At 51.2% G+C, this 115,343-nt stretch carries 94 protein-coding genes, 1 other RNA gene and 1 other annotated feature (2 of these 96 cut by a window edge); of the genes, 81 read left to right on the forward strand and 14 right to left on the reverse strand.

The features are described from left to right. The 3 genes in view from AC0MA3_RS03595 to AC0MA3_RS03605 are tightly spaced (at most 34 nt apart) and all read left to right on the forward strand, a layout consistent with a single transcriptional unit that may run on beyond the window. On the forward strand, window positions 1-844 hold the 3' portion of the coding sequence (locus AC0MA3_RS03595; RefSeq protein ID WP_474655205.1) for a carbohydrate ABC transporter permease. 143 nt of this gene lie to the left of the window's left edge; the window shows 844 of its 987 coding nt (coding positions 144-987); the start codon falls outside the window, past its left edge; the stop codon is at window positions 842-844. Continuing rightward, on the forward strand, window positions 841-1,698 hold the full coding sequence (locus tag AC0MA3_RS03600) for a carbohydrate ABC transporter permease (RefSeq protein ID WP_379161029.1): 858 nt from the start codon (window positions 841-843) through the stop codon (window positions 1,696-1,698). Before AC0MA3_RS03595 ends, AC0MA3_RS03600 begins: the two co-directional genes overlap by 4 nt. 34 nt (window positions 1,699-1,732) lie before the next feature. Next, on the forward strand, window positions 1,733-4,702 hold the full coding sequence (locus AC0MA3_RS03605; RefSeq protein WP_474655206.1) for a GH36-type glycosyl hydrolase domain-containing protein: 2,970 nt from the start codon (window positions 1,733-1,735) through the stop codon (window positions 4,700-4,702). 5 nt (window positions 4,703-4,707) lie between these two features. Here AC0MA3_RS03605 and AC0MA3_RS03610 read toward each other — a convergent pair whose 3' ends face one another. Both AC0MA3_RS03610 and AC0MA3_RS03615 read right to left on the reverse strand, forming a co-directional pair. Further along, on the reverse strand, window positions 4,708-6,315 hold the full coding sequence (locus AC0MA3_RS03610; RefSeq protein ID WP_474655207.1) for a response regulator: 1,608 nt from the start codon (window positions 6,313-6,315) through the stop codon (window positions 4,708-4,710). Further along, complete coding sequence (locus tag AC0MA3_RS03615) at window positions 6,293-8,038, reverse strand: sensor histidine kinase (RefSeq protein WP_379161034.1); 1,746 nt, start codon at window positions 8,036-8,038, stop codon at window positions 6,293-6,295. The genes AC0MA3_RS03610 and AC0MA3_RS03615 overlap by 23 nt, the downstream gene beginning before the upstream one ends. A 118-nt stretch (window positions 8,039-8,156) precedes the next feature. Between AC0MA3_RS03615 and AC0MA3_RS03620 the strand changes: the two genes are divergently transcribed. Further along, on the forward strand, window positions 8,157-9,737 hold the full coding sequence (locus tag AC0MA3_RS03620; protein ID WP_474655208.1) for an extracellular solute-binding protein: 1,581 nt from the start codon (window positions 8,157-8,159) through the stop codon (window positions 9,735-9,737). A gap of 65 nt (window positions 9,738-9,802) precedes the next feature. On the opposite strand, the gene bglS (AC0MA3_RS03625) is transcribed toward AC0MA3_RS03620, so the two are convergent. Together bglS (AC0MA3_RS03625) and bglS (AC0MA3_RS03630) are read right to left on the reverse strand one after the other, a co-directional pair. After that, complete coding sequence (bglS, locus tag AC0MA3_RS03625) at window positions 9,803-10,510, reverse strand: beta-glucanase (protein WP_474655432.1); 708 nt, start codon at window positions 10,508-10,510, stop codon at window positions 9,803-9,805. A 217-nt stretch (window positions 10,511-10,727) separates the two neighbouring features. Continuing rightward, the gene (gene bglS / locus AC0MA3_RS03630; protein WP_474655209.1) at window positions 10,728-11,450 is read right to left on the reverse strand and encodes a beta-glucanase; all 723 of its coding nucleotides are present in this window, start codon (window positions 11,448-11,450) and stop codon (window positions 10,728-10,730) included. Between the two features lie 197 nt (window positions 11,451-11,647). Here bglS (AC0MA3_RS03630) and AC0MA3_RS03635 point away from each other — a divergent pair, with 197 nt between their 5' ends. Both AC0MA3_RS03635 and leuS read left to right on the forward strand, forming a co-directional pair. After that, window positions 11,648-12,715 (forward strand): AI-2E family transporter, encoded by a 1,068-nt coding sequence (locus AC0MA3_RS03635; protein WP_379161040.1) that lies wholly within the window; start codon window positions 11,648-11,650, stop codon window positions 12,713-12,715. 154 nt (window positions 12,716-12,869) lie between these two features. Next, window positions 12,870-13,134 (forward strand) — a binding site (T-box leader). Between the two features lie 478 nt (window positions 13,135-13,612). Further along, window positions 13,613-16,066, forward strand: a complete 2,454-nt coding sequence (leuS, locus tag AC0MA3_RS03640) for a leucine--tRNA ligase (protein WP_474655210.1) — start codon at window positions 13,613-13,615, stop codon at window positions 16,064-16,066. Between the two features lie 100 nt (window positions 16,067-16,166). On the opposite strand, the gene comER is transcribed toward leuS, so the two are convergent. Then, window positions 16,167-17,015 (reverse strand): late competence protein ComER, encoded by an 849-nt coding sequence (gene comER, locus AC0MA3_RS03645; protein WP_474655211.1) that lies wholly within the window; start codon window positions 17,013-17,015, stop codon window positions 16,167-16,169. A 165-nt stretch (window positions 17,016-17,180) separates the two neighbouring features. Here comER and AC0MA3_RS03650 point away from each other — a divergent pair, with 165 nt between their 5' ends. The 5 genes from AC0MA3_RS03650 (at window position 17,181) to AC0MA3_RS03670 (ending at window position 22,772) form a co-directional block, all read left to right on the forward strand. Further along, window positions 17,181-17,867, forward strand: a complete 687-nt coding sequence (locus tag AC0MA3_RS03650; RefSeq protein WP_474655212.1) for a ComEA family DNA-binding protein — start codon at window positions 17,181-17,183, stop codon at window positions 17,865-17,867. Window positions 17,868-17,949: 82 nt separating this feature from the next. Continuing rightward, on the forward strand, window positions 17,950-18,468 hold the full coding sequence (locus AC0MA3_RS03655) for a deoxycytidylate deaminase (protein ID WP_379161048.1): 519 nt from the start codon (window positions 17,950-17,952) through the stop codon (window positions 18,466-18,468). Between the two features lie 163 nt (window positions 18,469-18,631). After that, window positions 18,632-21,352 (forward strand): ComEC/Rec2 family competence protein, encoded by a 2,721-nt coding sequence (locus AC0MA3_RS03660; protein ID WP_474655213.1) that lies wholly within the window; start codon window positions 18,632-18,634, stop codon window positions 21,350-21,352. Continuing rightward, window positions 21,349-21,606, forward strand: a complete 258-nt coding sequence (locus AC0MA3_RS03665; RefSeq protein ID WP_474655214.1) for a hypothetical protein — start codon at window positions 21,349-21,351, stop codon at window positions 21,604-21,606. The genes AC0MA3_RS03660 and AC0MA3_RS03665 overlap by 4 nt, the downstream gene beginning before the upstream one ends. A gap of 140 nt (window positions 21,607-21,746) precedes the next feature. Next, entirely contained in the window at window positions 21,747-22,772 is a 1,026-nt protein-coding gene (locus AC0MA3_RS03670) for a LacI family DNA-binding transcriptional regulator (protein WP_474655215.1), read from the forward strand. Between the two features lie 144 nt (window positions 22,773-22,916). Here the strand turns inward: AC0MA3_RS03670 and AC0MA3_RS03675 are convergent, their stop codons facing one another. Next, on the reverse strand, window positions 22,917-23,870 hold the full coding sequence (locus AC0MA3_RS03675) for a sugar kinase (protein ID WP_474655216.1): 954 nt from the start codon (window positions 23,868-23,870) through the stop codon (window positions 22,917-22,919). Between the two features lie 343 nt (window positions 23,871-24,213). Here AC0MA3_RS03675 and AC0MA3_RS03680 point away from each other — a divergent pair, with 343 nt between their 5' ends. The 4 genes from AC0MA3_RS03680 to holA all read left to right on the forward strand — a co-directional run bounded on the left by AC0MA3_RS03680 (window position 24,214) and on the right by holA (window position 28,230). Next, window positions 24,214-24,855 carry a bifunctional 2-keto-4-hydroxyglutarate aldolase/2-keto-3-deoxy-6-phosphogluconate aldolase gene (locus tag AC0MA3_RS03680; protein WP_474655217.1) on the forward strand — a complete coding sequence of 214 codons (642 nt, stop codon included), beginning with the start codon at window positions 24,214-24,216 and terminating at the stop codon, window positions 24,853-24,855. A gap of 260 nt (window positions 24,856-25,115) precedes the next feature. After that, window positions 25,116-25,664 (forward strand): RNA polymerase sigma factor, encoded by a 549-nt coding sequence (locus AC0MA3_RS03685; protein WP_379161060.1) that lies wholly within the window; start codon window positions 25,116-25,118, stop codon window positions 25,662-25,664. Further along, window positions 25,661-26,878, forward strand: coding sequence for an anti-sigma factor family protein (locus tag AC0MA3_RS03690; protein WP_474655218.1), 1,218 nt, complete (start codon window positions 25,661-25,663; stop codon window positions 26,876-26,878). Before AC0MA3_RS03685 ends, AC0MA3_RS03690 begins: the two co-directional genes overlap by 4 nt. Window positions 26,879-27,210: 332 nt before the next feature. Beyond that, complete coding sequence (gene holA, locus AC0MA3_RS03695; RefSeq protein ID WP_379161064.1) at window positions 27,211-28,230, forward strand: DNA polymerase III subunit delta; 1,020 nt, start codon at window positions 27,211-27,213, stop codon at window positions 28,228-28,230. Between the two features lie 214 nt (window positions 28,231-28,444). Here holA and rpsT read toward each other — a convergent pair whose 3' ends face one another. Next, a complete protein-coding gene (gene rpsT / locus AC0MA3_RS03700; RefSeq protein WP_379161066.1) occupies window positions 28,445-28,717 on the reverse strand; it encodes a 30S ribosomal protein S20 in 273 nt (90 codons plus the stop codon). 179 nt (window positions 28,718-28,896) lie between these two features. Between rpsT and gpr the strand changes: the two genes are divergently transcribed. From gpr to AC0MA3_RS03730, 6 genes are all read left to right on the forward strand, one after another. Further along, complete coding sequence (gpr, locus tag AC0MA3_RS03705) at window positions 28,897-29,907, forward strand: GPR endopeptidase (RefSeq protein ID WP_474655219.1); 1,011 nt, start codon at window positions 28,897-28,899, stop codon at window positions 29,905-29,907. A 220-nt stretch (window positions 29,908-30,127) separates the two neighbouring features. Continuing rightward, the gene (locus tag AC0MA3_RS03710; RefSeq protein WP_474655220.1) at window positions 30,128-31,465 is read left to right on the forward strand and encodes a stage II sporulation protein P; all 1,338 of its coding nucleotides are present in this window, start codon (window positions 30,128-30,130) and stop codon (window positions 31,463-31,465) included. 15 nt (window positions 31,466-31,480) lie between these two features. Next, a complete protein-coding gene (locus AC0MA3_RS03715; RefSeq protein WP_379161072.1) occupies window positions 31,481-31,990 on the forward strand; it encodes a hypothetical protein in 510 nt (169 codons plus the stop codon). Window positions 31,991-32,097: 107 nt separating this feature from the next. Beyond that, a complete protein-coding gene (gene lepA / locus AC0MA3_RS03720; protein ID WP_379161074.1) occupies window positions 32,098-33,912 on the forward strand; it encodes a translation elongation factor 4 in 1,815 nt (604 codons plus the stop codon). Between the two features lie 129 nt (window positions 33,913-34,041). After that, window positions 34,042-35,214 carry a radical SAM family heme chaperone HemW gene (gene hemW, locus AC0MA3_RS03725; RefSeq protein WP_474655221.1) on the forward strand — a complete coding sequence of 391 codons (1,173 nt, stop codon included), beginning with the start codon at window positions 34,042-34,044 and terminating at the stop codon, window positions 35,212-35,214. Window positions 35,215-35,306: 92 nt separating this feature from the next. After that, a complete protein-coding gene (locus AC0MA3_RS03730) occupies window positions 35,307-35,798 on the forward strand; it encodes an N-acetyltransferase (protein WP_474655433.1) in 492 nt (163 codons plus the stop codon). A gap of 178 nt (window positions 35,799-35,976) precedes the next feature. On the opposite strand, the gene AC0MA3_RS03735 is transcribed toward AC0MA3_RS03730, so the two are convergent. After that, the gene (locus AC0MA3_RS03735) at window positions 35,977-36,714 is read right to left on the reverse strand and encodes a hypothetical protein (RefSeq protein ID WP_474655222.1); all 738 of its coding nucleotides are present in this window, start codon (window positions 36,712-36,714) and stop codon (window positions 35,977-35,979) included. Window positions 36,715-37,020: 306 nt separating this feature from the next. On the opposite strand from AC0MA3_RS03735, the gene hrcA reads away from it, so the two are divergent. The 4 genes from hrcA to dnaJ all read left to right on the forward strand — a co-directional run bounded on the left by hrcA (window position 37,021) and on the right by dnaJ (window position 41,882). Next, window positions 37,021-38,052: a heat-inducible transcriptional repressor HrcA gene (hrcA, locus tag AC0MA3_RS03740; RefSeq protein ID WP_379161082.1), complete on the forward strand. Its 1,032-nt coding sequence runs from the start codon at window positions 37,021-37,023 to the stop codon at window positions 38,050-38,052. 47 nt (window positions 38,053-38,099) lie between these two features. Then, window positions 38,100-38,690, forward strand: a complete 591-nt coding sequence (gene grpE / locus AC0MA3_RS03745) for a nucleotide exchange factor GrpE (RefSeq protein ID WP_474655223.1) — start codon at window positions 38,100-38,102, stop codon at window positions 38,688-38,690. Between the two features lie 102 nt (window positions 38,691-38,792). Continuing rightward, a complete protein-coding gene (dnaK, locus tag AC0MA3_RS03750) occupies window positions 38,793-40,637 on the forward strand; it encodes a molecular chaperone DnaK (RefSeq protein ID WP_474655224.1) in 1,845 nt (614 codons plus the stop codon). 120 nt (window positions 40,638-40,757) lie between these two features. After that, complete coding sequence (gene dnaJ / locus AC0MA3_RS03755; protein ID WP_379161088.1) at window positions 40,758-41,882, forward strand: molecular chaperone DnaJ; 1,125 nt, start codon at window positions 40,758-40,760, stop codon at window positions 41,880-41,882. Window positions 41,883-42,140: 258 nt separating this feature from the next. Here the strand turns inward: dnaJ and AC0MA3_RS03760 are convergent, their stop codons facing one another. Next, window positions 42,141-46,271, reverse strand: coding sequence for a S8 family serine peptidase (locus tag AC0MA3_RS03760; protein WP_474655225.1), 4,131 nt, complete (start codon window positions 46,269-46,271; stop codon window positions 42,141-42,143). A 648-nt stretch (window positions 46,272-46,919) separates the two neighbouring features. Between AC0MA3_RS03760 and AC0MA3_RS03765 the strand changes: the two genes are divergently transcribed. From AC0MA3_RS03765 to AC0MA3_RS03820, 12 genes are all read left to right on the forward strand, one after another. Continuing rightward, on the forward strand, window positions 46,920-47,291 hold the full coding sequence (locus AC0MA3_RS03765) for a hypothetical protein (RefSeq protein ID WP_474655226.1): 372 nt from the start codon (window positions 46,920-46,922) through the stop codon (window positions 47,289-47,291). Between the two features lie 66 nt (window positions 47,292-47,357). Beyond that, window positions 47,358-47,537, forward strand: a complete 180-nt coding sequence (locus AC0MA3_RS03770) for a YfhD family protein (protein WP_379161094.1) — start codon at window positions 47,358-47,360, stop codon at window positions 47,535-47,537. 135 nt (window positions 47,538-47,672) lie between these two features. Continuing rightward, a complete protein-coding gene (locus AC0MA3_RS03775) occupies window positions 47,673-48,047 on the forward strand; it encodes a hypothetical protein (RefSeq protein WP_474655227.1) in 375 nt (124 codons plus the stop codon). Between the two features lie 109 nt (window positions 48,048-48,156). Next, entirely contained in the window at window positions 48,157-48,972 is an 816-nt protein-coding gene (locus tag AC0MA3_RS03780) for a DUF2935 domain-containing protein (RefSeq protein ID WP_474655228.1), read from the forward strand. A gap of 191 nt (window positions 48,973-49,163) precedes the next feature. Beyond that, window positions 49,164-50,075: a methyl-accepting chemotaxis protein gene (locus AC0MA3_RS03785; protein ID WP_474655229.1), complete on the forward strand. Its 912-nt coding sequence runs from the start codon at window positions 49,164-49,166 to the stop codon at window positions 50,073-50,075. A gap of 98 nt (window positions 50,076-50,173) precedes the next feature. Beyond that, entirely contained in the window at window positions 50,174-50,752 is a 579-nt protein-coding gene (locus AC0MA3_RS03790) for a DNA-3-methyladenine glycosylase I (RefSeq protein ID WP_474655230.1), read from the forward strand. An 84-nt stretch (window positions 50,753-50,836) separates the two neighbouring features. Continuing rightward, entirely contained in the window at window positions 50,837-51,895 is a 1,059-nt protein-coding gene (gene prmA, locus AC0MA3_RS03795) for a 50S ribosomal protein L11 methyltransferase (protein ID WP_474655231.1), read from the forward strand. A 2-nt stretch (window positions 51,896-51,897) separates the two neighbouring features. Continuing rightward, window positions 51,898-52,581 carry a site-2 protease family protein gene (locus AC0MA3_RS03800; RefSeq protein WP_474655232.1) on the forward strand — a complete coding sequence of 228 codons (684 nt, stop codon included), beginning with the start codon at window positions 51,898-51,900 and terminating at the stop codon, window positions 52,579-52,581. Window positions 52,582-52,734: 153 nt separating this feature from the next. After that, entirely contained in the window at window positions 52,735-53,499 is a 765-nt protein-coding gene (locus AC0MA3_RS03805; RefSeq protein WP_474655434.1) for an RsmE family RNA methyltransferase, read from the forward strand. A 3-nt stretch (window positions 53,500-53,502) separates the two neighbouring features. Further along, the gene (gene mtaB / locus AC0MA3_RS03810; RefSeq protein WP_474655233.1) at window positions 53,503-54,846 is read left to right on the forward strand and encodes a tRNA (N(6)-L-threonylcarbamoyladenosine(37)-C(2))-methylthiotransferase MtaB; all 1,344 of its coding nucleotides are present in this window, start codon (window positions 53,503-53,505) and stop codon (window positions 54,844-54,846) included. A 209-nt stretch (window positions 54,847-55,055) separates the two neighbouring features. After that, window positions 55,056-55,493, forward strand: a complete 438-nt coding sequence (locus AC0MA3_RS03815) for an NUDIX hydrolase (RefSeq protein WP_379161112.1) — start codon at window positions 55,056-55,058, stop codon at window positions 55,491-55,493. A gap of 129 nt (window positions 55,494-55,622) precedes the next feature. Beyond that, window positions 55,623-57,866, forward strand: a complete 2,244-nt coding sequence (locus AC0MA3_RS03820) for an Ig-like domain-containing protein (RefSeq protein ID WP_474655234.1) — start codon at window positions 55,623-55,625, stop codon at window positions 57,864-57,866. Window positions 57,867-58,030: 164 nt separating this feature from the next. Here the strand turns inward: AC0MA3_RS03820 and AC0MA3_RS03825 are convergent, their stop codons facing one another. Then, window positions 58,031-59,020 carry a Na/Pi cotransporter family protein gene (locus AC0MA3_RS03825; protein WP_474655435.1) on the reverse strand — a complete coding sequence of 330 codons (990 nt, stop codon included), beginning with the start codon at window positions 59,018-59,020 and terminating at the stop codon, window positions 58,031-58,033. Window positions 59,021-59,118: 98 nt separating this feature from the next. On the opposite strand from AC0MA3_RS03825, the gene AC0MA3_RS03830 reads away from it, so the two are divergent. The 30 genes from AC0MA3_RS03830 (at window position 59,119) to rnpB (ending at window position 97,359) form a co-directional block, all read left to right on the forward strand. After that, a complete protein-coding gene (locus AC0MA3_RS03830) occupies window positions 59,119-60,516 on the forward strand; it encodes a class I SAM-dependent rRNA methyltransferase (protein ID WP_474655235.1) in 1,398 nt (465 codons plus the stop codon). 232 nt (window positions 60,517-60,748) lie between these two features. Next, window positions 60,749-64,285, forward strand: coding sequence for a helicase-exonuclease AddAB subunit AddB (addB, locus tag AC0MA3_RS03835; protein ID WP_474655236.1), 3,537 nt, complete (start codon window positions 60,749-60,751; stop codon window positions 64,283-64,285). Then, window positions 64,282-68,451, forward strand: a complete 4,170-nt coding sequence (locus tag AC0MA3_RS03840) for a UvrD-helicase domain-containing protein (protein ID WP_474655237.1) — start codon at window positions 64,282-64,284, stop codon at window positions 68,449-68,451. The genes addB and AC0MA3_RS03840 overlap by 4 nt, the downstream gene beginning before the upstream one ends. 89 nt (window positions 68,452-68,540) lie before the next feature. Further along, window positions 68,541-69,722, forward strand: coding sequence for an exonuclease SbcCD subunit D (locus AC0MA3_RS03845; protein WP_474655238.1), 1,182 nt, complete (start codon window positions 68,541-68,543; stop codon window positions 69,720-69,722). 1 nt (window position 69,723) lies between these two features. Beyond that, on the forward strand, window positions 69,724-73,407 hold the full coding sequence (locus AC0MA3_RS03850; protein WP_474655239.1) for an AAA family ATPase: 3,684 nt from the start codon (window positions 69,724-69,726) through the stop codon (window positions 73,405-73,407). Between the two features lie 573 nt (window positions 73,408-73,980). Then, window positions 73,981-74,340: a histidine triad nucleotide-binding protein gene (locus AC0MA3_RS03855; RefSeq protein ID WP_379161130.1), complete on the forward strand. Its 360-nt coding sequence runs from the start codon at window positions 73,981-73,983 to the stop codon at window positions 74,338-74,340. 141 nt (window positions 74,341-74,481) lie between these two features. After that, a complete protein-coding gene (gene rpsU / locus AC0MA3_RS03860; RefSeq protein WP_005547957.1) occupies window positions 74,482-74,655 on the forward strand; it encodes a 30S ribosomal protein S21 in 174 nt (57 codons plus the stop codon). 15 nt (window positions 74,656-74,670) lie between these two features. After that, window positions 74,671-75,114: a GatB/YqeY domain-containing protein gene (locus AC0MA3_RS03865; protein ID WP_379161132.1), complete on the forward strand. Its 444-nt coding sequence runs from the start codon at window positions 74,671-74,673 to the stop codon at window positions 75,112-75,114. A 261-nt stretch (window positions 75,115-75,375) separates the two neighbouring features. Further along, the gene (locus AC0MA3_RS03870) at window positions 75,376-76,701 is read left to right on the forward strand and encodes an NfeD family protein (protein WP_474655436.1); all 1,326 of its coding nucleotides are present in this window, start codon (window positions 75,376-75,378) and stop codon (window positions 76,699-76,701) included. A gap of 39 nt (window positions 76,702-76,740) precedes the next feature. After that, the gene (gene floA, locus AC0MA3_RS03875) at window positions 76,741-77,742 is read left to right on the forward strand and encodes a flotillin-like protein FloA (protein ID WP_379161134.1); all 1,002 of its coding nucleotides are present in this window, start codon (window positions 76,741-76,743) and stop codon (window positions 77,740-77,742) included. Window positions 77,743-77,757: 15 nt separating this feature from the next. Continuing rightward, window positions 77,758-78,336, forward strand: coding sequence for a hypothetical protein (locus AC0MA3_RS03880; RefSeq protein ID WP_474655240.1), 579 nt, complete (start codon window positions 77,758-77,760; stop codon window positions 78,334-78,336). A 182-nt stretch (window positions 78,337-78,518) separates the two neighbouring features. After that, window positions 78,519-78,812, forward strand: a complete 294-nt coding sequence (gene yqfC / locus AC0MA3_RS03885) for a sporulation protein YqfC (RefSeq protein ID WP_474655241.1) — start codon at window positions 78,519-78,521, stop codon at window positions 78,810-78,812. After that, window positions 78,809-79,990 (forward strand): sporulation protein YqfD, encoded by a 1,182-nt coding sequence (gene yqfD, locus AC0MA3_RS03890; protein ID WP_474655242.1) that lies wholly within the window; start codon window positions 78,809-78,811, stop codon window positions 79,988-79,990. Before yqfC ends, yqfD begins: the two co-directional genes overlap by 4 nt. 15 nt (window positions 79,991-80,005) lie before the next feature. Then, window positions 80,006-80,977 (forward strand): PhoH family protein, encoded by a 972-nt coding sequence (locus AC0MA3_RS03895; RefSeq protein WP_379161142.1) that lies wholly within the window; start codon window positions 80,006-80,008, stop codon window positions 80,975-80,977. A gap of 17 nt (window positions 80,978-80,994) precedes the next feature. After that, complete coding sequence (locus AC0MA3_RS03900; protein WP_474655243.1) at window positions 80,995-83,250, forward strand: HD family phosphohydrolase; 2,256 nt, start codon at window positions 80,995-80,997, stop codon at window positions 83,248-83,250. Beyond that, complete coding sequence (ybeY, locus tag AC0MA3_RS03905; RefSeq protein WP_379161146.1) at window positions 83,247-83,744, forward strand: rRNA maturation RNase YbeY; 498 nt, start codon at window positions 83,247-83,249, stop codon at window positions 83,742-83,744. Before AC0MA3_RS03900 ends, ybeY begins: the two co-directional genes overlap by 4 nt. Next, window positions 83,744-84,139 carry a diacylglycerol kinase family protein gene (locus AC0MA3_RS03910; RefSeq protein WP_379161148.1) on the forward strand — a complete coding sequence of 132 codons (396 nt, stop codon included), beginning with the start codon at window positions 83,744-83,746 and terminating at the stop codon, window positions 84,137-84,139. Before ybeY ends, AC0MA3_RS03910 begins: the two co-directional genes overlap by 1 nt. A 164-nt stretch (window positions 84,140-84,303) precedes the next feature. Next, window positions 84,304-84,753: a cytidine deaminase gene (cdd, locus tag AC0MA3_RS03915; protein WP_474655244.1), complete on the forward strand. Its 450-nt coding sequence runs from the start codon at window positions 84,304-84,306 to the stop codon at window positions 84,751-84,753. Window positions 84,754-85,036: 283 nt separating this feature from the next. After that, window positions 85,037-85,930, forward strand: a complete 894-nt coding sequence (era, locus tag AC0MA3_RS03920) for a GTPase Era (RefSeq protein WP_074112500.1) — start codon at window positions 85,037-85,039, stop codon at window positions 85,928-85,930. Between the two features lie 118 nt (window positions 85,931-86,048). Then, on the forward strand, window positions 86,049-86,192 hold the full coding sequence (locus AC0MA3_RS03925; protein ID WP_074085694.1) for a YqzL family protein: 144 nt from the start codon (window positions 86,049-86,051) through the stop codon (window positions 86,190-86,192). 36 nt (window positions 86,193-86,228) lie between these two features. Continuing rightward, window positions 86,229-86,984 carry a DNA repair protein RecO gene (gene recO, locus AC0MA3_RS03930; protein WP_474655245.1) on the forward strand — a complete coding sequence of 252 codons (756 nt, stop codon included), beginning with the start codon at window positions 86,229-86,231 and terminating at the stop codon, window positions 86,982-86,984. 437 nt (window positions 86,985-87,421) lie between these two features. After that, window positions 87,422-88,309 (forward strand): glycine--tRNA ligase subunit alpha, encoded by an 888-nt coding sequence (gene glyQ / locus AC0MA3_RS03935; RefSeq protein WP_074112497.1) that lies wholly within the window; start codon window positions 87,422-87,424, stop codon window positions 88,307-88,309. After that, the gene (gene glyS, locus AC0MA3_RS03940; RefSeq protein WP_474655246.1) at window positions 88,302-90,380 is read left to right on the forward strand and encodes a glycine--tRNA ligase subunit beta; all 2,079 of its coding nucleotides are present in this window, start codon (window positions 88,302-88,304) and stop codon (window positions 90,378-90,380) included. Before glyQ ends, glyS begins: the two co-directional genes overlap by 8 nt. 200 nt (window positions 90,381-90,580) lie before the next feature. Then, entirely contained in the window at window positions 90,581-91,060 is a 480-nt protein-coding gene (locus AC0MA3_RS03945; RefSeq protein WP_379161155.1) for a YaiI/YqxD family protein, read from the forward strand. Between the two features lie 39 nt (window positions 91,061-91,099). Next, window positions 91,100-92,920, forward strand: coding sequence for a DNA primase (dnaG, locus tag AC0MA3_RS03950; RefSeq protein ID WP_474655247.1), 1,821 nt, complete (start codon window positions 91,100-91,102; stop codon window positions 92,918-92,920). Between the two features lie 40 nt (window positions 92,921-92,960). Next, window positions 92,961-94,094 (forward strand): RNA polymerase sigma factor RpoD, encoded by a 1,134-nt coding sequence (gene rpoD, locus AC0MA3_RS03955; protein WP_036683799.1) that lies wholly within the window; start codon window positions 92,961-92,963, stop codon window positions 94,092-94,094. Between the two features lie 47 nt (window positions 94,095-94,141). Beyond that, entirely contained in the window at window positions 94,142-95,020 is an 879-nt protein-coding gene (locus AC0MA3_RS03960; protein WP_474655248.1) for a hypothetical protein, read from the forward strand. Further along, window positions 95,017-95,793: a tRNA (adenine(22)-N(1))-methyltransferase gene (locus AC0MA3_RS03965; protein ID WP_474655249.1), complete on the forward strand. Its 777-nt coding sequence runs from the start codon at window positions 95,017-95,019 to the stop codon at window positions 95,791-95,793. The genes AC0MA3_RS03960 and AC0MA3_RS03965 overlap by 4 nt, the downstream gene beginning before the upstream one ends. Further along, entirely contained in the window at window positions 95,769-96,884 is a 1,116-nt protein-coding gene (locus tag AC0MA3_RS03970; protein WP_474655250.1) for a Nif3-like dinuclear metal center hexameric protein, read from the forward strand. The genes AC0MA3_RS03965 and AC0MA3_RS03970 overlap by 25 nt, the downstream gene beginning before the upstream one ends. Before the next feature lie 61 nt (window positions 96,885-96,945). Beyond that, an RNA gene (rnpB, locus tag AC0MA3_RS03975) (RNase P RNA component class A) lies at window positions 96,946-97,359 on the forward strand. Between the two features lie 115 nt (window positions 97,360-97,474). Here the strand turns inward: rnpB and AC0MA3_RS03980 are convergent. After that, window positions 97,475-98,710, reverse strand: coding sequence for an aminotransferase-like domain-containing protein (locus AC0MA3_RS03980; RefSeq protein WP_474655251.1), 1,236 nt, complete (start codon window positions 98,708-98,710; stop codon window positions 97,475-97,477). Between the two features lie 97 nt (window positions 98,711-98,807). Here AC0MA3_RS03980 and pdxR point away from each other — a divergent pair, with 97 nt between their 5' ends. After that, entirely contained in the window at window positions 98,808-100,247 is a 1,440-nt protein-coding gene (pdxR, locus tag AC0MA3_RS03985) for a MocR-like pyridoxine biosynthesis transcription factor PdxR (RefSeq protein WP_474655252.1), read from the forward strand. Here the strand turns inward: pdxR and AC0MA3_RS03990 are convergent. Then, window positions 100,244-102,127 (reverse strand): S8 family peptidase, encoded by a 1,884-nt coding sequence (locus AC0MA3_RS03990; protein ID WP_474655253.1) that lies wholly within the window; start codon window positions 102,125-102,127, stop codon window positions 100,244-100,246. The two genes, pdxR and AC0MA3_RS03990, sit on opposite strands and share 4 nt — an antisense overlap. A gap of 209 nt (window positions 102,128-102,336) precedes the next feature. On the opposite strand from AC0MA3_RS03990, the gene AC0MA3_RS03995 reads away from it, so the two are divergent. The 6 genes from AC0MA3_RS03995 (at window position 102,337) to thiI (ending at window position 107,123) form a co-directional block, all read left to right on the forward strand. Then, entirely contained in the window at window positions 102,337-102,834 is a 498-nt protein-coding gene (locus tag AC0MA3_RS03995) for a YpuI family protein (RefSeq protein ID WP_379161172.1), read from the forward strand. 104 nt (window positions 102,835-102,938) lie between these two features. Further along, window positions 102,939-103,223, forward strand: a complete 285-nt coding sequence (locus AC0MA3_RS04000) for a DUF1540 domain-containing protein (protein ID WP_474655254.1) — start codon at window positions 102,939-102,941, stop codon at window positions 103,221-103,223. A gap of 12 nt (window positions 103,224-103,235) precedes the next feature. Further along, complete coding sequence (locus tag AC0MA3_RS04005; protein WP_379161174.1) at window positions 103,236-103,637, forward strand: hypothetical protein; 402 nt, start codon at window positions 103,236-103,238, stop codon at window positions 103,635-103,637. Between the two features lie 185 nt (window positions 103,638-103,822). Continuing rightward, on the forward strand, window positions 103,823-104,533 hold the full coding sequence (locus AC0MA3_RS04010; RefSeq protein WP_474655255.1) for a lytic transglycosylase domain-containing protein: 711 nt from the start codon (window positions 103,823-103,825) through the stop codon (window positions 104,531-104,533). Window positions 104,534-104,669: 136 nt separating this feature from the next. Continuing rightward, window positions 104,670-105,821 carry a cysteine desulfurase family protein gene (locus tag AC0MA3_RS04015; RefSeq protein ID WP_474655256.1) on the forward strand — a complete coding sequence of 384 codons (1,152 nt, stop codon included), beginning with the start codon at window positions 104,670-104,672 and terminating at the stop codon, window positions 105,819-105,821. A gap of 48 nt (window positions 105,822-105,869) precedes the next feature. After that, window positions 105,870-107,123, forward strand: coding sequence for a tRNA uracil 4-sulfurtransferase ThiI (gene thiI, locus AC0MA3_RS04020; RefSeq protein WP_474655437.1), 1,254 nt, complete (start codon window positions 105,870-105,872; stop codon window positions 107,121-107,123). Here the strand turns inward: thiI and AC0MA3_RS04025 are convergent. Further along, window positions 107,120-107,800 (reverse strand): TerC family protein, encoded by a 681-nt coding sequence (locus AC0MA3_RS04025; RefSeq protein WP_379161179.1) that lies wholly within the window; start codon window positions 107,798-107,800, stop codon window positions 107,120-107,122. The genes thiI and AC0MA3_RS04025 overlap by 4 nt on opposite strands. 195 nt (window positions 107,801-107,995) lie before the next feature. Here AC0MA3_RS04025 and AC0MA3_RS04030 point away from each other — a divergent pair, with 195 nt between their 5' ends. From AC0MA3_RS04030 to AC0MA3_RS04055, 6 genes are all read left to right on the forward strand, one after another. After that, on the forward strand, window positions 107,996-108,655 hold the full coding sequence (locus tag AC0MA3_RS04030; protein ID WP_379161181.1) for a TerC family protein: 660 nt from the start codon (window positions 107,996-107,998) through the stop codon (window positions 108,653-108,655). 205 nt (window positions 108,656-108,860) lie between these two features. Beyond that, window positions 108,861-109,373: a hypothetical protein gene (locus tag AC0MA3_RS04035; protein WP_474655257.1), complete on the forward strand. Its 513-nt coding sequence runs from the start codon at window positions 108,861-108,863 to the stop codon at window positions 109,371-109,373. Window positions 109,374-109,624: 251 nt separating this feature from the next. Then, window positions 109,625-111,469 (forward strand): translational GTPase TypA, encoded by a 1,845-nt coding sequence (typA, locus tag AC0MA3_RS04040; RefSeq protein ID WP_379161185.1) that lies wholly within the window; start codon window positions 109,625-109,627, stop codon window positions 111,467-111,469. A gap of 295 nt (window positions 111,470-111,764) precedes the next feature. Beyond that, complete coding sequence (locus AC0MA3_RS04045; RefSeq protein ID WP_379161187.1) at window positions 111,765-112,064, forward strand: YlaH-like family protein; 300 nt, start codon at window positions 111,765-111,767, stop codon at window positions 112,062-112,064. Between the two features lie 82 nt (window positions 112,065-112,146). Further along, window positions 112,147-113,220, forward strand: a complete 1,074-nt coding sequence (locus AC0MA3_RS04050) for an LCP family protein (RefSeq protein WP_379161189.1) — start codon at window positions 112,147-112,149, stop codon at window positions 113,218-113,220. 70 nt (window positions 113,221-113,290) lie between these two features. Then, a complete protein-coding gene (locus AC0MA3_RS04055) occupies window positions 113,291-113,746 on the forward strand; it encodes a PNPOx family protein (protein ID WP_474655258.1) in 456 nt (151 codons plus the stop codon). Window positions 113,747-113,794: 48 nt separating this feature from the next. On the opposite strand, the gene AC0MA3_RS04060 is transcribed toward AC0MA3_RS04055, so the two are convergent. Then, window positions 113,795-114,385, reverse strand: coding sequence for a YhcN/YlaJ family sporulation lipoprotein (locus AC0MA3_RS04060; protein WP_474655259.1), 591 nt, complete (start codon window positions 114,383-114,385; stop codon window positions 113,795-113,797). Between the two features lie 105 nt (window positions 114,386-114,490). On the opposite strand from AC0MA3_RS04060, the gene AC0MA3_RS04065 reads away from it, so the two are divergent. Continuing rightward, window positions 114,491-115,343: the 5' portion of a PhoH family protein gene (locus AC0MA3_RS04065; RefSeq protein ID WP_474655260.1), read on the forward strand. The gene runs 479 nt beyond the window's last position; only the first 853 of its 1,332 coding nucleotides appear in the window; its start codon is at window positions 114,491-114,493; the stop codon falls past the right edge of the window.

A 115,343-nucleotide genomic window follows, 5' to 3' on the forward strand; every position in this document is an offset into this window, starting at 1 on the left:
CCTGCTCCCGATGCTCCAGGGCATCTGGATGTCATTTTTGAAGCTGAATCAATTTACACTTGTCAAATATTTAAAAGCGCCTTTTGTCGGCCTGGAGAATTACACCGGACTGCTGTTCAACTCCGATAATCCGGTCCGCCAAGGGTTGAATTTTGCCATACGCAATACCGCAATTTATGCGGTTATTGTAACTATAGGTGTGATGATTATGGGGCTGATGATGGCCATGCTGCTGAACCGTGATTTTCCCGGGCGCGGCATTGCCCGTACAGCCATGCTGCTTCCCTGGGTCATCCCTTCCTATGTTGTCGGCGTACTCTGGGGCTTCATGTGGCAGCAGAATGGTATTATCAACTATTTTCTGGTCGATGTATTGCATCTTTATGCAGAGAAGCCCTTCTGGCTGCTGGGACCGAATACCATCTGGGCGATCATTATCCCAACCATCTGGCGCGGCTGGCCGTTCTTGATGGTCATTTTCCTAGCGGGACTCCAGACCATTCCTGAGGATATCTACGAAGCAGCAACCATTGACGGGGCCAATAAGCTCCGCCAGTTTTGGAATATCACACTGCCGATGCTTAAGCCGGTGATAGCGGTACAGCTTTTATTCCAGATCATTAACAATGTCTACTCCTACAATATCGTTTCCACGATGTTTGGTAATGGTGCCGGATATCCGGGAGAGTGGGGAGACCTGCTGATGACGGCCTTGACCCGCCAATCCTTCGGCTATTGGTCATTTGGTTCCGGTTCTGCCGCTTCAATGATGCTGATGTTCGTAATGCTGATGGTGGTCGGTGTCTGGTACCGAGCTTTTAGATCGGAGTTGAATGCCCAATGAGTACACACCGAAAACGTTCTGTTACTTCGTTTCTTCTGACTTCTCTGACCTGGTTCATCGTTGTAGTGACGATATTTCCGATTCTGTGGATGATTTTTACCTCCCTGCATTCGAACGATCAAATTCTGAACGGTATCACAACCTTCAGCTTGCCGAAGCCGCAGTGGGTCAACTACATCAATATGTGGGACACGGTTAACTTCGCGATATATTTCCGCAACAGCCTGTTGATCTGTGGTGCGACCACCCTGCTTGCCGGTTCCTTTGCCGTTCTGGCAGGATATGCGCTGGCCCGGTTTGATTTTCCCGGATCCAAGCTGTTCAGCATGAGTATTATTTCCACCCAGCTTATTCCGGGCATTATGTTCCTGTTCCCGATTTATCTAATGTTCCTGTGGATCAAGAATACGTTCGGTTTGCCGATGATCAACACCTACTGGGGAATGATTCTCGTCTATACGGCGTTCTATACTCCGATCAGTATCTGGATTATGCGCGGTTTCTTTGTTTCCATTCCAAGAGATCTGGAAGAATCGGCTGCGATTGACGGCTGCACGAAATTTCAGGCGTTCTATAAAATTATTCTACCGCTGTCTCTGCCCGGAATTATTGCGACATGTATCTTTATCTTTCTTACGGCGTGGGATGAACTCCTCTTCGCCTGGGTACTCACAACCAGCTCAGACGTACAGACCATTCCGGTTGGTATTCGCCTGTTTGTCGGCCAGTACAACACCCGCTATGACCTGCTGATGTCGGCCTCCACTGTCGTAACAGTGCCGGTTATGGTGATATTCTTCATGACGCAGAAATACTTTATTAGTGGTATGACCGCGGGAGCCGTTAAGGGCTGATCCGCAGTATACCAGGAAAGGTGAGGGCTCAATTATGTTAAAGCTTACTACTGCAAGAGAAGCGGCGGTTTCCGCCGAGGACATTCTGAGACAGGCATTCGCTGACCGCATTGGGAGCGGTGAATATCTTAGCGCATTATTTACCGATTCGGAACGCCGCGGGGCTGTCGGAATAGCGGGGCTTCCGCTTCGGCTGCCTGCCATACAGGAGCTGCTCAAGCTGCCTGCCTTGGCTGCGCTGCTGCCGGCTGAAGCCGGTGCATCCGCGCTGTTCACCATAAACGGCGAAGGCAAGACGCTATCCTTGTATATCCGGCTCGCCGGCAGGCAGGAGGAAAAGGTTGAAATACCGGAGACTGCCGCAAGGGAGGCTCTGGCTCAACTGCAGGCCGCACCTGGCTGGGCAGGAATGCTTAATACCGAGGGGGAGCATGTAATCGATCTGCGTTCACCTGTACCGGGTCCGCATTTTGCGGTGAATCTGCTGCTGGGCAACCGCCTCCGCTTTCCGCATCCTTTGCAGACCACGCCCAAGAGTGTTGTTGACCGGTTCGGCGGGGGCAGCTTCCGCTCACACGCAGCGACACAGGTACTGGCGACCCGTTGGGATATGCGCCAGGAAGAGAACGGCTTCCCGGCAAACCGGCAATTCTATTTGTTTGAGGGCGGGAAACAAATCTTCTATTCCGCAGACCCTGGAGATGAAGCAATTGTATCGGCAGTCTGCAGACATTCACAGAATGCAACCGTCATACACTACCGCACCCGCTGCGGTCTGGATATTACCCGTACGATCTTTATCCTGCCGCACGCTGAGGGGATGCCTCTGGCCACCGAAATGCAGCGGATAGAGATTGTGAACCACGGGGAAGAGAAACGCCAGCTTCGGATTGTCTATACCGGAATGTTCGGTTCTGCCGCTCCGGGCGCATTGTTCGAGGATGTGTTGTACAGTAATGTCATCATGCAAGGCGGTGTGCTTCAAGATTCCACAGGAGCTGTGGCAGCTATCAGCCCCGATTATTATCCGGAAGGCGGCAGGCACGATCTGCGCTTCCACACGATGATCCTTCATGGGGAGGACGGAGCGGTGCTTCCGCGGGAATTCTGCGTCAGCTACAATGAATTCGTCGGTACAGGCTCGCTGTTCCGGCCGGCGGGTGCTCTTAAGCTCAGCAGCATTCTGCACCGCAAGGGACCAGGCTTCTTCGCTGTAGCAGGGGAGGTTCATGTATCCGCTGGGAGTGTGGCAACGATCGACCAGTTGACTGGGCTTGTCTCGGACAAGAGCGGCGCGCCTTGGAACGACACGGTGCTCGCAGACGAGGTGGGGGCGCTGGTCGCCCGTTTCTCTGACCGCAGTGCGGCAGAATCGGCCCTAGCGGAATCGTCCGGCTTCGTACGTGAGTATGGCAGGTTCCTGCAGGTATCCTCCGGTGACGAGAAATTCGATGTGTTTGTTAACCGCAACCTGCCGTTTCAAGTGCTCTACCAAACGTTTGTCTCCCGTTCCTTTTGCCAGACTCAGAAGGGGTACAGGGAAATTGGCTTCCGCGAGATCCAGGATTTGTACGCCTCAATGTACTATTTCGTCGGTATGGGAAAAAGCGGTCTGGTGAAGAGCCTGCTGAAAGAATGGACCAGTATGGTGTTCGAGCTGGGCTATGCTTATCACAATTTCTTCTGGGTTGGCAAAGAGCCGGGAAAATGGTCTGACGATGCGTTATGGCTTGTTCAAGCCGTTTACCGTTATGTCATGCTGACTGGAGATCTGGAATTCCTGGATGAGTCCTGCCAGGTGGCGGGACAAGAAGCCAGCCGGCCGGTCTTCGAGACACTCAAGGCGATTATTGTATATTCAGGGCAGATTTCCATCGGCCGCCATGGTCTTCCGTTGCTGGATTATGCGGACTGGAACGACTGCCTGAAGCTGGATGACACGTATCTGAATGGTCCGGCTAAGGAAGAGCTCTACCGGAAGCAACTGGAGGCAGGCGGGGTGTTCGGGGATTCGCTGGAAAGCGATTATTCCGAGAGCGTCATGAATGCTTTCCTGCTGAAGGTGGCGGTAGATGAACTGTCCGCCTTGGCCGCCCGCAAGGGAGAGCAGGATTACGCCGATGAGCTGGAACGCTTCGGAGGCAAGCTGCGCGGTCGCATTCAAGAGCATGCCTGGAAGGGTAACTTCTTCGCCCGCGTGCTATTTAACCGGTACCCTAACGGGGAATATACGTACTTGGGCGCAGCATCCGACGGTCTGTCTTCAGATCCGGCATCCGACGGTTCATACTTCCTGAACTCCTTCAGTTGGAGCATCCTGTCAGGCTGCGCAGAAGAAGCACAGATCGCTGTAATGCTGGACACCATGAAGTCACATCTTATGACTCCTTTCGGGCTGAAGCTGGTCTCGCCGGTTGCTCTGGGACGGGTATCCTCCCACACGGCTTCGGACGAATACTTTCCGGGCGACCGGGAGAACGGCGGCGTGTTCAAGCATGCCTGTATGATGGCTGCTGCAGCGATGTTCAAGGGAGCCAAGGAAGTGTTGGATGCGGGACTTGCCGCAGAGCTGGGCCGCTTCGGCTATTGGCTGCTGGACCGGATCATGCCGTTTAAAACCATGGAAGATCCGTTCGCCATTTGCGGAAATCCGCGATTCTGCACACAATACAATAACAGCGAGACTGGTGAGAACATCGGTCCGATGCTAAGCGGCACCTCGACCTGGCTCACCCTCTCGCTGATGGAAGCGCTAGGTATTGAATATACGGCGCAAGGCATTGCACTCCAACCGATTCTGCGGGAAGAGCAGACGGAGTTCGCCTACACGCTCAAGCTCGGCAGTTCCTCGTACCGGATTCATATCAGCAAGCCGGAGGGCTTCCGCCGGATACAGGATGGAACAGCCCGTATGACCTTGGATGGCCGGGTGCTCGAGGGAGGACTTGTACCGGCTATAGATGATGGTCTCACCCATGAGGTGGAGCTGCGGTTTGAAGGCTAAGAGCGTTACAATGACCGGTCGCGGAACTCCTGCGGGGTCATGCCGGCGTATTCCCTAAATAGTTTTATAAAATAATGGGCGTTGGAGTAGCCAAGCTCAGCGGAAACTTCATAAATTTTCAGCGGCGTATGGATTAGCAGATACGCCGCTTTTTCCATCTTTACCTGGCTGATATAATCGCTGATTCGCTTGCCGGTCTCCAGCTTGTACATCTTGGATAAATAGACCGGGTGCATCTGGATATGATCGGCGATGGCTTGTAGTGAGACATAGTGCAGATTGCTGTTGATATATTCATGAACGTTTCGGATCAGAACAGTCCGGCTGTCCCGCCGTTCCGATTCAAAATGATCCTTCAGCAGAACGATGACCTCCAGCGCCCATTCCCGCAGCTTATCAGGTGTTTGGAAGGGAGCCTGCTCCAGCAGTGGATTCCCCACTATCTCGCTCAGCATTTTGTTGTTCTTGTGGGCGAAATAATAGAAAGCCGTCTCCAGATGCAGACGGGCCTCATGGATATGCTCCAGTGAGTGCTCCGGATTCCGGACCAGCTCCGATACAATGGCTTCCAGCTTGTCTTCGATACCCTGCCAGTTGTTCGCTTCGAACATATGGAAGAGCAGCGGAGGCTCATAGAGGGGCTGAAGAATAACCACTGGCTGGGAGCCGCAGTTGTCTGTTACGTCCAGATAAATGCCTGTTTCACTTCCGATATGTTGGCGGATAGCCGAAATAGCGGATTGATAGAGCGTGTAGACCTGGTCGGGGAAACCTCCCCAGCCAGTAGTCACAACGGATAGGCCGCCTCCTATCAGCGTGCTGACATGGTTCTGCAGCTGATAGGCCGCTTGGGCGACATCGTCAGCAGGATGGCCGCCGGATTCAATGTCATCCCTGGGCTGCAGCAGAAATACGAGATAATCATGCACATCCTTACAGGACCAGATGCGGAAACGGTCCTGAAACAGCTCTTGTGCGATATTGATGATCGCGTATTCGAACAGCAGCATGCTGTGCATGTCCTGGCGCCGGAAGAATTCCTCCGGTCTGACGACTGCGAGGCATACCTGCAGATCGGTCCGCAGGGGCAAATCGAACTGGTCCAGCCGTTCTTGCAGTTGCGGCCCAGCCAGTTTTCGGCCTTGAAGCAGTTCCCCGAGCAGACGATCCCTCAGGAGCGGAAGGTGCTCACGGAAGGTCTGCAGAGTCCTCTGATAGGAGGAACGTGTCTCCCACTCTTTGCGAAGCTCTTCCTGGAGCTTAACGATAACAGCGATCAACTGGTCGTTTGCAATCGGCTTTAGGAGATAGGCGCTGGCTTGCTCTTCTATTGCTTTGCGGGCGTACTCAAACTCGGCATAACCAGTCAGCATAACTACCCGGATGTGCTTCCAGCGGCTGCGTATAGACGCGATCAGCTCAATGCCCGAGATTTCCGGCATATTGATGTCAGTGACTACAATGTCGATAGGATAGTGTTGCAGCAGCTCGAGCGCCTCGTACCCGGAATAGGCTTTATGAACCTGTTCGAACCCCATTTCGGCCCAAGGAAGAGAGATGGAGAGATCATCTACAACGTAAGGTTCGTCGTCAACCAGCAGAATTTGGTGCATGGTGTTCCTCTTTCTTCTCCATACGGAGAGTGATTATTAGACCGCCTTCAGAGGAAGGGGCAATTAGAAGGCCGGAAGAATCATTATAATGAGATTTAAGACGCTGTTGAATATTCCATAGCCCGCAGCCACCGTCCTCGCGCGTCGATTCGGACATTCTGGCATGCAGAGAGGCAATCGCTTCAGGGGTCATGCCGGCTCCGTTGTCCTCAACGGTGATGGTGATCGCTTCATACGTCTGGCTCGCGGTGATTCTTATGAAGCCCTGGCCGATTTTTTTCTCAATTCCATGAATAATACTGTTCTCAACTAAGGGTTGAATCAGCAGCCGGGGAATTTGCAGGCCCAGCAATTCATCGGCAATATCCATCTCGTAACGGATGCGCTGTTTTCTCAAATTCTGAATCTCCAAGTAATTCTCCAGCAGCTTCAGCTCATCCTGGAGCGTTGTGAGAGAGTGGTCAACCTTAGTAATATAACGGTAATACTCGCCAAGATTCAGCGCCATCGCTTCCACCGAATCTGTATCACCAACAACGGCCTTGCTCTTAATGAAGAACAGGCAATTGTAGAGAAAGTGCGGATTGATCTGTGATTGGAGCTGTTTCAAGTGGGCGTCCTTGACCCGGAGATGTTCCAGATAGACCTGTTCAATCAAAGATTGAATTTGCTCCGCCATCTCATTGAATTCTTGGTTGAGCATCGTGAACTCGGGATTGGTCCTGGTATGAATCCGTGTAGACCAGCGTCCTTCCTTCATTCTGTTGAGGGAACGCAGCAAAAGGCTTACCGGACGCTGTACTTGACGATAGAGCTGAAGTGAGAACAGAAGACTCATGACCAAAAGGATGGCGGAACCTGTCAAAAAGGAATACCGGCTGCTCCGGATCGGCTGAAGAATCTGCTTCAGCGGTGAATAATGCACGACCTGCCAATTAATGGCCGAGGATGGGACGGAGCTGACGAGAAAGCTGCCTTCCTTGAGGCTGAAGATCTCCGAACTCCCCTGGCTGGTTGAAGGAGCCAGTGTTGCAACGATCTGTTGCGCCATTTCCCGGTCGGTATGGCGTGATAGAATCACCCCGAATGAGGGATGGAACAGGAAGGTGTCACCCTTGTTTTGTGACTGGTAGGTATCGAACATCCGTTCAATATTGGATACTGGAAAATACATTGACATCAGCAGTCCCGCCCCGCGGGGTTCATTCCTGCTCTCGGCAGGGTCGGACAACAGCAGACGGAAGCCCGCTTCAGAGTTGTCCGTGTCCTCCGAAATATACTCCCAGCCGGAAGGCAAAGGCTTCTCCAGTATGGAGGAATCGAAGGAGAGAGAGGAATCCGAGCCGAGGGTCTCGCCGCTGTGCGGCTTGTACAGCACAATCCGGTTCTCCCACGTGCTGGAGCTGGTCTGCAATGAAAGCTTCTCCAGCACGGTCATAATGGTCTGGGCGGGATCAATGAGATGGCCGAATTGCCGGATCTGCTCATAGTCGCGGACGGTGGGATCTCTCTGAAGGGCATACATACTGCCCGCTAATTGGTTGATGTTATTGTCCATCTGCTGGGTCAGGAACTCCAGATGATTCAAATCGGTCGTTTTTATCTGATTCGTAATGACCCCGACATCCTTGCGGTAGGATAATCCATAGAATAAGAGCGTAACTGAAATAAGGGATAGAAGAATCGCAACCATTTTAATAAACAGGTTCGGACGCCAGGTCATAAGATCATCCTTTTCAAAGACTTCACTGTACTACAAGAAAGTGTATCACACGATGCTGAAGATGATTATGATACAATTTGTTCAACTCCCAAGAACACTACGAAAAGCAGGAGGTTCCATGAAAATTCGATTAATACTGTCCGTGCTGCTCTTGACGTTGTCGGGCTGTACGTTTCATAGCCCGGAAGAAAGTCTGCCGCCAGCCTCCCCGGACAGCACAGCACCTCATTTCGACGTTAAGTCAGGCAAATATGAACCTCTTGTAGATCTGTATACAGTAGGCTCCGTGAATCCCAATCTGACCTTTAAAAAAGGCGAGAGTCTTGAGCATAACGTACATACGATCTGGGCCGAGAACCGGCTTGGCATCCGCATCCGTTATCTGTGGACCATTTCCGGGACCTCCGAGAACTATGCCAACAAGCTGAGGCTTGAGCTGGCTAAAGGCAACATGCCCGATGTTGTAACGACACGGGACGCTGACATCATCCAGGAACTGATTGGCTCAGGGCAATTCATGGAAGTTGGCAGTTTATTCGAGCAGTATGCCTCCGGGGTGTGGAAAAAGGCCGTAGCCGAGGACCCCTCGGCTTGGGATCCCTTCGTGCGGGACGGGCATAAGTATGCAATTCCTATCATGGATTACGAATATAACTCGGACCCGCTGCTCTGGATCCGCCAGGATTGGTTGGACAAGCTTCATCTGAGTGCACCGCGGACACTGGGCGAACTGGAACAGGTCATGGATGCCTTCGCCAACCGGGACCCTGACGGCAACGGTGTTAAGGACACATACGGTCTTGCGGTCGGTTTCCGTAACGGCCCCAATACCTGGATGGGTGACAGCAGTTGGATCTTTGGCGCGTTCGGCATAATTCCTGAGCAGTGGAACCGCCGGAGCGACGGAACACTGGAATATGGTTCCGTGCAGCCAGGTGCACGAAAGGCTGTAGCACTGATGAAGCATTGGGTGCAGCAAGGATACCTGTCCACCGACAGTGCGTGGCTTGATGAAGAGGGCGCGGCCAATCTGTTCGTCTCCGGCAAATCCGGCATTATCGCCGGTCCGTATTGGATGCGCGGCTGGCCCTTGTCCATCCTGACCGATAAAGATCCGCAGGCGATTGTCAAGCCTATCGCTATCCCTTCCGGACCGGAGGGTATCGCCATGAGAAGAGGAACATTGCCTGTCAACGGCGCTATTCTGATCAACAAGAAAATGAAGCATCCCGAAATCTTTTTTACCTACCAGAATTATTTATTTGATTATTACGCTACCTCAACCGGTGAATTCTCCAACGGCCTTGCGGAGGGGTATGATTGGGCAATGGTCGGCGGTAAGCCGTCTATTGCACCCTCCGCTTTACCACTAGGCGGCATCCGGGTCGCCTCCTACACGCTAACCTTCGATGGAGCGAGAATTCCCTCCAAGGTCGTCAAGGAAATTCCGCAGGACATCGCCCCAGTGCTGCTTGGCCAGAAGGGGGCTTCCCGCAAGGAGCAGTTCACGGGACCGCCAACCGCAACGATGAAAAGGGGCGGCGAACTTCTGAAGAAGCTGGAACAAAAAAGCTTTCAAAAAATTATCTTCGCGGACAGCGGCATCCGGGAGTTTGACGAATTTGTCGACAAATGGAAAACCTACGGGGGACTAACCGAAACTTCGGAGGTCAATACCTGGGACCGTAGCCGCCGGTGAGTGCCGCAGGGACAAGAAACCGCCTTGAACAAGGCGGTTTCTTGTCGGAGTAACGCCGGAACTTCCTACTTGCCCGACGATGGGTCCGGAGTATAACGTAACTCTTCATAGTAAGCATGGAGCGGGACCTTGCCGTCAAATGGCTCCAGCCAGGAATCCACGCCTATCCCGTTCCAGAGATTCATCATTATGCGGCCCGGGGTTGCGGGAATATTCTCGGTGGCCGTGTGAACAGGGTGGCCATCGATATACCAGGTAATAGAATCCTTCTTCCAGTCAAAGCCGTACCAGTGAAATTCCTGTGAGGCGTCAAAGTCGAGGTCGATCACCTGCTCGTGCTCCCCTACACCGTCGGTGAAGTAATTCAACTGTACCTGCCGTGTGTTCTTGCCCAAAAATTCAATGTCAATTTCGTCCCAAGGCTCGCCTTCCGAGGGACCGGTATAAGTGAAGAAAGAAGAGACTACACCGGGATGGGCAGCCGGCTTCATCTGGATTTCATACCGGCCATAGCTATACTTGTTCAGCGAGCGGTATTCAGCGCCGTCGAAATTTCCGGGAGACGGACTGGTGAGCGACAGGGTCAAGAGACCGTTACCAGCGAAGGAGATATTTCCCTCACGCCAGGTACAGTTGAACATGTCTCCGTTGGAGTAGCCATCTGTTTTCTTCCATAACTCCGTGTTAAACGCGGTAAAAGAATCCTTTATCACTCCATCCCCGGAGCTGGATACTGAACTGTAAGCCCATATGCCCCACACAGCAGCCGACAGGGCCGCGACCGCTGCGGACAATTTGATTAACCTGCTGCGACTCAATACGGTTCCTCCTGTATTATTGTCTTGCTATTATCGTACTGAAAGCCGGCTCAAGCTGCCATACCAATGTGTCAATCCGAATAACAAATTCTGAAGATAAGGGATTTCCAATCGAAGCAAAAGAACCCCGGCAGACGCGATCCGCGCAGCTGCCGGGGCAGAGCACCCGCTTTTAGTTGCTTGTATATTTCGACCAATCATAATAAGCGTACAGCGGATTGGCTCCGTTATAGGAGCCGAGCCAGGAATCGACACCTGTACCGTTCCACAGGTTCATCATAATTTTACCGGCATGGGAGGGGATATTGCTGGTTGCCGTATGCTTCAAGACACCGTCCACATACCATTTAATATAGCCTGACTGCCAGTCGAAGGCGTACGTATGATAACCTTGGGAAGCATCAAAACCCAGATCGACGATCTTTTCATGTCCGCCGGTGCCGTTAGTATAATAATTGAACTGAACTTTGGTGGTGTCTTTACCCAGAAATTCAATATCTATTTCATCCCAAGGAGTTCCGTCAGAAGGCCCGGTATAGGTGAAAAAGGAGGAGACAATTCCGCTGTTCTTAGCTGGCATCATGCTGACCTCATATTTTCCGTAGCCATACTTGTTAGTAGACCGGTATTCTGCCCCGTCAAATTTATTGTAACTTGAACTGGTGAGTGCAAGGCGAAGCTGTCCTCCGCTGGTAAACGAAATATTGTTAGCGCGCCAGGTGCAGTTAAACATACCGCCATTAGAATAGCCGTCGGCTTTTTGCCAGGTTGCGGAATTGAAGTAGGTTAGCGGTTCATAAAAGACAGTAGCCGCCGATGCAGACGGAGCACCCGCCAGCAATCCGGCAAGCAGCAAAGTTAGACCTGCACCGCAAAATTTGCTCAACTTTTTCATATAAAAACATCCCTCCTCGAAATGAAAGCGTTTTACATGTAAATTGTAACCAATGCCGATTCAGGCCACCATACCAACTTCTGAAGCGGGATAACAAAAAAGCAATTTTTGTTGGGCAACAAGAGTATTTTGCCATCCTCACACACATACTGATATCGTATGCCTGTCTTTGGCTGAATACGATCAGGAGGGTTAACATGGAGCAATGGTCCCAAAGTAAATGGTTCCGCCGGATGATCGGAGTACTGCTTGCCTTGATCATATTATATTTTGTGTGGCTCCTCCGTCCGATGCTGATGGGAGTTTTCGTCTTTCTCAAGGCCATCCTTGCTCCATTTCTGGCAGCTATGATTATCTCATATGTGTTGAATCCCGTAGTGAGTATGCTCGCCGGGAGAAAAATGCCGCGCAGTGTTGCCGTACTACTCATCTATGCCGTATTCCTGACCTCGCTCGCTGTCATTGCCATTAATCTGATTCCTATGTTCATCGAGCAGCTTGAAGAATTGAACGAGCATCTGCCCGAGATGACTCTGCATGCACAGGGGCTCATGCGTAATATGAATACCAGACTGATTCCTCCTGGTGTCGAGATGGGCATGAACAACTGGTTTTTTCAGCTGGAAAATCGTCTGGCGGCAGGGATCTCCCATTTTCTCGATAATATTGGTACTACCATTGGTCTACTGTTCAATGCGTTTATCGTACCTTTTCTGGTTTTCTACATTCTTAAGGATTTCGATGTATTTGAACGGACCGTTGTTGCTTGTCTGCCACGCTCGCGCCGCAAGTCCATGGTGAAGCTGCTTAAAGATATTGACGATGCGCTCGGTAATTATATCCGGGGCCAGTTTTTGGTCTGCCTGATTATAGGGGTACTGGCGTACATCGGCTATGCGATTATCGGCATGCCCTATGCGCTACTGTTTGCTTGTGTGGTGGCGGTGTTCAATATCGTTCCATACATGGGCCCGTTTCTCGGTGCAGCGCCCGCGATTGTTATGGCTTCGACCCTCTCATTTCGCCTTGTGCTGCTCGTAGCAGTGGTTAACACCCTGTGCCAGATGCTGGAGAGCAACGTCATTTCGCCCCAAGTGGTTGGACGGCGGCTGCATCTGCACCCGCTACTGATTATTTTTGCGCTGTTGGTGGGTGGTGAAGTCGCCGGGATGATTGGTCTGATCCTGGCGGTACCGGTTTTTGCAGCCGGTAAAGTAGTGATTCAGCATTTTCTAGCGTATTATATACGGCGTAAGCCGGTGTAGGAACCTGTAAGAACGAACGTGAGACAATTACGTAAAGCCGGGGAATGGTGCTGGGTTAAGGGCCGTCTGGCGCCGATTAGGGGAAATCATTGACTGTACCTGCTTCTTTTGTATATAATGTGGTGAATATTACTGATTAACTATCAGTAAGCATAGCAGTGCGATGAAGAGGATCATTAATTCGTGAGACCGTTATTGCAGAGAGCCGGCGCAGGGTGCGAGCCGGTTAACGGAGAAGAATGAACTCACCTCGGAGTAACGGCGTTAAGCCGCAGGAGCCGTAAGCAGAAGCTTAAAGTCCGCGTGTGAACCGTCGTCGATTCACCCCCGTTACAGGGTGTCAAAGTGAGTGGCAGGTAAAGCATATCCAGCCGCTAACTAGGGTGGTACCACGGGAATTCAAACCTCTCGTCCCTAGCGATAATACGCTAGGGATGGGAGGTTTTTTTGCGAATATAAGGATGTATAGGTATCACACTATAAATCATCCTTATATTTCTCGCTGAAATGGATACCTTCCTTAAAGGACGGCGAAGCCGTTTCCACTTGGGTATTGGGACCATGTTTAGCGGAACAGCGAATTCTGAGCGGATTCTTGGACTTTGCTGCCCGGCAGACCAAATGAGTGGATTTATTAAAGTTACAGGGAAACGGAACGGAGAAAAATTTTGGAGCTGGAGCAACGTCAGTGGCCGCCTGAAAGCTTTCCGCAGGAAAGCTCACATCGGAAGCATACGCTATTCTCGGATTTCTACCTCGAAGCGCAGTTCAAATCAAGAAATCCGATTATAACAGCGGGCGGAAGCCCAAAACTTTTTTGTAGTGGAGTTCATTCCCTGAATTTTTTAAGCGCAGCAGTTTTAACAAGATAAGCAACACTCCAAGGAGGAGCATACAATGAGCGATAATAAAGCAGCAAGCACAACAACCCCTACAGGCTACCGTGCCCAGGTCATTGAGCCGAAATGGCAGAAGTTCTGGGATGAGAACAAGACATTCAAGACCGTTGAAGAGGCAAACAAACCGAAATTCTACGCGCTGGATATGTTCCCGTATCCTTCAGGCGCAGGGCTGCACGTAGGCCATCCGGAAGGCTACACGGCGACGGACATTGTCTCCCGCTACAAACGGATGCGCGGCTACAATGTGCTGCACCCGATGGGCTGGGATGCCTTCGGACTTCCGGCTGAACAGTATGCGATGGATACCGGTCAACATCCCCGCGAGATCACAGTAAAGAACATTGATAATTTCCGCCGACAGATCAAATCGCTGGGTTTCTCCTATGACTGGGACCGTGAGATCAGTACAACCGATCCGGAGTATTACAAATGGACACAGTGGATTTTCATCCAGCTGTACAACCGAGGTTTGGCCTATGTGGCAGAGGTATCGGTCAACTGGTGTGAAGCACTGGGGACGGTTCTGGCCAACGAAGAAGTCATCGACGGAAAAAGCGAGCGCGGCGGCCATCCAGTGGTCCGCAGACCGATGCGCCAGTGGATTCTGAAAATCACCGAATATGCTGAACGCCTGCTTGAGGATCTGGAAGAGCTGGACTGGGAAGAAAGCATCAAGGATATGCAGCGCAACTGGATTGGAAAGTCTACTGGAGCTGAAGTGATTTTTGCGATTGAAGGTCATGATGCCAGCCTGGAGGTGTTCACTACCCGTCCCGACACCTTGTTCGGTGCAAGCTACTGTGTACTGGCTCCGGAGCATAAGCTGGTTGATCTCATTACGACAGAAGAACAGAAGGCCGCTGTAGCAGAATACCGCGACAAGGCTTCACGCAAAAGTGACCTGGAACGTACGGATCTGGCCAAGGAGAAATCCGGTGTCTTCACGGGTGCTTATGCCGTCAATCCGGTGAACGGTGCACAGGTACCGATCTGGATCGCTGATTATGTGCTTGCCGGTTATGGCACGGGAGCGATAATGGCGGTGCCGGGACATGATACCCGCGACTGGGAATTCGCCAAGCAGTTTGGTCTGAAGATAATCGAAGTGGTGCAGGGCGGCATTGTCGAAGAAGAGGCTTACAGCGGAGACGGACCCCATGTGAATTCCGACTTCCTGAACGGTCTGGACAATAAACAAGCTATTGAGAAGATGATCACCTGGCTCGAAGAAAAAGGCAGCGGCAAAGGCAAAGTAACCTACCGCCTGCGCGACTGGCTGTTCAGCCGTCAACGCTATTGGGGCGAGCCGATTCCGATTCTGCACCTCGAAGACGGCACAATGAAGACTGTCCCTGTAGATCAGCTGCCGCTGCTGTTGCCTGAAGTCGATTCCATCCGCCCTTCAGGCACAGGAGAATCCCCGCTGGCCAATGTGACAGAATGGGTCGAAACGATTGATCCGGAGACCGGCATGAAGGCACGCCGTGAGACGAACACTATGCCGCAATGGGCCGGTAGCTGCTGGTACTATCTGCGTTACATTGATCCTCGGAACGATCAGGAGCTGTGTTCAGCGGAGAAGCAGAAGGAATGGCTTCCTGTTGACCTGTACATCGGCGGTGCCGAGCATGCGGTACTCCATCTGCTGTACGCACGCTTCTGGCATAAGGTTCTGTACGACATCGGTGTGGTGGATACGAAGGAACCATTCCATAAGCTGGTGAATCAAGGCATGATTCTGGGCAATAACAATGAGAAGATGAGCAAGTCACGCGGCAATGTTATTAACCCGGATGAAATTGTGGAAGCTTATGGCGCGGATACCCTGCGTGTCTATGAAATGTTCATGGGGCCGCTGGAAGCGACGAAACCATGGAATGAAAAAGGTGTGGAAGGTATCCACCGCTTCCTGTCCCGTGTATGGCGCCTGTTCGTGAATGAAGACGGCAGTCTCAGCACCAAAGTTACCGCAGACGGTGGCAGCGATGAGTTCAAACGGACCTGGCACAAGACAATCAAGAAGGTCACGGAGGACTTCGAACATCTGCGCTTCAATACGGCGATCAGCCAACTGATGATTTTTATTAACGATGCTTATAAACAGGAGACCTTGTCCACCGAAGCAGCAGAGCATTTCGTACAGATGCTGTCGCCGCTTGCTCCGCATATCGCAGAGGAACTGTGGCAGCTGCTGGGTCATGAAGGCAGCGTCAGCTATGTGGATTGGCCGGCTTATGATGAAGCGCTGACTGTAGATGCCGAAGTGGAAATCGTTGTTCAGGTGAATGGTAAAATCGTACAGCGCGCACTGATCCCGCAGGATATGGGTCAGGAAGATATGCAGAACCATGCGCTGTCCCTTCCAAATGTGAAGGCAGCCGTCGAGGGTAAAGCGGTACGCAAGATCATCGCGGTTCCCGGCAAGCTGGTTAATATAGTAGTGGGTTAAGCGAAGAACGCAATTCTGCCCGCAGCAACGGAGTCATCCGTGCTGCGGGCTTTGTTGTTTGAAGCATCCGAATACCAGTTTCCTGCCCCGAGGAGGAACTCTAGTGGTCGAGCGGACCTTGAACGATGTCGCCCTGACCGAATAATGTATCCAGCTTTTCGACATCTTCATTATATTTATCATGTGTTGTGAGGATCAGCTGCTCAAAGACCCCTTCCAGACTGGTCCGCAAATGGTTCAGAGCTTCCGCTGTAATGCCGCCGCGCACGGCGACCCGCTCCTGCAGCTCCTGTGGAGTGAAATTGCCTTCGGTCAGCAGTCTGCCTGTACCCAGCAGCATTTCGCCAGCGAGCCGGCCCAGCAGGATTTCATCTATGCCTGTGGTCTTAACAGCTGCTTCAATCCACCGCTCAATGAAATAACTGATGAACGCAGGACCGCAGCTGGAGAAGTCAGAGGCGATCCTTGTATGCTTTTCCTGGATTTCCAGTGGAACCCCTATGAAAGACAGCAGTTCAAGCAGTATGAGCCGATCTTTTTTATTTAGCCTGCTGCCGAATATGCAAAGCGAAGTTCCGCTTTTGGCACAGTGGGTAATGCTGGGGATGACTTTGGCTATTTTGGACGGAAGTGCGGATTCCAGATGGTATAGCATCACTGGACTGGTGATGGATACAACCATCTGTTCGCTCCGTAAGGAAGAAGAGATCTCATCTGTCAGGGATTTGAATTCCAGCGGTTTGACACAGAGGAAGACGATATCGCTTCCGGCTGCAGTCTCCCTGTTGCTGCCGATGAAAATGCCCGGATGGCGATTTTGAAGCTGCAGAAGACTGTTCGGACTGCGGTTGCTGGCCAGCACATCACATGGCTCAAGCGCACCCGAAGACAGGAAGGCGTCAATAAGCAGACTGCCCATGCTGCCCGTTCCGATAAATCCCACCTTCATCTAGGGTACCCTCCTTTCTGTATGGCTATGGCCTTGCAGGAATACTCTTCGTTAAATGTATGCACTGGAGTCTTGGACAAATGACAGGTTTCAACTGCATTTAATAAATATACGCTAGGATTGTTTTCACACCCTAAATCACACGTTTCAGAGGAGGAGAGGGATATGAATAAAAAAGGTATAGCATCTATATTCGCAGCCGCACTGCTTGGCGGTGGATTGGTATGGGCAGCGGACCGCGAAAAGAATCATGGAATTGCCGGCTGGGAGACGCTGAACGCCAGTATGGCGCAGTCGTTGGGTGCAGCGGATGAGCCGGGTTCAGCAGTGGCTGACAGGGTCAAAGGTACGGAGGTTAGCAAAGATATAGAGGGTGAACAGAAAAAGGGCGGGAAAGCGGATGCCGTAGTACTAGGAGAAGCGGCAGGGGGTGCGGGGGCAGGAGGAAATCCGGCAACCGGGGGCGAAGTGGCAGAATCTAATGTCACCGCAGGAGCGGGAGCTTCCGGTACAACTGGAAGTGGAAGCAACCCGGCAACCATCGGGATCAGCGGAACCAGCATATCAGCGAGCGGGGCAGCAGTGACAGCAGCAGCAGACGAAGCAAATCTCTCAGGAAGCACAGCGACTTCGCCGGCCACAGAGCAGTCTTCCGCGAAAGGCACCATTAACGTTAACACAGCGGATGCTGCTGCCCTAATGAATCTGCCTGGCATCGGGGAGAAGAAAGCACAGGCGATTATAGAATACCGCAGCAGCAAGGGGGCTTTTCATAGCTTGACGGATCTGGGCGGGGTGAAGGGGATTGGGCCAAAAATGCTGGAAAAGCTGAAGCCACTGGTAGGCTTTTAAGTCTTATCTGTTGTCCTAGTGAAAAACCGCCGCAATATGCTACAATAATGAACAACTATTAAAGAGAAAGTGGAGATTGCTGATGACGGTAGCCTACCGCAAAAATTGGGATACTTACTTCATGGATATTGCCTGTATGGTCTCCACACGCTCACGTTGCTCCCGGCGGCACGTCGGGGCAGTGCTGGTGCAGGGCAAGAAGCTGCTCGGCACGGCGTATAATGGCGCCCCGATGGGTGTGCCGGATTGTTCTGAAGCAGGCTGTATGGTCTCAGAGCAATATGAACGCGAAGTGGTTGACGGTGTGGAGAAGATGGTGATGAAGCAGCGCTGCATCCGCACTATTCATGCCGAGCAGAACCTGCTGCTGTTCACGGACCGGAGCGACCGGGAGGGCAGCACTGTCTATGTAACGGATGAACCCTGCTGGACCTGCGCCAATATGCTGGCCAACAGTGGAATTGTGGAGATTGTCTATCTGCGTCCTTACCGTAAAGACATGGAGAAAGTGGAGGCCATGCTGGGCTCCAAGGGAATCATCTTCCGGCAACTGGAGAATTATGAGCCGCCCAAGGAAACGATGATCACCGTATCGGAATAGCCGTCAAGCGGCGTTTGACCAAAATAAGAATAAGCATCAGGGGAGGAACCTCTGTACACGCGGTTTTTGCGTATGCAGGGGTTCTTTTTGCTGTATCCATAGAGTTGCGGTCGGCTTCCCGGCTGGGAGAAATAAGAACGTACAAATACGAGGAGGATTATGGATGAAAAAAAGGCCGCTGTTAAGCTTCACGGTGTGCTGGGTTACTGGCATCGCGGCGGGCAACTTGTTCTCCGGATATGAGCTGCTTATGTATATAGCCGGTTGCCTGCTGCTGCTTGCAATCTGTGCGGCCGGTTGGAGGAGCGGCTGGAAAACCGCAGTTATTCTGGGGCTATCGCTGGTTGCGGCTGCCTTCTACTGGGAGTGGAACGAAGGGAGAAATATCAGTCTGCTCCCTGGGGCACTGGAACAATCTGTGGAAGAGCTGAATGAATCCTATGTAAGCGCAGAAGGGTTAATCGTCTCCCCCGTGGAGCGGGATGGGGACCGCGTGAGTTTTACTATGAGGCTATCACGGATGGGACTTGGCGGAAACGGCATGGAGTCGGCAGCATTAGCTGTAGGTTCGGAAGAGAAAAAACCGGGAGATGTCGGGAAAAAGGAAGAAAAACTGGAACAAGGAGAAGGTGCGGCAGGCGAACGGATCGCTGTGCAAATCAAGCTTCAGGCTGAGCCGGAAGTCGCCGTGGCTGCAGGATGGAAGAGAGGGGACAAAGTGGCCGTTCAGGGGGAATTGGAGCAGCCGGGGGAGGCACGGAACTTCGGCGGCTTTGATTACCGCGTGTATTTGCGGACGCAGAAAATCCATTGGCTGCTCAAGGGGGAAGGTACGGCGAGTGTACATGCTGTACCTCCTGATTCCTGGCATCCTGCCAGCATTCTGCGCTGGAGCGATGCGTTACGCACTGCCCTTGGAGCAGAAATGGACCGCCTTTTTCAGGAGCCGCATGCGGGATATATGAAAGGCCTGGTCCTTGGCATCCAGGATGATTTGGATGAAGATACTTTCAAGCAATTCTCGCAGCTGGGGCTGACGCATATTCTGGCGATCTCCGGGATGCATGTCGCGGTGTATGTTGGCGTGATCCTATTCATACTTAGACGCTGCCGCCTGACCAGGGAAACAGCCCTCACTCTCACTATACTAGTTGTGCCTGTGTATGTGCTGTTGTCAGGGGCCGGGCCATCGATTGTCCGGGCTGGAATCATGAGTATGATCGCCCTGCTCGCTGCCCGGTTCAGCATGCTGAAGGACGGGTTGAATATTCTCGCGGCTTCAGCGCTGATCATGCTGGTCTGGAATCCGTATTTGCTGCTGAGCGTAAGCTTTCAGCTTTCTTTTCTCGTGACAGCAGGACTAATGATCTATGTTCCTCTGGTGAACCCGCTGCTCCGAAGGCTGCCCCGCTGGCTGGGAGGTGCCGTCTCGGTTACGCTGATTGCACAGCTGGTATCTTTTCCGCTGACCATCTATTACTTCAACCAGTTTTCACTGCTCTCCTTCGCTGCTAATTTGGTGTTTGTCCCTTTTATAACATTCTTGGTGCTGCCGCTGGGAACACTTGCGCTGCTGCTTGGCGGGATATGGGGTGCGGCTGCTGGTGTAACCGCGTATGTTGCGGAACTGCTGAATGATGCTACGTTTCGTGCAGTGGAGTGGACTAATGGATGGTCCGGGGGTGTAACGATCTGGAGTTCGCCTTCGTTGCTGTGGATAGGGATGTATTATAGTCTCCTCTATGGTGTGCTCTACACTATGCGTCTGCGTACGGAAGTATTTCTGGCTCCACAGGTTATGGAGGACGAGACAAAGCCGCTGGCTGCGCTGGACCGGCCGGCTGATGACACAGGGAGAAGACCTGGAGGGATATGGAGCGGAGCTGGGAATAGCGCGCGGCCACTGCACTTTCAGGTACAAGGTTCCTTGCTCTCTAGTGGAAGGGTTGTCTTAATCGGTATAGCTGCAATGGTTCTGCTGCTGTATAGGGGCTATCATTCAGAGCACCTGAACGGTGCCGGGCGGATCAGCTTTCTCGATGTTGGACAAGGTGACAGTATTCTGATCACCACTCCGGGCGGCGCTCATATTCTGGTGGATGGCGGGGGCAACGTCAGCTTTGGCAAAAAGGAAGCATGGCGCCTCCGGCGCAGCCCGTTTGAGGTCGGAGCCAAAACACTGCTGCCGCTTCTGAAGCAGCGGGGCATTCACCAGCTGGACGCCATCATTCTGACTCATGGTGACCAGGACCATGCAGGAGGACTCCAGGCGGTGCTGGAGGGTCTGCCCGTCTCGGCGCTGCTGTTCAATGGAACACTCGCCAAAGGGGAGGCTTACAGTAAGCTGATGAATACAGCGCTTGCAGCGGGTGTTCGGCTGTACCCGGTGCAGCAGGGGCAGGTGCTTGCTCCGGATAACAGGACGGAGCTGATGTTCCTTTGGCCATCCCCGCATAAGGCGGGGGTGGCTCTGCTCCCGGAGGTGGAGGAACAGAATCACGAATCGGTGGCTTTCCGGCTGCAGATGAACGGCCGGAGCTTTCTTTTTACAGGGGATATGGATAAGGCTGCGGAGGATGCGATTCTGCAGGACGGCAAAGAAGCTGGGATTGGAAACGGCGGGCCGATAGATGTTCTGAAGGTGGCTCATCATGGCAGCAAAACCGCAAGCGGCGCAGCCTGGCTGAAGTTCTGGAATCCCGGCGCCGCTGTCATTTCCGCAGGAGTCAATAATCTTTATGGACATCCGAATGGTGACGTGTTGCAGCGTCTGTCTGACAGCAGCACAGCTATATACCGCACCGATCTGCAGGGTGAGATCCAGATGGAGATCCGGCCGGAGGGGATCACAGTGCGCCATAAGCTGAAGACTGAGATTCCATGAGCTCCATTGCAACCGTGAAGTCACAGGTGCTCACAGGAACCATTACGACGGAGAAGAAAGAACGGCCTGCTAAGAATCATTATGGTTCAATTGCGATAGATACCAATGAGGACTATTTCGTGGCCCATTATGAAGTTAAAGGGGAGCAGCGTACGGTAGAGATCACTGAAGCAACAGGTAAGCAGTTGTATTATGATTGGGTGTATGAGGAATATGACCAGAAGATCAAGCCGTCTGCAATTCCTAATCAATAGTAGAGGAACAACTTTTGATAATGATTACTAGATAATTTACTAAAAAAAAGCTATACTTTCTGAGTAAGTTAGAAAGTATGGCTTTTTATATATATGACTTTATAGGATAAGTGTTTTCTATATAGAGTGGAGCGGAATAGATGAAGAAGCTGACGATTGAAGATGTTGCCCAGAAGGCGGGAGTATCCAAGAGTACGGTCTCGCAATTTCTGAATAAACGGTTTAAGTATATGAGTGAAGCGACCAAAAACCGCATTGCCGATGTAATCGAGGAGCTGAATTATCAGCCCAATGGCCTCGCACGCAGCCTGAAGCAGAACCGTACACATATGGTTGGCATTATTGTGGCGAATATCGATTATTCGCTGTCGATCCAGTGCATCCGTGCGATCGAGAATGAGCTGCAGCGACATGGCATTCAGGTGATTATTTGCAACAGCGATGAGAATGCAGATAAAGAGAACACGCATGTAGAAGCGCTTGTTGCCCGCCAGGTGGACGGGTTGATTATTTTTCCGACCGGAGATCAGCCCGCTCCCTATACCCGGCTAATCGAAGCGGAGTACCCGCTTGTATTCATGGACCGGCTGGTAGAAGGGATCACGACCCAGAGCCTGCTGCTCGACAACGAAATGGCCGTCAAAACAGCCATCAAAGAGCTGATCGGGAAGGGGCATGAGAATATCGCCATCCTGTCGCTCCCGCTGGGAGAGCATGCGATCACCCCCCGTAAAGAGCGGATGAGCGGCTACAGAAAAGCTATGGAGGAAGCTGGGCTCAAGATGAATGATGAATACGTGCGCAGTGTGCCAAGAGAGGCCATCGCTTCCGCGCTGGATGAACTGTTAAGCCTGCCGCAGCCGCCGACTGCGCTGCTTGCAGCCAACGATCTGGTGCTGGGGGAGATCCTGAAATATGCGAACCGTCATTCCATCGCAATTCCTAGCCAATTATCGGTGATTGGGATTGATGACGCCGAATTTGCCCGGATCTACAATCCGGCCATCACCACCATCCGGCAGCCTGCCTACGAGATGGGGATGCAAGCCGCCAAAATCATGCTTTCTCTGATTGAGGATCAAGGAGACGCCATGCCGATCACGTACCGGTTCCCTCCAGCGCTGCAGCTGGGGCAATCGGTCCAGCCTCCACAATCAACGAAGTAAAACGTTTTGTTCATTAAGCTTTGGCTTCGCCTAGCAAAAAGCCCTCCACCGTCTGGCAAAGACGGTGGAGGGCTTTTATAGTATGAACTGTTCATCGGAGTGGGTATGCATGGAGAGTGTAGTACACCTCTGACAACAGCCTGCTTACACGCCTGCCTTCATAAACTTTTCCAGCCCGTCGCGGGTAGGCAGTCCGTCCATGTCTCCGGGCGACATTACAGCGAGTGCGCCGATCGCGTTGCCGCGTTTTACGGCTTCGGCTACGGTCAGTTTTTCCAGCATAGCGCTGATTACACCGACTGCGAAGCCGTCTCCGGCGCCTACAGTATCAACAACCGTTTCTACCTTGAAGCCGTCGACATAACCCTCTTCACCGGCAGCAGTTCTGTAATAAGCACCTTCAGGTCCGAGCTTAATGACCACCAGCGACACACCGTGCTCCAGGTAATAGCCGGCAATTTCTTCTGGAGTCTCAAGGCCCGTAAGGGTTTTGCCTTCGCTGAGGCCTGGCAGGAACCAGTCGCATCGTGTTGCCAGATCGTTAATGGTGTTCACCATAGTGTCTTTGTCCGGCCAGAGGGTAGGGCGCAGATTCGGGTCGAGGGACACCGTTTTTCCGCTGTTCTTCATAAATTCCATGGCATGCAGGGAAAATTCATGGCAGGTCTTCGACAATGCTGAAGAGATGCTGGTAACATGCAAATGTCCAGCGGAAGCGAAATAAGACTCATCAAAGTCTGTGAGGCTCAGCTTGGAGGCTGCGGAATTTTTACGGAAGTATTCAACCTTGGGATCTCCGGTCAGCACCTTGGATTTGATCAGCATACCGGTTGGAAATTCTTTGGTGTACGTGATGCTGGCGGTGTCAATCTGCTCTTTGTTCAGCGCACCGACTATAAATTGACCGAAGTTGTCCTCGCCAAGTTTCGTTACATAACCCGTTTTGTGCTTAAGACGTGATAATCCGGTAGCCACATTGCTCTCAGCGCCGGCTAATGCCTTGGAAAAAGAAGTAACCTCGTGCAGTGGGCCCACCTCATTGGCATAAAACATAGCCATCGGCTCTCCGAATGTAACTGCATCCAGCTGTTTGCTCATGAATAGTTCCTCCTCGGGGCAAGCTCACAACCCCTGTATAAATGATTTGTAATTTGAAATTATCATATAAATCGGTTTTCTACAATAAGACTCCCCTCATTCCATAGAAAATATTTAACGCTTTTATATGGGGTGGATTAAATAAATCCTTGTTATATAAGGGTAATTTTAATTATTCAGAAGATTTTACGTTCTGTTCACATAAAAATATATTGACGGCAGAAGACATTGTTATTACTATTTTCTTATAAGGTTTTAGCTTATGGTTAGTAAATTAGATAAATTAGTTTATCTAAAATAATATTCTTAATTCCAAGGATTGAACCAAGAAAGGGAGTTTATGATGAAGAAGATAAAAGTATTGCAGAACATCACATCCGTTGGCGTAGTAGCTGTTATCCGTGCCGACAATGCCGACAATGCTTTTAAAATGTCCGCAGCCTGTATCGAAGGTGGACTGAATAACATTGAAGTTACCTTTACAACTCCGGATGCCGACGTAGCGATCAAACGCCTGGTAGCCGAATATGGAAGCCGTGCCGTCATCGGTGCTGGTACGGTACTTGATCCGCTTACGGCAAGAATCGCTATTCTGGCAGGTTCTGAATTTGTAGTGAGTCCTTCTTTTGAAGAAGAAACCGCCAAAATGTGTAATCTCTACGGAATCCCTTATATGCCAGGCTGCATGACTCTCAATGAAATGAAAGAAGCGCTGAAGCTGGGCGTAGATGTATTGAAGTTGTTCCCTGGCAGCGCCTTCGGACCGGATTATGTCAAAGCCGTCAAAGGACCCATGCCACATGTCAACATTATGCCTACCGGTGGTGTAGACCTGAATAACATGGAGAAATGGATTTCGAACGGCTGCATCGCTGTAGGCATCGGCGGTAACCTGACTGCTCCGGCCAAGGAAGGCCGCTACGATCAGATCACTGAGCTTGCCGCCAAGTATGTGGCGAAGTTCAAGGAAATTAAGGGCGCGTAAATTCCCACCCAGATATAACAACGTTATAACGCTTTATTTTTACAACAGCCGGTGTGCGCCTTGAGAAGGGTACAGCCGGCTGTTGTGCGTTTTTTCTGGTTTCATTTTTGTTACAATCTTTCTATAAAAGAGTATTTGAATGATTGAAGCTTCCCCTGTATGCTTAGTAAGGATTATGGATACCGAAAAAATCATTATAGGCTTGCAACAAATCCGCAGTCTTGCGCGTCAGTAAGATTGCATAGAGAGGGGGAACCTTCGTGGTGGAGCAGGGACTCATCAGAGCCGCTCAAGCGGGCGATCGCGACGCTCTAATCACCCTATTGCGAGAAATTGAAGGGCATGTGTATAAGACGGCCTTCTACATTCTGCATAATGAACAGGATGCTTTGGATGCTTCACAGGAGGCGCTTATCCGCGTGTATACCAAAATCGGTTCTTACGAGGAAAAAGCCCAGTTCAAAACGTGGGTACAGCGGATCGTGACCAACATATGTATTGATAAGTTCAGAAGAACGAAACCTACGGTTTCCATGGATGAACATGAAATGGTGTTTCCAGATACACATAATGTGGAGCGGGAAGTGTTGTCCGGCTATCTGGCGGAGGATATACGGGAAGCGATTGATCAGCTTCCGGAACATCACCGTACAGTAATCGTACTGCGGTATTTGCAGGATTTCTCCTACAACGAGATTGCAGATTCGCTGGACCTGCCCTTGAACACAGTGAAATCGTATCTGTTCCGGGCTAGGCAGCAATTACAGAATAGACTTCAGGAGTATCAGAAAGGGGGTGTATCAGGATGAAATGCGCGGAGGTGATGGAATGGATGCACCGCTATCTGGATCATGACTTGAGCCAAGATGAAATTATAGAAATGTTCCGTCATATCGATAATTGCCCTTCGTGCGCGGATGTCTTTGACCGTCTGAGTGTGCTCTCCCAGCAACTTGAGCAGCTGCCGGATGTGAAACCACCTTTCAGTCTGGTTGATTCGATCTTGCCGCAACTTGACAAGCTGGATCAAGGTGTCCAGGAACCAACCATGAAAAGTATAGATGAATCCAAGGTTGTTCCGTTCACACGTAAAAACTCCCGTGGCAAATTCTTTAAAGGATCTTCCATGGCAGCACGGACAGGTATTGGCGCGGCTGCGGCGGCAGTGATACTGCTTATCGCTATTTTTAACATGCCTGATAGTATGCCTGCAGCAGATATGGATATGGCACTCAATAAGGCTGCAGATACAAACGCTGGACAGACTATGCAAAAAACGGATGAGGCTACAGCGTCTGGACCGGTTGCAGCACAGGACGGCAGCACAGATCGTGCGGCAGGGATTACGGAACAGAACAACCGTACCTTTTCAGCTGCCGAGAACAATCCTGGAGTTGCTGAAGAAATAGTGACTCCGTCTGCAGTGGCGACTCCGGATTCCCCGGCAGTGGCACCTGATCCAACCAAAGAGCCGGCATCCTTAAAGCGGCAGATCACGGTAGAGCCTGATACTACTACGGCTACACCAGGAGTACAGGATATGAGGATAAGCAGTTCTGATCCGGATACCAGCAGCGGGGACAACGCTCAGGAGAGTGCGCCAGAAAGCAAAGCCGGAGCGGATAATCCTGAAAGTGAATCCAAGAAGCTTCCTTCATCGGAAGAAGCCGGGGTGATGAGTTTGTTGCCGGCACTGGTTGCACCCTCGCCATGGACATCACCGGATGGACGTTTTGATGCTGAGCTTGCTGGCCAGCAGCTTGTACTCTATTCCATACCAGCAGGCACTGCCAGAGACGATTGGAAGGTACTGACCTCACTTCCCCTGGAAGGGGAATGGGTATCCGGCCAATGGTCGGAAGACAGCCGTGTATTCAATTATGTGACCCTACAGAACGGCAGTGAAATTACTAAGGCTTACACCATCCCGGATTCGGTAGTGTCTCCCACCCCATCCGGCTCACCTTTACCTTCTTCTTCTGCACCTGCGGCTACTCCGGACGCGGCAACGTCTACAAATTAATCGCAGAGTGGAACTTTTTACGCAGTATAGGAATATACTATAGTAAGAGGACAGGAGATACAGGATCGTGAGAACCATCGGTATGACCGCCGGCTGGAAAGTTTCTAGAGCTTTTCCTACCGTCGTTTATATAGATGCGCCGCGGAAACGGAGCAACTTTGGCCATGGCTGCCGGAGTTGCTCCGTTTTTGCGCAAATATATGAATTTATATTTTTCACGCTACATACAGAGTATGGCTGTTTCAGCGAAGCTGGTTCCGCTTGATGCCTATGTTTAAAGATTCTTTTTTGTTACAATAATCAGAGACTGAAATGGAAAAGGAAGTGGCGGGATGGATGCCAAAACGGCGGCCAAGGACATCAAACAAGGAAATGTTTCGCCACTCTACGTGCTGTACGGCAGCGAGAAGTTCCGGATGAATGAATTTGCGGCTTTTCTGGAGGAACACCTGATAGCCAAAGAGGACCGGGATTTTGCAGTTATTCCCTTTGATCTGTCCGAGACGCCGGTGCAGGCGGTTGTGGAGGAAGCAGAGACTGTGCCGTTTATGGTAGAACGGAAGCTCCTGCTGGTGCGTGATGCCTCCCTGTTCACCGCAGGAAAGGAAAATGCCAAGATCGAACATCGCGTAGAGGTTCTCACTGATTATTTACAGCATCCTACAGAATTCAGTGTGATCGTCTTTATGGTCAATAATGACAAACTGGATGAGCGCAAAAAAATCGTCAAGACGGTCAAGGCAGCAGGGACGGTGCTGGCCTTCAACCCGCTGGGTGCAGAGGAATTGCTGCGCTGGGTCGAGAAAGGCCTGCGTGACCGGGGCTGCGTGTCTGCACCGGGTGCCGCAGCAGCTCTCGTGGCAAATGCCGGAACAGGGCTGCAGGGGTTGTCGGCAGAGATGGACAAGCTAAGCCTGTTCGCAGGCAAGGGCGGGACCGTGGATACTGCAGCGATTGAGAGCTTAGTGCACCGGGGGACCGAACAGAACGTGTTCACACTGGTGGAGGATATTGCCAATCTGCGGCTGGATAAGGCGCTGAATACACTTTATGAGCTGCTGAAGCAGCGAGAAGAGCCGATCAAGATTGCGGCGCTGATTGCGCGGCAGTTCCGGATGATTTTGCAGGTGAAAGATTTGTCCGCCCAGAGTTACTCACAAGGCCAGATCGCTTCCCAGCTCGGGCTGCATCCGTATGCTGTCAAGCTTGCTGGTGAACAGGCGCATAAATTCGAGAGCCAGCGGCTGCGGCAGATTCTCAGCTTTCTGGCTGACCTCGACTACCAGATGAAGACAGGGGCCATCGACAAGGTGCTGGGCTTGGAGATGTTCATGTTACGGCTGGGAGCCTAACGGTGAACCTGGGGATTATAAGACTGCGAGTACAACGAAAGCCTGCTCCTTAGCGTAAGTACGCTAACGGGCAGGCTTTTGCTGAAACCTAAGACTTAAATATGCCAGATGCTATAAAGATCCTGCTATATCTCACTAGAGAACAAAAAAACCTAACCGTATGCAGCATAACGGTCAGGTTCTTATAGTGCTCATTATTAATGTCGCCCTTGGCTTAGGCTTGAGCCTGGAGAGCGTTCAATTTCTTCGCCAAGCGGGATTTTTTGCGGGCAGCCGCATTTTTATGAACCAGGCCTTTAGTTACAGCCTTGTCCAGCTTTTTGGAAGCAGCTTGGAAAGCAGCTTGAGCAGTTTCCACTTCAGTACCAGTCAGTGCTACATCAGCAGTTTTCACAGCTGTACGAAGCGCGGATTTCTGGGAAGCGTTCAGTGCACGGCGTTTTTCGGCCGTCTTGACGCGTTTTACCGCGGATTTGATATTTGGCATTGCATTCACCTCCTGAAAGACATTCGAAATCATCAAATGATTCACAACTTAAAATAGTTTAGCATGAGCGCTCATAAAATGCAAGACTAATGCTTTTAATTTAACCCTTTCCGGTTTGAATAAAGCAAGGCCTTCTCTCGCACACTATCACCAATATGAATAAGGAGGCTGAACTAATAATGGAACTGGATCTTCAGCTATATTCGGTACGCACAGATTTGGCGCTGGAAGCCAAAGAAATGGCTCAGGGACCGCAAAAATCGCCGATCCCCGGTGTGAACGAAGAGGTAGAAGAGGCGGACGGCATTAAGGTTACCCGTCTTGCCGTAGCGAATCAAGCGGGCTCGCAGGCTATTGGACGCGCTATAGGAAACTATGTGACGCTGGAGGTCCCGGCACTGCGCGGCGGAGATACCGGCCTGCAGCAGAAGGTATCCATGGTTTTTGCCAAGGAATTTGAACAGTTCATGGACAGAATCGGTATTGACCGCAACTCGTCGGTGCTGATTGTCGGCCTCGGCAACTGGAACGTAACTCCGGATTCACTCGGACCGCTCGTAGTAGAGAATGCGCTGATTACACGCCAGTTCTATGAGCTGGTTCCCGATCAAGTCGCCCCGGGTTACCGCAATGTGAGCGCAATAGCCCCTGGTGTGCTGGGGCTGACGGGTATTGAGTCAAGTGAAGTGGTTCAGGGAATCGTGGACCGTACCAAGCCCGACGTGATTATTGCGATAGATGCACTGGCATCCCGTTCACTGGAACGGATTAATACGACCATTCAAATTGCTGATATCGGTATCCATCCCGGCTCAGGGATTGGTAATAAACGGCGTGGGTTAACCAAGGAAATTCTCGGGATTCCCTGCATTGCGATCGGCGTTCCTACCGTCTGTTATGCTTCGACCATTGTGAACAATGTGCTGGAGATGATGAGCCGGCATTTTGGACAGGTTGGGGCAGGAGCAGCCCATACCAAAGAGATTATGGGGATGCTGGACGATATCTCTGAACAGGAAAGGCTGTCGCTCGTCAAAGAAGTGCTGGAACCGCTCGGGCATGATCTGATTGTTACGCCGAAGGAAATTGATGAGTTTATTGAAGAAATCGCCAACATTGTGGCCAGCGGACTGAACGCTGCGCTGCATGAGGCTGTGGATCCCGGTAATGTGGGAGCATACACCCACTAATACCTGTCCTGCGGTATGCCATGCCCGCCCAGTCTGCCTGCCGGCAAGCTGCGGCCGGGCTTTTTTTCATATAAACAGAAGCATGCTTCATTAAAGTGGGACTTGCAAGAGTGACAAGCTGAGCTGCCTTCTTCTCTCATTTCAGGTTCTAGCAATCCTCCTCTGCTCATAGATTGGGAGTATAAGAGATTACAGAGGGCTGGAGGAGGACATAACAATAATGAACAAAAAATGGTTTCAGCTATGGAATATCGGCCGGCTGCGCGGAAAGCTGCTGGACATTCTGTCGCTGGGGAGAACAATGCTGCTGCTGGCCGGAGGTTCACTTGTATTTTTCATGCTGCTTGGAGCCGGTGGATTGGCCGGACAGAAGCTGAACTCTTCACCCATTCCCTCAATGAAAGGGCTGGCTGCATCCTTATCGAGCGGATTTTTTATGGAACTGCTGGGGCTCGAGGTTCCGCACCTGCCGAAGGGTGAAGAGCCGTCTGCATTTTCGGGTAAGAACGTAACCTCTTTCGTCTTTCGGATGCTGACCAGTGTGGACCCCGGGGATCCGAAAAGCCTGATCTCGCGCGAGGTTCCAGGGCTGGCTGCGGATGATCCGTTCCTGCTGCGCCTGGGCTCTGGAGGGGCGAAGGATGCGCCTGCGGATTACCATCCGGGAACGGACGATCTGGCAGCCGCAGACTCCGGGGGAGAGGGTAACGGTGATACTGTAGGAGCAGAAACAGAGCCGGACGAAACAGAAGCAGGCGGAAAGGAACCTGCGCACAGCGACGGATCGGACGGGCCGGATGGCGAAGAAACGGATGCACCTAAGCCTACCGTGGCACCGGATTCAGAAGGCAGTAACGATAGTCAGTCTGTACCCGGCAGCAGCCAGGATACTTCGATCAAGCGGATCTTAATCTATCATTCCCATCCCCGCGAGGCATATAACCCGCTGCTGGGCGTACAAAGTGACAATCCTAGCTCTGCTATTCCTTCCAAAAATGTAATGCTGGTAGGATCATATATTGCCAAAAGACTGGAGCAGCGCGGAATTGGTACGGTTCATGTACAAGAAGATTACGCTACGAAGGTGCCGGACTACAATTGGAACTTTTCCTATAAATATTCAAGAATGACGGTCAAGGCCGTATTAGGCGCCAACCAGGAAATGAATGAAATGATCGATATCCACCGGGATTCGCAGCGGCATGGCAAAACGACTGCCGTCATTGACGGGAAAAGTTACGCCCAAGTGTATTTTATCCTCGGTCATGCGAATAAAGATTGGAAGAAGAACGAGGCGTTCGCCAACAAAATCCATCAATTGCTCGAAAAAGACTATCCTGGCGTTTCCCGCGGTATCTGGGGTAAGTCCTCCGGAAATGGCAATAATGGTGAGTATAATCAGACTCTTTCTCCGAATAGTGTATTAATAGAAGTCGGTGGAATCGACAATTCAGCAGATGAGTTGAAAAGAACGGCAGATATTTTGGCAGATGCTATCGCTGATGTGTACTGGAACAGCCACGACGCGGAAAAAGCCGCGGCACCGGTTCATAAATAGAAGGGAGTGCATGAAATGTCGCGGTTCGGCAAAAAACTGGTTATGGTCGGCATATCAGTGGGGATTGGTATATTGGCAGGCATGCAGTTCGGCAGCGGAGGAGGAACAAATACCTCTACAGTGTTGCCTGGCTGGAATGGTGCAACCGGGACAGCCGGGACAACCGGGACAGTCAACGCTGCTCCCTCTACCCGGAAGACTGGGGTGCAATCTGTCCCGGGCTCAAGTCTGGCGCAGGGAGGGCAAGCCTATGTGTATGTTCCTGTAGCAGTAGACCCGGTCACAGGTGCATACACGGTTGTTCCGGGGCAGTTGCAATCTGCTGGGGGATCTAACGCGGCTGCTAATCTGCCGCAGCAGGAGGCCCCCGATTACAGCAGTATGAGTCCTGAACAGATTCTTATACCTGAAGAACAGAAACCTACAGTAGACAAGCTTGCCGACAAAACTGCAGGGCTGCTGCAAGAAGCGTCGCAAAAGAGCATACGCTGGGTAGTGTCGCTGTTCGATTCCGCTGAAGAATAAGCTGCCACAGACTTTTTCTTCGGCCGTCCGGGGTGACGGGATTGATGGGCGAAGCGCGTACTGCTATAATAAGTGGATTAACATTAGGCTGTCTGTGGGGGTAAGGAATGACTGACGTTCAGAAAAGACAACAACAAATCCGCAATTTCTCGATTATTGCACATATAGACCATGGTAAATCGACATTGGCCGACCGCATTTTGGAGTACACGGGCGCACTTACTTCGCGTGAAATGCAAGAGCAGGTGCTCGACCAGATGGATCTGGAGCGCGAGCGCGGCATTACCATCAAGCTGCAGGCCGTCCGCCTGACCTATCGTGCTGATGATGGACAGGATTATTATCTTAATCTGATTGATACACCGGGGCATGTCGATTTCACGTATGAAGTTTCCCGCAGTCTTGCGGCCTGCGAAGGTGCACTTCTCGTGGTGGACGCTGCACAGGGAATTGAAGCCCAGACCCTCGCCAACGTATATCTGGCACTGGACAACAACCTGGAAATTCTGCCGGTCATCAACAAGATCGATTTGCCGAATGCAGACCCTGAACGGGTCAAGCAGGAGATTGAAGATGTTATCGGACTGGATACCAGCGAAGCGGTATTGGCATCTGCCAAAGCAGGTATCGGCATCAAGGAGATTCTGGAGCAGGTGGTCAAGCAGGTACCTGCGCCAAACGGCAATTCCGAAGAACCGCTGAAAGCGCTGATTTTCGACTCGCATTATGATCCGTACAAAGGTGTTATTGTGTATGTGCGTGTAATTGATGGCAGCATCCGCGCCGGTTCGAAGATTAGGATGATGGCAACCGACAAGACTTTTGAGGTCATTGAGGTTGGAGCGTTCATGCCGCGTATGAGTATTGTGTCAGAATTGAACATCGGCGATGTCGGCTTCATTGTAGCCGGGATCAAACATGTCGGCGACACCCGGGTCGGGGATACCGTAACGGATGCGAAGAACCCCACACCGGAACCGCTGCCTGGTTACCGCAAGATTAATCCGATGGTATATTGTGGTCTGTATCCGATTGAGACCTCGGACTACAATGATCTCCGGGAAGCCCTGGAGAAATTACAGCTTAACGATGCCTCACTCAGCTTTGAGCCGGAAAGCTCAAGCGCACTGGGCTTTGGCTTCCGCTGCGGCTTCCTCGGACTCTTGCACATGGAGATTATTCAGGAGCGCATCGAACGCGAGTTCAATCTGCCGCTGATCACAACCGCGCCAAGCGTTATTTACCGCATTAAGCTGACCAATGGTGAGACCATTCAGATCGACAACCCATCCCATTATCCTGAGATTGGCACTATTGACTATATTGAAGAGCCCTATGTCAAAGCCGCAATCATTGTGCCGAACGATTACGTCGGAACGGTGATGGAGCTGTGCCAGAACAAACGCGGGGAATTCGTCAACATGGAGTATCTGGACACAAGCCGTGTGACCATCACATATGAGATTCCATTGTCCGAGATTGTCTATGACTTCTTTGATCAGCTGAAGTCAGGAACGAAGGGCTATGCGTCCTACGATTATGAAGTATCTGGCTACCGCCAGTCGAATCTGGTCAAGATGGACATTCTGCTGAATAATGAGCAGGTCGATGCCTTGTCATTCATCGTCCACCGCGACCGTGCTTATAACCGCGGCCGTATCATCTGTGAGAAGCTGCGCGGCATCATTCCGCGGCAAATGTTCGAGGTGCCGATCCAAGCTTCTGTCGGCACAAAGGTCGTTGCCCGCGAGACGGTTAAGGCGATGCGCAAGAACGTGCTTGCCAAATGCTACGGCGGTGACATTTCGCGTAAGCGGAAGCTACTGGAGAAGCAGAAGGAAGGCAAGAAGCGCATGAAGCAGGTAGGCAGCGTTGAAGTGCCGCAGGAAGCGTTCATGGCGGTACTGAAGATAGATGAGTAGCCGCAAGGCAAGCTTTTGCTTTTGCTGAACGATATGGCCCAGAATGTACTGAAGGGAAGCCTGACGGCTTCCCTTTTCTGGCTAGATATAAATATATAGTTCATCTTATTTTGAATAAAGGAGACAGCTATGACAAACCTGGATAATGGCCGTCCCCCGGAGGCCGTATACATTCATATCCCTTTCTGCACCAATAAATGTTTTTACTGCGATTTCAATTCCTACGTCCTGAAGGATCAGCCGGTCATGGATTACCTGGAGGCTCTGGACCGGGAGATGGAACTTACGGTGAAGAATACGCCGCCTGGTGTGATTAAGACGATTTTTGTGGGCGGGGGAACCCCTACAGTATTGAAACCGGATGAAATGGCCTTTTTCCTACAATCAGTCCGCAGACACTTTCCACAGTGGGATGAGAATATAGAATTTTCTATGGAAGCTAATCCCGGAACCACCGATAAAGATAAGCTCGCAGTCATGAAAGAAGGCGGCGTCAACCGGGTCAGCTTTGGCGTGCAGGCTTTTCAGAATGATCTGCTCAGCGGCATTGGACGCATTCATAACGTGGATGATGTCTACCGCAGCCTGGAGAACGCACGCAGTGTGGGTCTGCATAATCTGTCGGTTGATCTTATGTTCGGACTGCCGAACCAGAGCGTCGATATGCTGAGAGAGAGCATAACCAAGGCGCTTGAGCTGGATTTGCCGCATTATTCAATTTACAGCCTCAAAGTCGAGGAAAATACACTGTTCCATACCCTCTTCAACAAGAACAAGCTTCCGCTGCCAAGCGAAGAGGATGAACTGGAGATGTACCTTCTACTCATGTCTACTATGGAAGCTGCAGGCTATGGCCAATATGAGATCAGCAATTTTGCCAAGCCGGGGATGGAGAGCCGCCACAATATTACGTACTGGCGCAATGAGGATTATTATGGTCTCGGTGCCGGTGCGCATGGATATGTGCAACGGCAGCGACATATGAATATCAAGGGTGTGAATCCTTATATTGAAGCTTCTCTTAAGGGGCTTCCGCGTTTGGATAGCTTCACAGTCTCTGAGCAGGAGGCGATGGAGGACTTCATGATGGTGGGTCTGCGCATGCGTGAGGGTGTGTCGGATCAGGCGTTCCGGACGCAGTTCGGGAAGTCCCTGCAGGATATTTTCGCCGGATCGCTGAACAAAATGCTTGCTGCAGGCCTGCTTGATCAGGATGGGGATTTCTATCGTCTAAGCAAGCAGGGCATCCTGTTCGGGAACGATGTTTTCGGTGAATTTGTCGGTGCTTTGACAGAGGTTTAATTTTAAAATACCCCTTGAATTGTAATTCACTCTGTTGTATATTTATTCATATTAACAACGAGGGGTGAGTCACAGTGCTTGTCAAAACGGATATGTTCCACCAGCCGGCTCCTGCGGGAGACCACAAGGTGATATGCAGAAATGCAACGGTGGAGGATGTAGAACCGCTGTATTTAATGATAGAAGAATATGCTCAGCGCGGAATTATGCTTCCCCGTTCCAGGCAAGCACTGACCCGCCAGATCGACCAGTTCGTGATTGCCGAATTAGACGGTAAATTCATCGGCTGCGGATCACTGTTCAGACTGGGCGCTGATCTTGTAGAGGTGCGTTCGATCGGATTGCGTGATGAGGGTAAAGGCAAAGGCGTAGGCTCGATGATCCTGGAGAAGCTGACGGAAGAAGCCAGACGCCAGAAGATCCCCAAGATTATGGCGCTGACCTATGCGGTGGATTTTTTCCTCAGAAACGGTTTTAGCGTTGTGGAGAAGGAGATTTTTCCGGAGAAGGTCTGGACCGATTGCGTGAACTGCAAGAAGCAGCATGCCTGTGATGAAATTGCTGTGCTGAAGAAGCTGGATTAATATCGGAGTGGCCTTGTACCTGAAGATTTATTTTATATAATATACAGAAACCACTTTTCTGCAGGGCGGAAGCCTTGCGAAAAGTGGTTTTTTTGTTAACTTGTGATATGCATGGTGTGAATGAGGATGAATAGGAATTTGGCGGTATTGGGTGAGGCTAATGCATACAGTAGACAGGTTATTTGACATAGATCAACTTACGCTGCTCTTCCACTAACCGGGCAAGTTCAGATGTGGCATAACTCGAAGGATGGAAGGCTGCGAACATTGTGTTATAGGTAATGCTTGTGCTCGAGCCGTCGGCCATTTCAATTTCGAGCCAGTATTTGTCCCCAACCCATTGTTTGGTCTCATTCGACAACTGGTCAAACGGGATATATTTAAGCTTCGGATATTCCCGGATGAATACGGCATTAGCTTCAGGTGTGAAATCCTTCAGAGGACTCCCGTCCATGCCGCTGATAAAACGGACGGTCTTGATTTTGCCTGCGATATCAAGCAGATCGTTAAGGGTCTGCGCAGAAGGGTTATCAGTAGCCTCATACAGCCTGTCTCCTGCCATTATCCGGGCCGAGTTTTTATAACTTTTTACTGTGTAGAGTGGTGTTCCCACTTCTAGCACAGTGGCATCTCCATCCTTCATAGGATTGCGGGGGCACTTATGGTCAGCTTTGCGGTAGCTGATTTTACCGATTGGATCTCCTGTTTTCAACCCGCTGATATCCCCGTTACTATTATCCATATAGGTAATGCCATCCCATTGGAGGACAGGAGCATACTCAAGCTCACCGTAATAACATTTGTATGGCCCTATCTTCTCCAGCATCCCGACCGGCGAACAGCCTGACAACATAATGGCGGCCAAGGTCATCATTATGCTGAATGAGGTTAAGAACCATCGTCTGGGTGATTTCATTTCACACCCCCTTTAATAACAGACGAAGGAGTGCGGCAATGGTTGCGGAAATGTCCCCGAAGTATGGATTTATCTTGAAAAAAATACAATTTAAGCGGATTGATCTGCTCTTATTTGAATAAAAGGGAATGCAACTGGTCTGCCGTACATCGCGGGAAGCCCGGCTGGGCTGAAATAGGCGAACTCAAGATACTCAACTGACTTGACAATGCTAAGGTCAGTTTGGTATTTTTGTATTAGTGGTTAGCACTCATCTGACCAGAGTGCTAACGAATCGGGAGCCACAGCCGACAGGAGGGGATTTGCATGTTAACCGAACGCCAGAGAATGATATTGAATGCCATCGTAGATGATTACATTACTTCTGCCGAGCCGGTTGGTTCGCGAAGCATTTCCAAACGGGGAGATGTAGGCTACAGTCCTGCAACCATCCGTAATGAAATGGCCGACTTGGAGGATTTGGGCTATCTGGAACAGCCACATACTTCAGCAGGACGAATTCCTTCCCATAAGGGCTACCGATATTATGTGGATCATCTGGTACCGTGGAATTCTGCGGGATCGGCAGAAATGGGCACGATCCGTGAATTTTTTGCTGAGAAGCTTAATGCAACAGAGCAGGTTATCCAGCATGCGGCAATGATTCTTTCCAATATGACGAATTACACTTCCATCCTTCTGGGGCCGGAGGTTTTTCATACTTCATTGCGCCATTTCCAGCTGCTGCCGCTGGACGACAACACCGCCGTGGCGATCATTGTTACAAGTACCGGTCAGGTAGAGAATAAGACTGTAAGCATTCCACCGGGGATTTCCCTGTCCGAGATGGAGAAAGTGGTTAATCTGCTGAACAGCAAGCTGGTGAATGTTCCGCTCTACAAGCTGAAGAGCCAGCTCTATTCCGAGCTAGGGGAGGAAATGCAGCGCCACATCTCCCACTATGAAGAATTAATGAAGGTGCTGGATACGGCACTCGAAAGTGACCATGAACAGCGCATTTATCTTAGTGGAGCAACCAATATGCTTACCCAGCCGGAGTTCAAGGACGTCGACAAGGTGAAGAATATTCTCGATCTGCTGGAAGAAACACCTACGCTCCTCAAAATGCTGGCTCCTGCATCCGGGGGGCCTGGAATGCAGGTGCGTATCGGCATGGAGAATAAGCATGAGGCTTTTGCCAACTGCAGTCTGATTACAGCCACATATTCGCTGGACGGGAAGGCGCTTGGAAGCATTGGCATCCTGGGTCCGACCCGGATGGAATATGCGCGTGTAATGGGCATACTGGGTATTCTGTCCCGTGATTTGACAGCGATGCTGGCACACTGGTATAAGTGAACAGAGCGTAATTGTTTCGTGACTGATTATAAGGAGGTGAAGACAACTTGAAAGAGCAAGAGATTCAGGATACCAATGAAATTAACGATCAGGCAATACATGAGAATCAGGCAGCTGATGAGGCTGAAGCAGCCACTGAGAACGGTGCACCAGCTTCAGAACAGGCCTTCGAGGAGGCTTCTGGAACTGGAGAAGCCGCTAGACGCCTGCAGGAGCTGGCAGAGGAATATCAAGGACGCGCGCTGCGAGTGCAGGCCGATTTTGACAACTTCCGCCGCCGTACCCAGAAGGAAAAAGAGGAACTGGCACAGTATGCTACAGCCAAGCTTGTAGGAGAGCTGATTCCTGTACTCGACAACTTCGAACGTGCCATCGCTACAGCTCCGGCCAGTCCGGAATTCGAAGCCTTTAACAAAGGTGTGAATATGATTTTCCAACAGCTGGAAGGGGTATTGAAGTCTGAAGGCCTTACAGCCATGGAATCAGTAGGACAGCCTTTCAACCCTGAATACCATCAGGCTATCATGCAGGTGGAGAGTGAGGAGCACGAGGAAGGTATCGTGACGGAAGAGGTCCAGAAGGGCTATCTCCTGAAAGATAAGGTTCTTCGTCCCGCTATGGTCAAAGTCAGCATGTAGTTCTGTCTATATATGCAGGTTGTAAATGGGATCCATTACATTACTTAATAGAAAATCTAACTGGAGCTAAGGCTCCATATCATTTTGAGGAGGCACATTACTGTGAGTAAAGTTATCGGTATTGACTTAGGAACCACCAACTCTTGCGTGGCTGTTATGGAAGGCGGCGAAGCCGTCGTTATTCCGAATCCGGAAGGTGCTCGCACCACTCCGTCGGTTGTAGGCTTCAAGAAGGACGGCGAACGTATCGTTGGCGAAACAGCCAAGCGTCAGGCCATCACGAACCCGGACCGCACCATCGCTTCCATCAAACGCCACATGGGCACGAACCACAAAGAAAGCATTGACGGCAAAGACTACTCTGCTCAAGAGATCTCGGCCATGATTCTGCAAAAGCTGAAATCCGATGCTGAAGCTTATCTGGGCCAAACCGTTACCCAAGCGGTTATCACCGTTCCAGCCTATTTCAATGACAGCCAGCGTCAAGCGACCAAGGATGCAGGTAAAATCGCCGGTCTGGAAGTTCTGCGTATCGTGAACGAACCAACGGCTGCGGCTCTTGCTTACGGTCTGGAGAAATCCGAAGACCAAACCATCCTTGTCTATGACCTTGGTGGCGGTACATTCGACGTATCCATTCTTGAACTGGGCGACGGCTTCTTCGAAGTTAAAGCTACAAGCGGTGACAACCGTCTGGGCGGCGACGACTTTGACCAAGTGGTTATGGATTACCTCGTAGCTGAATTCAAAAAAGAACAGGGCATCGACCTGAGCAAAGATAAAGCGGCAGTACAACGTCTGAAGGATGCTGCTGAAAAAGCAAAAAAAGAACTGTCTGGCGTACTGACTACTACAGTATCCCTTCCGTTCATCACTGTGGTTGACGGCGTGCCTCAGCATCTCGAAATCAACCTGACCCGTGCCAAGTTCGATGAGCTGACTGCAGGGCTGGTTGAACGCACATTGGGACCTACCCGTCAGGCGCTGAGCGATGCGGGTATGACTCCGGCTGATCTGAACAGAATCGTGCTCGTGGGCGGTTCCACACGTATTCCTGCCGTACAGGATGCGATCAAGAAGCTTACCGGCAAAGAGCCTCACAAAGGCGTTAACCCGGATGAAGTGGTAGCCCTCGGTGCAGCCGTTCAAGCGGGTGTATTGACTGGTGACGTAAAAGACGTGGTATTGCTTGACGTAACTCCACTGTCCCTGGGTATTGAAACTGCGGGCGGCGTGTTCACGAAGATGATCGAACGCAATACTACGATCCCAACAAGCAAATCGCAGGTGTTCTCGACTTTTGCCGACAACCAGCCAAGCGTAGAAATCCACGTGCTGCAAGGTGAACGTCAAATGGCGAACGGCAACAAGACACTGGGACGCTTCATGCTGAACGAGATTCCGCCAGCACCGCGCGGCGTACCGCAAATCGAAGTTACCTTCGATATTGACGCCAACGGTATCGTAAACGTATCTGCAACTGATAAAGGCACCAATAAGAGCCAGAAGATCACCATCACCTCTTCTAGCGGCCTTAGCGATGCTGAAGTAGAACAAATGATGAAGGATGCCGAGCTGCATGCTGAGGAAGACCGCAAGCGTAAAGAATTGGTAGAAGCGAAGAACTCTGCCGACCAACTCGTGTATTCCACAGATAAAGTAATCAAAGACCTGGGCGACAAAGTGGACGCTGCTGAAGTAGACAAAGCGAACGCTGCCAAGGATAAGCTCAAAGCAGCTCTGGAAACTGACAACCTGGAAGACATCAACGCGGCTACAGAAGCGCTGACTGAGATCGTACAGCAACTGTCCGTGAAGCTGTATGAACAGGCTGCTCAAGCAGAACAAGGCGCAGAAGGCGGCCAGGGAGCTGCAGAAGGCGCGAAGAAAGACAATGTTGTGGACGCTGACTACGAGGTTGTTGACGACGAGAAGAATCAAGGGTAACCTTAGACGATAAGTGTATTCTGTACGAAGGGAAGGTCAAGACCGGGGCATCCCGTGTTTTGGCTTTCCTTTTAACATGTTACAGGGAAATCTGAGTATTGATGTGCGGAGGTGAAAGCAGTGGCAGATAAACGCGATTATTATGAGGTTCTGGGCCTCGGAAGAGATGCTTCAGATGATGATGTGAAGAAGGCGTACCGCAAGCTGGCACGCCAGTATCATCCGGACGTCAATAAAGCCAGCGATGCAGAGGCTAAATTCAAGGAAGTAAAAGAAGCCTACGATGTGCTTAGCGACGGTCAGCAACGCGCAAGGTATGACCAATATGGGCATATCGACCCTAATCAGGGCATGGGCGGCGGCTTTGGCGGTGGCGGCGGTGATTTCGGAGGGCTTGGCGATATTTTCGATATGTTCTTCGGCGGCGGTGGCCGTCGTGATCCGAACGCTCCGCAGCGCGGCGGTGATTTGCAGTACACCATGACCATTGAGTTCAAGGAAGCGGTATTCGGTAAAGAAACCGACATTACTATTCCACGCACGGAGACCTGCGATACCTGCTTCGGCTCCGGTGCCAAACCCGGTACCAAACCGGAAACCTGTTCCGTATGCCACGGCAGCGGACAACAGGAATTCGTGCAGAACACACCACTTGGACAAATGCGCAACCGCCGTCCTTGTTCCCATTGCTCAGGCACAGGCAAGATCATCAAGGAAAAATGTACAACATGTGCCGGCCAGGGTAAAGTCAAGAAACAGCGCAAGATCCATGTGCGTATTCCAGGTGGGGTCGATGATGGTGCACAGCTGCGCATGACCGGCGAAGGCGAAGGCGGTACACGCGGCGGTCCTGCAGGCGATTTGTACATTGTAATCCGTGTGAAGACACATGATTTCTTCGTACGTGAGAACGATGATATTATGTGTGAGGTTCCCTTAACGTTTGCCCAGGCAGCGCTTGGCGACGAGATTGAGATTCCAACCCTGACCGAAAAAGTGAAGCTCAAGATTCCAGCAGGCACACAGACCGGAACCTTCTTCCGGCTGAAAGGTAAGGGTGTTCCCCACCTGCGCGGCTCTGGAACAGGTGATCAGCATGTACGGGTGATCGTCGTGACACCTAGCAAGCTAAGTGATGAGCAGAAAGACCTGCTCCGCCAGTTTGCTTCATACAATGGCGAGAACACGCATGAACAGGAGCAATCCTTCTTTGACCGTGTAAAGCGTGCATTCCGCGGAGACTGATGGATTGCAGATTCTTGCACAGCAATAACATATAGATTCATACAGACGGCTGCACATCCCTTTAGAGGACGTGCAGCCGTTTTTGTTGGTATGGAAATCTCATCGGATATCGGGCAGTATTGTTTGAACTAGAATTCATATAAAGGTATTGATAAATGCAAAAAAAGAAGACCGTGTATGGCTCAGCCATACACGGTCTTCTGGTTCACAGTGGCTTTGGTACTTTGCCATGCAAGCTGGAGAAACAGAGAGTATTAATTAGTCAATTAATCCAATCTTGCTGAGCAGCTGGTAGAGTGCAGCAGCTGCTGTCTCACGGGTTGCTGGAGCAGTAGGATTGAAAGCAGTTCCTGCTTCACTACCGATGATACCCGCTTGGGACAAGACTTGTAAGCTGTCCTTTGCATAAGGTGCTACTTTGGCACTGTCGGTATAGGTTGTGAATGAAGGGTTAGCAGCGGCTTTCGGTTCAGTTCCAGTCAGTTTAAGCGCTCTGTCAAGAATAACAGCAAGCTCTTGACGGGTTACCTTTTGAGTTGGAGCAAATTTGCCGTTGCCAATGCCCAGAATCAGGCCTGCTTTGGAAGCAGCAGCAACATCATTAGCATACCAGTCAGATGATTTCACATCGGAGAAGGTAACGCTGGCATCCGTACGTAATCCAAGTGCACGGGTCAACAGTGCGGTGAACTCAGCACGTGTCAGATTGCTCAGCGGCGAGAATGTCGTTGCTGAAGTGCCTTGGATGATCAGCTTGTCGGCCAAGGTCTGAATCGCAGCAGCCGATTTGGAAGCGGCGATATCTGTGAATGCGGCAGCCGGTTTGCTTACTGCGGCATACACCGAGAAGCCAGGACGGCTCACTGTCACGATTGTCGTTCCATCCGACTGCGGAGTGAATTTAGAAGCAACCGGAGTTACAAGTCCCTTCTCTTCAAAGAGCACACCTGCAGTTTTTGGCTGGATCGCACCAGGTACTGTAAAGGATCTCTTAATGAAAACATTATTAGGAACGTTCAAGTAAGTGCTGCTTGTAGCTGTAGTCCAGGAAGCTTCAAATGAAACCGGGGTTCCGATTACCGTTGAACCTGGAGTGCTTGCAGTCAGCTTGCTTGCAGCGTCAGGCTGTTGCTTAAGGTCAAGCTTCAGGCTTTGGCCAGCAGGAGCAGCGGAGAGCAGGGATATTGGCAAGGATACAGCAGAACCGCCAATGTTAACAATAATGGAACTGCCTGATTTGATTCCAGCCAGCAGCTTCACTTGATCAGCAGTCAAGCTTAGTACTGCAGCCTTATCAGAGATAGTACCTACGGAGACCACAACGGCAGTCTTGGAGGCAGCGGCATTCACAGTAGCTGTCTTCAGGTCACTGTCGCTAACGGTTACCGTGGTTACGCCATCCTTCGATACGGTTAGAGGGGTTACACTTACCGGTGTAGCCCCTTCTTCTATAAGGGATTTGGCTGCAACAGGGATCACTGGCGCAGTTGGGGCAGTTACACCGCCACCGCCACCGCCGCCGCCAACATTACCGGGATCTCCGCCTGCTGTAGGGGCAGAACCCGTAATAAAGCGGAAAGAGGTATAGGAGCTGTAATATTTGTCATTATTCAAATCAATCTTGATAGGTCCTTTGGTATTGTCTTTTGCAGTGATAGCCAGGATCTCAAGTTTATAGACCCCATCCGTGATCGTTGCTACTGCAGGCTTGCCGTTAGCATCAACAATAGGATCACCGTTGCTGTCATAAGGCTGGTAGGTAGATCCTATGACCGTGCTATAACTACCCGGTACAAAGAATTTATTCGGTGCGCCCGTGGTGGCTACCTGGAAGGAACCTTTTTTGACATCGTCCAGACCCACCAGATTGACTTCATAATAGTTGATGTCATCAGCTTTCAGTTTGTAGGAAAGAGCAGCTGATGAATTAGAGTACACGATCGGTGAGCTGATCACCGCTTCCTGTACACCAGTGCCCCAATCTGGCTGTTCAGCTTTATCACTGATATGAACAGTAAATGGCAGATGGAGTGTCGGTTGTCCTGCGGCTGTCAACACTACATTACCTTGGTACAGCAATTCAGGATCAGCGGCTAATGAAACAGCCAGGTTGAGATTAAATCCTGTTGTGCCCAGGGCGGAGGCGGTTATGGTTGTTTTGTCCAAAGTGGCAGTCACATTATCCTCATCTCCATAATTCCATTCCACAGAGGCAGCATACGTAACGTCACTGTTGCTTACGTTCTTTAACTGCAGTGCTTTGCTGCCCATCGAACCCGGTACCATCACGCCGAAGCCTGTTGAAGGATTGTAGTTCGTGACATTCTGAGACACATAGTTTTTGTCCAGAATGGAAATAGGCTCAACCGCTTCGAGTAATGCTGGCGTCAAGATTGCATTCTCAACATTGGCCCGGCCGGGACCTTGAACATACAGATCTTCAGGATCTCCATTATAGAATAGAGAATCTGCCGTGTTCGCCAGAGCGGCACGAATGTCGAATGGCGTATATTCCGGATGTGCCTGCTTGATCAACAGTGACAAACCTGCGACATGTGGAGTAGCCATACTTGTACCGCTGATACGGTTATACGCCTTGGTATAATCTCCGCCATAAGCTGGCCAAGTAGATAGTACTCCGTCACCAGGAGCTACAATGTCTGGTTTAATGCTCAGGTTGCTATCCACATTTGGACCCCAGGAGGAGAAGCTGGTCACCTCATCACCTGCAGACATTGCCGGATGATAGTCCGTTCCAAAGGTGAAAAAGGTTGGAGTGTTTCCATTGTCTAGAATAGCTCTTGCTAGCGCGCGGCCTTTAATCCCTTCAATGTCGAACGTCGGAATATTGTCGTATCCGTCGCCAAGATTGAGACCTATGAAGCTATCGCGATCCTTGATATGCTCATCAAGAACGGCGACATTCTTGCCGTTATCGGACTTGAAGTTACCATTGAAGATAACTATAGCTTTAGCTCCATGAGCTTTGGCATTGGCAATTTTATCAACAAATGAAAGATTACCGCGTGATACCAATACGATGGAACCGCTGATATCGTCCTTTGGATAATCTTCTTCTGCACCAAGATTCGCGTATACAACTCGAACTGGATCTGTACCAAGGATGCCGGAGAAATCATCTTTGCCTAACTCATAAGCCATCACGTGGAACGGATAGTTAGTGTCATACGTAACCGAGGTTACAGAATTTGAAATTTCTGCCTTGAACTCACCGGAAAAGTCTTTTACCGGGCTGGTTACGGCACCAACGGATATCGCCAGCTGAGATACAGCCGGGGAGCCGAGTGTGAAATATCCAGGTCCATTATTGCCGTTTGCAATAACGGCTACCACGCCTGACAGCACAGCATTATTAATCGCAATGGAATCCGGGGAGTTCACATCTTTTTCGGAATCCGAACCCAGGGACAGGTTGATAACATCCATGCCATCCTTCACTGCATGTTCGATACCGTCGATTACCTGAGCCGATGAACCGGAGGATGTACTTGGCTTCTCGAGATTGCGACCAAGTACCTTGTACACATAAAGATCCGCTCCGGGAGCAACGCCTTTTTGGGCGACATCTCCTTTGGCAGCGTATTGTCCAATAATGGTGCCGGATACATGTGTACCGTGTGAAGTCCCTTCATAACCTACACCGTACGGATCTTCTGCGGGAGTCAGTGGAACTTCTTCATAAGGATCATTGTCCTGATAGAAGGAGTCATAGCCGCCTTTGTAAGCTGCTGCAATATCCGGATGCTTATAATCCACACCGGTATCGATGACGCCGACTTTCAAACCGGCACCATTATATCCGTGATCCGCAGCCCATGTGGCACGAATCTGCTCAAGTGGAGCATTGTCATTTCTGTAAGTAGATCCGGTTACTGTCTGATCGGGGAGAGTGTACCAGGTGCTGTTCGGATAAATGGAAGTAACGCCGGAGATCTTCGCCAGCTCCGGAATCTTGTTCGCCGGAACGGTGACTTCAAAGCCATTCAATATGGTGTCATACTTGTAGTTGACGGTCAGGTTAATGCCTTTGGCTTTAGCCTGGTCCAGCACAGTGCTCTGCTGACTCTTCACCTCAGCTGCGGTAGCTGTTTTGGCTAGAGCCGAGAACCCCTGCTTGGCGGCATATTCTCCGACCGCTGCAGGCTGGCCGCTTAATTGAACAATGACCCGGACATTATTTGAGGATTTGGTATTGATCTGTGGAGAAATAATATTCTGATCTGATTGAATTAAAGATGTTAGATGATTGCTAGATGATGATGTCTGCAAGCTGTCGGCGGCGAATGCCGCTCCTGGAATCATGCCGGCTGTCACGCCTAGTGACAAGGCTAATACAGACAGCTTACGAGGTAATTTTGTCCACTCCAAATGTAATCCCCTCCAAGTTATGTTATTAGTTCTGGCTCACATCTCTCCTGCTTCAGACAGTTAGCGCGGATTCTCCTTTTCTATTGATCCAGTTTATTTCCGTCTAGATTAGTAGGAAAAATATTAAGAAGATTTTACCACCGGTAAAATGTAAAATCCACACTAAATTTATGAAGTTTTGAGAAAAGACATTTTTTGATGATGTGTAATATGACATGCAGACCCTTATTATGGTAAATATCAAGCGGAAAAACGCCTAAAAATCTAGGAATAAATAAAATTCGGATGATACGAGTTAGGAAATGTGACATAATGAAACTTGAGTCGGAATTCCCCCTCATCTCTATAAAACCAAATTCTAGTAATTTACCAGCTCCTTTAAGAGATTTGTTTCTTTCCTGTAAAGTAAGACAGCAGAACGTTTAAAATTACGTTAATTTTACAGTTAAGTGAGTGGATGTTATATACTACTTTTGTACCATATTAAGGGAAAAGTATAGTTTGGGGAGTTTAAATCCAAGTTAATTCGTAGGGAAAATTCGAGGGGATATAAGGCAATGTTACTTTTAACAGAATACGCATAAATTCCCCTGCCCGTATGCAAAATAGAAATGTCGCGTATGGCAATCCAGGAAGGCAGGGATATTGATGTCTGAAAAAAATATACTGGCGTATTTTAAGAGTCCCGAAGCTGCCGAGGCAGTTTCCCGCAAGCTACAATCACTCCGCGTGATTGATATGTCCATAGACCGTTTCGGTAAATATCCGGGAGGGGCCCGGTATTCAGGTAATAATCCGCTGACAGGTGATATTCCCAGTCTGGCAACCATGACACTCAATTCCACGCTGGATAGTCATTCGGCCGGTATTTTGGCGGCTGCGGATTCAAGTGCGAGCGGTATGAGCCATGGCGGAGAGGGCGGACCTACAGGACGTGATATTTTGCTAACGGTTGTGCTTGATTCGGAGGTGTTTGATCAGGCGCTATCCTTAATTGAAGAGGCAGGCGGAATGATCTGATGCCTCTAGTGTCTATCCATAGAATATTTCCTGTATGACTAATTCAATTTGGAGGGTGGCAATCAAATGGACAGAGAGAACTCAAAAATCTTTTCTAAGACTGACAAAATGAAAATGTTATATGAAGCGAAGGCGGAGGATGTAGTGTATTCTGCGGCAGAAGCAGATATGGATGATCTGGAGGCGCAGGACCGCTCACTGGAGGCTGATAAACGTCAGCTTCATGAAATTATGAAGAAAGAGTAGCCATAAGGATATTTGGAAATGCCCCACGCCTGTGGGGTATTTTTGTGTTTAGGAGAGGGCGGGGAAAAGAAGTCTTGCTTGCCGGGAACTCATACGTAGTATAATTAGGCAGACAGGTTAAGTAGGAGGATTACTATGGATAACATCGTTTTATGGAGCGGGCTGGCGCTGATGGTGGCGCTTCTCACTTTTTTGAACCAGAAGCAGGTCTACTCTTCAAAAGTGAAAAGGGCTTACGGCGAGCTGCGCGGGCTGACGGTCAAGATCCGCAATGAGCAGTCGGAAGATGCCGATTTGGAACGCTGGGAGAGCGCGCTTGCGGAAATGAATAAGCATCCGAATGAATTCAATAAGCTGGAGGCAGAGATTGGCTTCCGGCGGGCTTATGTTGCATACCTGGAGCAGCACTATTCTCAAGACCCGAGATTGCCCGGTTTACGGGAAGCCGCAGCTTTCCAGAAGGATTCAGTCTGGGGCATAAAAATGGGGGATTACGGCTCGAAAAAATAGCGGGCAAACACGCCTGGAATGAATTGTAAGACCAATGATCATAGCGGACCAAAAACCTCCATATGCTTAGCTGTAGATGGATTTCATTTCTGCAGGGGAGGAACTGCCATTGGATGAATTTGTGGCCCGGTCGCTAGATGAAATACGTTTTTGGTCGAGGATCATGAAAGAGCATTCCTTATTTTTGGGTTTGGGGTTTAGGGCCGAGGATACGCAGCTTAAGAATGAAACCAACCAGTTTTACGCTATTTTTGAGGATATCGAGCGTAGATCCTATGAATATCAGGTTGGGGTCGATCCCCACATCATTCAAGCTTTTAATACGGAGGTTCGTATTGCGGCAACCAATATCTGGGCGTTCAAAAGAAAGGTGCTGGGGCTGATCCTGCAATGCAAGCTTCCGGGTCAGACGAACTTCCCTTTGCTGGTTGATCATGTTAGCCGGGAGGCTAATTATTTCAGAAACCGCTTGGAGGAGCTCAATTCCGGAAGACTTGAACCGCTGCCGGATGCCATAATTGATGAAAATGTATTTTTCCTGAAGATCATGGCCGATCATGCCAAATTTATAGGTCATTTACTGGACCCTTCGGAACGGAAACTGGTCGATCAGGCAAGGGAATTCAGTAATGATTTTGATAAGCTGGTGTTCCAGGCCATGGATTTGAGCCACATGCGCCCCCAATCTCAGACGCTTCCGCTTCTCAGCCAATTCGTGGACGAAAACCGGGTTTCTGTGCAATCTCTGCGTGATTTCAAGAAAACCGCACGTGATCTAATCGATGAATGCAGGATCAAAAGCATTATTCATCCTTTACTGGCGGATCATGTATTCCGTGAAGCAGAACGCTTTTTGTATATTCTCGATATGTTTGATCAATCATTATCCGGAGTTAAAGTCAACAAGCGGGAAATTCTGCATTAATACTTTGCGAAGTTAGTTGAAAAGACTCAAGACCGCCGGCACTATGCCTGCGGTTTTTTCTTTTATGGCGGAACTAATTCTTCATTAATGTAATCCAAAGCTCTGAATTTTCCGTTAATATGAAAAAGGGGTAAATTAAAAATTTTAAGTATGCAGAATCATAAATATGAGTCTTATAAGGAGAAGTCATAATGGAGAACGTATCAGACCTGAAAGTTACAGATGCTCTTGTGGTTAGAGCCTTGGAGAAAAATCTCGCTTTGATCCGCTTTGACCTTGAACGTAAAGTGGCTTATGTCAATGAGGTGTTCGCCAGCTCAATGAAATACAGTTCACAGGATATGTACGGGATGCAGCACCGTGAATTTTGTTTTCCTACATTTGTGAACAGCCCGGAGTATGAAGAGTTCTGGCAGAATTTGCTCTCCGGCAAGAGTTTTCAGGATAAAATCGAACGGATGGACTCCGAAGGCGCTTCGGTATGGCTGGAGGCAACGTATATGCCTATTTTTGACGAGACAGACAAGCGGGTCATCGGGGTGACCAAGGTCGCAACCAACATTACCTCCAGGCAGATCAATATTAGCGAGGTAGTGGAACGGTTGCAGGAGATGTCCGACAGTCTGAATCTGCGCGCGGAAAAAGGCATTGAACGGAGTCAGGGATTGCTGCAGAGCATTGACGAAATCGCCGGGGTCTCGAACGAGAACACCGTGACACTGGCCAATCTGCAACAAAAAGCCGGAGACATTCAAGGCGTGGTGCAGACGATCCGTGATATTGCCTCACAGACCCATCTGCTTGCGCTTAATGCGGCGATTGAAGCGGCTCATGCCGGTGAATTCGGCCGTGGATTTGATGTGGTGGCCAAAGAAGTGCGAAAGCTGTCGGCCATGGTTCAGAATTCCATCAGTAAGGTGCGTGACAGTGTAGAGGGAATTACAGAGGAAATTGGCAAAATGTCCTCCGGAATGGATCAGGTCCAGGATAGTGTGGAAGAAAGCCAGCGGCAGATTGAAATCGCGCTGCAGGAGTTCACTGGAATTTCCACTTCTGCGCAGGAGCTGGATACCCAGGCCCGTGAAGTGCTGAATATTATCTGACCCCAAGCCATTGCATTTTTCAGTAGAATGGAGGTGCCCAGAACCCTTGGCGGGGACGGGTGCCTCTTTATTTTTATGACAAAGGAGAGAGCTTAATTTTGAATATCACACGTTGTGCCTGGGTCAATGAAGACCCGCTGTATATTGCTTATCATGATGAGGAATGGGGCAAGCCCCTGTATGATGACCGGAAGCTGTTCGAGCTGCTGATGCTGGAGGGGATGCAGTCCGGGCTGAGCTGGTATACGGTTTTGAAGAAAAGGGAGCATTTCCGTAAAGTGTTCGATGCATTTGATCCGCATAAGATTGTACTGTATGACGAAGCAAAAGTTGAAGCGTTGATGCAGGACACGGGAATTATCCGCAACCGGCTGAAAATAAATGCGGTCATCCAAAATGCGGCTGTGTTTCAGCAGATTTGCCTGGAAGAGGGCGGCTTTGCGGAATATCTGTGGACCTTTACCGGAGGAAAGCCGGTGGTTAACGGGTGGAAAACACGGTCCGAAGTTCCGGCCACCAGTCCTCAATCTGACCAGATGAGCAAAGCGCTGAAGAAGAAGGGGATGAAGTTTGTGGGCTCTACCATCTGTTATGCGTTTATGCAGGCCTCCGGCATGGTGGATGATCATACGGCGGATTGCTTTTTCCGCCAAAAAGGCCCGGGTTCCGGGAGATAAGCCGCTGTTTGGCGCTGGGTGGGGGAGAAATGGTATACTGTTAAATATTCAATTGTTACAAAACATTTAGGAGGACCCACACACATGTTATGGCACGAACTGACGGTACATACAACAGAAGAAGCACAGGAGATGATATCCAATCTGCTGTATGAAGCCGGAGCAGGCGGTGTTTCCATTGAAGAATCAGGAACGCTGAATAAGGTACGGGACACCCGTTACGGTGAATTATACGATGAACCGCTCAATGATATCCCTGAAGGAGAAGCGGTGATTAAAGGTTATTATTCGGAAGCTGTTTCCATGAACGATATTGTTCAGGAACTGGCTCCGAGAGTTGCAGAGCTGCGCGAATTCGGGATTGACCCCGGCAAGGCGCTGATTTCGTGGAAAACGGTAGATGAAGATGAATGGGCCCATGCCTGGAAGCAGTACTTCAAGCCGCTTCGGGTATCGGAACGGCTGACGATTAAGCCGACCTGGGAGGAGTATACTCCGGATAGTCCGGACGAAAAGATTATTGAACTTGATCCCGGCATGGCCTTCGGAACCGGAACACATCCCACTACGGCCCTGTGCCTCCGCGCACTGGAGAAGCATATCCAGGGCGGTGAAGAGATAATCGATGTGGGCACTGGCTCCGGCATTCTTGCCGTAGGTGCTGTTCTCTTGGGTGCGAAGTCGGTCCTTGCGCTGGATCTGGACCCGGTGGCCGTAGAGAGTGCGCGGGAGAATGTGGCGCTGAACCGGCTGCAGGAAGTCATTACAGTAAAGGAGAGCGATCTTCTGTCACTCCTAGGCGGCGAACGGGCTTTGGATTCGTCGGCTGGAGAGATGTGGCCTTCCGCAAGATCTGGACATTTAGCCGAACCTGAAGAAGCTTCTACTGTTCCGACAAGCGAAGTTGGCCTTGGCGTTACCTTACCGGTCAAAATTGTGGCCGCCAATATTTTGGCGGAGATTATTGTATTGTTCACGGATGATGTCTACCGTGCGCTTCAGCCGGGAGGAATCTACATTACCTCCGGCATCTACAAGGATAAGGAAGATCTGGTAGCTGGCGCACTGACAGCTTCCGGTTTTGAGATTATGGAAGTATCCCGTGAAGAAGATTGGGTGGCGTTCACAGCCGGAAAGAGGTAAAGATGGATTTCTTGCAAAGTATTATACGTATTCCGCTGCAGCAACTCCCGTTCTTTCTGATTACAATTGTAATTGCATTTACGGTGCATGAGTTCAGTCATGCTTATTTTGCCAATAAATTCGGTGATCCTACTGCACGGATGCTGGGGCGGATGACGCTTAACCCAGCAGTTCACTTTGACCTGTTCGGCATTATTCTGCTGCTCGTCGCCGGCTTCGGCTGGGCCCGTCCGGTTCCCGTGAACCGCGAGAACTTCAGACGTCCCCGCCTGATGGGCGTGATCGTCTCGGCAGCGGGCCCGATTAGTAATCTGCTGCTGGGGATCTTGGGTTCTCTTATCTATGCCATACTGCTGGGAACCGGAACCATTGATTCCATTGCGAACGAACAATTGCTTCGGGCAGTTGTCTGGTTTTTCGGGATTTTTATCCAGTTCAATTTCTTTCTTTTTTTGTTTAACCTGATTCCGCTGCCTCCACTGGACGGATACCGCATTGTGGAGGATGTGGCTCCCCGTCCCGTCCGTGGAAGATTGCAGCAGTACGAACAGTGGTTGTCCTTGGTTTTTCTGCTGGTTATCTTCATTCCCGGGCTGCGTAACTATACCATTACTCCAATGAACAATTGGTCTATACAGATCGGGAATGATTTTCTTCAGCTGTTCCTGAAGCTGTTTGGAGTCTGAAGCCTGTAACTGGGACTATTCACAGCCAGGCAAACGTTGTATGATGTAATGTGGTATTTTTAGTGGAATATAGTTGAAAGAGCGGCGGCAGGGAACCTGGGAAGCAGGAACGCTGCCGCTTTTATGCTGAATAAGGGACAGGATGATGAGAACATGCAGCGTTATTTCGTAACACCGGGGCAATTCCTTCCGGATACGTTAGTCATTAGCGGCGAGGACGCCCGTCATATCGCGAAGGTGATGCGCGGTAAGGCCGGGGACAAGCTGATTGTCAGCGATGGAGTGTCCCGGGAGGCACTCGTGGAAATTGCCGGGATTGAAATAGGGGAAGTAACTGTCCATATCCTGGAAATGCTGGATATGACCCATGAGCCGCGGATCAAGATCACTGTGGCCCAGAGTCTGCCCAAGGGAGACAAGCTGGAGACAGTAATTCAAAAATGCACCGAAATCGGCGCAGTAGCCTTTGTTCCGTTTCTCTCAGAGCGCACGATTGTGCAGTATGACGAACGCAAGGAGAGCAAACGCCTGGACCGCTGGCGCAAAATCTGCAAAGAGGCAGCCGAGCAGGCCCACCGGAATATCGTTCCGGAAGTGCACTCACCGCTTAGTTGGAAATTGCTGCTGAAGAGCTTTAGTGCGTATGACGCCGTGTATTTCTGTTATGAAAAAGAAGAAGGCCTGCAGCTCCGCAGCGCGGTCTCCCCCTGGCTGTCCGGACTACCTCAGCATTCGTCCGGCAAGGTGATGGTAGTCGTTGGCCCGGAGGGCGGTTTCAGTCCTGAGGAATGCCATGCTGCCGAAGAGGCGGGAGCGGTATCGGTCGGGCTTGGACGGCGTATTATGCGCTGCGAGACGGCAGGCATGGTAGCCGCAGCTTGTATACTTTATGAATCCGGAGAAATGGGGGGAGCTTGAGTAATGCCATCCGTAGCATTTTATACTTTAGGTTGTAAAGTGAATTTCTATGACACTGAAGCCATCTGGCAGCTTTTCAAAAATGAAGGTTACGAGCAGGTTGATTTCGAAGGGCCCGCCGATGTCTATTTGATCAACACCTGTACAGTAACGAATACGGGCGACAAAAAAAGCCGCCAAATGATCCGCCGCGCCGTGCGCCGTAATCCGGAAGCGATTGTAGCCGTTACCGGCTGCTATGCGCAGACCTCACCAGGCGAGATTCTGGATATTCCCGGTGTCGATCTCGTAATCGGCAACCAGGACCGTGAGCACATTATGACTCATGTGAAGAACATTCAGGAGTCCCGCGAGCCGGTGAACGCAGTCCGCAACATCATGAAGACCCGGGAATTCGAAGAGCTGGATGTGCCGGGCTTTGCGGACCGGACGCGGGCTTTTATGAAAATTCAGGATGGCTGCAACAACTTCTGCACCTTCTGCATCATTCCCTGGTCGCGCGGGTTGTCGCGCAGCCGTGATCCGAAGTCCATCGTGGCCCAGGCGCACCAGCTGGTGGAGGCCGGATATAAGGAATTTGTCCTGACCGGCATTCATACTGGAGGCTATGGGGACGATCTGGAGAATTACCGTCTCGCTGATCTGCTCTGGGAGCTGGATAAGGTGGACGGGCTGGAACGGGTTCGCATCAGCTCCATTGAGGCCAGCCAGATTGACGGGAAGCTGCTGGAGGTCCTGAACCGCAGCTCCAAAATGTGCCGCCATCTGCATATTCCGCTGCAGGCCGGACATAACGAGGTACTGAAGGCGATGCGCCGTAAATATACAACAGAAGAGTATTTCGCCAAAATGGAGCTGATCCGCCAGGCGATGCCGGATGTCGGCATAACCACTGATGTCATTGTCGGCTTTCCGGGTGAGACGGAGGAAATGTTCCGTGCCGGGTATGACTTCATGAAGGCTGTGAACTACTCCGAAATGCACGTATTCCCTTATTCCAAACGGACGGGAACTCCGGCAGCACGGATGCTGAATCAGGTGGATGAAGAGATCAAGAATATCCGCGTTCAGCAGCTGATTGACCTCTCCGAAGACATGCAGCTGGCTTACGCCCGCAAGTTCGTAGGCAAGACGGTCTCCGTCATCGCCGAGAGATCGGCCAAAGACGCACCGGGCCGCAGCACCCAGCACGGCTTCAGCGATAACTACCTTCAGGTGTTCTTCGGCGGCGATGATTCGCTGCAGGGAGAGCTCTGCCAGGTGAAGATTACGGAAGCAGGCGTGAATGAGTGCAAGGGCGAGCTTGTCAGCGTGAACCGGAGCGGTCTGCACCAGATCGTGCAGTAAGATTAGATGCACAGCTTAACTCTACGCCCCACTTTGTGGGGCTGTTTTGCTATTTGGGTAATAAAGTCAGAGGGGCTTACGAAGTAAGTTTTGCGCGAAGAGCAATCGGTGAAGTACCGCTGGCAAAACTAAGTTTATGCTTACGAAGTAAGTTTTGCCTGTAGAGCAATCGATGAAGTACCACAGGCAAAACTTTTAGGAGGATGAATATGGCGCACAAGCAGATTTCAGCGGGCGGGGTAGTGTTCCGGACAGGTGCTGCTGGTCTTGAAATTCAGCTTATTGTGGACCGCTACGGCAAAATTTCGCTGCCCAAAGGGAAGATGGAGCCAGGAGAGACCGTGGAGGAGACGGCACTGCGTGAGATTTGTGAGGAGACAGGGACGGTCGGAGTGATCAGAGCGCCGATTGATGTCATTAAATATTCATTTAAGCATGCGGTTCACGGCATAGTGAACAAGGAGGTTCATTACTTTCTTGTAGAATCTGTAGGCGGTGTAACCAAGGCGCAGACCGAAGAGATTAATGCAGTGGAATGGCATGAGCCGGCGGCCGCCTGGATCCGTGGAACCGGCAATTCATACACCAATAATATTCATATTTTACGCAAAGCCTTGTCTCTGCTGAATGTGAAAATGAATAGTTAGAAAGTCCTGAATTGGGCTGAAACTGAAAATAAACTGAAGATAAGGTAAAGACTCAGGCACTAATTGTCGATATAGTGGAAGAGTGTGGAAAATAAAAACCGATAATTTCAATGCCTAAGGAGAGAACAAATGACTGTGTACAGGAAAATGACGAAAATGCTCTTCACTATGATCTTGCTGATTGTTGTAGCTTTTCCGGTAAACGTCTTTGCAGCAACTGGCGACACCACTTCGATTGAATTCGACAGCTCTGCAAAAGTAGAGCTTACCGTAGGCCAGACACCAAAGCAGCTTAAGGTATATGCCAATGTGGAAGGCTCCTCCTCCAAAAGAGATATAACCGCTGCGGCCAAGTGGACTACCTCCAATACGAGTGTAGCAAATGTATCCACTACCGGGCTGTTGACAGCGGTTGATACCGGTACTGCAACCATTACTGCAGTATACAACAATGCTGTAGCCACAATTGAGGTATCTGTAAGCTATCCTTTTAAGGATTTATCACTGGAGCGCAGCTTCGATGGCATCTATAAGTTGGGTGACAGTGAAAGTTTACTGACGGTCAAGGCCAAAGTCACTGGCGGAGAATCAGCCACTTCTGTGAAAGATGTGACTGCCGATGCGGACTGGACCAGCTCCAGTACCAATGTGCTGACTATTGATGATGGAAAGATCACTCTTAAAGGTGAAGGGACTTCAACCATCACAGCTAAATACAAAGGGTTGACTGCTACCTTCAAAGCCGTGGTACAACTGCCTTATTCGGCGATTATCCTGAAGGCGAAAGACACAGCTGTGAAGGAGCTGGAGCTGCTGGTTGGGGATTCCCCGGTTCAATTAACCGCGATGACCAAAACATCGGAGAGCAGCCCCGAGATTAATATTGCTAAAGATGCCACCTGGACAACCTCTAATGAGAGTATTGCGAAGGTGGATGCCGGCAAGATTACAGTTCTGGGAACCGGTAAGGCTGTCATTACGGCAAGCTATCTGGGTATTTCCAAATCGGTGGATGTCTATGTGCGTGCACCTTATGAAGCGCTGCTCCTGACGCCGGATAGCGATCAATTCCTCTTCCTTGGAGAAAGCCTGAAGGTTAAATCTTCTGTACGGGATGCTGTGAATTCAACAGTCAATCAATCTGTAAATACGGTTTGGAGCTCCGACAATCTGCTGACAGCAACGGTTATAGCCGATACAGTGGCTTCAAATGATGCCGTAGCTACCATTACTGCTAAAGCAGTGGGAACTACAGTCATCAAAGGTGAATACCTTGGCGTAAACAAATCGTTCAAGCTGACTGTATACCCTAGTCTTACAGATTTGACCGTAGAAAAAACCGAGCAGGAGCTATACACGGCGGACTCTGTAAGCCTGCCAAAAGTTAGCGGAACGAAATACGATGGAACGAAGCTCGACATCAGTGATCAAATCGAGTGGACATCCGCTAACGGAGATATCGCTCTGGTCAAGGACGGCAAGCTTGTCGGCGGTAAAGCCGGCACGGTAACCCTGACTGGCAAGATTAAGGAAAATGCGGCAGTAGCATCTTCCTCAGCTGTCCGTGGTAAGAGTGTGGAACTGAAAGTGACCGTTCTGAATAAAGTGCTCGTGCTGATCGGGCCTGAGGATGCAGTTGGACTGGTTATTGGAGAAGAGGATCCGCTGCCTGCAGTTCAGGCAGTGCTTGAGAACGGGGACGAGCTGGATGTCACTTCGGCGATCAAGTGGGAGCTTAGCGGCAGCAATGCTGTGATCAAGCAATCCGCAACTGGCAAAACCCTCAAGGGATTGGCGAAAGGCTCTGCAACTTTGAAGGGAACCTATTCGAATAAGACGATCAGCATCCCGGTGACTATTGAACAGAAAGTCGTGAAGCTGCTTGTAGAACCAAGCACACTTGAAATGAATATTAAAGCTTCTAAAACGATTAAAGTGACCGGAACCTTCTTGAACGGAAAAACAGCTAACTTCTCTAGCGCTATGAATTGGGTATCCTCCAATCCAGGTGTGGCTACAGTGAAAGGATCATCTGTAAAAGCTGTTAGCGAAGGTACAGCGACGCTCACCGGTTCCTACCAGGGAATTACGGCAACGGTCAAAATCACCGTGGTTCCTAAGCTGACCAAGCTTACCGTGAGTGAAACCAAGCTGAATCTGGCACCGGGTGTTTCCAAGCCGGTGATAGTAACTGCTTTGTATGATACAGGTAAGACTGTTATTGTTACTGGGAATACCGTTTGGACTAGCTCTAATTCTTCTGTGGCTAAGATAAATGATTCCGGATTGATTACCGGAGTGGGTAAAGGGACAACCTCTATTAAAGGTAAGTTCAACAATAAAACAGTAACGGTATCTATTACAGTAAAATAGTAAGCATATCCGGTTGAATCTGATCATCGGATGTCTAACATTAAGACCTGTTAATCCGCCTATATGAGGGGTTACAGGTCTTTTTTTCTTGAAGCATGAACTAGCATTAGAACTGTAAGGCTGATTGAAGTATAATGGTACAGCGATAATGCCTTTTCGGACTACTATGCCTGCAGCCGTTTCTCCAGCCGGGTCCATACCGGCAGGTAGCACAGCGGCAGCACGCCAAGTGAACAGACGACATTGAAGATCGTCTGAGCATGGGCAAGCTGGGCGGCAGGACTGCCGCCCATCCAGGCAGACAAGGATTGCAACGGCTGAATGAAGGGCAGGAACAGCAGGGCGCCGCCCACATTCAGCGTGACATGCGATCCGGCGACGAACTTGCCGGTAGCCGAACCGCCGATGGCGGCGATTACGGCGGTGACGCAGGTGCCGATGTTGGCACCCAGCACAACAGCGATGCCCAGCTCCGGCGGCATTACGCCGGAGCTGGCGAGGCCCATGGCCATGCCGATGACCGCCGCGCTGCTGTGCAGCATCGCGGTCAGGCAGGCTCCGGCGGCCAGGCCCCAGAGCGCACTGGTAGCCGCATGGTCAAGGAACCAGCGGAACAGGCCGCTGGCCTGCAGCGCGGGTCCAATAGACTGCATAACCGCTATGCCCCAGAGGACCATCGCGAACCCGGCCATTGCCAGGCAGATGAATTGCAGAGGTACGGCAATTCTGCGACTGGATTCCGCTATCCGTGAGCCTTGGGAGGGCAGCTCGCCGAGCATGACGGCAGCCGCCCATAGACAGAGCGACACGATAAGCAGCGGAGCGGCCATCGTACTGATCTGCAGGCCGATCAGCTCTGTGGTCAGGCAGGTACCAATATTACTGCCCAGAATGATGCCCAGCGTCCGGGCATAAGTCAGCAGCCCGGCATTCACCATGCCGATGGTGAGCACTGTTACAGCGGTGCTGCTCTGCAGCAGCGCCGACAACAGGCTGCTTGCAATCAGGCCTTTTAGGGGCGTGGAGGTTGCCTGGTGCAGACTTCTCGTAAGCAGAGGGCCGGCGAGCCTCGCCAGTGCAGCTTCCATCAGCTTCATGCCGGCGAGAAAAATCACAAGACCATATAGGACTGGGAACAGCAGATCACGGATCATAGGGACAAGCTCCTTTGAACGGGGTTGTACACCAATATATGAATGCAGTGAAGTGGACATGTATACTAATCATTAACAAGAACAGGGAGTTGAAGGTATTGGCATCAGTTATTCTGGAACGCAGCCGTAAAAAAAGACTGGAGCAGGGTCATCCGTGGGTCTATGCAAGTGAAGTGGCATCCGTAGACGGAGATCCGCAGGCTGGCGGATTGGTGGAAGTGCTTAATCATCAAGGAAGATTTCTCGGGACAGGGTACTACAATCCTGCTTCGCAGATTCGGGTAAGAGTTCTATCACAGGGTCCGCTGGCCGCAATGGATACTGCCTTTTTTGCCGGGCGGTTTGCGGATTGTCTGCGCCACAGAGAACGGTTTCTGCCGGGAGCGGATGCATACCGCCTGGTGTATGGGGAAGCGGATTTCCTCCCCGGTCTCATCATTGACCGCTTCGGTGATGTCCTGGTAGTGCAGCTGCTGACACTGGGCATGGACAAGTGCCGCGAACAGATTGTACAGGCACTCGTAGAAGTTGTGGCGCCGCGTGGTATTTATGAGCGCAGTGATGTGAGTGTCCGCGAGCTTGAAGGACTGGAACAGAGAACCGGCGTGCTGTACGGAGAGTGCCCTCGTCATATAACGGTGAGTGAGAACGGCCTCAAAGTGATTGTAGACATAGAAGAAGGGCAGAAGACCGGATACTTTTTTGACCAGCGGGAGAACCGGGCTTCCATTGCTCCGTTGATCCAGGGCTGGGGTGGACGCAGTGGTATTACTTTGCAGCAGGTTGCAGCAGAAGACGGATCCCTCCAGACTCTTCCGGTTAACAAAAGCGGTAAACCGGTTACCTTCCCTTATTGGGATGGTGCAACAGTACTGGAGTGCTTCGCTCATACCGGCAGCTTCACTCTACATGCTTGCAAGTACGGGGCCAAGAAGGTCACCTGCCTTGACGTATCCGCCCATGCGATCGAGAGCGCCAAAGCCAACGCAGAGCTGAATGGTTTCACAGACCGGGTGGAATTTGTGGTCGACGATGCTTTTGCTTTCCTGCGTAACCAGGTCAAAGGCCTGGAAGAACGCTCTGAGCGGGCCACCGGCAGAAGTGAGGCCAAGCCTGGCGCTAAAGCTGCGGTCAAAGCGGATACCGCCAAACCGATGACAGCCGGAGGAGGGCGGACGTGGGATGTCGTTATTCTGGACCCGCCTGCTTTTGCCAAGACCAAAAGTGCGGTGGCAGGCGCCTGCCGCGGTTACAAGGATATCAACCTACACGGCATGAAGCTGGTCAACGAGGGCGGCTACCTCGTAACGGCAAGCTGCTCCTATCACATGCAGCCGCAGCTGTTTCTGGACACCATCGCGGAAGCTGCCAAGGATGCGGGTAAAGTGCTGCGTCTGATTGAGTGGCGCGCTGCAGGCAAAGACCATCCGCAAATTCTCGGTGTGGACGAAGGCCACTACTTGAAATTTGCCATTTTTGAAGTGCGCAGCAAATAGATCTGAATACAAAGAGTCCCTCCCTGCCGGAGGGGCTCTTTTTGCAATATGAGAATCCAGAAAATGATAGATTGGGATATGCAAAGAATGGCAAACGTATGTTCTAGCTGGAAGAGATGTGCTATAATGTTGGGACGGATTCCTCTGAATTTTCACCTATAAAACTAGTGAATGATTGTATAGCATATTTTATTATCATACTATTTCTCTGCCATGGAAGGGGTCTGCTGTGATGACAGTACACTTTTTGATTGGCCGCTCAGGCAGCGGCAAGACTACGAAGATATGGGAGGATGTCTCCTCCCGCCTCGAAGCAGAACCGCTGGGCGCTCCGATGATTGTACTGGTCCCGGAGCAGGGCTCATTTGGTGCAGAGCAGGGATTGTTGAAGACGGGAAAGACGAAAGGAAGCATTCGTGCCCAGACACTGAGCTTCTCGCGGCTGGCGTACCGGGTGAAGCAGGAGACCGGAGGCAGTGCCAGTCTGCCGATCAGTGAGGAAGGCAAGAAGATGCTGATCTACAAGATCATCAGCCGCCATAAGGAAGAGTTAAAGCTGTTTGGTCAATCAAGCGACAGACCGGGTTTTGTAGAGCGGCTTAGCCAATTACACACGGAACTGAAACGCTGTTGCCTGGGCACTGCTGATCTGGAGGAGCAGATCGTCCGTATGAGAGATTCGATAGGGCGAAGTCCCATTCTCGCAAGCAAGCTGGATGATGTGCATATGGTGTTCCGCGAGTTGGAACAGGAAATGTCCCGGCTGTACATGGATGACGAGGACCGGCTGGCTGAGCTGGCTGAACATATTCAGGATTCTGCTTATATTCGCGGTGCGGAAATCTGGGTGGACGGTTTTCACGGCTTCACAACGCAGGAATTTGCCGTGCTGCGGGAGCTGATGCAATATGCCGCAAAAGTTACGGTTGCTCTGACACTTGACCGGATCTACCCTTCGGGGATACAGCCTCATGAGCTTGAGCTGTTTCATCCCTCAGCTGTAACCTGTATCAAGCTGCGCGGAATGGCAGAGGAGATGGGTCTGACGGTATGGGATGAACTGCTGGCACCGCCGGTGCTGCCGCGTTTTGCCGGAAGTCCGGCTCTAGCCCATTTGGAGAAGGGGTTTGGCCGGCGAATCCGCTGGAGCGGTGCGGCTTCAGAGGTGGATGATGCCATTACCCTTACTGCGGCAGCATCGCGCAGAGCCGAAGTAGAAGGAAGTCTCAGGGAGATGCTTCGTCTTGCCCGTGAGGAAGGTGCCGAATATAAGGAGATGGCAGTATTCATGCGCAATATTGCCGATTATGAGCAGCTTGTGGTTCCCCTGTTCCAGGACTACGGAATCCCCTTCTTCCTTGACCAAAAGATGAATGAGCTGCATCATCCGTTAATAGAATTTATCCGCTCTTCGTTTGATGTGGTGCGCAGACGTTGGCGGTATGAAGATGTGTTCCGCTGTGTGAAGACGGAACTGCTGCTGCCGATGGACAACAGTGTGACGCGCGCGGATATGGATGCACTGGAGAATTATGTGCTGGCATGCGGTATTCAAGGCCACCGCTGGACGAATGGCCGGTCCTGGAAAGGCATTCCGAGTCTTTCTCTGGAAGGCGAGAGAATCGTGGATGAAGCACTGCTGGCAAGAATGGAAGCCTGCCGGGAGGTCATTACAGGTCCGCTTCAGGCTTTTGAGAAAAGGGTCAAAACAAGCCGCAGCGGTCTGGAACTGTGCAAGGCGGTATATTTTCTTCTGCAGGATACGGATGCCGCACGCAAGCTGGAACAGATGAGTGCCAGAGCATTGGAACTGGGGCGTCCTGAAGCGGCCCGTGAGCATACCCAGCTATGGGGAGCGGTGCTGGACCTGCTGGATCAGATTGCTGAGATGATGGGCAATGAAAGAATGGAGTTTGAGGTTTTTGCCGGGGTACTGGAGACGGGTCTGGCTGAACTGAAAATGGGACTGGTGCCGCCTGCGCTGGATCAGGTGCTGGTGGGAAATATGGACCGCACACGGGTATCGGGAGTGAAATACGCCTTTTTACTGGGATTCAATGAAGGGGTTGTTCCCGCCCAGTTCAAAGAAGACGGCATCCTCTCGGAAGGGGAACGACTGCTGCTGGAGAATGCAGGAATGGAGCTTGCTCCCGGTTCTTCCCGCAAGATGCTGGACGAGCGTTTTCTGATTTACAATACACTCACAACGGCAAGCCGCAAGCTTTGGATCAGTTATGCAACATCAGATGAAGAAGGCAAAGCCCTCCTGCCCTCCGAAATGATCCGACATCTGCATGGCATGTTTCCAGGGGCACTGCAAGAGCGGTTTGTTTCTGGATTTCCTGCAGCTTCGGCAGGAGCGGCAGATGAAATCGGGACGGTAGAAGCGCTTGAAGCACTGCATATGGGCTTTGTGGGTCAGCCGGAGCAGACACTGCGCATGCTGATTTTACAGCTTCGGCAGTGGCGGCAGGGCGTTGAGATTCCAGCACTCTGGTGGGATGTCTATAACTGGTTTATGGATGATGTGAATCACCGGCCAGAGCTGGAACGGCTGCTTGGATCTCTGTTCTACCGCAATGAAGGAATCCGGCTGAAGCGCAGAACCAGTCTGCACTTATACGGAGGAACGACAGTGAGGGGGAGTGTGTCGCGTATGGAGAAATTCGTCGCCTGCGCCTTCTCGCATTTCGCTTCCTACGGGCTGAGGCTGAAAGAACGCCAGCTCTATAAGCTGCAGGCCCCGGATATCGGGCAGCTGTTCCATGCTGCTCTCAGCGATATGGCTGTGCGGCTGCAGAAGCAGGGGCGCAGCTGGGGCAGTATGACGGCAGAGGAATGCCGCCGGGAGGCAGGAGAGACTGTGGACCGGCTCTCTCCGCTTCTTCAAGGGGAAATCCTGATGAGCAGCAAACGCTACGGATATATTTCCCGTAAGCTTAAGAACATTGTAGGACGCGCCTCCGTGATTCTTGGGGAACATGCCAGACGGGGCAGCTTTGAGCCAGTGGGGCTTGAGCTTGATTTTGGTCCGGGTAAGGACCTGCCGCCGCTTAGAATCACTCTGCCCAACGGCTGTGTGATGGAGGTGGTGGGCCGGATTGACCGTGTGGATATGGCTGAGGGTGAGCAAGGCATTCTGCTGCGGGTGATCGACTATAAATCCAGCCAGAAGGACCTCAAGCTGCACGAGGTCTATTACGGGCTGTCGCTACAGATGCTGACCTACCTGGATGTTCTGCTCACCTATTCGGAGCAATGGCTCGGGAAGACTGCTCTTCCGGCCGGAACGCTCTATTTCCATGTGCATGATCCGCTGCTGACTTCAGCGAACGGCATGAACCGCGAGCAGGCTGAGCAGGAGCTGATGAAGCGTTTCAAAATGAAAGGGCTGCTGACGGCTGACCGTGAAGTTGTCTCGCTTATGGATACTACGCTGGACAAGGGACATTCCTCGATTGTACCGGTGGCACTGAAGAGCGATGGAAGCTTTTACAGCAGCGCTTCGGTCGCTACGCCTGAGCAATGGGGACATCTGCTGTCCTCGGTACGCAGCACGATCACTGATATCGGGACTCGTATTACCGAAGGTGATGTGGCGATTCAGCCTTACCGGATACAGCAGGAAACGGCCTGCACTTTCTGTTCCTACCGGCCGGTATGCCAGTTCGATGAGGCTGTGGAAGGCAATGCTTACAACATTCTCGGCAAGCCGGGCAAAGAAGCAATCTGGGACCTGCTGTCCCGCGAAGGAGGAGATAAGCCATGATTCGAAAAGCCGAAATAGAGCCCAAACCGGAAGGAAGCCTGTGGAGCGACGATCAGTGGCGTGCCATTGCCGAGAGTGGTGATGATATCCTGGTCGCGGCGGCGGCAGGCTCCGGCAAGACCGCAGTCCTGGTCGAACGGATTATCCGCAAGATCAGCAGCGAAGAAAACGGGTTCAGTGTGGACCGGCTTCTGGTGGCCACGTTCACGAAGGCAGCCGCTGCTGAGATGCGTCAGCGCATCCGCGAGGCACTGGAACGGAAGCTGGAGGAGGAGGACTCAGGGGATGAGGCAGGAAGCCAGGGCAATGAGCATCTGCGCCGCCAGCTTGCTCTGCTCGGCAAAGCTTCGATTACGACGCTGCATTCCTTTTGTCTGGAGGTCATACGGCGTTACTACCAGCTCATTCCCATTGATCCCGGGTTCCGGATTCTGAATGAGCATGAAGCAGAGATGATGCGCCAGGAATTGCTGGAGGAGCTGCTGGAAGAGAAATATGGAGAAGTGACCGAGGACGGGGAAGATACTGTTTTTGTTCGGCTGGCTGACTGGTTCAGTGGAGAGCGCAGTGATGATGCGGTGCATGCCCTGGTGCAGCGGCTGCATGATTTTGCGCGCAGCCATCCCTGGCCGGCGGAGTGGCTGCGGAGTACTGCGGCGGATTTTTCCCTGCCGGACACGGAAGCTTTAAGCCGCACGCCATGGGTGCAGAGCATTCTGGCGGAAGCGAAGCTGACGCTGGATGGGGCTGCGAGCCAGCTCCGCAGGGGCCGGGAGATTGCGCTGCAGCCTGGAGGCCCCGCTCCGTATGCCGATAATCTGGCTGCGGATCTGGAAATGGTGCAGTCGCTGCAGGAAGCCCTGGAATTCCGTTCTTGGGCCGAGCTGTATGATATTTTTATGGAAATATCGTTTGGAAAGCTGAAGGCCTGCAAGAAGGATTCGACTGATCCAGGGCTCCAGGAGACCGTTAAAGAGCTCCGGGACAATGTGAAGAAGAGTCTGCTGGAACTGCAGAAATCCCTCTTTGGGCGTCCCGCCGAGGCTTTTCTGGGTGAACTGCATGAGGCCGCCCCGCTAATGCGGGAGCTTGCGGAGACAGTCATCGAATTCGGTGAACGTTACCGGATCGAGAAAGCAGGCCGGGGAATGGTCGATTTCAGTGACCTGGAACATTACTGTCTGAAAATCCTGCGCCACGAGGATTCTGTACCCGGTCATTCTGTGCCCTCAGATGCGGCGATGGAGTACCGCGACCAGTTCGACGAAGTGCTGCTGGATGAATATCAGGATACGAACAGCGTTCAGGAAGAAATTGTGCGGCTGATCTCCCGCGAATCCCCGGGCAACCGCTTTATGGTTGGAGATATGAAGCAGAGTATTTACCGTTTCCGTCTGGCGGAGCCGGGACTTTTTCTGGATAAATACCAGAAATTTGGCTCAGCCACAGACAACAGAAGCGATGGCACAGCTGGGAGCGGGGAGAATCCCGGGGATGATGAATTCCCGGATTCAGGCACGACAAGGAGCGGCTCCGTAATCGATCTGGCCCGTAATTTCCGCAGCCGTCTGGAGGTAGTCCATGCCGTGAATATGATTTTCCGGCAGATTATGGACAGTAAGGTTGCTGAAATAAGCTACGATGAGCGCGCGGAGCTGGTCTATGGGGCGAATTTCCCGGGGGCTGAGGAAAAAGGGCCGGATCTCTATTTTGCTCCTGAACTTTTGCTGATCGACCGGGGGGCATCGCCGTCTGTCCGTTCAGAGGAGCCGGCTGATGACGGGGAGCTTCCCGCTCAGGAGAATGAAGCTATTGAGAGTGAAACTGCACAGCTTGAGGCAAGGGCCATTGTCCGCCGCATCTCGCAGATGACAGGGATGAGTGGCGGTGAGCCGCTGCTGATTTATGATAAAGCAAGGAAGATTATGCGTCCGGTTGTATATGGCGATATTGTAATTTTGCTGCGGTCCGCGCGAATCTGGACACCGCTGATGATTGAGGAGCTGCGTATGGAAGGCATTCCTGCGTATGGCGACCAGAACAAAGGCTATTTTCAGGCAACCGAAGTTGAAATTGCCCTGTCGCTGCTGCAGATTGTGGACAATCCCCGTCAGGATATCCCTCTGGCCGGTGTGCTCCGGTCACCTGTGGTGAATCTGCGCGAAGAGGAGCTGGCTCTCATACGTCTCTGCAGTAATGGTTCGTTTTTTGATGCTGTACTTGCGGCTGCCGGTGAAGAGGATATAACAGACTCATATTCAAAGTCATTACATGCGGATATACAGCAGACAGTTGGACTCGCAGAGACTGTTCAAGCTGAGAGTGCTGCTTCTAACGAAGGAAGCCCATCAGGAAGCGGCGGATTAGCGGAGAATACGGCAACCGATGGAGGAATACCGGAAATATCTGTGCAGCTTCAGATGAAGCTGCGAGCGTTTTTGAAGCGGCTTGAGGGCTGGAGAAATGCCGCCCGGGAGGGCAGTCTCAGTACATTAATCTGGCGGATTTATGGAGAGAGCGGCTATCTGGAATGGGTAGGCGGCCTGCCTGGAGGCTTTCAGCGTCAGAATAATCTGACGGCGCTGTATGACAGGGCTGTACAATTTGAAAATGATACTTCTGCACGAGGGTTGTTCCGCTTTTTGGTGTTCATTAACCGGCTGCGCGAAAACGGCGGGGACTTGGGAGTGGCTGGAGGAACGGGCGAAGAGACCGGTGGAGTAAGAATTATGACCATCCACAAGTCCAAGGGTCTTGAGTTCCCGGTAGTGTTTCTGGCAGGAATGGCGAAGCCGTTCAACCGTCAGGATTTGTATTCCCCGTTCCTGATGCATAAAGAGCTTGGATTCGGCCCGCGTTTTGTAGAGCGGGAGACCAGGGTCAGCTATCCTACACTTCCTTATCTGGCCATTAACCGCCGTTCCCGGCTGGAACTCTTGGCAGAGGAGATGCGTGTGCTCTATGTTGGATTAACCCGGCCTCGTGACAAAATGATCCTTGTCGGCACCGTAAGGGATCTATCGCGTACCCTTGCAGGCTGGAGCAGTGTGCAGGCACGTGAAGAGTTGCTGCTTGAAGATCATTTGCTGGCCAGGGGCCGCAGCTATTTGGATTGGGTGGGACCGGCATTAATCCGCCATCCAGGCGCAGCTATTCTTCGCAAGCTGGCAGGAACAGAGGGAGCAGTATCTGCTGTACTGCATGGTGATTTATCCAATTGGAGCATCTCGGCGGTGAATGCTTCAGAACTCAGTTCCGGCTCATTTGGTGTAGCTGGAGCAGCGGATCCGAATGAAGAAAGGCAGACGATGCTCGAAGCCTTAAAGCGCGGCAACCGTGTTCCAGTTAAGAGTACGAGCAGAGAGGCTGATATTTCAGCAAGACTGAAGTGGGCTTATCCCCATGCCTCCGCGTCCCGGATTCCTGCCAAAACTTCAGTCACCGAACTGAAATCGATGCTGTCCATGCAGGAGCAGCCTTCTTATGACCTGCTTGAAGAATCACGGGCCCAGGCTTCAGGGAACAGCCTGGCGCGTGGGGTGGCAGGAGCGGATAGTCTCCATCTGCAGCGCCCGAAATTTATGGAGAAACGGGGCCTGTCGCCTTCCGAGCGGGGAACGGCCTATCATACGGTCATGCAGCATATTCCGTTGGAAGAGACTGTAGACCGTACTGTTCTGGAAGCCACAATAGCACGTCTTACCCGGCTTGCCATCCTCACAGACGAGCAGGCTCAGGCTGTCGAGCTTGGTGATATTGAGGCGTTCTATATGGGTGAATTGGGCCGGAGGCTGATTGGGGCTCCCTGGAAAAGAAGAGAACAGCCTTTCAGCTATATGGTTCCTGCTGAAGAGGCTTACCAAGGACTTACATTTATCAATGATGCCGCTCCGAGACTTGAAGCTGTTGAAGAAACCCCGGCTTCGGCAGAATCCGTTCTGATTCAGGGAGTCATCGACTGTCTTTTCCGGGAGGAGGGACGGCTGATTCTGCTGGATTATAAGACGGACGCTGTTCTGGAACATGAGGGTGGACTTGATTCGCTGAAAGAGAAATACCGTTTTCAGCTGGAACTCTACAGCAAGGCGCTGCTTGATATTCTCGGGGAGCCGGTCAGCGAGATTTGGCTGTACTTTTTTGACGGCGGACATGCTGTGAAGCTATGAATCCAGCGGAATTATTAACATTGAAACTATAAATCTATCAATCTATCAATCAAGAAGCACCGCATGTGGGCGGGGAAAAGAGGGTGACAATGCGCATATTGCATACGGGAGACTGGCATCTGGGGCGGACGCTGGAAGGAAGAAGCCGGCAGAAGGAGCAGGAGCAGTTCATCGATGAACTGGTGGAGATTGCGGATGCCTCCCAGGCGGATCTGATACTGATGGCAGGGGATGTCTATGATTCTGTGAATCCACCGGCAGCAGCCGAGCAGCTCTTCTACGATGCGGCCGCCAGACTTACGGCTAATGGACGGCCGCTTGTAGTCATTTCCGGCAATCATGATCAGCCTGAGCGTGTGGCATCCGTGTCGCCGCTTGTCCGCAGACAGGGCATCACACTTGTGGGCCTGCCTACCTCGGAACCGGTGACCGTTCATGCCGTGCGTACAGGCGAGATTGCCAAAATCGCAGCGTTGCCTTATCCCTCGGAAGCCCGGCTTGGCGAGCTTCTCGCCGGTGATGCGGGAGAAGATGAACTTCGTCTTGCTTACAGTGCCAGGGTCGGCAGGCTGATGAAGCTGCTGGGCCGTGAATTCTCACCGAAGACAGTCAATCTGGCCATGAGTCATATCTATGTGCTGGGCGGAGTGGAGAGTGATTCAGAGCGGCCCATCCAGGTTGGCGGGGCTTATACCGTTGATCCTTCCGCGCTGTCATGCGGCGCACAATATACAGCGCTCGGCCATCTTCACCGCGCCCAGCGTGTGAAAGGCGACGGCATGATCCGTTACAGCGGATCGCCTCTGGCCTACAGCTTCTCTGAAGCAGGTCAGGCGAAGTCCGTGGCTTTGCTGGAGATCGCGCCTGGCGGGGAGCCTTCCTTTGAGGAGATCTATCTGCGCTGTGGCCGTCCTCTGGTGAACTGGAAGTCTTCCGGGGGGTTGCAGGAAGTCTACAACTGGCTGGATGAAGGCCGGGATGCAAATGCCTTTATTGATCTGGAGCTCCGCCTCACGGAAGCGATGTCGCTGAATGATATTCAGCGGCTGCGCAAATCCCGTGAGGGGATTATACATATCCGCCCGGTGTATCCGCAGATGGAGCAGGAGCTTGAGGAGATGGCCCGCTCGCGCATGCCCGTGCAGGAGCTGTTCCGCAGATTCTATCAGCGGCAGACCGGAGGAGCAGAGCCTGAGGACAGCCTGATTGAACTGTTCCTGGAGCTGGCGGAAGAAGAGCGGCGCGAGCCTGCAGAAGGGGAGGAGAACTGAAGTGAAGCCAATTCTACTAAAAGTAGCCGGGCTGCAAAGTTACAGAGAGCAGCAGGAGATTGATTTTGCGAGTCTGACCGAGACCGGGCTGTTCGGTATTTTTGGGCCGACGGGAAGCGGCAAATCCAGTCTGCTGGACGCGATCACACTGGCCATGTATGGCAAAGTGGAACGTGCAGTGAATGGGACACAGGGAATTATGAATCATTCTGAGGACCAGCTCAGCGTGGCATTTACTTTTGAGCTTACCTCCTCTGCCGGCCCCCGCCGTTACAGGGTTGAACGTAAGTTCAAGCGGACAGGTGACCAGTCGGTAAGCAATACCATCAGCCGTTTTATTGAGGTTAACGCTGACGGCGATCATGTGATGGCTGACAAGCTGGCAGATGTTACACGCTGCGTGGAGGAGCATATTGGACTTAAAATGGATGATTTCACCCGTGCTGTGGTGCTGCCGCAGGGGAAATTTGCCGAGTTCCTGTCACTGCGCGGCGTGGACCGCAGGCAAATGCTCCAGCGTCTTTTTCATCTGGAGCAGTATGGTGACGGACTGGCGCTTAAGCTTAGCCGCAGGGTCAAGGAGAACGAGGCCGCGCTGCGGGCGCTGGAGGCGGAGCAGCAGGGGCTGGGAAGTGCAGGCAAGGCGGATGTTGAGGCTGCTGCACAGCGCCTGCAGGAAGCAGTCCGCCAGGCGGCAGATTGCCGCAAGCGGCTGGATGAGGCAACGCAGCGGGCGGAACGCTATGCCCGCATCCGTGAGCTGCAGGAGGAGCGTTCCCGCCGCGAGGGACAGCGGCAGGCTCTGCTCGCGCAGGAGGCGGAGATTCTCCTGCTGGAGCAGAAGCTCGGCAAGGCTGACGAAGCCGAGAAGATGCTGCCCGCGCTGAAGGCCTGGCGCAGCGCGGAAGAGGCCTGGAAGAGCCGGCTGGCCCATGCGGAGGGCCAGGAGGCTCAGGCCGCCGCAGCCGAGCAGCAGGCGGCGGCGCAGGCAGCAGCGGAAGCGGCGGCGCAGGCCGCGCTTTCCGCAGAAGAGCCCGCCCTCAGGCAGGGGGCGGACACCTACCGCCGCGCGCTCGAGCTGGAAGCTGAGCTTAGCGGTCTGCGGCGCGAGCGCACAGCGCTGCTGGAGTGCCGCGATGAGACCTCCCGCGGGCTCGCTGCCCGGCGGGAGAGCATGGCCCGGGAGCGTGAGCTTTTGGCCAAGGGCCAAAAGCGCCAGCACGAGCTTCAGCAGAGCCTGCAGCCGCTCGCGGTCCGCTCCCAGGAGCGGCAGTCGCTGCAGGAAGCCATGCAGCGTCTGCAGGGCCTGCGTTCCGCCTCCTCCCAGCGGGAGACGGCGGAACGGGAACGCGCCGAGCGCGCCGCGGTGCTCGCGGCGGCGGAGGCGCGGCTCGCCGCCGCCGGGGAACGGCGGCGCTCGCTTGAGGCGCAGCGCGGCACGGGCATCGCCGCCGCTGCGCTGCACCTGCAGGAGCTGCGCGCCGGAGAGGCCGCAGCGGGAGCCGCCGCCGATCAGCTGGAGCTTCACGGAAGCACGCTTGCGGCGGCGCTTAAGGGCCAAGAGCGGCACCGGCTCTCTCTGTCGCTCGCCAGTGAACTGCTGGACGGGCAGCCGTGTCCTGTCTGCGGCAGCCCGCACCACCCCGCACCTGCGCTGGCAGAGGACAGCGCCGAGCGGGAAGAACTGGAGCATCAGCTCGAGCAATCCCGCGCCTTAGGCAGACGGGCGCTTGAAGTGCGTCTTCAATTCCGCAGCCTGCTGGAGCAGGATATGACCTGGCTGGAACAGGTATATGGCGAAGGGGCGGCAGAGTCTTTCGCAGCACCCGCCGCTGCGGGCTTGGAGGAGGGCAGCGTAGCCAACCCTGCTCAGTCTAAGACTCCGGCTTCAACGGATCACCTGGCAGCTCCTTCTTCTTCGGATCCAGCTATAGCCCCGGCTCGAGCGGAACGCCCGATAGGTCTGTCGTCTTCGGATCCAGCTAAGACCCCGGCTCCAACGGATCACCTAGCAGCCTTGTCTTCTTCCGATCCAACTATAGCCTCGGGTCCATCGGAACGCCCAACAAGTATTTCTTCTTCGAATTCAGCTGCGGTTCCGGACTCTGCCGGTGACTCCGCCGCTTCTGTATCATTCCGTACCAGTACAGTTCCGGGTGAACAGGTTTTGTCCGGACTGGAGACAGGTTATTCTGAGCGTAAAGTCCGCTCCGGCGAGCTTCGCCGCATTGCGGCAGAGTGGCAGCGCGCCTGGCAGGATCAGCAGCAGCTGACCCACAAGGAAGCAGCGGCGGCGGAAGCTGAAGCCGCTTGGCTGCAAGGGATTACAGTCAAGACAGCAGATCTGGCCCGGCAGCTGGAGGATCTCAATAACGAATGGACGAGGCTCTTTCCGGAGATTGCACCGGATGATGCGGAGCATGCCTACCGGGAAATGCTGAAGAAGGATGAGCAGGCTGAGGAAATCAGGGGACGGCTGGAGATCAGCGTCAAGTTCCTGGACGACAAGAGTGCTTCGGTCCAGATGCTGCAAGAGGAAATAGCCTCTCTGGATAAAGAGCTGGCCCAGTGGAACGCCCAGCTGGAAGGCAAAGAGTCGCTGGAGCGCGAGAAAGAGCAACGCCTTCTTCAGTGGACTGACGGCCGCTCTGCTGGCGCTTTGCTGGCGGGATGTGAGAAGCGGCTTCAGGAGCTGCAGGCGGGGCTGGACAGCAGTAAGCAAGCTCACCGGGCAGCAGCCGATCAGGCACAGCATGCGGTGAAGGAAGCCGCTATCAGCCGCCAGGCAGCTGAGTCTGCCCGGGAGCATTATACGGCGGCTGACACGCATTGGAAGGATAGTCTGAACGCCTCGCTGTTTGCTTCAGCCTCTGAGGTGGAAGTTGCCGCGCTCACTCCTGAGGACCGGATGGAAGCTGGTGCACGTGTACGGGCTCACCGTGATGGGGAGGCTGAAGTTACACTGCAGCTGCGGAACATCGAAGAGAAGCTGGAAGGTGCGGTCTTAAGCGCAGAAGAATGGCAGGAGAGCCAGGCAGCCCTGCACAGCTGCAAGAAGGAAGATGAGGCCGCTTTACAGGGCCGTGCTCGTGCTGAACGTGACCTGGAGGACTTGCAGCATCGCCACATCCGCTGGGTGGAGCTGGAAGGGAGACGGGCGGAGCATGCTGCGCTTCAAGACCAGCTTTCCAAGCTGCAGACTGTCCTGCGGGGAAATGCCTTTGTAGAATATATAGCAGAGGAACAACTGATGCAGGTATGCCAGGCTGCTTCACAGCGGCTTCGTTTCCTGAGCAAGCAGCGCTATGCGCTTGAGGTGGATTCTGGCGGCGGGTTTGTGATCCGGGATGACGGAAATGGCGGCGTTAGACGACCGGTATCCACTTTATCCGGCGGAGAAACGTTCCTGACCTCTTTATCCCTGGCACTGGCCCTTTCGGCGCAGATTCAGCTTAGGGGGCAATATCCGCTGCAATTCTTTTTCCTGGACGAGGGTTTCGGCACCTTGGACCCGGACCTGCTCGACACTGTCATCACATCGCTCGAAAGACTGCATAACGACCAGCTCTCTGTTGGGATCATTAGCCATGTTCCCGAGCTGAGGGCACGTCTGCCCCGCAAGCTGGTTATTGTTCCGGCAGAGCAGGGAGGCGGGGGATCGCGGATTCTTTTGGAAAAAATGTAATCTTCACATACAATGTGATGATCGTCACAGATACAGTATCATCCCCTTGTTATAATACAGCTAAGCCGACATCATTTTGAAACACCTCGGCGGACGTATGACCGGGAGCTAATCTCCTTTTCATACGTCCGCCGCCGAATCAGCTTTCTAAGCTGATAGGGTGTTTCTTTTTTTTTGTCTTTTTTGAGACGGATTTCTTGGTTTGCCGAAAGCTTGTCATGCTTATATATTTTTCAAGAGCTAATCATCACCCTGTATCTATAACAGTAAGGTGGATCATCTTCATATCTTTCATCATTTATCACCTGTCCGTTTAGATGTCTACATCGCAATCTGAATATTCTATTACCTATTCCTTCTCCTTCCCATCTCTTACCCTTCCGAATTCTTACACAGCACGATCTCCGTTTCCACACCTCCTCCGGTGGCTGCCTTTCCCTAACCGTAATTATCCTGTATGATAAGAGACATATAATGATGATGCCGCGAAGCAAGCCATTCCCGAGCACGGATTAGTACAAGCCGGATTAACTTGCTGGCTTTTCACCAACACTAATAGGAGGAAACGTCCCCATGGAAACCGTGTTTAGCAAAATTATTGAAGGTTCGATACCATCCAATAAGGTATTCGAAAATGATCGGATTCTGGCATTTTATGATATTGAGCCTGCAGCTCCGGTACATGTGCTGATTATTCCGAAGAAATTCATAGCTTCCATGAATGACGTTGCACCTGAAGACCTGCCGCTGATCGGTGAGATTCACGCTGTGGCGCAGCAGATTGCTGTTAAGCTTGGAATTGCAGACAGCGGATACCGTCTGATTAACAATTGCGGACCGGACAGCGGACAGGCCGTGCCTCATCTTCACTATCACTTGCTTGGCGGGGCCAAATTAGGCGCTCTTGTCGGAAATTCGGCATCCCACGCCTGACAGATTTTAAATACGGAAGTACCCGGCCGAAAAAAAGAATAACACGAAGGTTGACACCTTATTTCGCTTTGACCTATAATGAAATTTGATGAACCGTGTTGTTATGCTCTTGGACGGTCTGGTCGGAGGGAGGGAAAACTGGTGTCTGAAACGAAAGTTCGCAAAAACGAGACAATTGATGCTGCACTTCGTCGCTTTAAACGTTCCATTGCTAAAGATGGTGTCTTGGCTGAGGTGAAGAAACGCAAGCATTATGAAAAGCCAAGCGTAAAGCGCAAGAAGAAGTCTGAGGCTGCTCGTAAGAGAAAGTTTTAGGAGGATTACCCACGCATGAATCTTAGCGAACGATTAAACGAAGATATGAAGCAAGCGATGAAGAGTAAGGACAAGTTCACACTCTCCACGATTCGAATGGTTCGTTCTACAATAAAGTATCTTGAAATAGATTTGAAGAGAACATTAGACGACAGCGAAGTGCTTGATATCCTAAGTCGTGAAATCAAACAGCGCAAAGATGCCCTCCAAGAATTTGAATCAGCGGGTCGCGACGAGCTTGCCGCGAGTACGAAGGCAGAAATCGAGATTATCATGAAATACCTTCCTGATCAGCTTTCCGAAGAAGAAATTAAAGTAATTGTACAGCAGACCATCCAGGAAACCGGTGCTTCTTCGAAAAGTGAAATGGGTAAGGTGATGAGCGCACTGATGCCTAAGGTAAAAGGTCGCGCCGATGGTAAACTCGTGAACCAGGCGGTTCTGCAATTTCTGCAATAATATAACGCTAGCACCCCTTTCTTAAGGGGTGTTTTTCATTTTCAGGGAAGTAAGCATTTTTGTTTAATAGGATTGCGTTAGGGACACGGTATAGGCCTAGACTTATATCGTGTCCCTTTTTAGCTTTGTTTTGAAACGCAGATGACTAACAGGCGTACTAAGCACTATAAACTGGAATTTTGTGAAAGAGGAGGTAAGCCCTTGGACAGATTTCGTAAAATCGTGATGTCCAGTATTTCCGTTCTCCTATTGTTGCTGCTGATGATACCCATAGCGGGTGCGGCGAGCGCAGACAAGGCAACACCGCGTTCACCGTCAGGAACTGCACCGGCGTCCAAAAACGGGCCTGTATTTATCATTCCGGTAGATCAGGAGATTGAGCGGGGGCTGCAGAGCTTTCTGGAGCGGGGATTTCAGGAGGCTGCAAATTACGGCGCTGTGCTGATTCTGCTGGAAATTGACACGCCGGGCGGACTTGTGGATTCGGCCGAACAGATCGGCACGATGGTACGCGACAGTGAAATTCCGACGGCAGCTTATATTAGGGGGGATGCCGCTTCGGCAGGCAGCTATATTGCGCTCAACGCTGGAAGCATCATTATGAAGCCAGGCAGTATGATCGGCGCTGCTTCCCTGGTAGACGGCAGAGGGAATAGTGTGGATGACGCCAAGCTGGTGTCCTACTGGAAGGCTAAAATGGTTGGTGCCGCTGAACTGAATGGTCGAGATCCGGAAATAGCCGCCGGGATGATGGATAAGAATATTGTCGTCAACAAGCCCGAGCTGGGCGTGAAGAAGGAACTGGGCCAGATTATCGCACTGAGCAGCGATGAAGCGCTCAAAGCCGGTTATGCAGACAGCATTGCCGGTACACCTGAAGAAGCGATCAGCTCACTGGGCTATTCAACAGACGACATCTTTCGCGTGGAGCATACAGGTGCGGAGAAAATGTCGCATTTTCTGACCAATCCGATTGTGATGACGCTTCTGCTCTTCATCGGAATTGCGGGGGTTGTCATCGAGATGCTGGTTCCGGGCTTTGGGGTTCCCGGGATTGTCGGCACACTGGCCTTTGCGCTGTATTTCTTCGGCAATTATGTGGCGGGTTTTGCGGGTGCCGAGACGTGGCTGTTATTCATTCTGGGGCTTGTGATGCTGATTCTGGAACTGTTTGTTCCGAGCTTTGGCATACTCGGTATCCTTGGCTCTGTACTCCTCGTAGCGGGCGTAGTTAGGGCTGCATACAGCTATACTCATGCGTTATTCAGCCTGGGCATTGCTTTTGCGGCAGCGGCAGTCGTTATTATCATCGTAGCTGTCGTGTTCAAGGATCGGGGTATATGGAACCGATTTATTCTGAAAGACAGTCTCACCAAAGAGCAGGGATTTGTGCCTGTGCTGGAGAAACTTAGTTTGGTTGGAGCCTCCGGCGTCAGTATTACGCCGCTTCGTCCGGCTGGAACGGTCAATCTGAATGGGGAGCGGGTGGATGTGGTTACTGAGGGCTCTTTTATTGCCGCGGGCGCTTCCATCACGGTGATTAAGGTCGAGGGCGGACGTGTGGTTGTGAAGGAAGCCGAGAAGTGAGAATTATGAAATTACATTTTAACGGGGGTTGAAAGAGGTATGATTGAAGCGTCTACTATTACTATTTTGCTGATCGCGGTTGTTGTCATTATTGTGCTGAGTGTGTTTTTCAGCTTTTTCCCGGTCATGCTATGGGTTTCAGCTTGGGCTGCGGGTGTTCGAATCAGTATTATTACCCTTGTGGCGATGAGACTGCGGCGGGTTACGCCAAGCCGGATTGTTAATCCGCTGATCAAGGCGACCAAGGCCGGGCTTGGCGTGAATATCAATCAGCTCGAAAGCCATTACCTGGCAGGCGGGAATGTTGACCGGGTTGTGAATGCACTAATCGCTGCACAGCGCGCAGACATTCCATTGGAATTCACGCGTGCCGCTGCGATCGATCTGGCTGGACGTGATGTGCTGCTGGCAGTACAGATGAGCGTTAATCCGCGTGTCATTGAGACTCCGATTGTAGCCGCTGTTGCCAAGAATGGTATCGAGGTTAAGGTAAAAGCGAGAGTAACCGTACGCGCCAATATTGACCGTCTCGTCGGTGGTGCAGGCGAAGAAACCATTATCGCCCGTGTTGGTGAGGGGATTGTTACCACAGTCGGTTCAAGTGATTCCCATAAGGATGTACTGGAGAATCCAGATTCCATCTCCCGTACTGTATTATCCAAGGGGCTGGATTCGGGGACGGCTTTTGAAATTCTGTCCATAGATATCGCGGATATTGATGTGGGCAAGAACATCGGTGCCTATCTGCAGACCGAACAGGCTGAAGCAGACAAACGGATCGCCCAGGCCAAAGCAGAAGAGCGCAGAGCAATGGCTGTAGCCCATGAGCAGGAAATGAAGGCCCGGGTCGTCGAGATGAAGGCGCTTGTAGTCGAGTCCGAGTCCAAAGTGCCGCTGGCTATGGCGGAAGCGCTGCGCTCAGGCAAGCTTGGAGTAATGGATTATATGAATCTCAAAAATATCGAAGCTGACACGCAAATGCGCGGTTCGTTAGGCAAATTAAACGATGGTGAAGACAACAGCCGTCCAACCAATAAATAAGGGGTTGAGAGTCCCATGGGCAGCTTGATTTATGTAGTGGCGATTATCATCATTGGAATCATTTCGAGTCTGAATAAGGCGGGGAAAAAGAAGGGTTCCGCTGCTCCGCGCGGAGGGATGCCTACATTTGGCGGCGGCGGAGGGAATCCGCTGCAACCCTCCCGGCGAACGCAGGGCAGACTTGGAAATGAGCGCAGCGGTTTTCCTGAACCTAGGGCAGATTCCACTACCCTAAGCCGTCCTTCATCTTCTTACCCGGAAACGGGGTATGATGCTTCTCCAGCATGGCCGGAATCTGCTGAATCACCATCTCCCGATTACCAGACCGGGGAAGGGGTTTCCTTAGAGTATATCCCGGAAGACAGCGTGCAGATCCGTGCAGAACGCATGGAGCGTGAGCTGAAGCGCCTGGAATCGCAATTTGGCGGGAACGGCGCCACCCCAAACACCGGGAGCGCTAGGACACGGCCAGAAGCCGCCCAGGAGATTGGTCGGGAATTCACTGCAGACCGTAAGGCCCTGCGGGAAGGTCTCTTATGGGCGGAAATACTGGGCCCGCCGCGGTCACGTCAGCCCCGCACTTTTCGCAGATAATCTGTACGGACCACAAACTGTATATGTCAACGCTTCACTAAGCTTCGGGTTCCGATCAGGAATCCGGAGCTTTTTTTGCCAACCTAAGCATGTACAAGTGCTACACTTCCCCAGTTCTTCTCATAAACAAAAGCGATCCCGCATAAGGTGTACAGAAGGCAGGAAGGGGGAGAAGTCTACTTATGACCCGTATTGGCCGCAGGCTGCGGGGATGGACAAACGGGGTGCTGGATCTTCCGCAGGATGTACTGCAGGAGCTGCCCCGTATCACCCTGATCGGCAATAAAGAACTGTATATCGAAAACCACCGCGGCGTGCTGCATTTTTCCTCCGGGCAGTTGAAGCTGGCGTTAGTAAACGGTTCGCTGGAGATTTCCGGCGAGGGGCTGATGATTCGTAATATTCTGGGCCAGGAGCTGACCGTAGAGGGGATTATCGGAGAAATCAGATATAAGGGAAGCGAGGAGAAATTATGAAGGAACCGCCTCTGTCATCACTGCGGGGGTTCGTTACACTGCATGTGACGGGACCGCAGGTGGAAAAGTTTATCAACGCAGTAACCGAAGCAGACATTGTGATCTGGAACGTCAGGCCTGCCGACAACGGTGCTACCCTAAATCTGCTGCTGGATGATTTTTTTGTCCTTCGGCCGCTCTTGAAAAAGACAGGCTGCCGTTCGCGGATCATAGCCCGAAATGGACTGCCTTTCCGGGCGGCCAGATTGTGGAAACGGAAGTTTTTTGCCGCAGGTCTACTCCTGTTTGGAATTAGTCTTCTGCTGCTGTCCTCGATGATATGGACCATCCGAATAGAAGGCAACAACAGGATTGCCTCCGAGGATATCCTGCAGGCCGCACGTCAGGAGGGGGTATACCCTTTCCAGTGGATATGGCGCATGGATGATCCGGACAAGCTCTCTAAGGCACTGACTTCAGAGCTCCCAGGCGTCTCCTGGGTAGGCGTACAGCGGACAGGGACTAGCGTCAAAATCCAGATTGTCGAGTCTGACCAGCCGGAGAACAAGCCTTTGCTCAGTCCGCGTCATCTGGTCAGCAGGACCGATGCAGTGGTCAGTGAAATCTACGCGGAGCAGGGCAGGCCTGTAGTAAGCCGCAACATGCGTGTGAAAAAGGGCCAGATATTAATCTCCGGTACGCTTGGTGATGAAGAAAACATGCAATCTGTGGTTGCCAAAGGCGAGGTGAAGGGGCTCGTCTGGCACGAATATAATATAGAGGTGCCGCTGAAAAGGACAGGAAGCTCATTTACAGGGGAACGGAAGGATCGCACCTATCTGGTGCTTGGCAAATGGGCGATTCAGCTGTGGGGATACGGGGTATCAGGCTTTACTGAATCACGTACGCTCACGGAGCATGATCCGCTGACATGGCGGTCATTCCAGCTGCCGCTGGGACTGATGACTGAGAAGGAGATGGAGGTGCGCAGCACGGCTGAGACGCTGACACCCGAAGCTGCGCGGTTAGAGGGAATAACCCGGGCGAAGAATGATATTTTGGCCCGTTACGGCACAGACAGCACCATAAAAAGTCAAAAAATTTTGCATGAGAAGAAAGACAATGGTAAAGTTTATATGAAAGTGCTCTTTGAAGTGGAAGAGAGAATTACGGAAGAACTTCCGCTAGTAAACAACTGAGGAGAATGAGGCTACTTGTCAGAACAGACTGCAAGCATTCGTATATCTTTGCAAAATGCGGGAGAAGCGCAATCCCTGTTCGGCCCGCAGGATGGTTTTCTGAAAATTATCGAAAGTGAAATTCCTGCCGTTATTGACTCGCGTGAAGCTGAAATTACGATTCGCGGAGCGGAACGGGAAGTGGACATGCTGGGACAACTGCTTACTGTACTGCTCTCGCTGATTCGCAGCGGCTACATACTCAGTGAACGGGATATTCAGTATGCGGTGGAGCTGGCCAAGGATTTCCGGGCCGACCAGCTGCTTGATTTGTTCAAGGGTGAAATCACGACAACCTTCCGCGGCAAGCCTATCCGTGTGAAAACCATTGGTCAGAAGCATTACGTAACTACCATCAAAAAGCGGGACATCGTCTTCGGCATCGGGCCTGCAGGTACCGGCAAAACCTATCTTGCCGTTGTGCTGGCCGTTACAGCGCTGAAGGAAGGTTCCGTCAAACGTATAGTTCTAACTCGTCCGGCTGTAGAAGCTGGCGAGAGCCTGGGCTTCCTCCCTGGTGATCTGCAGGAAAAGGTGGATCCCTATCTCCGTCCGCTGTACGACGCGCTGTACGACGTTATGGGCCCTGATCAGGTCGCCAAGGCGCTTGAACGCGGCCTGATTGAGATTGCTCCGCTTGCTTACATGCGCGGACGCACGCTGGATGATTCTTTTATCATTCTAGACGAAGCCCAGAATACCACCCCGGAACAAATGAAAATGTTCCTGACCCGACTTGGGTTCGGCTCCAAGATGGTGATTACGGGGGATGTCACCCAGATCGACTTGCCGCGCGGCAAGAAATCCGGTCTGATTGAAGCCAAAGCCATTTTATCCGGCATTGATGAGCTGGGTTTTGTCTATTTTGCTGAACAGGACGTTGTCCGGCATTCCCTGGTACAGAAAATTATCGTCGCCTATGAACGCTCTGCCGAAAACCTCGAATAAAAAAGGGGACTGTCTTCATGGCCTCAAAGCAACCATCAAAATTAAGCGGATTTGTATACAGCAATAATGGCTGGAAGTATAGCGCGGCAACGCGCTATGCTCTTTTCCTGTTATTGGGGCTTGTTTTCTACTTCAGCCTATCCCCTGACCTGGTACCTAAGAAATATGATATCAAAGAGGGAACCCGCAGCGCCAAAGAGATCACTGCACCCAAACAAATCCTAGACACCAAAGCCAAGCTGAAAGCCCAGGAAGAAGCGGCTGAGAACGTAACCAACCGTTATGCGATCATTCCGATGAGAGCGGACAATCTAGTAACCTCTCTGCTTGACCGGATAGACCGCCTGAATCAGGATGATCTTATCTCGCAGTCCGACAAAACGGCAATTTACCGCGAGGAGATTCCTCAGCGGGCGAATGATTTTATACTGAACTTTGTGACCTCCAGCCGTAATTCCGGTGCCTATTCTGAGCATTTGCTGGATGAAATGCAGTCGGTGATTAAGGATCAGACCTATGTTATCCCGGAAGAGACGTTTATCAAGATTCCGCGTCTGACCTCGCAGGATATTATCGAGATGAAGCCGGTCGCCAGGGATATCGTTACCAAGCTGATGAATGACCAGATTACCGATGCCCAGACCGCACGTGCCAAAGTGGCTGAGCAGGTCAGTGTCAGCTCGCTGAGCCAGCGCACGGCCCGTGAGGTTGTACAGGAACTGGTACGGCTCGTCATTACAAGTAACAAGTTCTATGATGAGGATGCGACCAAAGAAGCCAAGGTACAGGCCCGGGAGAATACACCTGATGTGTTCATCGAGCAAGGCGATGTGCTTGTGGCAAAAGGGGAGCTGATCACTCCCGAGTTATATGCACTTCTGGATGATAACGGTCTGCTGAGCAATGAGGTTAATTACTGGCCGCAATTCGGTCTGCTGCTGCTGGCGGCAATGCTGTCCTTCGGCCTGCTGACATTCATCCGTTATACCGGAGGCACCTCAGGCTTTAAGTATAATAATTCCCAGCTGCTGATGCTGGTGCTGGTATTTATCATTACGATTATTACCATGAAGCTGGCTGCGTTTCTGCAGACCGATGTCCGTTCTTATGTCGGTTTTCTGGCCCCGGTTGCTATTGGTGCAATGCTGATCACCATGCTGCTGGATATGACCTTGGCCTATTTTTGTTCCATTTTATTCAGTGTACTCGCTAGTATTATTCTGAATGTACAGCAGAACACTGTATTTGATTTCACTTTCGGGTTCTTTGCACTTATTGTTTGTTATGTGGCCATCTTCGCTACCCACCGTGCAGGACAGCGTTCCACGCTCCTAAAGGGCGGGATCATGGTATCACTATTCGGCTGCCTGACGGTATTTATGCTTACCTTGCTTGGCGGAGGAGGCTGGAATCAGACGCAGACTCTCTATGCCATCGGCTTTTCTTTTGCCGGCGGTCTGCTGACTGCAGTACTGGTTATTGGTCTGATGCCCTTCTTCGAGGCGACCTTTGGCATTCTGTCAGCGCTGAAGCTTGTGGAGTTGTCGAATCCGAATCACCCTCTGCTGCGCAAGCTGCTTACCGAAACGCCGGGTACCTATCATCATAGTGTGATGGTCGGCAATCTCTCTGAAGCTGCTGCGGAAGCGATTGGTGCGGACGGACTACTCTGCAGGGTCGGATCCTATTATCACGATGTGGGTAAGACCAAACGACCGTTTTATTTCATCGAGAACCAGAACAATATGGAGAATCCACATGATTCGATTGAGCCGATGCTCAGTAAGTCGATCATTGTGTCGCATGCCCGGGATGGGGTGGAAATGCAGAAAGAGTACAAGCTGCCCAAGCCTATCCGCGATATTGCCGAGCAGCATCATGGCACGACATTCCTGCATTATTTTTATCATAAGGCACTTAAGCTTGCTGAAGAAAAAGGGGTAGAGCCCGATTTCACCGAAGATGACTTCAGATACCCCGGACCGAAAGCGCAGTCCAAAGAATCCGCGGTGGTCGGAATCGCAGACAGTGTGGAAGCCGCCGTCCGTTCGCTCCGCAAACCCACAGTGGTGCAGGTAGAGACGATGATTGAAAAAATCATCAAAAGCCGTCTGGATGATCATCAGTTCGATGAATGCGATCTGACGATCAAAGAGTTAGATATTATCGCACGGACGCTGAAAGAGACGGTAATGGGGATTTTTCACTCGCGGATCGAATATCCCGAGGATGTGAAGAAACCGAAAAAAGAGGAAGGGGCCGTAACCACATGAGCCTAGCAATCGTTTGGAACAACGAACAGGATGAGCATCTAATAAGCGATGAGCTGATTGCCCTGCTGGAGAGTATTTTGCAAAAGGCAGGTCAAATGGAAGGGATTGACGAAGGCGAAGTGGACCTCACTTTTGTCAATAATGAGCGTATCCACGAATTGAATATGGAGTACAGGGGGATAGACCGTCCGACGGATGTACTCTCCTTTGCCATGAACGAGACCGGAGAAGACGAGCCGGAGATTATATATGCTTCACAGGATGATGGAGAAGGAGAAGAAGTTCCCTATGTTCTGGGCGACATCATTATCTCCGTGACCCGGGCGCAGGAGCAGGCGCAGGAATATGGACATTCCCTGGAACGCGAGCTGGGCTTCCTGTTTGTCCACGGCTTCCTGCATCTACTGGGTTATGATCATCAGGATGCGGCTTCGGAAGCTGAAATGATGTCCAAGCAGGAGCAGGTGCTGGCACAGGTCGGGTTGACCCGCTAATGGTCAAGAATACGGCGGTGGGCCACAAAAAGTTCTGGCACTCCTTTCGTTTTGCTGCGCATGGCATTGCTTCAGCGTTCCGATCCGAGCTGAATATGAAGGTGCACAGCACTTTAGCTGTGCTGGTGCTTGTTGCTGCTGTCATTTTCAGGCTTCCCCTGTCCAGCTGGATGCTGCTGTTGCTTGTGATTACGCTCGTTCTGACTGCTGAATTGCTGAATACCGCTATTGAAGCGACGATTGATCTGGTCTCCCCGGAGATTCATCCCTTAGCTAAAAAGGCGAAGGATACCGCCGCAGGTGCTGTATTGCTGACGGCAGTCTTTGCTGTCATCGCTGGGATCTATGTATTTTATCATCCTGTGATGGACTGGATCACCGGACTTATGTCATAATCAGTGTACAACTAAAGCTTATGGGAGAGGCGGACCCGCGTTTTGCGCTCCGTCTTTCATTGTCTTCACCCATGGGAATTCATGCGGTGTAGCTTCACATAATCAGACGGAAGTTTCAAGTATCAGAACTTCATGATTTGTACAAAGTGAATTCAAGGGAGCATATGCTTACACAAATCCTTAGGAGGACAACTATGGAATCTGCCCTACTCTTACAAGAAGCGATCAAAGCACGGGCCAATGCCTATATCCCCTACTCCCGTTTCGGTGTCGGTGCCGCATTGCTGGACCAGGACGGCCACATTCATCATGGCTGCAATGTGGAGAATGCCGCATACGGGCCGACGAACTGTGCCGAACGGACTGCGCTTTTCCGCGCCATAGCGGACGGCCATAAGGCCGGAAGCTTCAAGGCGATCGCAGTCATTGCTGATACAGACGGACCCGTATCACCTTGCGGCGTCTGCCGTCAAGTCATGGTAGAGTTATGCCCTCCGGATATGAAGGTCATTCTCGGCAACCTGAGGGGGGATATTCAGGAGACTACTGTCCGGGATTTACTCCCAGGCGCATTTGGACCATCCGATCTGGAGCAGGGCCAAGCTCCTGAGTAAGCTGAAGTCGAGGATTGATACAGGGACTCACTAAGTTAAACAGCCTTTTATATGCGAATTCTAATGTATAAAGTACAACATCACAGTTAAGCGTGTTCCCGCAGGGAACGAAAGCGCTCAGTCCACTATCCCTCCTTCCCATGTGCCACAGAGCCACTCCTTCGCCCAATTCCGGGTGTCCAGAGGTCCGGGGCCCTTGGGGTCCCCCTTGGCTAAGGGGGATTTAGGGGGATCGAAACGCCCTTAGAGGGATCAAGAAGGAAGTAGGAAGGAAGAAGATTATATGAAATTCAAATCAGGCTTTGTTGCCATTATCGGCAGACCGAATGTAGGCAAATCGACACTCATGAATCAGGTGATTGGACAGAAGATCGCCATCATGTCGGACAAGCCGCAGACAACCAGAAACAAAATTCACGGGGTATACACTGCTAACAATTCGCAGATTGTATTCCTGGACACGCCGGGTATCCATAAAAGACAGTCCAAGCTGGGTGATTACATGAACCAGACGGCAATGAGCACGCTGCATGAGGTGGAAGCCGTACTGTTCCTGGTGGACGCTTCCGAAGGTATGGGCGGCGGTGACCGCTATATCGCCGAGCAGCTGAACGGAATCAAGACACCGGTCATTCTTGTGATGAACAAAATTGATAAGATCGAGCCCGAAGCCCTGCTTCCGCTGATCACCGAATACAACAAGCTGCATGAATTCGCTGAAATTGTACCGATCTCTGCCAAGCTCGGCAGCAATGTAAATACGCTGCTGGACCAGGTAGCGAAATATCTGCCGGAAGGCCCGCAGTATTATCCCGATGACCAGATTACCGACCATCCGGAACAGTTCGTCTGTGCGGAATTGATTCGTGAGAAAATTCTGCATCTGACCCGCGAAGAGGTGCCGCATTCCATTGCGGTTGCTATTGAGGATATGCGTGTTGAATCCAATGGCGTTGTCCATGTTTCGGCTGTTATTTTTGTGGAGCGGGATTCCCAGAAAGGGATTATTATCGGCAAGCAGGGTGCGCTCTTGAAAGAGGTTGGCAGACGGGCCCGTACGGATATTGAGAACCTGCTGGGTTCGAAGATTTTTTTGGAGCTGTGGGTGAAAGTGAAAAAAGACTGGCGTAACCAGGACCGCGTTCTGCGTGATTTGGGCTTCCACAAAGATCTTTAATATCCGTATTTGCGGCTTTCTGAAATACACCTGGCAGGAATTGCAAGGATAGATCCTGGCCCATCGCACATCCTATTTCTGAAGAGACATCGTGTTTCCGAAGAAAGGATGAATACGAATGCGAGACTTTTCGTGGAAGTATTTTGCAATGACTGGAGATGTCGATGCTTATCTGCTGTACAAAGAAGCCGCAGATCCGCTCAGTGGCAGCATAGAGCTGCCTGCGGAGGAAGAGAAGGTCCTGGATGAAGAAGCGCAATAAGGACTGGTTGCTTGCCGAGTGGTTGGGGGAAGAGGCATGCTATACAGGGTGGAAGGGATCGTCATCCGCAGCATGGACTACGGCGAGGGGAACGCGATTATTACGCTTTGCACCGAGAACGCCGGCAAAGTAGGCGTTCTTGTGCGCGGGGCCAAAAAGGTCAAAAGCCGTCATGCTGCCTTGATCCAGTTGTTCACTGCCGGGGAATTTGTATTTTTTCGCAACAATGGGGGACTCGGCACGCTGAATGCCGGAGAAATTACACAGTCCCACCATCCGCTTCGCGAGGATCTGGTCAAGGCGGCTTATGCTTCATACGCCTGCGAGCTGCTTGACCGTGTGCTCCATGATGAGGAGACCGGCAGCTTCTGGTACCGGCAGCTCTCTGCCTGCCTGAATGCGCTCGAGGAAGACAAGGAGCCTGGCATCATTACTAATGTCTTTGAAATGAAAATCCTGCAGGCAGCAGGCTACGGTCCACAGCTGGACCATTGTATCGTCTGCGGCTTGGACAAGCCTGATGAGGAATTGCGGGTAAGCCCCCGCCTCGGCGGGGTACTCTGCCGCAGCTGCAGGCATAATGATCCTCCGGCAATGGAGGTCTCCCCCCGTGCTCTCAAGCTGCTGCGTTTATTTGCTGCCCTTGATCTGACAAGGCTTGGCAGCGTAGATGTGAAGGAAGAGACGAGGGCTGAACTCAAAAAGATCATGCGGGCCTTTATGGATCATCAGCTAGGGCTGAAGCTGAAGTCACAGAATTTCCTGGACCAGCTGGATCAATACCATATTTGACGAATTGCAAAAAATCCGTTACTATAGGTTCAGTTTCTTTTATAGTTGTGCCGTTATATCTCCTAACATGGAGAAACGTGCATTGATCGGGAAAGTAATGAACATCATTGTCGCTTAAGCGAGCCGGGGATAGTGGAAGCCTGGCGGGACAACGTTCATGAACATGGCACCCGGGAGTACGCAAGCGGCTTGAATGAAAGTGGATTTCGTCGCTATCGATGAGATCAAGTAGGGTGGAACCGCGGGAGTAACTTCAAGCTCTCGTCCCTATGTCTGTATATCAGGCATGGGGGCGGGAGCTTTTTTGCCTTGTGGTAAGGGTGCTAATGGCATCCGGCAACACACAAGGATAGGACTTAGCCGCCTCCATCGCACATCAGGCAAATGAACCATGGCAAGAGGCGCAGTTAAACTTGTGAAGCGAAGGAGTCGGTAGTATGAATTTTCAGCAGATGATTTTAACGCTGCAGCAGTTCTGGTCTGCACAGAACTGTATTCTCGTCCAGCCGTATGATACGGAAAAAGGGGCAGGAACCATGAATCCCATGACCTTCCTGCGTTCGCTCGGACCGGAACCGTGGAAGGTAGCTTATGTGGAGCCTTCACGCCGTCCGTCAGACGGACGTTACGGGGAGAACCCGAACCGCCTGTATCAGCATCACCAGTTCCAGGTGATCATCAAGCCGTCCCCGGACAATATCCAGGAGCTGTATCTCGACAGTCTGAAGGCGCTTGGGGTAGACCCGCTTTTACATGACATCCGTTTTGTCGAAGACAACTGGGAGAATCCATCCCTGGGCTGCGCGGGTCTCGGTTGGGAAGTGTGGCTGGATGGTATGGAAATCACACAATTTACGTATTTCCAGCAAGTCGGCGGCATTGAGACCAGTCCGGTAGCTGTCGAAATCACTTACGGTATGGAACGTCTGGCTTCCTATATTCAGGACAAGGAAAATGTATTTGATCTGGAATGGGTAGACGGAATGACCTATGGCGATGTATTCCACCAGCCGGAAGTGGAGCATTCTACCTATACCTTTGAAGTATCTGATGTCAAAATGCTGTTCACACTCTTCAACACGTATGAAGAGGAAGCACGCAGAGCCATGGAGAAGCACCTTGTGTTCCCTGCTTACGATTATGTGTTGAAATGCTCGCACACCTTCAACCTTCTGGATGCGCGCGGAGCGATCAGTGTGACCGAACGTACGGGCTTTATTACGAGAGTCCGCAATCTTGCCCGCACCGTAGCGGCAACATATCTGGAGGAACGCGAGAAGCTAGGCTTCCCGCTGCTGAAGAAAGAAGGTGCTGACCTTGTCTAAGGATATATTGTTTGAGATCGGACTTGAAGAGGTTCCTGCCCGCTTCATCCGTGCTGCGATGGAACAGCTGCAGGATAGAACCTCTAAATGGCTGGAAGCTTCGCGCATCTCCCATGGCGGAGTAAGCGCCTATGCCACGCCGCGCCGTCTTACAGTTCTGGTGAAGGATGCGGCGGAAAGACAAGAGGATGTAAGTGAAGAAGTGAAGGGCCCTTCCCGCAAAATCGCGCTGGATGCAAACGGCGATTGGAGTAAGGCTGCACTCGGCTTTGCCCGCAGCCAAGGGGTTTCACCGGAACAGTTCACGTTTAAAGAGCTGGCTGGAGTGGAATATATCTATGCTACCAAGAACAGTGACGGGGTGAACACCTCCTCCCTGTTATCTGAAGGACTAAGCGGTATTGTAAACTCGATGACCTTCCCGAAAAATATGCGCTGGGGGGCGTATGATTTCAAATTTGTCCGTCCGATCCGCTGGCTTGTAGCTTTATTCGGCCAAGAGATTGTGGATCTTGAAATTACCGGCGTCAAAGCCGGAAATGTAAGTCGTGGACACCGGTTCCTGGGAACCGAATCGGTCATAGCTGAGCCGGCACAGTATGTGGAAACTATGCGCAGCCAGCATGTACTGGTAGATGTGAAGGAACGCGAAGAGCTGATTTTGAACCAGATCAACAAGCTTGCTGAAGAAAAGAACTGGACCATAGCGGTCAAAGAAGATCTGCTGGAGGAAGTATTGTTCCTGGTGGAAACTCCGACCGTGCTGTTTGGCACCTTTGACGCTTCATTCTTGAACATTCCGCAGGATGTGCTGATCACCTCGATGCGTGAGCATCAGCGTTATTTCCCGGTGTTTGACGCAGCGGGTGCACTTCTGCCTTTCTTCGTTACCGTTCGCAACGGCAATACACAGTCGCTGGACGTAATCGCCAAAGGTAATGAGAAGGTGCTGCGTGCACGCCTGTCGGATGCGAAGTTCTTTTATGAAGAGGACCAGAAGCTGCAGATCAGCGATGCGCTGGCTAAGCTCGAGAATATCGTGTATCACGAAGAGCTGGGCAGCGTAGGTGATAAGGTTCGCCGGATTCGTGCAGTAGCTGACCGGCTGGCGGCTAAGCTGGGGCTATCCGATAGTACGGCTGCTGAAGTTAGCCGGACTGCTGATATTTGCAAATTCGATCTGGTTACCCAAATGGTTAATGAGTTTTCGGAACTGCAGGGAACCATGGGTGAGGATTATGCGCGCAAGGCCGGGGAACCTGAAGCGGTTGCCAAAGGGATCTTCGAGCACTATCAGCCGCGGTTCGCAGGAGATGCGGTCCCTGCCTCGGAAGTGGGAATGGTTGTCAGTCTTGCGGATAAAATAGACACCATTGTCGGCTGCTTCTCCATCGGCATTATCCCGACAGGCTCACAGGACCCTTATGCCCTTCGCCGTCAGGCGGCAGGTATTGTGCAGATTGTTCTTGAGCATAAGCTTGCCATCTCTTTACAGGATATTTTTGACGCAGCGGTGGAAGTCCATGAAAGTTTACGGACAGAGAAACATTTAACCCCGGACCTGCGTATTAATCTTTACGAGTTCTTCGGACTGCGCGTAAAACGCTTGTTATCCGACAACGTTCGCTATGATGTTGTGGATGCAGTGATTGCGGCAGGCTTCGATGATATCGTGGCTGTAGTAGGCAGAAGCCGTGCGCTTATGGATACAGTAAATGATCAGGCCGATTTCAAAATTACTGTGGATTCACTGACACGGGTGAGCAATTTGGCAACCAAAGCGGCTCCAGGCAGTACGGTAGAACCTTCTTTACTGAAGGAAGAGGCAGAGCAGAAGCTGTATGAAACCTGGCAGGCTATTCACACACCTTATCAGGAGGCTCTGAAAGCCAGAGATGCAGCGGAAGCGCTGCGGATTCTGTCCGGTCTGAAGGATGCGGTTACCGGATTTTTTGATTCTGTAATGGTCATGGCCGAAGACGAGCAGATTCGTACGAACCGTTTGGCTCTGCTGGCCGGAATTGATGCGGATTCCAAAGCCTTTGCCGACTTTGGCAAGCTGGTGTGGTAGTCACTTTCTGAGAAGACCCTGATGTCTGTATCCGACCCCAAAATGTACAATTTTGTGCAGTTATGGTATAGATCGATGGTTTGGGGTATAAATATACGGAACGGTGCCAATGCGTAAGTTGTCATTCGTTCCGTATTTATGCTTTTCAAAGAAGGATTTCTGTCCGGCAAAGCGTATATATATTAAACGGGAAATTGGTGATGTTCATGGAAGGTTCCCAGGAAAGAAAGATCGTAGTCGACGGGGATGCTTGTCCGGTGAAGCAAGAAATTATTACGGTCGCCCGGAGGTTCGGTATCCCGGTAATCATGGTCTCTTCCTACGATCATGTGCTTAAGGGCGAAGCAGGCGTTTCAATCGTTCAAGTGGACCGGGGAGCAGACAGCGCCGACCTGTACATCGCCAATCATATTTCTGCAGGAGACATTGTTGTTACCCAGGATTATGGCCTTGCTGCACTGGCGCTTGGCAAACGTTGCCGGGTATTGTCTAACCGCGGGCAGGAATATGAAGATTCCACAATGGATTTTATGCTGGAGGGCAGGCATGCCAGAGCCGTGGAGCGCAGAAGGGGCCATTATTCCAAGGGACCTAAAGCGATCACTGCGGAAGAGAAAAATTATTTTCAACATAAACTGACAAAACTTTTAACAATTTTGCAGGAGAATGTACAGCTATAGCGAATTATATTTACTTGTTAAGAGATGAAGGTGGTTGAAGTGGCTAGCGGACAAGGTAATATTCCGGAAGAGGTTATCGAGAATGTGCTTGCACGGCATGACATTGTCGATACAGTCGGTAAGGTTGTCCATTTGTCCAAGCAGGGGAAATATTTATGGGGCCTCTGCCCGTTTCATTCGGAGAAAACTCCTTCCTTCACTGTAACCCCTGACAGGGGTGTCTTTCATTGCTTTGGCTGCGGTATGGGTGGAAATGCCATCAAATTCAGGATGGAAATCGAAGGGTTATCCTTCCCCGAAGCAGTCCGAATCATGGCTGAAGAAAGCGATATATCTATTCCAGAAGGAGTGGGGGGGATTCAGTCTCCTCCTGATCCTGAGCGTGACCGGCTGATTCAGGCCTATGAGCTGTCGGCAAAATTTTATCATTTTCTGCTGAAGAATACGGAATACGGCACTGCCGCCATGGATTATTTGAGATCCCGGGGCTTCAGCGACAAAATGATCGACCAGTTCCAAATCGGCTTCGCACCGGACCGCTGGGATACACTTCTGCAGTTCCTTGAGAAAAGGAATTTTGATCTCGGCGAGATGGAGAAGGGCGGATTGCTGTCAGCCAGAGGCGAAGGCAAAGGGTACCTTGACCGCTTCCGCGGGCGTGTGATTTTCCCGATTGCGAACCGCACCGGAAAGGTGATTGCTTTTGCCGGAAGAATTCTGGGGGATGGCCAGCCGAAATATTTGAATTCTCCTGAGAGCAGATTGTTTAACAAAAGCCGTATTCTGTACAATTTGCACCAATCCAAAGCATCCATCCGCAAAACGCGGCAAATCGTCCTTTTTGAAGGCTATGGTGATGTCATTTCGGCTTGGGAAGCAGGTGTGCATAACGGTGTTGCTACCATGGGGACCTCACTTACAGATGGGCATGTGGCGTTGATGAAGAGCCTGGGGGATGAGATTGTTCTGGCTTATGACGGTGACAAGGCGGGACAAGCTGCTGCGATTAAAGCTATCCCGATGCTGGAGGACAATGGCCTGCGGGTCAAGGTTGCCATGCTTCCGAGCGGGCTCGATCCCGATGAGTTCATCTCCCGTTATGGCGGAGAGCGCTTCAAGGATCAAGTCATTGATTCAGCGGTCTCATCGATTAAATTTAAGCTTATATATCTGAAAAAAAACCATATACTCCTAGAGGAAGACGGTAAAATCGCCTATGTCAAGGAGGCGCTGGAGATTATCGCATCCCTGCACTCCTCCACAGAGCGGGAGGTCTACCTCCGTGAAATCGCCTCGGAGCTGGAGCTGTCATATGATAGCTTGAAGCAGGACTGCAATTTACTTCGGGCGTCGATGCAAAAAAACATCCCCGAAGGGGATAATAACGACAAAAGGTGGAATAATGGTAGGCATAAAAAAGGGCAGGTGCAAACACCGACTTTGCTGCCGGCTTACCATGTTGCCGAAAGGCGCCTGCTGTCCTTGATGATACAGGACCCGGAAGTCGCAGCATATGTAGGAGAACGCCTCGGAGAAGAGTTCAACATCGATGATCATGCGGCAATAGCCGCTTATCTATATGCCTATTACGCACAAGGCAAACCACCCGGCATCAGCCGGTTTCTATCATCGCTTCAGGATGACCGTCTGGAAAAGACTGCCACAGCCATTTCTATGATGGACACTCCTCCGGACTGGAATACGCAGGTTCTGGATGATTGTATCCGTGAAGTACGGAAATACCCCGTAAAGCGCGGGATGGAACTGAAACGCGAAGAGATGATTCAAGCAGAGAAGTCAGGCGACTTTTTGCGTGCGGCACAAATAGCAAGTGAGATTATAGCCCTAGAGAGACAATGAGCAGTTGACAGGATGTACCTAGGGAGGAGGGAGTCGAATTATGGCGAACGATCAGCACACTGAACTGGAAGCGGAATTTACTCTGGATCAGGTTAAGGACCAGCTTATTGAGCAAGGCAAGAAAAGATCATCATTGAACTACAAAGATATTATGGAGAAATTGTCGCCGTTTGATCAAGACCCCGAACAAATGGAGGAATTCTACGAGCAGCTGAGCGATCTGGGGATCGAAGTTGTCAACGAGAATGACGAAGAGGTTAACAGCCTTCGGCCAAGTGAGGACAATGAGGACAAAGACAGCGATGATTTCAGCTTCGACGACGATTTGTCACTCCCGCCGGGAATTAAGATTAATGACCCTGTCCGGATGTATCTGAAGGAAATTGGACGGGTGCCGCTGTTGTCAGCTGACGACGAGGTAGAACTGGCGATGAGAATCAAGAACGGTGATGAGGAAGCAAAACGCCGTCTGGCTGAAGCGAACCTTCGTCTCGTGGTCAGTATCGCCAAACGTTACGTCGGACGCGGAATGTTGTTCTTGGACTTGATTCAGGAAGGCAACATGGGTCTGATCAAAGCGGTGGAGAAATTTGACCACAACAAAGGATTCAAATTCAGTACGTACGCAACCTGGTGGATTCGTCAAGCTATCACACGGGCGATTGCAGATCAGGCGCGGACAATCCGGATTCCTGTACACATGGTGGAAACCATTAACAAGCTGATCCGGGTATCCCGCCAACTGCTGCAGGAGCTTGGACGTGAACCGTCGCCGGAAGAAATCGCCGCCGAGATGGAGCTGACTGTAGAAAAGGTCAGAGAGATCATGAAGATTGCCCAGGAGCCGGTATCGCTGGAAACACCGATCGGTGAAGAGGATGATTCGCATTTGGGTGACTTTATCGAGGATCAGGAAGCTCTTGCGCCTGCGGATGCGGCTGCTTATGAGCTGTTGAAGGAACAGTTGGAGGATGTACTGGACACGCTCACCGAGCGTGAAGAGAATGTGCTTCGTCTGCGCTTTGGCCTGGATGACGGGCGGACGAGAACGCTTGAGGAAGTAGGCAAAGTGTTCGGGGTTACCCGTGAACGGATTCGCCAGATCGAGGCTAAGGCTCTACGCAAGCTTCGCCACCCAAGCCGGAGCAAACGTCTCAAGGATTTCCTCGAATAGTTGTGTTGAACCGGACCTTCTGCTGCACGGTGGCAGGAGGTTCTTTTATGCATGAAATAGTAGTAAGTGCCAGAGTCAAGGTCCGAAAGAGGGATGAACCGTTGAACTTGGAAAAACGTGAAATTATTTTAAGAGAAATTCAGTACTGGAGAAGAAGTAAATTGTTACCGGAGCAATATTGTGATTTCTTGACCAATCTCTACGATGATGAGACAGAGGTGAAGGACAGCAATCCAATTTCGTTCCGTAATCTTCAGCAGGGAAGCATCAAAATTTGGCTGTTTGGTTTTGGAATTATTTCCTTGATTTTCTTGATTGGTCTTTATTTTAGCGTTTTTCCCTGGCCTTTGCAACTTGCAACAGCACTCTGTGTCCTTATTGTTTGTTATGGCTACTCGGCGGTTTACAGGGACCGGAACAACATGATCAGTCTTATGCTAGCAGGGATAGGCAGCATACTGACCCTGGGATTCGGATTATGGCTTATTGCACTGCATGACCTGGACCCGGACTTCTGGAGGCCTGTGCTGATTGCCGGCTGCGGACTGCTGTGGGTCGTTCTTGGTTTTCTTCTCCGGCTTAGTCTTTTGCATTTTTGCGGCTTTGCTTTCTGGACACTGCTCTATGCCGGATTCTTCGGCCACATGCGCCCGGATGCCTCTATCCTCGAGCTGGAGCTATTGTATTTACCGCCATGCGTACTTATGGTATGGCTGAGCTGGTTGCTGCATCACCGGGTGAATGGTGTTTCAGGAGTTTACCTTGGCGTAGGTGTAGGTCTGTGGATTATGCCTGAGATTGATGCTTTGCTCTTGAGACCGGATTTTCCGCAGTGGGTTTCGTTAATACTGATACTAAAGATTGCGGCAGGTCTTGCTCTGCTGTTTATTTTCCGTAAAAAATGGATAATGTGGGTGACCTCATGAATAACAATAAATTATCAAACCGGCTTCAGCTTGTACTGGAGCAAATTCCGCAGGGCAGCGTGGTTGCCGATATCGGCTCTGACCATGCGCTTTTGCCTGTAGCGGCTGTAGGGAGCGGGCGAGTACGATCTGCTATCGCAGGAGAAGTAAATCCGGGGCCGTATGAAGCTGCCCGAAGAGGGGTGGCAGAGGCCGGACTGGGAAAGTCGATCGACGTACGACGCGGAGACGGGCTTGAGGTGCTGGAGCCTGGAGAGGCCGATTGCATTACCATTGCAGGTATGGGAGGCTCCCTTATTGCATCCATCCTGGATCGGGGATTGAACCTTGGAAAGCTTGAGGGTGTCAAAACCCTTGCGCTGCAGCCGAATGTGGGGGAGGATATCCTCCGCCGCTGGCTTTTGAACCATGGATGGGTGCTTACCGCTGAGCATATTCTGGAAGAGGACGGCAAGATCTATGAAATTCTGACGGCAGTTAGAGAAGAGGCTGCTGGAGGGATTACGAATGAACAGCTGTACCAGGAGCGCAGACTGTCTTCCAGTGTGGTATGTGAACGTGAGTTGCTGCTGGCGATGGGACCTTGGCTGCTCCAGGCACCGAATGAAGCCTTCTTTGACAAATGGCAAGGGGAGATTGCGAAGCTCGAAGGCATTCTTACCTCTCTGTCACGTTCGGAGCTGGAATCTGCAGAAGAAAAACGCGGCAAGATCAATGAACAGATCAGACGAATTACGGAGGTGCTGGAATGTTTGCCAAAGGCCAAACTGTAATCGGATATATGGAGCAGCTTGCGCCCAAGCATCTGGCGGAAGAATGGGATAACGTAGGTCTCCAGCTGGGATCTCTGCAGAAGGAGATAACCGGTATCCTTGTGGCGCTTGATGTTAATGATACTATTGTGGATGAGGCAATATCGCTGGGCTGTAACCTGATTATCGCCCACCATGCGATTATCTTCCGCCCGATCAAGGGAATTCAGACGGATACTCCAATGGGCAGGCTCTATGAGAAGCTGATTAAGAATGATATTGCTGTCTATATCAGCCATACGAATCTTGATGTGGCCGAGGGCGGCATGAATGATTGGATGGCTGAAGCTCTCGGCATTCAGGAAGGTGCTCCAATTAAGGACATCCATACCGAGCAGTTGTCCAAACTGGTGGTATTTGTGCCGAAGGATCATCACCAGAAGGTGCTGGATGCCATCCTGAATGCAGGTGCGGGCTGGATTGGTAATTACAGTCACTGCAGCTTCAATATTGAAGGGTATGGCACATTCATCCCGAGAGAAGGCTCTGATCCGTTTCTTGGGGAACAGGGCAAGCTGGAGCGCGCGGAGGAAATCCGCATAGAGACGATTGTGCCCCAGCCCATCCGTAACAAAGTCGTGCAGGCGATGCTGAAAGCCCACCCTTACGAAGAGGTGGCATATGATCTGTATTCTATGGATCTTAAGGGCCGCAGCTTCGGACTGGGACGGGTAGGGAAGCTCAAGGAGCCGACCACGCTGGGCCAGTTCATTGAAACGGTCAAAAGCGGACTGCAGGTGGAGCATGTGCGTGTCGTTGGGGATTTGAACCGTCCCATCCGCAAAGCTGCCGTAATGGGAGGCTCTGGCGCTAAATATTACAATAGCGCCATCTTCAAAGGAGCTGATGTGCTGGTGACTGGAGACATTGATTATCACACCGCCCAGGATGCTGCTCTGGCAGGCATCGCTCTGATTGATCCAGGACATAACGCAGAGAAAATTATGAAAGTGAAAGTAGCCGAGTGGATGACGGACAAGCTGACTGAGCATAAGTATGATACAGTGGTGCATGTCTCTCAAGTGAATACGGAGCCTTTTGCCTTCCTGTAAACCACATATTTACACTTGTGCGTCAAGGTGCAAGTCTGTATAATATACAATGTTGTTCAGGAAAGTTTGACAGACAATCGCCGGTGCGCGTGAAGACGCCACGGGAGGAAAGTCCGGGCTCCACAAGGCAGGGTGCTGGATAACGTCCAGTCGGCGCGAGCCGAAGGATAGTGCCACAGAAATGGACCGCCGATGGCCGCTTTCGGGCGGCACAGGCAAGGATGGAACCGAGGTGTAAGAGACCCCGAGGAACGCTGGTGACTTCGTTCCTGGTAAACCCCATCTGGAGCAAGACCTAATGAGACGCAGCTTCTCCTAACGGAAGAAGCAGCCTTCGCCTGAGGCGTGTCTAGGTTGGTCGCTGGAGCTGTGCAGTAATGTACGGCCTAGATAGATGATTGTCGCTTATGGTGGGAGGGTAGTTCCCGTTTGAACCACGACGAGCACAGAACCCGGCTTACGGCAAACTTTCCCAACTGACAACTTATAGATTGTACTGATCGCTAATCATAAGACAGCGGCCCTCATCGAGGGCCGCTTTTTGTTACATATATGCTGTGCGCTATAAAGAATCCTTTTTGGAATACAGATTAATCTGCTTGAGGAATCAGCCGCGAGATTTGTGTACTTTGCGCGTAAATATTCAGGGCTTCGTCCAGTCGCTGCACGGCAACCTGTATAAGCTCAGGCGGCGTATGGGTGAAATTGAGACGCATCGTATTCTTTAGCGGCTGTTCGGAATAGAACACCTCCCCGGGTACGAAGGCTACACCTTGCTCAACAGCATAAGGGAGCAGCTGTGCGGCGTCAATGTGCTTGGACAGTGTCAACCATAGGAACATGCCGCCTCGCGGCTCAAGGAAGTGAATGCCTTCCCAGTTACGGGATTTCAGCTCGCAGGAGAGCAGCTTCATCCGTGAGTGGTATTCGCGGGAAACCAGCCGGATATGCCCTTCAAGGTCGAAGGTTTGCAGCAGTTCAGACAGCGCCCTCTGGTCAATTACGCTGGAATGCAAATCCGCTGCCTGCTTGGCCTTGGTGATGACTTGGATCAGTTCAGGAGGTCCGATGATCCAGCCGGTACGCAGTCCCGGTGCAACAATTTTGGAGAAGGTACCCGTGTAGACCACGCAGGATTCACCCCCGCCGCTTCTGTCAATGGCAGCCAGTGTAGGAGGATAAGCATCTGGAGCATCGTCAAAGGTGATATCACCATAAGGATTGTCTTCGAGAATAAGCACATTATATCGTCTGCATAATTCCACAGTCTGTTCACGGCGTTCTTTGCTCCAGGTGGCACCTGAAGGATTGTTGAACGTTGGAACGGCGTACAGCAGCTTAGGCCGCTGTGTACGAAGCTGCTCCTCGAGATGATCGGGGAGCATACCCAGCTCGTCACTCTTGACGGTGCGGATGTCCGCACGGTAAGAGCCGAGTACTTGAAGGGCGGCCAGATAAGTAGGCGCTTCTACAAGCACACGGTCGCCAGGGTCGAGCATGATTTTGCAGAGCAGATCCAGAGCCTGCTGCGAGCCTGTAGTCAGAATCATATCGGAAGCAGACACCGCAATTCCCTGCCCGGTGAGTCTGGCTGCGATTTGTTCGCGAAGGGGCAGATAGCCCTCGGTTAAGCCATACTGAAGGGCTGAAGTATCCGCAGCAAGTGCCTTGTTGTAAGCATCACGGACCGCTTGCATCGGGAATAATTCTTCCCCGGGCAGCCCTCCAGCCAGGGAGATAATATTTCTTCCTTGCGTTACCTTGAGAATTTCACGGACTGCTGAGGAACCCAGATGTTCTGCGGCTGTTGAATAATGAATCTTCATAAAAAAATACGCCCCCGCTGCTTGGATTTTGTTGTATCATAACGGCATAGCGGTATAACAGTAAAGCGCTGAATATAACAGTTGGGAGGACGGAAGAATGCATATCGATTTGCTCCGCAGCGGCAGCAAAGCCTTACCGCAGCAAATCAGTGATACACTGGCTCAGCGGATCACTTCCGGGCTCCTGCAGCCGGGAACCCGGCTGCCCTCCATAAGAAGACTGGCAGTTACCCTGAAGGTAAGCCAAGTTACTGTGAGCAAAGCATACACCGATTTGGAAAAGAGGGGCCACATTGTATGCAACCAGGGAAAAGGCTGCTTTGTAGCTGAGCATGAGGCAAGCGGATCCGGGAACGGGACACGCTGGCAGGATAAATATGATGATTATTTGCCGCGTGCACAGCTGTGGCGCAACTTTGATTACTCCAGGGTGGAATTCCCATTCCATCTGGCTGCGATTCATAGTGACCTGCTTCCGCTGGAGCCAATTGGCTCAACCATGGCGGCACTGGTAACGGAGCAGCCCGAGTTGATGGCTTCCTATGGGAATTTCCAGGGGGATCCGGAGCTGCGGGAGATTATGCGCAGGCATTTGCAGCCACGCGGCATTCACCTAAGCTCCGCTGATCTGATGATTACCAGTGGAACCCAGCAGGGGATTGACCTTGTGGCACGAACCTTTGTGGGGCCGGGAGACACTGTATATCTGGAAGCGCCTAGCTATACAGGGGCAATAGATGTTTTTGCCGGAAGGGGAGCGGAGATGATCTTCGTGCCTATGGACCATGAGGGGATGCGGGTGGATGTGCTGACCCGGCTCTGTGATACCAGGCCGCCCAAACTGATCTATACGAATCCTACTTTTCAGAATCCGAGCGGTGTCACTATGAGCTTAACAAGAAGACAGCGGCTGCTGGAGCTTGCCCGCAGCTACCGCTGTCTCATAGTGGAGGACGATCCGTTCAGCGACCTGTATTTTCATACCCCACCGCCTCCTTCGATCAAATCCATGGACGAAGATGGGCATGTGGTATATATGAAAAGCTTCAGCAAAGTCATTGCTCCAGGCTGCAGAATTGCCTGTGTAGCCGCTGAGGGTAATATCCTGTCCAGGCTCATCGCTGCCAAGTCGGCCAGTGATCTGGGGAGTCCATTGCTTACGCAGGGAGCAGTACTCCCGTTCATTGCCCGTAACTACGACGGCTATGCCAGCAAGCTCCGGACTGCTCTGCGTGGACGGATGGAGAAGGCAGCTAAGCTGCTGAAACAGTATGCCCCTTCTGGGGTTACATGGGTTCTTCCCGAAGGCGGATTGAACCTTTGGCTGCAGCTTCCTTCCGCGACCGGTATCGAAAAGCTCCATGAGCTGGCGGAGCAGGAAGGTATTTCTTTTCTGCCTGGCGATGTGTGTTATGCCGGTGATCTGCCTTCAAGACATATCCGCCTGTGCTATTCGCAAATGAAGGAAGCCGACATGGAACGTGGCCTGAAGCTGTTCCTTATTTTGCTGGACAAGCATCTCCGTTCACAGGGTTAATTATTTCCGAGACTCTGCCGGAGGCTATTGAGCTGCCGTTCAACTTGCTGTGGGAACAGCTGAAGCGGGACCTCGCCTCCCCCTGCCGCCTGCAATGTCTTATAGATATCCACCTGACCCCATCCGTAATACTTATCGTGGCCGGGATCGCCCAGATCAACGGCGCTTGAAGTCATGATTGTCATCACTTCCTTATTGGTTAGAGCCGGGTTCAGTGAACGGACCAGTCCGGCAAGTGCTGCTACATGCGGGCTAGCCATTGAGGTTCCGGACAATGCCGCATACTGGTTGTCGGGATATGTGCTCGCGATGCTCTCGCCGGGAGCGGCGACATCAATATAATCCCCGTAATTGGAGAAGGAAGCTTTTTCACCTGTAGCATTTGTTGCCGCAACTGCAAGGACTTCGGGATAGGCAGCAGGATAGCCTGGACGTTCGGTGTTGTCATTTCCTGCGGCGGATACAATAACCACATCGCGGTCGTAGGCATATTTAATCGCATCGTGCAGAAACTGCGAATCGGCATAATTGCCCAGACTGAGGTTGATCACTTTGGCCCCTTTGTCTGCTGCCCAGATGATTCCTTCAGCTACGGAATACGTGGTGCCTGCACCCGAGTTGTCCAGCGCTTTTACCGGGAGAATCTTGTTGTACCAGCTGATGCCAGCCACACCTTCTTCATTGTTCGTCAAAGCTCCGATAATTCCCGCAACATGTGTGCCATGTCCTACATCATCGTCAGGAGGGGAAGTATTCGTTATGGCATTATAACCGGCAAGAAGTTGGCCTTTGAGGTCCGGATGATTCGCCTGAACCCCTGTATCCACTACCGCGACAATAATATTTTTGCTGCCTTTTGTCAGATTCCAGCCCTGTTCGGTTTCAATCGCCGGCAGATTCCACTGGTAGGTTGAAAAGAGCAAATCATTCGGTGTAATGACTGTGGCTGTATTTTCGCTGACGGTATCATTGGTTAAATACATATAGTGAGGTTCTGTATATTGCGGATGCCACTTCCCGGAGAAATAGGTTTTCAATTGGGTGTAGTTCATTGTCCCTGAGCGGAAAATGTAGGCATAACCCAGCTTCCGAGGCTCCTTGCAGCGTATATCGGCGGCAATGGTCTGCAGCTGTCCTGCTGTTGGGTGGCCATTTTTAAACCTGACGACAATTTCATTTTCGTAATAGTGACTGGCATTCTCGTTATCGTGGCCGGTTTTGACTGTGAGTTCCTTCAGGGTATCGGCATGGACCGATTCAACGCGGTATTTGCCTTCCTTCGGATACGGAATCAGCCGCAGATTCTTGAGCTGGTGCTCAGCCACCCGGTCCAGTATTCTTTGATGGATCAGGGCGATGACCCCATAATGGCCTTCCTGGTCACGCTGGGCGGTGAAATAATACTTTTTATTGCCGATAATAAAAGAAGGGGATTCATAGGCTTGATGTCCCTTGATAGCGGCTTTTGCCGTGTTCAGGTACCTCAGGAGCTGTTTGTTCTCCTGTTCGCTTCCTTCGGGAAGAGACGATTTGAAAGTCTGGGTCTGCTGCGTGCGGAAATCAATCCACATCAGCATAGTAATATGGCCGTGTCCCTGCTGCAGTCGTTTGGCATATGCTGAAATATCCCCGGGCATTTTACCATGGGTCTCGGAGAGCATCGTTCTCAGGTGTCTGTTGACATCTACTCTGTTCAAACGGTCGGTAGCGATGACATCCTGCGTAAGTGCTGTTTTTTTAATCGTCTTTTCCTGTGCAGGGTTGGGTACGGAGGCTTGTCTCAGCTTGGGCTCTCCATCAGAACGAAAGGTGAATGTTAGAACTGCTATGGTGAAAGCAGCGGTGACCAGACCGGCTAGTATTGCATTTTTACGTAACATATTTTCCGCTCCTTCATGGCATTGTAATAGGTATAGGTTTCGGAGTGGACAGAGGTTTTATGCATTGCAGAAAAGGATACCGTCGTCCAAAGATTTATGTTAATATCAGAAAGTAAGTGCTTACTAAGTAAAACACTTGGAAAACCTCGCTATGATTGTTAATTTATTTCAACTACATGAGCCAGGACTAATAAGGGGGAGCAATCGCCATGTCAGCAGCCAATGTGCAGAATTTGTGTGAAACGACGAGAGAAAAGCTTAAATCCGTAATCGGAAAAATGGAATTATTCCTGAATCAGCATGCGCTGCCGCAACTGGCTACAGAGGAAGATGAGGAAACGCTGCTCTTTTATCAAGGCTTTTTGTCCGATCTCCGCCATTTGCTGGTGTTCTCGGAAATGTCCTATGAGAAGCTTGGGGTTGCCTTACGGCGTGCCACCTTTGATGAAGCCTTTGCGCAAAAGGCGTTATATAACGTATATCATTTTGGGGTGAACAATTTCTTTTATCCCAAAAATGAAAGCTATTCCGAAGATGGACGTTATGCCTATACAGGACAAGATGCCATCCGTTTCCGCAAAAAGCCGGTACGTCCGGCCCGCGACATTATCATGGATATTACCAAGGTCTATGAAGAACTGCGGGATGATCTAAGTTATTATGAAAATGACTATTTGACCGAGAAACGCATGCAGAATCAGGTGTAGCCTGAACGAAAGTGGAATACCGTTACAACTGGATCGCACTGGCCATGGATATGGCTGATGCGGTCTTTTTTTGATTTTTAACTGAGGTAGGTGCATGAGTTCAATTGGAAACCCTTTGCTGGATAGCGGCAGATTTCTACGGACATAATGTAACCGAGGTGATAATGATGACAACCGCCAAACCACTTGTGAAATGCAGTGTGAGCAACTGTAATTATTGGGGAGAGCAGAACCTTTGCCGTGCAGATCAGATTGTGATCGAAATCGACAAACACTCGGGCAGCGGATATATGGAAGAATATGCCGAAGAAATGACGAATCAGGGCCATCACGATCATGCGGCTACTTCTTCTGCTACCTGTTGCCTAACGTTCAAGCCGAAGGATTAGGAGGACACCGCTATGGATAAGCGCAGTGAAGATTCCAATCTGGACCAAGATTCCCGCAAAAAAATAATTCTGCGTCCGAGGAGAATAGATTACCCCCGCCGGGACAGAAACCTTAATGAGGAATATGCCGCTGAGATCAGCCCGTTGCCGGCTCATGTGCATAGAGGGCTGATCAAAGGGACAGAAGCCAAAAAAGAAGACGGGACAAACACGGATAGCCGGACCACCGGGTATGTGGGCTTGGGGTTTGGAATAGTCTCCTTGTTTGTCTGGTCCATTATTTTGGGACCCATTGCAGCAGTGCTTGGTTATTATGCGTATGCCAAGGGACAAAAAACTGCAGGGGCGTGGGCCATGGGACTAGGGATTGTATCTACACTCAGCTATTTTATTATGATTCCTTTTGCCCGTTAGCCGTATAATCCAGTATAAGCCCGATTCGAAACAGGCTTTAAGACCTAACTATGCAGGTCTTAAGTCTGTTTTTTCGTGTCTACATATAGCAATTATAGCGTGGAAATTGTAAAATAAAGGCGTATTTTAAATTTGAAATGAGAACCTTAACATATATAACGACTGTGAAAGAAGGAATGCTCAGAATGGTAATTAATGCCGTAACTAGCGGCGGAACCGGCCAGCTAAAATGGATCGATTTAAGAAGCTCTTCCCAGGTTAAAGATACAAGGGCCGCCCACAAATCGGAAGTTTCGGGAAGCTCGTCAGCAGAATTTGCTGCCCTACTCCAGGAGAACGCACTCCAGAATAACAGCGGGGATACCAGCAGAGTATTACCATCAATGGACAGCTCCTCCTTAAGCGGACTGTTATGGCAGCAGTTTGGCGGGGTGGATGAAGCCTATAATTCCATTTCCGGGGAAATAACGCAGACGAAACCTACGGATTATGAAGATCTTATTCAGACGGCAAGCACGAAATACGGGGTTCCCGTAGATCTGATTAAAGCGGTTATTGATACAGAGTCTTCTTTTAATCCTAATGTTGTATCTTCGGCCGGAGCCAAAGGTCTGATGCAGCTAATGGATGGAACGGCGAATGGCCTGGGTGTATCGGATCCCTTTGACCCGGCTCAGAGCATCGACGGAGGGGTACGTTACCTATCCTATCAATTGAAACGGTATAACGGGCAGGAGAATATGGCGCTGGCCGCTTATAATGCCGGTCCGGGACGGGTGAACAAACTGGGAGTAAGTAATGATATGGAGCTGATGGCCAATTTGTCGCAGCTTCCGAAGGAAACCCAGGCTTACATCACCAAAATAGAACGCGCCCGCGAGAAATACGCGGTATAATAAAAAGGATCAAACGGGTTACCCTTAAGCCACAGAGGTGGCGAGGGCCGTTTGATCCTTTTTCGCCCTTTATAGGCCTGAGGGAGATTCTTGCATGTTTTGCTTAAGAACGAGATACAAAGGAGACCTTCGATATATGCTGTACTGGGATTATGCCGCTGCAGCACCTCCTTATGATGAGGTGGTGCAGACCGTGGAACAAATTATGAGAGTTCATTATGCCAATCCTTCATCCCTGCACCGGGCGGGGGTGGAAGCTGAACGGCTTATTACACGCGCGAGAGAAGTATGTGCAGCCTCACTTTCTGTACAGCCGGGTGAAATTCTGTTCACCTCCGGGGCTACCGAGAGCAACAATCTGGCTATAAAAGGCGCAGCTTTGCAGTATCAGGGCAGAGGGAGACATATCGTTACGACACAGTTGGAGCACCCTTCAGTGTTTGAGAGTTGCCTGCAGCTGCAAGCTCTGGGCTGGGAGGTTACTTTTATCGCGCCGCAAAGCTCGGGGATCGTGGATCCGGCGGATATTTCCGCTGCCGTCCGTCCGGATACGGTGCTTGTCAGTGTGATGCATGTCAATAATGAGATTGGAACCGTACAGCCGCTGCGGGAGATTGGACAGAGGATCAAGGCTGCAAACCGCCGGACCTTGTTCCATGTGGACGGGGTGCAGGGATATGGTAAGCTTGAGACTCAGCTATCGGAGTGGCAGGCTGATCTCTACAGTCTTTCTCCGCATAAAATCCGCGGACCGCGCGGTACAGGCATTCTGGTCGTCAGAGAAGGAGTAACACTGTTTCCTCTTCTGACGGGAGGCTCGCATGAGAATGGAACCCGTGCCGGAACTGAGAATGTAGCTGGAATAGTGGCCTCGGCCAAGGCTCTGCGAATGAGCGGTGAGAGACGGGAAGAACTAAGCAAACGGCTGATTCCGCTTCGTAACCGGCTGCTGCATTTTATCTCGGATATCCCAGAGCTAGTTCTGAACAGCAGAGAGGACGGAGCCCCTCATATTGTCCATTTCTCTTACCCTGGCATGAAGGGAGAGGTTCTTGCCCGCAAGCTGGAGGAGCTGGGGATGACTGTGTCGACCCGTTCAGCCTGCTCTTCGCGTCTTGCCGAACCGAGCAGGATATTGTTGTCCATGGGCAAGGACGTGCCTGCGGCACTTGGAGGTATCCGGATCAGCCTGGGGGACAGTCATACGGAAGCTGATGTTGCCATGCTTGAACAAGCGCTGCTGACTGCAGTACAGTCATTGAAGAAAGTTGAAGGAGGCATGAAATAAAGCATGAAAGAGATAGAAAATGGATGTGCAACTGAATCCGGGACCGCTATGATAAGAAGTAGTGAATATGCAGACATGCTGATGCTACGGTTCGGTGAATTTATCCTAAAAGGCAAAAACCGCACGCGGTTTGAGAAAACAGTGCTTCGCCATGTGCGGGAATTGGTCAAGCCCTTTCCGAAGGTGAGCTTAAGCAAGGAGTTCGGGCGCATTTATGTACAATTGAACGGGGAACCCGCAGGGGAATTGATCGCTGTGCTTCGCAATGTTTTTGGTATTGCTTCGATAAGCCCGGTAAAAGTTTCATTATCGGAGTTTGATGATATTTTGTCAGTCAGCCGGAATTTCTTGCAGATTGCTGCTCCGGCAGCAGGCACAACCTTCAAGGTGAATGCACGCCGGGTATGGAAAGGATTTCCCTTTGGCTCAATAGAAATGAACAAGCTGATTTCGACGCCGCTTCTTCAAGGCTATCCAGGTCTGGTTGTGGATGTGAAGTCACCCCAGATGGAGCTGAGGATTGAAATCCGGGAAGGCCATACCTTTATTTTCTGTGAAAATATTGCCGGTGTTGGAGGGTTCCCTCTGGGCACCAACGGCAAAGCCATGCTGCTGCTGTCCGGCGGTATTGACAGTCCTGCCGCGGGCTGGTCATCCATGCGCCGGGGCCTCGAAATCGAATGTGTCCATTTCTACAGCTTTCCCTATACCAGCGAGCTGGCCAGGCAAAAAGTCGTAGATCTGACGCGGGTGCTGTCAAGATATGCAGGGGTCATCAAGCTGCATCTTGTTCCGTTCACGGAGGTGCAGACCTCTTTTACAGGTATCGGGCAGGATAACCTGATTGTTACCTTGATGCGCCGGGCCATGCTGAAGATTGCATCTAGGCTGGCTGAGCAGGAGGGAGCACTGGCCCTCGTTACGGGAGAAAGTCTGGGCCAAGTTGCCAGCCAGACGCTTTCCAGCATGAATGTAATCGGCCGGGCAACCCAGCTACCACTGCTGCGTCCTCTTGTGATGATGGATAAGAGTGAGATTGTGGACATCTCCAAAACCATCGGCACCTATGAACTCTCCATCCTTCCCTACGAGGATTGCTGCACGCTGTTTGTCCCCAAATCGCCGACGACTAATCCCAACCTGCGGATCGTGGACAAAATTGAAGCCACCCTTCCAGGCTACAGTGCGCTTCTAGATGCGGCGGTAGCGGGAACAGAGACAATTACTATAACCCCCTACGGAGATGAGAAGCCAACGGATGTAGTTCCTGCGGAAGCAGTGCTTCAGGAGGAATGGTTCTAGTCTGAAGGAAGGGGGTGCTCCCTGACTCGTTTCCAATGCCCGGCCGCAAGGATTCCCCCAATCACCAATAGGATAAAAAGAACTCTCAGCAGCGGATGCTTCTCTACAAAAGGACCGATCCGCTGCTCTTCGGTGATCATGCTTGAGGCAGTCAGGCCCAGGACAGCAGAACCGATATAAATAATCCAGGGATACCGGCCCATCAGCTTAATGAAAAGAGTACTGCCCCAGACTACAATCGGAACGCTGATGAGCAGCCCCAGTACTACCAGCACGATATTATGATTGGCCGCTCCGGCAATCGCGATTACATTGTCCAGACCCATTGCAGCATCTGCGATTATGATAGTCCGCACCGCCGACCAGAGTGTTCCTCCTGCCTGGATTTTTGGATCCTCGTTATCTCCGGTCAGCAGTTTATAAGCAATTAGAATCAGCAGCAGGCCCCCGAACAGCAACAGCCAGGGAATCTTAAGTAGCCAGACTACAAGAACGGTGGCGATAATCCGCAGTGCCACAGCTCCTGCTGTACCCAGCAATATCGCCTTTTTCTGTGTTGCGCCTTGTAAATTCCGTGCAGCCAGGCCAATGACAATGGCATTATCACCCGCCAGAATCAGATCCAGAAAAATAATATTCAACAGCGGCAATATGAAATCCAAAGCGGATGTGTTCAAGAGCGTGTCACTCCTATTGTTTTGTTTGTTACAGCTTAAGCAGGTAATAGGCATTTACCATCGGAACAGTATAGTGTTGTATACGCTAAAAAAACGCCGGACATTCGTAACTTACAAAAAAGCCTGCCCATGAAGCATAGCTTGCCCGCCTTGGACATACATGTAAATACATGCAGTTCGGGGAGGCTGAAGTGAATGGATTCTTTATTGCTGCTTGGTGAAATACTGATGATCAATCTCGTGCTGAGCGGAGATAATGCAATGGTCATCGCAATGGCCAGTAAAAATTTGCCTGAGCAGCACCGCAAGCTGGCAGTTTGGTGGGGGGCTGCAGGTGCTGTTGTGCTGCGATGTCTACTGACTTTTGCTGCAGTGCTGCTGTTGAAGATCCCTTATATTGAGGCCGGCGGGGGTATATTGCTGCTTTGGATCTCGTTCAAGCTGCTGCTGGAGGAGGAAGAGGACGTCCGGGTTGCGGAGAGCTCATCCGTATGGAAATCCATCCGCACTATCCTGCTTGCTGATTTTATTATGAGTCTGGACAATGTACTGGCCATTGCAGGTGTGGCTAAAGGGGATCTAGCGCTGATTGTGATCGGTATCGCTCTCAGCATTCCGATTGTAGTATGGGGCAGCGGAATTATCGTGGGCTGGTTACACCGGTTCCCTGTGCTGATCTACATCGGGGCGTATATCCTCGCCTATACGGCAGGAGATATGCTGCTGCAGGATGCCAAATTTGGTGCGGTGATTTCCTTCCTGCTGCCATCTTTACACTCTCTGCTACCGTTATTGCTCGGAGTCACTGTTGTGATGTCGGGCTTGCTCAGGCGCGTAATCTTATCGGCTAAGTAGAACTCCCGTAATCATTGGAGGCTGAGTCAGAGCTGTGCAACAGCTTTGGCCCAGTCTCTTTGCCGTGGGAACCCATAATAAGAAGAATGATGGTGTTTTGTTATTTTTTCAGATAAAATATAAAGAGAATCCTGTCACATACTTAGGTATCTTATTGGCGGCTCTGAGAGAAAAAAACATGAATTTTTGAAGGGATGGGTGGATAATGTCTTCCAAAAACGATGCGAAACTGGGTATATTTATATTCGCCGCGGGCATTGTGATATTGTTCGGAAAGCTGGGAGTGTTCGGTTTTCTCGGGCGAACCTTATGGCCACTCGTAATTCTGGTACCCGGCCTGTTCCTTCATGTGCTTTTCTTCAGCCGCCGGGCTCCAGCATCAGTGCTGCTGCCAGCTGGGATTCTGACCGTGTACGGACTGCTGCTGGGCTTATGCAATACGTGGGGCTGGGGACTGATGGCTCATCTGTGGCCGCTGCTGCTGCTGGGTATTGCTGTCGGACTGTATGAGTATTCACTCTATTCCTCTGGACGGAACGGCGGACTTACAACTACAGCTGTCATTTTGGGGCTGCTAAGCCTAATGCTGCTGATTTTCAGTATGTTGGGTACGGGAGCACTTTATTTGCTGGGAGCTATACTGGTTGCGGCTGGTGCCTGGCTAATCTTTGGACGGGGCAAACCGGGAGGACACAAAAAGTGGAACGGAGGCTGGTAAGACGGATTTCCGGCCAAACAGGTTCCAAGAAGGAACGGGCAAATTGCCCGAATGCAACTTTAGCAAAATTAAACGGAGATGGAAACCGTTTTTTCATAAAAAGACTTGCTTTTCATGGTGCTTTCACTATAATATTAAGGATATGTTGAAGCGTCGGCTTTCTGCCTGGCGCTTCTTTTGTGAGATTGCCGCGACAAGCTATAAATTTAAACATTTTTAATTTGATAAATGAGAGGATTTGGATACAAATCATGCATTCAAGAAAAGATATCCGCAATATTGCGATCATTGCCCACGTAGACCATGGTAAAACAACACTCGTCGATCAGCTTCTGCAGCAGTCAGGGATTTTCAGCGCGCACGAGCACCTTCAAGAACGGGCCATGGACTCGAACGATCTGGAGCGGGAACGCGGAATTACCATCCTAGCCAAAAATACAGCAATCACCTATAAAGAGTTCCTGATCAACATCGTAGATACCCCTGGACACGCCGACTTTGGCGGTGAAGTAGAACGTATCATGAAGATGGTTGACGGTGTACTGTTGGTTGTTGATGCATATGAAGGTTGCATGCCGCAGACCAAATTCGTTCTGCGCAAAGCACTGGAACAACACCTGACACCTATCGTTGTCGTGAACAAGATTGACCGTCCGGCTGCACGTCCGAAGGAAGTTATTGATGAAGTTCTGGATCTGTTCATTGAGCTCGAAGCCAGTGACGACCAATTGGAATTCCCGGTTGTTTATGCTTCCGCAATTAACGGTACATCCAGTATGGACCCTGAGAAGCAGGATGAAACCATGCTTGCACTGTACGAAACAATTACCCAGCATATCCCGGCTCCAACTGAAAAGGTTGAAGAACCTCTGCAGTTCCTTGTAACCTTGATGGATTACAATGAATATCTAGGACGTATCGCTATCGGACGCGTGAACCGTGGCATAATTAAACAAGGGCAATCCGTTACTGTCATCATGCGCGACGGCAAGAGCAAAACAGCCCGTATCGAGAAATTGTTCGGATTCCAGGGTCTTAAGCGTGTCGAAACAGAAGAAGCGGGCGCAGGCGACATCGTGGCTATTGCCGGCATTAAGGATATCAACATCGGTGAGACTATTGCCGATCCGGCGAACCCTGAAGCGCTGCCTGTCCTGAAGATTGATGAACCAACTATGCAAATGACGTTCCTCGTGAACAACAGTCCTTTTGCAGGCAGAGAAGGTAAATGGGTGACTTCCCGTAAGCTGCGTGAACGTCTCTTCAAAGAGCTGGAAACCGACGTGAGCTTGCGCGTACTGGAAACCGATAGCCCGGATGCCTTTATCGTCTCTGGACGCGGTGAGCTTCACCTGGGGATTCTGATCGAGAATATGCGCCGTGAAGGCTATGAAATGCAGGTATCCAAACCTGAGGTTATCGTTAAGGAAATTGACGGTGCCAAAATGGAGCCGCTTGAGCGTCTGATGATCGATATCCCGGAAGAAAGCATGGGAGCCGTAATGGAGAGTCTGGGTACTCGCAAAGCGGAAATGGTCAACATGATCAATCACGGAACCGGACAGGTTCGTCTGGAATTCCTGATTCCTGCACGCGGTCTGATCGGTTACAATACGTATTTCCTGACGCTGACACGCGGCTATGGTGTAATGAACCATGCGTTTGACAGCTACGCTCCACTGATCGGTGGTCAGGTTGGCGGACGCCATCAGGGCGTGCTTGTATCCAGTGAGACTGGAAATACTACTCTTTACGGCATGATGGGCGTGGAAGACCGTGGTATTCTCTTCCTGGAGCCAGGTACTGAAATTTATGAAGGCATGATCGTAGGTGAACATACCCGCGATAACGACATCATCGTCAACATCTGCAAAGAAAAGCAGTTGACCAACGTCCGTTCGGCAACGAAGGATGAAACAGTGAAGATGAAGACCCCTCGTCTGTTCTCACTGGAAGGTGCACTTGAGTATCTGAACGATGATGAATATTGTGAAATCACACCTAAATCTGTCCGTTTGCGTAAAAAGATCCTGAATAAGGGCGAACGCGAACGTGTGGAAAAACAGCGTAAAGCGGCGCAAGCCAGCCAAGCCTAACTTGATCTGAACGAATGGTTGTTTGTTCTGCCAAAGTACAGCACTCCGTTCTTCTTATAAGCCGCCGGAATATTCCGGCGGTTTTTGATTTAAATATAAGAATTTATATGTTTCACGCTATAAATTATCCTTATATTTCTCGCTGAAACGGATACCATCCTTAAAAGGACGGCGAAGCCGTTTCCACTTGGGCAATGCTGTTATGAATTCCCTCAAATTCTTAGGATTATTGCGGTATAAAAGCCTGTTGAATGTTATAATGTAAGCGAACTTATCCCGGAGGGAGTGACGAGCTTTGCAGATCTGGTTCGCTGAGCATCCAATGATCGCTTATATCGTGATTTTTATTTTACTGACGTATGTGTATAACCGTGTTTTCCGTGTGAATCAGAAGCTTTCTATCGGCAAGGAAATTATGCTGTATCTGATGATGGCTGTGGGCTCGGGCATGCTACTCATCTTCCAGCACGACAAGCTGCCAATTATACAATGTCTGCTTGTGGCTGTAGGGCTTATGCTGCTAGTTCGGGTCCGCTACATGGTAGAGGCCCGGCAGAGACGTAAAGCGGCTGCAGCAGCGGGCAAACGCCAGTAACCGCAACTTTTGCCGCTTGAATTCGTCTAATACAGAGTGAGCAATCGAATACCAGATGATATGAAAAGGACCTTATTCTATTATGAGTACAAATAAAGGCAGTTTGCCTCCTAGATCGAGCGGGAATCAGAGAAACGGCAGACCGCAGCCGAACAGCGCGGCTAGACCCGTGCCAAAGAAGAATGTCAAGAAACGCGGAGCGTTGGCAAGAATGGGAAGATTATTGTTGATTCTTCTCATTGTTGTCATCCTGGCTGCACTCGGATATGGCGGTTATCTGTATTGGAAGTTTGAACAAGGAAGCTTTGGTGTGGACCAGCCGGTCCAGGCGGGACATTCCGCTTCAGAGAAACCCATCACAATGCTGCTGCTGGGAACAGACAATCGTCCGAAACATCCTTCCAATTTGACTGATGTCATTATGGTTGTGACGCTTAATCCCAAAACGGAGTCTGCTACTGTAGTATCGCTTCCAAGGGATACATATGTTGAGCTTAGCGGGTATAAGAAGACCAAGATTAATGAATTTTATGCCCGGTTCAAAAGTAAGGAGAAGACTTCAGGTATTCTTGCAGAAGACGAGATGAAGACCATGATGGGTAAATACCTTGACGTTGATGTGGATTATGTGACTGTACTTGACTTCCAGGGCTTCCGTGATGTCGTCGATGAATTGGGCGGTGTGGATGTAAATATCAGTGAAAACATGTGCTACACGGACAGCGTGGATGGTACGGACATTAATCTGACTAAGGGGCCGGCACAGTTGAATGGCGATGATGCTCTCGATTACGTGCGTTACCGTAAATCGAATTGCAGCCCGAAGACCAAGGCGTCAGATGACTTTGACCGCAACAAGCGCCAGAACGAAGTTCTGCATTCACTAGTTGGACAGATGCAATCCCTGGGCGGTGTTCTGAAGATAGGTAAGGTGCTCGATGCTGTGGATGATAACATGAAGACGGATATCGAGAATGCACAGATCAAAAATTTGATCTCAACCTATTGGAAAATTTCCAAGGAGAACATTGAATTCAAACCCGTGACCGGAACATGGCGCAGTCCCTATGTATATATTAACGATGAAGAGCTGGACGCCGCCAAGAAAAGTCTGCAGGACCGTATTGCCGGTATTACACCAGCCTCACAAAATTGAATGCAAGTTCGGGCATGTGCTATAATATAATAAATTGAATGCATCCAAGCTGCATAGGGGGCCTGTACTTATGTCTGAAGCCGTTGCACAGCTTAATGAAACATTGCTTACCATGCTGCAATCGGAAACTTTTGTTCTACTGAACACTGTGGATGCGGAATCCGGGGGACCAACGTCCACCTCCATTTCCTGGATCTATGCAGTGAGCCCTTCCATTGTGCGGCTTGCAGTTGACCACCGTTCCAGACTTGTGAACAACATGAAGGTGAATCCGCTGGTTACTATTACTGTCTTTGGTGAGGGTACTGTTCATGCCATTAACGGCCGTGCATCCGTGAGGCAGGATCCGCTCTCTGATGTTCCATTCAAGATGTGTTGTTTTGATATTGAAATTGAAGCGGTCCGCAATGCGTTATTCTATGGCGCACAGCTGGAGTCCGCCCCAAAATATGCGAAGGTATACGATGAACGTGCGGCTGATAAGCTGGACGGACAGGTATTTGCCGCCATGCAAAAAGCCCAGTGATGATCTCACTAGGCTTTTTTTGTCCAAATCCGCGAAGCAAGACAGCTTCTATTGATTGCCTTTGGTCTTGGTATCTTCGGGAAGCTGCGGAATAATACGTCCGATGATATCTGCCATCTCGGCGGCAAAACCGGATACCGGATGCCCTTTACTGATGTGGCGGCCCATTTCTGCAAGTCTGCTGGATACATCCATATCAGCAGTGACGAACGCTTTTACGCTTCTTGGATCCTTGCTTCTCGGATCCTTACGGATGGCTTCTGCCACGGAATATTTAATGCTTCCGACGCGTGAGCGGGTAAGATTTCCATCCACATCAATGCCTACCACAGCGACATTATTCATCACAACGCAGTGAGCGCCTTTTACACCGGGAACTCTTTTGGCGAGTCGCTCATAATGGTCCTTCAGGGCAATATCGCTTTCACCTCTGGTGCCAGAAGGTTGCCCGGCCTGCGAGGTAGGTACAGGAGAAATAGTTCTTCCTGTATCCGATAATTTCTGTACTTTTCGGTTCCCCTGGCTGCTCAAATCATTTGCCGATTGTTTATCCTGAGGAGAGGGTGATGACTCTTTATTAGCGATACCGCAGCTTGTCAGCAGCAGCAGTACCAGCAACAGACACATTGATTTTCTCATATGTGCGTACTCCTTTCAGCGAAAGATCAAGTCTTTACCTTAGCTTACCCTTGCTGAAAAGAGTTATGTATGACCAATCAAACCAGGCGCTGTGGAGGGGATAACATGAAAAAGATATTTGTACTAGACACCAACGTGCTCTTGCACGACCCCAATTCGATTTTTGCTTTCAAGGAGCATGAAGTTGTCATTCCGGCAGTAGTCCTGGAAGAAATCGACTCCAAGAAGCGTAATGCCGATGAAATCGGCCGCAACGCCCGCACCGTGTCACGCTTATTAGACGGACTTCGTGAACTCGGCCACCTGCACAGCGGCGTGGTACTGGAGCATGGAGGCACGCTGAAGGTAGAACTTAACCACCGCAGCTTCGTAAAGGTACAAGAAATGTTCGGTGAAGTCTCCAATGACAACCGGATATTGGCTGTCGCACTTAATTATCTCCATGAGGAGAATGAAAAAGCTGAACCGAGACCTGTGGTGCTCGTGAGTAAAGATGTGCTCGTCCGCATTAAAGCGGATGTACTTGGTATTACACCGGAGGATTATTTATCTGACCGTACGGGTGATTTGAATGAGCTGTATTCTGGCTCTCAATCGCTGATGGTTCATCCTTCACTAATTGATGAATATTACAGCCACCGTTCCTTGTCCGTCAAACAGTTGTCCTTGTCCTATTCCTTGTATCCGAATGAATTTGTGATTCTTAAGGATGAGATTGGCAGCGGCAAGTCGGCCCTGCTCAAAGTCAACAACGATGCTTCCCGTCTGGAGCCGCTATATCTAGGGAATGATGCGGTATGGGGAATCAGTGCCCGCAATGCGCAACAGCGGATGGCGCTGGAGCTGCTCCTCAATGACGATATCCCGCTGGTTACTATCACTGGTAAAGCTGGAACAGGGAAAACTTTGCTGGCTCTGGCTGCCGGATTATTTAAAGTGGAAGACGAGCATAAGTATA

Source organism: Paenibacillus sp. LS-5 (assembly GCF_056121505.1).

Bases quoted from the DNA above. Each gene is read 5' to 3' on its own strand.
- AC0MA3_RS03600 (WP_379161029.1), top strand. From the start codon at position 841: ATGAGTACACACCGAAAACGTTCTGTTACTTCGTTTCTTCTGACTTCT.
- AC0MA3_RS03605 (WP_474655206.1), top strand. From the start codon at position 1,733: ATGTTAAAGCTTACTACTGCAAGAGAAGCGGCGGTTTCCGCCGAGGAC.
- AC0MA3_RS03610 (WP_474655207.1), bottom strand. From the start codon at position 6,315: ATGCACCAAATTCTGCTGGTTGACGACGAACCTTACGTTGTAGATGAT.
- AC0MA3_RS03615 (WP_379161034.1), bottom strand. From the start codon at position 8,038: ATGACCTGGCGTCCGAACCTGTTTATTAAAATGGTTGCGATTCTTCTA.
- AC0MA3_RS03620 (WP_474655208.1), top strand. From the start codon at position 8,157: ATGAAAATTCGATTAATACTGTCCGTGCTGCTCTTGACGTTGTCGGGC.
- bglS (WP_474655209.1), bottom strand. From the start codon at position 11,450: ATGAAAAAGTTGAGCAAATTTTGCGGTGCAGGTCTAACTTTGCTGCTT.
- AC0MA3_RS03635 (WP_379161040.1), top strand. From the start codon at position 11,648: ATGGAGCAATGGTCCCAAAGTAAATGGTTCCGCCGGATGATCGGAGTA.
- leuS (WP_474655210.1), top strand. From the start codon at position 13,613: ATGAGCGATAATAAAGCAGCAAGCACAACAACCCCTACAGGCTACCGT.
- comER (WP_474655211.1), bottom strand. From the start codon at position 17,015: ATGAAGGTGGGATTTATCGGAACGGGCAGCATGGGCAGTCTGCTTATT.
- AC0MA3_RS03650 (WP_474655212.1), top strand. From the start codon at position 17,181: ATGAATAAAAAAGGTATAGCATCTATATTCGCAGCCGCACTGCTTGGC.
- AC0MA3_RS03655 (WP_379161048.1), top strand. From the start codon at position 17,950: ATGACGGTAGCCTACCGCAAAAATTGGGATACTTACTTCATGGATATT.
- AC0MA3_RS03660 (WP_474655213.1), top strand. From the start codon at position 18,632: ATGAAAAAAAGGCCGCTGTTAAGCTTCACGGTGTGCTGGGTTACTGGC.
- AC0MA3_RS03665 (WP_474655214.1), top strand. From the start codon at position 21,349: ATGAGCTCCATTGCAACCGTGAAGTCACAGGTGCTCACAGGAACCATT.
- AC0MA3_RS03670 (WP_474655215.1), top strand. From the start codon at position 21,747: ATGAAGAAGCTGACGATTGAAGATGTTGCCCAGAAGGCGGGAGTATCC.
- AC0MA3_RS03675 (WP_474655216.1), bottom strand. From the start codon at position 23,870: ATGAGCAAACAGCTGGATGCAGTTACATTCGGAGAGCCGATGGCTATG.
- AC0MA3_RS03680 (WP_474655217.1), top strand. From the start codon at position 24,214: ATGAAGAAGATAAAAGTATTGCAGAACATCACATCCGTTGGCGTAGTA.
- AC0MA3_RS03690 (WP_474655218.1), top strand. From the start codon at position 25,661: ATGAAATGCGCGGAGGTGATGGAATGGATGCACCGCTATCTGGATCAT.
- holA (WP_379161064.1), top strand. From the start codon at position 27,211: ATGGATGCCAAAACGGCGGCCAAGGACATCAAACAAGGAAATGTTTCG.
- rpsT (WP_379161066.1), bottom strand. From the start codon at position 28,717: ATGCCAAATATCAAATCCGCGGTAAAACGCGTCAAGACGGCCGAAAAA.
- gpr (WP_474655219.1), top strand. From the start codon at position 28,897: ATGGAACTGGATCTTCAGCTATATTCGGTACGCACAGATTTGGCGCTG.
- AC0MA3_RS03710 (WP_474655220.1), top strand. From the start codon at position 30,128: ATGAACAAAAAATGGTTTCAGCTATGGAATATCGGCCGGCTGCGCGGA.
- AC0MA3_RS03715 (WP_379161072.1), top strand. From the start codon at position 31,481: ATGTCGCGGTTCGGCAAAAAACTGGTTATGGTCGGCATATCAGTGGGG.
- lepA (WP_379161074.1), top strand. From the start codon at position 32,098: ATGACTGACGTTCAGAAAAGACAACAACAAATCCGCAATTTCTCGATT.
- hemW (WP_474655221.1), top strand. From the start codon at position 34,042: ATGACAAACCTGGATAATGGCCGTCCCCCGGAGGCCGTATACATTCAT.
- AC0MA3_RS03730 (WP_474655433.1), top strand. From the start codon at position 35,307: ATGTTCCACCAGCCGGCTCCTGCGGGAGACCACAAGGTGATATGCAGA.
- AC0MA3_RS03735 (WP_474655222.1), bottom strand. From the start codon at position 36,714: ATGAAATCACCCAGACGATGGTTCTTAACCTCATTCAGCATAATGATG.
- hrcA (WP_379161082.1), top strand. From the start codon at position 37,021: ATGTTAACCGAACGCCAGAGAATGATATTGAATGCCATCGTAGATGAT.
- AC0MA3_RS03765 (WP_474655226.1), top strand. From the start codon at position 46,920: ATGTCTGAAAAAAATATACTGGCGTATTTTAAGAGTCCCGAAGCTGCC.
- AC0MA3_RS03770 (WP_379161094.1), top strand. From the start codon at position 47,358: ATGGACAGAGAGAACTCAAAAATCTTTTCTAAGACTGACAAAATGAAA.
- AC0MA3_RS03775 (WP_474655227.1), top strand. From the start codon at position 47,673: ATGGATAACATCGTTTTATGGAGCGGGCTGGCGCTGATGGTGGCGCTT.
- AC0MA3_RS03785 (WP_474655229.1), top strand. From the start codon at position 49,164: ATGGAGAACGTATCAGACCTGAAAGTTACAGATGCTCTTGTGGTTAGA.
- prmA (WP_474655231.1), top strand. From the start codon at position 50,837: ATGTTATGGCACGAACTGACGGTACATACAACAGAAGAAGCACAGGAG.
- AC0MA3_RS03800 (WP_474655232.1), top strand. From the start codon at position 51,898: ATGGATTTCTTGCAAAGTATTATACGTATTCCGCTGCAGCAACTCCCG.
- AC0MA3_RS03805 (WP_474655434.1), top strand. From the start codon at position 52,735: ATGCAGCGTTATTTCGTAACACCGGGGCAATTCCTTCCGGATACGTTA.
- mtaB (WP_474655233.1), top strand. From the start codon at position 53,503: ATGCCATCCGTAGCATTTTATACTTTAGGTTGTAAAGTGAATTTCTAT.
- AC0MA3_RS03815 (WP_379161112.1), top strand. From the start codon at position 55,056: ATGGCGCACAAGCAGATTTCAGCGGGCGGGGTAGTGTTCCGGACAGGT.
- AC0MA3_RS03820 (WP_474655234.1), top strand. From the start codon at position 55,623: ATGACTGTGTACAGGAAAATGACGAAAATGCTCTTCACTATGATCTTG.
- AC0MA3_RS03825 (WP_474655435.1), bottom strand. From the start codon at position 59,020: ATGATCCGTGATCTGCTGTTCCCAGTCCTATATGGTCTTGTGATTTTT.
- addB (WP_474655236.1), top strand. From the start codon at position 60,749: ATGACAGTACACTTTTTGATTGGCCGCTCAGGCAGCGGCAAGACTACG.
- AC0MA3_RS03840 (WP_474655237.1), top strand. From the start codon at position 64,282: ATGATTCGAAAAGCCGAAATAGAGCCCAAACCGGAAGGAAGCCTGTGG.
- AC0MA3_RS03845 (WP_474655238.1), top strand. From the start codon at position 68,541: ATGCGCATATTGCATACGGGAGACTGGCATCTGGGGCGGACGCTGGAA.
- AC0MA3_RS03855 (WP_379161130.1), top strand. From the start codon at position 73,981: ATGGAAACCGTGTTTAGCAAAATTATTGAAGGTTCGATACCATCCAAT.
- AC0MA3_RS03865 (WP_379161132.1), top strand. From the start codon at position 74,671: ATGAATCTTAGCGAACGATTAAACGAAGATATGAAGCAAGCGATGAAG.
- AC0MA3_RS03870 (WP_474655436.1), top strand. From the start codon at position 75,376: ATGATACCCATAGCGGGTGCGGCGAGCGCAGACAAGGCAACACCGCGT.
- floA (WP_379161134.1), top strand. From the start codon at position 76,741: ATGATTGAAGCGTCTACTATTACTATTTTGCTGATCGCGGTTGTTGTC.
- AC0MA3_RS03880 (WP_474655240.1), top strand. From the start codon at position 77,758: ATGGGCAGCTTGATTTATGTAGTGGCGATTATCATCATTGGAATCATT.
- yqfC (WP_474655241.1), top strand. From the start codon at position 78,519: ATGACCCGTATTGGCCGCAGGCTGCGGGGATGGACAAACGGGGTGCTG.
- yqfD (WP_474655242.1), top strand. From the start codon at position 78,809: ATGAAGGAACCGCCTCTGTCATCACTGCGGGGGTTCGTTACACTGCAT.
- AC0MA3_RS03900 (WP_474655243.1), top strand. From the start codon at position 80,995: ATGGCCTCAAAGCAACCATCAAAATTAAGCGGATTTGTATACAGCAAT.
- ybeY (WP_379161146.1), top strand. From the start codon at position 83,247: ATGAGCCTAGCAATCGTTTGGAACAACGAACAGGATGAGCATCTAATA.
- AC0MA3_RS03910 (WP_379161148.1), top strand. From the start codon at position 83,744: ATGGTCAAGAATACGGCGGTGGGCCACAAAAAGTTCTGGCACTCCTTT.
- cdd (WP_474655244.1), top strand. From the start codon at position 84,304: ATGCTTACACAAATCCTTAGGAGGACAACTATGGAATCTGCCCTACTC.
- era (WP_074112500.1), top strand. From the start codon at position 85,037: ATGAAATTCAAATCAGGCTTTGTTGCCATTATCGGCAGACCGAATGTA.
- AC0MA3_RS03925 (WP_074085694.1), top strand. From the start codon at position 86,049: ATGCGAGACTTTTCGTGGAAGTATTTTGCAATGACTGGAGATGTCGAT.
- recO (WP_474655245.1), top strand. From the start codon at position 86,229: ATGCTATACAGGGTGGAAGGGATCGTCATCCGCAGCATGGACTACGGC.
- glyQ (WP_074112497.1), top strand. From the start codon at position 87,422: ATGAATTTTCAGCAGATGATTTTAACGCTGCAGCAGTTCTGGTCTGCA.
- AC0MA3_RS03945 (WP_379161155.1), top strand. From the start codon at position 90,581: ATGTTCATGGAAGGTTCCCAGGAAAGAAAGATCGTAGTCGACGGGGAT.
- rpoD (WP_036683799.1), top strand. From the start codon at position 92,961: ATGGCGAACGATCAGCACACTGAACTGGAAGCGGAATTTACTCTGGAT.
- AC0MA3_RS03960 (WP_474655248.1), top strand. From the start codon at position 94,142: ATGCATGAAATAGTAGTAAGTGCCAGAGTCAAGGTCCGAAAGAGGGAT.
- AC0MA3_RS03965 (WP_474655249.1), top strand. From the start codon at position 95,017: ATGAATAACAATAAATTATCAAACCGGCTTCAGCTTGTACTGGAGCAA.
- AC0MA3_RS03970 (WP_474655250.1), top strand. From the start codon at position 95,769: ATGTTTGCCAAAGGCCAAACTGTAATCGGATATATGGAGCAGCTTGCG.
- AC0MA3_RS03980 (WP_474655251.1), bottom strand. From the start codon at position 98,710: ATGAAGATTCATTATTCAACAGCCGCAGAACATCTGGGTTCCTCAGCA.
- pdxR (WP_474655252.1), top strand. From the start codon at position 98,808: ATGCATATCGATTTGCTCCGCAGCGGCAGCAAAGCCTTACCGCAGCAA.
- AC0MA3_RS03990 (WP_474655253.1), bottom strand. From the start codon at position 102,127: ATGTTACGTAAAAATGCAATACTAGCCGGTCTGGTCACCGCTGCTTTC.
- AC0MA3_RS03995 (WP_379161172.1), top strand. From the start codon at position 102,337: ATGTCAGCAGCCAATGTGCAGAATTTGTGTGAAACGACGAGAGAAAAG.
- AC0MA3_RS04005 (WP_379161174.1), top strand. From the start codon at position 103,236: ATGGATAAGCGCAGTGAAGATTCCAATCTGGACCAAGATTCCCGCAAA.
- AC0MA3_RS04010 (WP_474655255.1), top strand. From the start codon at position 103,823: ATGGTAATTAATGCCGTAACTAGCGGCGGAACCGGCCAGCTAAAATGG.
- AC0MA3_RS04015 (WP_474655256.1), top strand. From the start codon at position 104,670: ATGCTGTACTGGGATTATGCCGCTGCAGCACCTCCTTATGATGAGGTG.
- thiI (WP_474655437.1), top strand. From the start codon at position 105,870: ATGATAAGAAGTAGTGAATATGCAGACATGCTGATGCTACGGTTCGGT.
- AC0MA3_RS04030 (WP_379161181.1), top strand. From the start codon at position 107,996: ATGGATTCTTTATTGCTGCTTGGTGAAATACTGATGATCAATCTCGTG.
- AC0MA3_RS04035 (WP_474655257.1), top strand. From the start codon at position 108,861: ATGTCTTCCAAAAACGATGCGAAACTGGGTATATTTATATTCGCCGCG.
- typA (WP_379161185.1), top strand. From the start codon at position 109,625: ATGCATTCAAGAAAAGATATCCGCAATATTGCGATCATTGCCCACGTA.
- AC0MA3_RS04050 (WP_379161189.1), top strand. From the start codon at position 112,147: ATGAGTACAAATAAAGGCAGTTTGCCTCCTAGATCGAGCGGGAATCAG.
- AC0MA3_RS04055 (WP_474655258.1), top strand. From the start codon at position 113,291: ATGTCTGAAGCCGTTGCACAGCTTAATGAAACATTGCTTACCATGCTG.
- AC0MA3_RS04060 (WP_474655259.1), bottom strand. From the start codon at position 114,385: ATGAGAAAATCAATGTGTCTGTTGCTGGTACTGCTGCTGCTGACAAGC.